Below are 94,236 nucleotides of genomic sequence, written 5' to 3'. Positions count from 1 at the left end.
TTTATATTGTTTTCATTTACTAAAATTAAAAAGGATTGCAGAATGTTGGGAACCCTAAAGGGTTTCCCAACACTCTGGTAAAAAGCATTGGGTATCCAATGCTTTTTTTGTTATATAGCGAATTTGTTAGAAGGTGAGAAGTGGATTACATGGGTTCAAATGTAAAATAATTCAGATATTGTTATAATCGATTGTTTAAAAATATTATGAGATGGACCTTAGTATGTATAAAGTTCGTTCTGTTTGCTACTGTTTTGTTTGATGTTCAGTATTTTATTACTAGATTAGCAAGTGATAAATTCAATAAGTTTTAAAAAGTTATAGGTGTTAGTTTGATTAAAGTATTGCTACAAATATTGACTTTATAAATAGAAGAAACCCAAACAATTTAATCAAAATGTTTGGGTTTTAATTTTAGATTCTTTACATTTTTATAAAAAAGATTGATCGTTTTATGTGGCCTACTTAAATATTTTGTCATTTTTAAAAAAAGTTCATTTATATATTCCTTCAAAATCTTATTTACATGTGTATAAAGGATTTAGTCAATAAAGAAGATTTAAAATGTTATGGTGAGAAAAGGGAATTGTTAAAAAGAGAATATCTATTCGAAGAGTTTGGCAAAATACTGCAAGGATAAAGTATTCTTGTGCAGATATGCAAACGATTTAAACGAATCAATGAAATTTATAATGAGGGAGCAAACAAATATATGAGTGAAACATTACATAAAAGAAAACCACCATATTTAATGCTTGTAATTCTTTTTATTGGGGCCTTTGTTTCATTTCTAAATAACTCGCTTTTAAATGTAGCTTTGCCATCAATAATGAAAGATTTAGACATTCAAGATTATTCAACAATCCAGTGGCTTTCTACAGGATATATGCTTGTTAGTGGTATATTAATTCCGGCATCAGCATTTTTAATAACCCGCTTCTCAAATAGGAGCTTATTTATTACATCCATGGTGATTTTTATTTTTGGTACTGCCTTAGCGGCTGTAGCACCGAACTTTGGCTTATTACTTACTGGTCGGATGGTTCAAGCGGCAGGCTCTTCAGTTATGGGACCTTTGTTAATGAATATTATGCTAGTAAGCTTTCCGAGAGAAAAAAGGGGAACAGCAATGGGGATTTTTGGACTAGTTATGATTACAGCTCCAGCAATTGGACCGACACTATCAGGTTATATTGTAGAGTATTATGACTGGCGTTTGCTTTTTGAAATGATTTTACCGTTAGCAATCATTAGCTTACTATTAGGGATTTGGAAATCTGAAAATGTCATGAAACAAAACAAAAATGCAAAACTTGATTATCTCTCATTATTATTATCTTCTATCGGTTTTGGCGGTTTGTTATATGGGTTCAGTTCTGCAAGCTCAGATGGTTGGACGGATACAGTTGTCGTAACAACTTTAACCATAGGCGCTATTGCCCTAACTGCTTTCATTATCCGTCAATTAAAAATGAATGAACCGTTATTGGATTTACGTGTTTACAAGTACCCAATGTTTGCACTTGCATCTGTAATTGCAATTGTCAACGCGGTGGCCATGTTTTCAGGTATGATTTTAACACCAGCTTATGTACAAAACGTCCGTGGCATTTCGCCGCTGAACTCCGGGCTGATGATGCTTCCGGGTGCGGTAATAATGGGGGTTATGTCACCAATTACAGGTAAACTATTTGATAAATATGGCCCTCGGATTCTTGGCATAGTAGGACTTTCCATTACAGCTGTTTCAACTTATATGCTGGCAAACCTGCAACTCGACTCTAGTCACACGCATATTATTCTTATTTACACACTGCGGATGTTTGGGATGGCGATGGTGATGATGCCGCTTATGACAAATGGTCTTAATCAATTGCCAACTCGCTTAAATCCGCACGGTACAGCTGTTAATAATACAGCTCAACAAGTGTCAGGTTCGATTGGTACTGCTATTCTTGTTACGATTATGAATTCTGTAACAACAACAAAAGCTGAAAGTTTAATGTCTGATGTAGATCCAACAACCTTCACAGAAGCTACGAAGGCAATGTTAACGCAGAAGGCTTTATTATCCGGAATTCAGCATTCATTCTATGTAGCGCTTGGCATGAATGTTGTAGCACTACTATTAGTTTTTTTCGTTAAACGTGTAGATACAAGTGCGGAAGCTGTCGAGAGGTTAAATCGTTAAAGCAAAAAAACTCTTGATAATGATTCCTATAAGTTTCTTGCTGATTAGTTAGGCTGTGAAGAAATACAATTTTTTGTTGCTAAGGCGTCGGTATTTAAAGTTGGAAAAGAACCAGTGAAATAATTATATATAGTAAAAAGGATCTGATATTCATATCAGATCCTTTCAGATTGAAGACAAACACATTGTTCAATTAAATAATGTGTTTGTTTTTTATCTATTTCTCTATCCTTCTCAACCTTTTTATTCGGTGTTTTTTTATTTTTACTCAATATTTTCTACATGTAAACACTTAGTTTCACAGTAATAGCCTTTGCCACCAACATAAACTTTTTCTATTTCATTCTTGCTATTGGTTGCTAATTTAACTAATATTTCGGAAGGCGAGTGTAAAGAATAACCTTGTTCAAATACATAGACTTCTTTTTGTAAGTAGTGCTGTTCATAAAGGTAGCAAGCTAATGCACCGTTTGAAGTTCCAGTCGCTGCTTCTTCATTGATATCGTATAGTGGAGCAAAGTTTCTGCATATAATTCGATTGTCATTAAAAGTATATAGATGCATCCCGACAACATTATAATACTTGCTGATTTTTTTAATTTTTTCAAAATTAGGTTGCATTGTATGTAATTGTGTTTCGCTTTTTATAGGAATTAAAATATCTTTTAAGCCCGTGGAGACAATTTGAATTGGGTATTTATTGTCTATATCTTTAATGTCAAAGCAGTCGATAAACTCATTTGGAGATATAACATCATAGAATATCGGTTCGTTTTGTTCCATGAATATGATGTCCTCTTTTATGGTAATAGTAAGAACACCGCTGTTCGTTTCAATCGTATAGCGATTCTTGAAAAGTTTATTTAAATGCATCAGTATCGTGAAAGAGCCAATTGTGGCATGCCCACATAAATCAACTTCTTCTTTTGGTGTAAAATACTCAATTTTATAATCAGCAATTTCAGATTCTGATATAAATGCGGTTTCCGCATAGCCCAGTTGTTTGGCTATTGCCATTTTTTGAGTAGTGGTCAATGTATTCTCCATAAATACCACTCCTGCTTTATTTCCGCCTTTATGATCCTTGCTAAATGCACTTGCAACATAAACAGATATTTTCATAAGACACCTTCCTCACTTATAGTAAATTGTAACATGGAAAGCACTACGTATAAATGTTGTTGGATAAATTTACTATAAAGCAAGAGACAAACTATTTTTTAGCATCGGAACTCTCTGGAAATAGTTTCACTAGTCAAACATTACTTACTTATCGTATTTGTTTGACTGGACATTAAAAACTATGGGCTTTCCAAATACTACAATCTTAAGCTCATCAACTTCTTTGTTTTGGGTGTTCGCTTTTCTTAGCTTGACGGATATGTAGTGCAACTGTAGCTGTAAAATAAAGTGTGATCAAAATATGTGGGGAGTTTTTAGATTATCTTTTAACACCAACATCATAATGCTCCAATTATAATAATTCGCTTCATTGTAAGTTAGTATTTTTTTCTGCAAATTATAAATCTAATGTCAACAAACAACTTAGATTACCAACCTTATAAGCAATATCATAATCATGAATAGTTAGGGAAAAGATAAAGTAAGGTAATCAATTACATATCTTTATCCCAGGCGATTGCTTGCTATCTTCTCTTTATTGAATGGGGTATTTTATCCCGCTATTTGCCGGGCAGTAAGACCCCCACCTCAAAATTCAGCGGAAGCAAAGAAGTTAGGTAGGGGTCCTGCTGCCCGTAAAAGCCCGATTGGTGAGGGCTGATTAAAGTTTCACTTTATTTTATGCTTTTTGAAAGGGTGTTTTTAATGGATAAAAAAGTATCTGCCATTCCTCAGCCGAAAACATATGGACCGCTGGGGAATCTCCCATTAATCGACAAAGATAAACCGACCTTATCTTTTATCAAGATAGCGGAAGAGTATGGTCCTATTTTTCAAATTCAAACTTTAAGTGATACCATCATTGTCGTTTCTGGACATGAACTGGTAGCAGAAGTCTGTGACGAAACACGGTTCGATAAAAGTATAGATGGTGCTTTAGCAAAAGTTCGCGCCTTTGCTGGGGACGGGTTATTTACAAGTGAGACTGACGAGCCTAACTGGAAAAAAGCTCATAATATTTTGATGCCTACATTCAGCCAACGGGCAATGAAAGATTACCATGCCATGATGGTCGATATTGCTGTACAACTCGTTCAAAAATGGGCAAGACTGAATCCGAATGAAAACGTAGATGTTCCGGAGGATATGACCCGTCTTACATTGGATACAATTGGTCTATGTGGTTTTAATTACCGATTTAATAGCTTTTATCGTGAGACCTCTCATCCTTTTATCACTAGCATGAGCCGTGCTCTAGATGAAGCGATGCACCAATTACAGCGACTGGATATAGAAGACAAACTCATGTGGAGAACGAAACGTCAATTTCAGCATGATATCCAATCCATGTTTTCTTTAGTAGATAATATTATTGCTGAACGTAAAAGTAATGGAAATCAAGAAGAAAATGATTTACTTGCCCGTATGTTAAATGTGCAGGATCCGGAAACTGGTGAAAAATTAGATGATGAAAATATTCGTTTTCAAATTATCACTTTTTTAATAGCTGGGCATGAGACAACAAGTGGATTGTTATCTTTTGCAATCTATTTTTTATTAAAGAATCCGGATAAGTTGAAAAAAGCCTATGAAGAAGTAGATCGGGTATTGACAGATCCTACTCCAACATATCAACAAATTATGAAACTTAAGTACATACGGATGATTTTAAATGAATCGCTACGTCTATGGCCTACTGCTCCAGCATTCAGTCTCTATGCAAAAGAAGATACAGTAATTGGTGGGAAATATCCAATTAAGAAAGGAGAAGATCGTATTTCTGTTCTTATTCCACAGCTACATAGGGATAAAGACGCATGGGGAGACAATGTGGAAGAATTCCAACCTGAACGATTTGAAGAGCCGGATAAGGTTCCTCATCATGCTTATAAGCCATTTGGAAATGGTCAACGAGCATGTATCGGTATGCAGTTTGCACTTCATGAAGCCACTCTCGTAATGGGAATGCTTCTTCAACATTTTGAATTAATCGATTATCAAAACTATCAGCTGGACGTAAAACAAACATTAACGCTAAAGCCCGGTGATTTTAAAATTAGGATTCTACCCCGAAATCAAACTATCAGTCATACTACTGTTCTTGCGCCTACAGAGGAGAAACTGAAAAACCATGAAATCGAACAGCAAGTTCAGAAGACTCCTTCTATTATTGGAGCTGATAATCTTTCGCTGCTTGTTCTGTATGGCTCGGATACAGGGGTAGCAGAAGGTATTGCAAGAGAACTAGCAGATACAGCTAGTTTAGAAGGTGTTCAAACGGAAGTGGTAGCTCTTAACGAGCGAATTGGAAGTCTGCCAAAAGAAGGAGCAGTTCTTATTGTAACTTCATCTTATAATGGAAAGCCACCAAGTAATGCAGGGCAGTTTGTGCAGTGGTTGGAGGAATTAAAACCGGATGAGCTAAAAGGTGTTCAATACGCAGTTTTTGGTTGTGGAGATCACAATTGGGCTAGTACTTATCAGCGGATTCCAAGATACATTGATGAGCAAATGGCTCAAAAAGGAGCAACGAGATTCTCTAAACGCGGAGAAGCGGATGCAAGTGGTGATTTCGAGGAACAGCTCGAGCAATGGAAACAAAGCATGTGGTCTGATGCGATGAAGGCATTTGGATTGGAACTTAACAAAAACATGGAGAAAGAACGCAGTACATTAAGTTTACAATTTGTCAGTCGTCTTGGAGGATCTCCTCTTGCGCGAACATATGAAGCAGTTTATGCTTCTGTATTAGAAAATCGTGAACTCCAATCATCCAGCAGTGATAGAAGCACGCGACATATCGAGATCTCCTTGCCAGAAGGCGCTACGTATCAAGAAGGAGACCACCTTGGAGTGCTGCCAATTAATAGCGAGAAAAATGTTAACCGAATTTTAAAACGCTTTGGATTAAATGGGAAGGATCAAGTCATACTGAGCGCAAGTGGGCGCAGTGTAAATCACATACCTTTAGACAGTCCTGTTAGTTTGTTTGACCTTATTAGTTATAGTGTCGAAGTGCAAGAAGCAGCCACTCGAGCACAAATACGAGAAATGGTGACATTCACAGCATGCCCTCCTCATAAAAAGGAATTGGAATCATTATTGGAAGAAGGAGTTTATCATGAAAGAATATTAAAGAAACGTATTTCAATGTTGGATCTGCTTGAAAAGTATGAGGCTTGTGAAATCCGATTTGAACGATTTTTAGAACTTCTTCCTGCGCTCAAACCGCGTTACTATTCTATTTCAAGCTCGCCACTCGTTGCACAGGATCGTCTGAGCATTACGGTTGGTGTTGTTAATGCACCTGCATGGAGTGGGGAAGGGACATATGAAGGCGTCGCTTCTAATTATTTAGCTCAGCGTCATAATAAAGATGAAATTATCTGTTTCATTCGAACGCCACAATCAAACTTTCAATTGCCTGAAAATCCAGAAACACCAATTATCATGGTGGGACCAGGTACTGGAATTGCACCATTCCGTGGATTCTTGCAAGCGCGTCGTGTTCAAAAGCAAAAAGGTATTAACTTAGGACAAGCGCATCTATATTTTGGTTGTCGTCATCCTGAAAAAGATTATCTTTATCGTACAGAACTAGAAAATGATGAAAGAGATGGATTAATCTCTTTACACACAGCTTTTTCTCGTCTAGAGGGAGAGCCAAAAACATATGTACAGCATTTAATAAAACAAGATAGAATCAATTTAATTTCGTTATTAGATAATGGAGCTCATCTTTATATATGTGGTGATGGAAGTAAAATGGCTCCGGATGTAGAAGATACCCTTTGTCAAGCATATGAAGAAATTCATGAAGTTAGTGAACAAGAAGCAAGGAATTGGTTGGATCATTTGCAACATGAAGGACGATACGGGAAAGATGTTTGGACTGGAATATAAATGATCCTTAATTAGATAAGTAATCTGTAACGAATGAACTTTTTTCGACTAAATGTTACTTTACAAAATAAACGTATGGATAAAAATCCCGTATTTTTTATGGAATACGGGATTTTTCTATTTTTTAATAAGCTGGACTGATATTGTAGAAAAAGAAAAAATCTCATATGAAACTAAATTAGAGTGTTACACATAGAGTAGGGCCGTTCTATTAAAAAACTAAGTTTGATTAAATAAATGCGATAAAATCTTGTCAAAAATAATGAAATTTCAGGAAAAATAAGGTACACTAGTCAATGGTTTTGGTTTAAAATCGATTGACGTTAATGTCTATGGGGGAAAAATTGATGAACAACAATACAGTAAATGAATCAGTTGAAGAAGTTCATAAAAAACGAGTAAGATCAAGAAAACGTTTTCCAAATTGGAAATTTATCGCAGCGGGTGTTGGTATAATTGCGCTTCTCGTTGGGGGAGTGAGTTATTATCAGGCAACTCACTTCAATTCGAATGTTACGATTAATGACACCAAAGTTGGTGGTATGAGTGCTGATCAGGCAATACAGAAATTAAAAACATCTGGACTAGCAAATAAAGTCTATGTCGATCAACAACAAATTTTAGATGAAAAAGAGACAAAAACAGAACTTACGGAAAAAGATTTGCCTCAAGTTAAGAAGCTATTAAAAAGCCAGTGGACATTTTTCCCTTCCTCAAAGGAAAAAAATTATTCAGTGCTACCGGAAAAGGCGGATCAGTATCGTAGTGAAACGATGAAAAAACTTGTAGAAGAAAAGCTCGTTTCTATGAATAAAGAATTAAAAGCACCTCAAGATGCTATGGCGAAGCTTGAACAAGGAAAAATTGTTATTTCGAAGAGCGTTGATGGAAAACAGTATGACGTTACTAGTCTATTGAAAGATTACGACAAGCAGAAATATAAAAGCGAAATTCATCTGAAGTCTACATACATACAGCCTATTAAAGAAGACGATCCAATTATCAAAAAAGAGGAGCAAGCACTACAGAATCTTCTTGGGCAGTCCGTTGAATATAAAGTACAGAATGAAGTGTATCCTTTAAAAGCGAAAGATTTAATTCAAAATGCCTCTATGTCAAAGGATATGAAAGTGACAATCGATGCGAGTGACATTAAGAAAAAGATTACTGAAATTAATAATGCTAAATCAACATTAAATAAAAATTTCAGCTTTAAAACCCATTCCGGTTCGGTTATATCAGTAAAAGGACAAGGCTACGGCTGGGCACTAGATGTTGAAAAAGAAACAAAACAAGTTCAACAAGCTTTTGAAAAGGGTGAAAAATCGCTATCTGCTTCTAATATTCACGGAAATGGTTGGGAGAAGGAAGGTATCGGTTATGAAACAACAGCGAATAACGGTATTGGAGACACGTATGCGGAAGTTTCAATTGCAGATCAACAAATTTGGATTTATAAAGATGGCAAATTAGCAGTCACAACAAATGTAGTAACTGGTAAACATAGCACGAGTGAAGATACATCACCAGGTGTGTGGTACGTTCTGTATAAACGAACACCATACACGTTGAAAGGCAGCGCAGTAGGTAAAGCTGATTATGCAGTTAAAGTAGATTACTGGGTACCATTCACAAATAGCGGTCAAGGATTCCATGATGCTGGCTGGCGAACAAACTGGGCGAATAATGCTTATTTAACAGGGGGATCAGGTGGGTGTGTTAACCTTCTTCCTAATGTTGCAAAAACTGTGTATGATAATTTGAACACGTATGATCCAGTTATCGTGTACTAGAAAATAGCAATCTTGCGTGAAGCGATGTATGAAGAACTTAAATTAAAAAAAGAAGCAGAAAATCGTGAGTGATTTTCTGCTTCTTTTTTATTATGTATACTATGTACTTCTCGTGTGCGGGGGAACTGTTATCTAGGTACATTTAAACATAACATGTGGTTATCAATTCAGAGAAAGGCATCTGATGGTATCTTTTCTTTATTTCCAAAAGGACTTGCTCAATATCATCATGAATTTTTATTGATGGCATTTATATATTTTTTTACTCATAAGAATAGAACTAGCTTAGTATTTACTGGGGGGATTAAGAATGAATAGGGATGAGACCTCATTACATCCTGATACGGGTGTTACGTCTGTCATGTTTGTTGAACGATCATTAAATGAAATTCGTTTTTGGTCTAGAATCATGAAGGAGCATTCTTTTTTTCTTCGATTGGGGTTTAGATGTGAGGATACCCAACTAATCGAAGAAGCTAATCAATTTTATCGATTGTTTGAACATATCGAACAAATAGCGTATTCCTATACAAATGAAACAGATCCTGAGCAAATAAAAAGATTTAATTCAGAAGTACAACAAGCTGCAACTAATATTTGGGGATTTAAAAGAAAAATTCTAGGATTAATTCTCACGTGTAAATTGCCAGGGCAAAATAATTTTCCACTGTTAGTTGACCATACAAGTAGGGAAGCTGATTATTTTAGAAAACGTTTAATTGAATTAAATGAAGGTAAATTAGATGCCCTTCCGGATGCTATTATTAAAGAAAATGTTTTCTTTTTAAGGATTATGGCAGACCATGCTAAATTTATTGGTCATCTTCTTGATCCATCGGAAAGAAAGCTTGTAGATACAGCACGGAATTTTAGCAATGATTTTGATGAATTAATGTATCAAGCAATTGACTTAGAATCTATGAAACCACAATCTCAAACAGTTCCTCTTTTAGATCAATTTTTAGATCAAAATCGTGTGTCAGTCACATCTCTTCGGGATTTTAAGAAAACGGCACGTGATTTAATTGAGCAATGTAAAATAAAGAGTATCATTCATCCATTATTAGCAGATCATGTATTTCGTGAAGCGGATAGATTTCTTGAAATCATTGATATGTTTGATGCTCATCTTACCAATATTAAATCACAACCTAGATATTAAAAAATAAGGAAAGATACTATTTTTCCTTAAGCTGAGAAGTTAACAATTTATTGTTAGCTTCTTTTCCTTGTGATTTTTAATATTTTCAAGCAATGTAATGAAGTATAATTAGCGTATAAGCTACAAGAACAAGGCAAACAGCTTGTGAAAATAGATAGGTGATTTCCTTCTGCAAAGATGTGTCGCGGTTGTAGAAACAAAAAAGAAATGTCACTATCTGAAAGAACAATGTAGACGATCGGAATTAAAAATGTTGAATAAAATTGACAATGAATATCATTTGCATTTATTATGGAATCGTCCCATGTAATTGGATATGATTTTTGTGAAAAAAAGTCTACTTTTTTATTAATGTAATAGATTTCAATTAAAATGTCACTTTCAAGAACTATCACTAATTTTTTTATGAATTTAAACGTAGGAAAGGGTAAGTAAAAATGAACTGGAAAAAAGGCGGATTATGGATTATTATTTTTTTCATTGTAAAAGGTACGATTTCTACACTTTTACTTGTTACAGGTGCTAAATATTTTAATTTATCATATATGCAACTTTTCGTACTAGTACTGATCTTATTACTGATTTCTCTCATAAGTCGAAAATTGCTTTATAGACATAAACAAAATAAAAAGCAAAAAGAGCTAAATATATAATGAAGCCCCAGAGACCTTTGGATTTCTGGGGTTTTACTTTTGGAAATTCATCCCGCTATTTGCGGGTAGTAAAACTCCCATCATTTATAATCTAGTAATAATTCATATAACCAAGAATACTTGGGCTAACAGATTTTATTAGAGTGCCATTATCTTTTTGTAACCGAATAGATTCATTACCGTTTCAGACTTATGTATGAATTCATAACCTAACAGTAAAAGGGGGATGATTGAAAATATGGCGAGTAATGAGGAATCAATTTGTCGACAGTTTGCCAGAATTATCGGTGGACAAGAAGGATTCGCCGGTGGAAAATGTGTAGCAACAATAAATCGGGAGGAAATACGAGCAACAATCTTAGGAAAACGTTTTAGAGTAACAACGTCCTTCTCATTTGAATCAAGAGATCATAAAACTGGACGGGCATTATGTCTAGGCCGAGTAGCACTCTTGCAAAAGGAAGTTACTGAATTTGTTGCTACAATTATTAAACAAGGTATAATTGTTTCGTCTATACACAATGAATGGTTATGTGATGATCCGAATTTGATTTACGTTAATATCGAAGACGTTGATGATCCACTAATTTTCGCAAAAAAAGTTAGAAGAGCGTTATGCAAGTAACAAATTTCTTTCGTTAAATGTTTGATTTTATTAATTAGAATTTTTTGGAATAGATTTAAGTGAATGATTTTATAAAAAAGAAGGCGTTCCATATTTGGAATGTCTTTTCTTAATAATTTTGCTGCTAATGTCGGCTGTTACATTATTTTAATTGATTATATGCTGCTTATCTTGCAACAATAAGAACTGGGTGAGGTATGTTAACTTGATGGCGATGAGCTTCGATTGTGGAAAACCTCCAGATTTTTATTAGCTGGTTAGTTGAGGAAGAATTTGTTCCACAACCATTAAGTTATTATCATACAAAAAATTCTTCTCCTGTAATCCCTTCAAATCGGTCAATCTCCGCGTCTTTTGAATTCCCTGAAAGTTGCTAAACTTAAGCTAAATAACTATACCCTCTCTAGAGAAATAATTAACATATCCTATGCAAGAAAGTTTAGGTAGCTAATAGCATATGTTTTATTGAAAGGGTGTGTTTGAATTATGGAAAGGCCGAATTGGGGAATTGGAGGATTAGTATTCGTTGGCTGCATGTTTCTTGGTGGAGGAGTGGGATCTATGTTAGGAAGTACTCAAACTGGATGGCTAATAGGAATGGGTACTGGATTTCTTGGGATGGCTTTAACGAGACTGATTAGAAAGTAATATAACGGGGATTCTTCTTCCGGTAAATAATGAAATATGTATGTAAGTAATTAATGCCAAAAGAACTTTATAAATTATAGTTAGAAGCTTCTCTTTTGTATTTGTCTTTTCTGATTTTTTCCATACATAGATATGATTCTCAAGTCAGAGGATGGCACCTTAGGGTGTTTTTTTATGCCCTCTAAAAATATCTTAACATATAATAGCCGAGTTTTACCTTCAGTCGCCCAGCAAGCATAAAAGGAAAAACACCTCATAAAGTGAAAGTTTAATCAGTGGGGTGTTTATCCCTCACTGATTATTAGCACTCACCAATCGGGCTGTTACGGCCCGTTACTGCGGGATAAAATAAAAATTCTGCACCATTTAAACTCTGGTAACAATACAAATGATCAAGAATAATTGAGCTAATAGATTTCGTTAGATTCCCATCATCTTTTTTATAATAGCATAGATTCATTATCGTTTCAGACCTATGTATTCATTCATAACCTAACAGTGAAAGGGGTGATGATGAAAGGTATGGCGATTAATGAGGAATCAATTTGTCAACAGTTTGCAAGAATTATCGGCGGACAAGAAGGATTCGTCGGTGGAAAATGTGTGGCTGCCTGTAGATATCAAATTTTATAAAATGTTATAAGAACATCATAAAAAGAAAGAGGATGAAGCGCTAAAAATTACTGTGGTCATATTAAGCGGGGAGATCTACGGAACTTCTGTAGAATGGAGAAGAAATAGTCAGCAGAAATCACACCGGAGGAATGTATGGAATAGATTTTGATTTTGAAAACAATAGGTAATTCATTTGACAATTAAAATGACCTAATTTAATATATATGTCATAGCATATAAATAGTGAAACAAATACATTCACTGTGAATAATTGACTGGTATGCTATATCCTTTTATATCTTAATTTATAGAGGTGATCCATGAACTTACATGATTTAATAGGCTATCTTGTTCATCGTACTGATGTGAAAATGACTAATTATTTTACAAAGAAATTAAAGCCGTATGGAGTTACACCAGAGCAGTGGGGAATTATTAGTGTTCTTTGTAGCCAAAGGGGCACTACTCAAAAAGAGTTAGCAGAAGCTATTGATAAAGATCAAACTACTGTCGTAAGAATGATACAGTCAATGGAGAGAAAAGGGATTGTAAAGAAGGCTTTGAATGACCAAGATAGGCGTTCACATAACCTTTTTTTAACTGAAAAAGGTGACGAGTTAAAGAAAACCATCTTGCCTGTAGTGAAAGACGCTCACCATTTCGTTACGAGTAATTTGAGCAAGGAAGAGATTAAAGTATTACAATCATTATTAAACAAATTGTATGATACACGCTATTAATACTTGTTCCTTATTAATACTATGCTATTCATAAGGAACAAACTTTGTTTTATGTATTATATATGCTATAGCATATAATTTCGTTTGTTTAGAGGAAGGAGAAGGTAGCTTTATTTTCTATGATATCTGATTCAGGATCACTTTTTTACCTAGTACCAGTCGAATTTCTGCATTGTATATGCTATAGCATATAATTTTTACCCCTTTAAATATTGAAGCAATTTCCCTATGATCAATCTCAGGAAATAGGGTATAGGTAGTGACTACTACCTGAACAATACTGAGTTTTTATCAAATAATAAGAAAGGTGTGATTACTATTTTAATTTTCATCAATATTGTAAAAGTTTTGTTGTTTGTGTTCTTTTTAATGACAGGTACGAAAATTATATCTGGGAAAATGGCAGAGGAGTTCAAACGATTTGGTTTACCTTCGTTTTTTAATTTCTTAACTGGAGCTTTTGAGATTGTAGGAGCAATTGGAATGTTGATAGGAATTTGGATTCCAATAGTAGCTTTATTAGCAGGATTGTTGTTAGGTGGTACGATGCTTGCAGCTGCATTAACTCTTATTGTATTAGCGAGAGATCCTTTTAAGAAAGCAATACCTGCGCTTGTTTTGTTTGTCCTTAGTTTAGGGGTAAGTTGTTATCATATTTTTTAAACATAACCTGAAGCCGTTAAACTGTATGCGTTCAAGTTGCTAACATTTTGTAGTTTTTTTACAAATAGGGGGATTCTCAAATTAATGCTTGAATAATAATAGCAATACGAATTTAGACATTACTATCATTCGAATCATAATCAGTAAAAGAATGGGAAGGATTTTTATACAAAGGAATTCCTGATGAATTTTATGTTAAAAATAGGAGTGAGTGAAAATGGCGTATTTATTACAAGTTGATTTTCCGTTTGAAGGTCCTTTTGGTGAAGAAATGGAAAAAGCATTTTGGGATTTAGCAAATAGTATTAACGAAGAAGGAGGATTCCACTGGAAAATATGGACTGAGAATGAAGAAACAAAAGAAGCTGGAGGCATTTATGTATTTGAGGAAAAACAAGATGCTGAAAAATACGCTGAAATGCACAAGAACAGACTTGAAGCAGTTGGTATTAAAGATATTAGAGTAAGAATTTTTAACATCAATGAAAAGTTAACGGAACTGAATCGTGGGTATATTAAATAATTTCGACAATCGGAGCAAGCGTAAAAGGAGGGGGATAATCCCCTCTTTTTTAAATTCTTAAATTGATGGTGAGGGGACTTGCACAAAAAAATCCCTATATAAATAGGGATTTGGGTATCGGTATATTGTTCCTTGGAAAAGGATGTATGAAGTGTAATATATGAGAGTTCTTATATTTGTGAAAGTGACGTAAAAGTACTTTAAAGAAATTTTATTGAAATAATTTCTTCTCCTTTAATTCTTTCAGTCTGCTTTTCCTTAACGTCTCATGCCCATCAAGCTAAGAAAACAGATGAACCCAAAAACAAAAAAATCCTTCGCAAAATTTGTGAGAGAAAAGGAGAGATAAAGGTATTTTAACCTTATCTCTCTTTTTCTATATTAATTTATTTTCAGGTAAGGAGTTGATTAGTTATTACTAGTTATAAGAACGTGAAGAAGTGTTGATTGCCGGTTGGAACTGTTGTAAAGGTTGAGGGGGGAATCCAAGGGAATATCAGAGATGTGCATGATCATTTGGCGCAGGGTTATTAATCCATCTTCTATGAAATCGTGGGATTATATAAGCATTTATTATCCTGGAGATTTTAAAATAAAACCTACCTAATTATAGAAGTGATTTGAACGTAAGGAAATTGTAAGAAATGCATAAGAAAAAAGAAATTTTTATTATGTAGGATACAAATATAGAGAAGCACAAAAGAGGGAGGATAAATAGGATTTATTTATACGAAAACCAAACTAGTAATAAGCACATTCTAAATAAAAAAATCATTTATGGTACTAACATACATGTGAAAAAGAGAGGTTTTACCGTTTATTACGACAGTATGGTGCTTGTAAAAATAAACAATATGAAGATGATTTCTGTGTAATTAGTAAGAAATAATATACAACCGCCGATACTATATGAATAGAGGGGAAGAGTGTCTTATGAAAATATATAATTAACTCCCATTTGCAGATTTAGCACTTTTCATTGCCGGAACTCTTTATTATACCTAACACCAACCGCAATGATAAAAACAGGCTCCACTCAAAATATACTTAGTTCATTACAAATAAGTACTCAACTAGATCGTACTTCCGTCGAACAAGTAATGCGAGATACATTGCAACTTGGACACCCCCGGGGTACTCGCTAAAACTTCCCAGGATAGAAAAACGTAGGGGTATGCAGCTGGTATATAGGATATAAGAACTAAGAACCGATGAAAACAGATTTTTACTTTCGCATTGGAAGTGTAACGACTTAAACAAATTTTTTTCTTATTTGCTTGGTGGCAATTACTGAAAGAACAGCAACTAAAACAAATATTCACTACAGTTTCTACAGGAAAGGGAGGAATCAATGGATATGGTCTAGGAATCTATGAAATTAAACTTCCTAACGTTGTCTCGATAGGGGGACATACAGGTGTTATTCCAGGATTTAATACTTTTGCTGGAGGGACACATGGAGGGAGGCATATGTTGACGGCAATTTGAACAGTATGGGTAGAGCCGAGAATCCTGGTCTTTTTAAAAGTATTTTACTTGTTGAATTTAGACAGTAGGGATAAAGGCGGAATAGTAGTTTATGTGATGTTTGTAATTGTACAAATAAAAGATGAAATCGATCATTTATCTAAGGAGGTATTTTTCTTATGGAAAATAAATTATCTGGGGTGTTAGCCGCTACCTTGGCTCTAACGATGAGCCTACCAACAGGAGCGCTAGCGTCTTCTAGCAGTAAGACTCCAGTTGTATCTAGTCAAGAAGTTGCTAGCCAAGATTTGGAGAAGATTGCTGCAGAGAACGCTGAACTACTCACGAAGTCCTATGAGACGACTAGCGTGCAGTATGCGCTGATTGATAATGGTAAACTTATTTTGTCGGGGCAGACAGGCAAGAATGACATAGAAGGGAAAGAGCCACTAACCAAAGATACTCTATACGGAATTGGTTCAACCAGTAAAGTATATACAGCTGCGGCTGTTATGAAACTAGTAGACGAAGGAAAAGTTGATTTGGATGCCCCTGTTGCCCGCTATATTCCTGAGTTCAAAATGAAAGATAAACGATATAAGCGCATCACACCGCGTATGCTGTTGAATCACTCCTCGGGTTTGCAAGGTTCCTCGTACAATAATGTATTTTTATTTAAAGATAATGATGCTTATGCCCATGATATCTTGTTGCAGCAATTGTCCAACCAAAACTTGAAGGCAGACCCTGGTGCGTACTCAGTATACTGTAATGATGGTTTTACGCTAGCTGAGATCTTGGTAGAGAGAGTCAGTGGTATGAGTTTTACTGAATTTCTACATCAAAAGTTTACAGAGCCATTAAAACTGAATCATACGATAACATCGCAAGACAAATGGGAAGACGAAAAGCGGGCTGGACAGTATTCTCCAAAATACCAGGGACAGCTTCCGAGTGAAATGGTAAATGCGATTGGTACGGGAGGAATCTCTTCTACTGCAGAAGATGTGGTGCGATTCTCACAAATATTTATGGGACAGGGAAAAGAAATTCTCTCTAATAGAGCAGTCAAGGCGATGGAACAAGAAGAATATAAAAGAGGCATGTGGCCGGAAGATAGCGAAAACATGTTCAACTATGGTCTTGGCTGGGATAGTGTGAAACTATACCCATTCAGTGAATATGGGATAAAAGCGTTGACTAAGGGTGGGGATACGGTACTGCAACATGCCACATTGGTCGTGCTTCCAGAACAGAAGATGGCAGCAGTTGTATTGTCCTCCGGCGGCTCCAGCACGACAAATCAACTGTTGGCAAACAAATTACTGTTAGCTAGGCTTAAAGAGAAAGGGACAATTAAGGATATAAAACCAGATAAATCCTTCGGCAAGCCAGTCAAGGCTAAAGTACCTCAAGACGTGGTAAAAAAAGCGGGTTTTTATGGAAATATCCAAAGCCATTTCAAAATAGAAATTACGAAGAAGGGAGAACTGTTTTTACCAACTAAACCGAAAGAAAAATATGTATATACGGCGGATGGAAGCTTTATAAATGAGAAGGGTACCTCCAAGCTTAACTTCGTTACTGAGAAGAATGGAAAAGTTTATTTGAGAGAGAGCACATATGAATTATCGCCGGGATTGGGGCAAAATGTGTTGACTCAATATTTAGCCCAAAAATTAGAAAGCAATGTGTTACCGAAGAAAACAGCAGCTGCATGGGCGAAGCGTGAGGGGAGCAAGTTCTACCTCGTTAACGAAAAATTTAATTCAATGAACTATCTAGGACTACTAATGCCTCTAAACACACAAATTACGCTCAAGGATGGGTATTGGGACGGCAAAAAAATTACAGGTCCAAATTCGGCGACGCATCAAATTCAGATTCCCGTGATAAATGGGCGGGATACGACGGAAGCTCATTTCTATACAGAGAATGGTAATGAATATATGGAGATGGCCAGCTTTTTATACGTCAGTGAATCTAACGTAAAATCCCTTGATGCAGGTCAATTATCGAAAGTTACACTGCAAGAAAATGGGCATGCCAAATGGTTTACGATTCCGCAAACGGCAGCAGGGAAAACGATGACTGTGAAGTTGCCATCAGGAAGTTCATTCGCGGTGTATGATGAGAATGGAGTATGCGTCAATTTTACCGTCGTTAGTGACAATAACAAAGTGAAACTACCAGAGAACGGAACGGTTGTATTTGCTGGCGCACCGAACTCCGAATTTACAGTTGCATTGAACTAGCTACAACTCGGGATAGACTTCAATAAAACAGTGCGACATGGAAAAGATATTTTATTTGTATCTTAAGTATTACCTTAAATAATATTACACTTAAATTCTTAGCTTAATAGCAATGGGATAGCACCACATGTCTATCAACCTAAGAAAATAAATCAACCCCATGTCCATCAAGCTAGTAAAAATAAATACCCCAAAAATAGTAAAATTGACATCTCCAGAGTAAAAATGTAAAAAATTATTGTTTAGTGGCAGCATAAAACCTTAGTTTGATAGCGATATGGCGCTACTCATAAAAAAAGAAATAGGAGAGAATATCCTATTTCTTTTTATTAATATAATAAAATGTGATGAATAGATCCAAAGTAATGATAATAATTAGAAGTAACAAGTGTATAAGTGCATCAGTTTTTCCGTTTAGTAAAGACTTTACAAAGAAATCCCATTCTGTTTCATAGGGAGGCTCTACCCAATTTCGTTGCAGTCCTAACACCATTCCATTTATGAAATAGACAATGCTTAATAGGATTCTTCCAAGAAATAAGGCAGTTGCTTTTATAGTCCACTTCTTTATCTTTATTATATAAAGGGTTGGAAATAGTATAAGCACCCAAAAAATAAGAATGTAAACAGCATTGATCATTCTCTATACTCCTAACAAAACGATTTTTTCTTAATCTTGGTGAATTTTCAGGGTGAAAGTTAATGGTGTTCAAACCGTTTCTGCACTTGGGAAAAAAGGAGACAGAATTCCGGCTCCTTTTCCTTTTCTATCTCTCCGTCTCAAAAAACTCAATCCACTCCCCATCAGGGCCAGCGAAGAATATGTAACGTGTTCCATCTGGTAATGTTTCGATTTCTTCTCCTAGTAAAAATGTTACGCCGTGTTTTTGAATTCTTTCAATTTCATCTTCTAATGAATCCACTTTAAAGCAAATATGATGTACTTTTCCTTCTGCTGGAAGAGAAGAGTTATAACCTTCGATGAGTTCCAGTATCGTTTCCTTCGATTCTTCCACACCTAAAAAGGCGAGTTTTAAATCTGGATTCGGGTGCCCCATACGTTTAATGAGCTGTAAGCCGACTACTTTTTCATAAAAAGTAATAGATGTTTCTAAGTTTGCAACCATAAGTCCAACGTGTTCTATTCTTCTAACTGGCATGTAGATTCCTTCTTTCTGAAAATTTTATATGTAAAATGATATTGAAAATTAAGAAAATAAGCAAGATAAAAACCTTACAAATTTTAGCGTGTTATATGGTATAGTGAGAAAGTATGTTTGGGGAGAAGGAAGGAGATTATACGATGAATACACCTACTCAAACTCCTTCATTATCGGCAACGATGAAAGAGTGGCATTATGCATTAGCATATGAAATTAAACATTGGAAAACGATAGGTGGTAGTAAAATTTCTATCATGAACGGTCGTTTTTTATATACAGATTATGAAAATACAGTGTATGTATTTCAGCTTATTTCGGAAGTAAGCTTACCTGAAGGTTCACCAATTCGAATTGAGTTCGATGGTGAGGAAGCGACAGGGGAAGTATTATCTGTACATGGATTAGAAATAGAACTGAAATTAAATGATTATATACAAGGTGAAATAAGAGAAGCGGTTTTATATAGTGAACCGTGGCAATTGTTAGAGCAACTGCAAGAGCGATTGAAAGAGGCACATAAAGATAAGCTAAAACGTAATCGTATAAAGCGTCTTGTTGATGGGACGAGCAGTCCGAAACATATTGAGAAGATGAAAAATCCGAAAAATGAATTGGCGTATCGTTCATTTTACAATCCGACAACGTACGTATGGGGACCGCCTGGAACAGGGAAGTCGTACAATTTATCACGTATTATTTCGGCTCATTACCAAAAAGGAAAATCGGTACTTGTGTTAGCTCATAGTAATGCGGCAGTGGACGTATTAATGAGTGAAGTAACGAAGCAAATTGAAAAGAAAAAGAAATGGACGCCTGGCGAAATTGTTCGTTACGGTTATAGTCAACATGAACATATACGAAATCATGAAACGTTACTTGCGTCGAAGTTAGTTGAAACGACGAACGGATCATGGGGTGAGGAAAGACTCTACTTAGAAGAAACACGCCAAGAACTTCGTGAAAAAATTTTATCGTATAAAGCAACATCTGCTGATAAGAAGCGTATACAAGAGATTGAAAGTGATCTTCGAAAGCAAAAAGCGAAAATTAAAGAAGTAGAAAAAGAATATATTGAAAATGCGAAAGTAATTGGTGCGACTTTATCAAAATGTGCAATTGATTCACTTATTTATGAGCGTACATTTGATTTAGTTGTCGTAGATGAAGTGAGTATGGCGTTCGTTCCGCAAATCGCATTAGCTGCTTCACTCGGAAAACGTATCGTCGTTTGTGGTGACTTTTTACAGTTACCTCCGATTGCGATGGCGAACCATGAACTCGTTCGCAAATGGCTCGGCGAAGATATGTTTTATCATGCCGGCATTGTTGATTCTGTAAATAAATCAGAAGCACATCCCAACCTTTTTATGTTGCAGGAACAAAGACGTATGCATGCGGATATATCGAAGTTTACAAACTCATTTATTTATAAAAATAGAGTATACGACCATCCGTCTGTTTCAGAGCGTAAGGAACTTGCGCAGCTACAACCGTTCGCAAATGAGGCAAGTGTTTTATTTGATACGAGCTTAATGGGAGCCTTTTCGTTAAAGGACGCTGCTTCTGGTTCTCGATTTAACATTATGTCTGGTTTAGTAGCGATGCAAATGATGTTAATCGGACTGTTAGATGGTGTGCAATCGATCGGTGTGGTTACGCCTTACAGGGCGCAGTCACGCTTTTTATCAACATGTATCAGGGAAATGTTGCAGAGAACGAAATATCAAAACATACCAGTTTTAGCGGCGACAGTTCATAAGTTTCAAGGTTCTGAAAGAGATATGATGATCTTTGATACAGTTGATAGTTATCCACAAGAACGACCTGGCGTGTTATTCTTTGACCATAAAAACCATCGCCTCGTCAATGTAGCAGTAACGAGAGCGAGAGGGAAGTTCATTCAATTATCGGATTGCCATTATATGCGTAAAAATCTTTCGAGAAAACAAGCGTTATCACAATTAACAGCTCATATAGAACGTCACGGGGATGTGTATGATCGCACGACATCCAGACAATTATGGGAGCGGAAAATATCGAAACGATTACGCTGGTTTATGGAAATGAATCCGGAGGAAACGAAAGGGCTATTAAAAGATATTTTAGCCGCAAAACGAAAAATCATTATTTCACTTCCAAGTACGAAGCAAGTAGATAAACGAGTATGGCAAGCGTTAATGCGTACAAATGCACAAATAACGGTTTATAGTGATGGACCAGTTCCATTAAAAAACATAAAGTTACAAAGACAAAATAAAGCATTCCCATTTGTATTAATCGATGATGAAATCTTTTGGGCAGGGGCACCACTCACATCTCAAATGATGTTTGAAGGTAGTACGGAATTTCCGTACATATGTGCAAGACTACAAGCACCTGAGACAATGGGTGTATTAAAAGGATTTTTAGATATTCGGTAAATTCGGATAGGAATTCCTTGACTTTTGTTTGGAATGAACTTAGAATGAAAATAATTTAATACAATTTTATGAAAATTCTTATCACGAGAGGTTGAGGGACTGGCCCTATGACACCTCGGCAGCGGATTCTTTACGAATACTGTGCCAATTCCAGCAAGGTAACTTGAAAGATAAGAAAGAAGCTCATTTTGACTGTATATACAGAAGCCTCTTTCTATCTTTTAGAAAGAGGCTTTTTTACGTGAAAATAAAAGGAGGAAGAAAAATGGGAGCGACAGGAGTAACGTCACAAAGAAAAACAATTGAAGAGAGCATAGAAAGAAATAAGGAAAAGTACATAAAAACAAGTCATGATATTCATGCGAATCCAGAGATTGGTAATCAAGAATTTTATGCATCAAGAACGTTAAGTTTATTACTAGGTAGTGCTGGTTTTCAGCTGCAGCATAATATAGCTGGGCATGAAACAGGTTTTATCGCACGAAAAAGTTCAGGAAAACAAGGACCAGTTATCGCATTTTTAGCGGAATATGATGCTTTACCAGGACTCGGTCATGCGTGTGGTCACAATTTAATTGGCACAATTAGCGTTGCAGCAGCAATCGCATTATCAGAAACGCTTGAAGAAATCGGCGGAGAAGTTGTCGTGTTTGGAACACCAGCAGAAGAGGGCGGGCCTAATGGTAGCGCAAAGTCGAGTTATGTAAAAGCTGGGTTATTTAAAAACATTGATGCGGCGCTTATGATTCATCCGAGCGGAAAGACAGCGACGACGAGCCCTTCACTAGCAGTCGATCCACTTGATTTTCATTTTTACGGAAAAACAGCTCATGCCGCAGCTTCACCTGAAGAAGGGATTAACGCATTAGATGCGGTGATTCAGCTATACAACAGTATTAATGCGCTTCGCCAACAACTTCCCTCAGACGTGAAAATTCATGGCGTCATTACAGAAGGCGGAAAAGCACCTAACATTATTCCTGACTACGCCGCAGCAAGGTTCTTCATCCGTGCAGCTACGCGAAAAAGATGTGCGGAAGTAACAGAAAAAGTAAGAAATATAGCACAAGGAGCAGCGTTAGCAACAGGTGCAAAAGTAAAAATTCATCAATTCCAAAATGAAATCGATGAACTACTCGTAACTAAAACATATAACGACATCGTAGCGGAAGAACTAGAACTACTAGGTGAAGAAGTAAATCGTAAAGAAAGAATCGGCATCGGCTCAACCGACGCCGGAAACGTCAGCCAAGTCGTACCGACCATTCACCCGTACATTAAAATAGGTCCAGATGACTTAATTGCGCATACGAATGAATTTAGAGAAGCAGCCCGTTCAGAATTAGGAGACAAAGCGTTAATTACATCGGCAAAAGCATTAGCAAATACGGCGTATCGATTAATTACGGAAGAAGGGTTGTTAGAGAAGGTGAAGGAAGAGTTTAGAGAGGCGCAGAGGAATCAGGGATAAGGGAATTAAGGTGCTCTTTTCGAATAGCAATCTAATTAATAAGTAGAGATAACAAAAAAGAACATTGAAATATCAATGTTCTTTTTTGTTTACTAATCATTGATTTTGTTGGTTTTTCTCATAAAGGAAAAACTTTTACTGTTAGCAGGAGATAATACGTATCCCTTTATCAGAACGACAATTTCTCCTCAAACTCACTCTTTAAAACAATTAAAGGAGATGATAATCCGAATTGCATTAACGAGTCTAAAAATGTAGCGAGAGAATCCATCGAATCGCTCATGACCTTCATCATATAATTAAATTCCCCGCTAATTCGGTATAAATCTGTTACTTCAGGAGCGGCATTACAATATTGGATAAAATCAGAGCATTGGCTCGTTTTAAACATGATGAATGCTTGAATGTTTTTATTAATTTTGGAAGGCTCAAATTTTGTTCGGTAAGCTGCGATAACTCCTTGATCTTCAAGTTTATTCATACGTTCCTTTACAGCAGGCTGCGTCATGGATATAATCCGTCCTATTTCTGAAACAGAAATTCTTGCATTTTCATACAACAAGTTCATAATTTTATGGTCAATTTCATCCAATTTTACTGCGTTTTGCATTGTGTAGCCTCCTTATTTTGTTTTTTAAGTGAATCACAAATTATAACTATAATATCATAAGTGAATGAACTAAATTACCTATAAATCTATATTTAAAATGATTGGTGTTTGCATGAAAATATAAGTATAGGTTTTTATCAAACGGAAATTTAGGAAGGATGGAAAAAATGAAGAATCTTGATGGAAAAGTAGCGTTAGTAACAGGAGCGAGTCGCGGCATTGGCCGTGCCATTGCAATGAGATTGGCGAAAGATGGTGCATTAGTTGCGATTCACTACGGCCGAAATAAAATAGCTGCAGATGAAACGATTAGTGAGATTGAATCTAATGGAGGAAAAGCGTTCTTAATTGAAGCTGAGCTCAATTCAATGGATGGTGTCAAAAAGCTAGTAGAACAATTAAAAAATGAATTACAAATAAGAGTTGGTACATCAGAGATTGATATTTTAGTAAACAATGCAGGGATAGGTACACAAGGAACGATTGAAAATACGACAGAAGAATTTTTTGATGAAATTATGGCCGTAAATATTAAGGCGCCATTCTTTTTAATTCAGCAAACATTACCGTTACTACGAGCAGAGGGGCGCGTTATTAACATTTCATCAGCTGAAGTAAGACTTGGTTTTACAGGATCCATTGCATACGGTTTAAGTAAAGGTGCACTCAATACGATGACACTTCCTCTAGCTAAACATCTTGGAGAAAGAGGTATAACAGTGAATACAATTATGCCTGGATATACGAAGACTGATATGAATGTGAAATTGCTAGATAATCCGGAAATACGAAATTTTGCTACGAATTCATCTGTGTTTGGACGAATAGGGCAAGTTGAAGATATTGCAGATGCAGTAGCATTCCTTGCTTCTTCTAATAGCCGCTGGGTAACGGGGCAGATTATAGATGTTTCTGGAGGGTTTTGTTTATAGGGGCACTACTCCATACCCATCAAGCTAATCAAGCAAATTACTAGATATGAAACGATTCTTGTTTCATATCTAGTAATTTATAGAAAGGTAGGCATGCTAAAGAAGCCTATTAAAACGTGATTTTTTCGCTAGGCAACTTGAATAAGGGAGCTATTTTTAATTATTCGTAATCTAAAATAATCAAATTTTATTTTACAGTAACAATAAAATAAAGTTATTGACCACGCGGTACAAAAAAGAGTATTCTATTCATGTTATCTTTAAAATGAGAGGAGGATACGATTGAATAAACGCGGCAGACCTCGAGAGTTTAATTATTCCTCAATTGTAGATGTTGCAATGAAAACATTTTGGTTAAGAGGATATGAAGGGTGTTCTACACAAGATTTATGCAGTGATACAGGACTTGGAAAAGGAAGTTTATACAATACTTTCGGTAGTAAACATGAACTGTATAAACAAGTATTAGAACGCTACCATGAAATTGGGATTAGGGAACAAAGGAAATTGTTAGATACTCCAATTCCAGTTAAAGAACGATTAAGTAATTTTTTTGAATGGGCATTGAAAGAAGATTTTGAGAATATTGATCAAAAAGGATGTTTATTGATTAATGCCAGTATAGAACGTGCTAAAAACGATTTAATGGTACAAGAAATTTTCTCGAAGCATGTTGAACTTCTTAAACAAGCTATTGAAACAGTGATGGAGGAAGGATTGCAAACAGGTGAAATTTTAAAGAAGCAATCAGCTGAGGAATTAGCTAGTCTGCTTTTAAGCAGTTATTACGGATTCCGTGTTCTTAATGTATCGATGCAAAATCGGTTGTTGTCTGAACAAGTTATCAAAGGAACAGTAGAGTCTATTTGTGGCGCTTAGTGCGCTCTTTTTTCGCACTATTTTTGTACCAATCATTACAATAATGAATAAGGAGTGTTTTTATGCCATCGATTATTTATTTATTAGCTTTAGCAATCTTTTGTATGACTACATCAGAATTTATGGTTGCAGGTATGATGAATGAACTTGCTCTTGCATTCCAGGTTTCTGTATCATCTATTGGGTATTTAATTTCAGCTTATGCAGGAGCAATGGTAATAGGAGGCCCCATTTTAACTGCAATCCTCTTACGAATACGCAGCAAACAAGCATTATTGTTTTTAATGTTCGTATTTTTAATTGGTCAATCGCTCGGAGCCATTGCTTGGAACTATAATATTATGATGATTTCACGTATTATAACTGGTATTGCTTCAGCTTCAGCTTTTGGAGTTGCGATTTCCTTTTCTGCAACATTGGTTCACTCTGATTCAAGGGGAAAAGCTGCATCAATTGTACTTGCAGGTTTAATGTTCGCAACTGTATTAGGTTTACCTATAACAACCGTTATTTCGCACTATTTTGGCTGGCGTATTAGTTTTGGGGCTGTTTCTGTTCTTGTGCTAGTATCAGGGATTATGATTCAACGGTTGTTACCATCATCTTCAAATAAAGAGCAATTAAGTTGGAAAGATGAACTTCTGCGATTTAAGAATATTCATCTTTGGGCAGCGTACGTAACAAGTATGTTCATTATTGGTGGTACGTTTGCAGCATTTAGTTATTTCACTCCGATCTTTACAAATATCACAGGCTTTTCAAGTGCAAGTATTCCATATTTACTTGCTCTCTATGGTAGTGCGACGGTAATTGGGAATATAATAATTGGCAAGTTCGCTGATAAATTTACAATGAAAATACTTATGGGTGGATTAATTATATTAATCATAGCGTTGTCTTTATTTGCTTTAAGTGCAGAGAATAAATACATTGCAGTTATTTCTACGATTTTTATTGGTTTAACTGGTGTAGCATTGAACCCAGCTATGGTTGCGAGGGTGATGAAAACAGCTAGTAATGGAATAATGATAAATACCGTTCATAGTTCTTTTATTACGCTAGGTATTGTTATTGGTTCGTCACTAGGTGGTCTTGGGATCAGTAAAGGATATGGTTTTGTATCTCCGCTATGGATTGGAGCTTGTTTAGCTATCCTTGGGATAATTTCATTATTCCCATATTTACATAAAGGAAAGGCAGATTAAGATGTTTAAAATTTCTTTATATGGGGGAGCACCACATTACTAGCTTGGTAGTACCACACATCCATCAACATAAAGGACTATTTTTGAACTTGATATTTATGAAATATGCACCCGAAAATTTATAGTAATAATTCTAATGTTACCTCTCTAGTTAGTAGGATATTTTTTCTTAATATATGCATACTAAACATACTATAAAAAGTACATAGAAAGTGAGAGAATCATGGCTAAATTTTTGAGGCGTTTAAAATATAGAGATAATCCTAAGTCATTTCCAATACGAGACAATACTCATTTTCAGGAAAAAAATATTGAAGACGCCCTCTTAGACGCTGATTTAACCAAAAACATAGCTAATATTCAGAATATATTTCGTCAAGCGCCTGATTTAGTAATTCGGCGGTTTCAAATAACAGTAGATGGATTAGAAGCAGCTTTAGTATATTTGTCTGGATTAACAGATAAAGAATTGATTCAAAATCATGTTCTAAGTCCTTTGATGAATAGTGATTTTAATACCAATACAGAACTTCCAATTCCATTAGGACAAATTAAGATTATTAATACATTGAGTCAGATTGAAAATGCTATTTTTGGGGGAGATAGTGTTTTATTAATCCACAGTCGAACAACAGCACATCAATTGGATACAAAAGGATGGCCACAAAGAAGTGTTGAAGATGCACATAACGAAATAGCTCTAAAGGGTGCACATCAAGCATTCATAGAAACTGGAAGTCAAAATATCGCAATGATTCGAAGATATATTCCTTATCGTGAATTAGCGATAAAAGAAATAGTAATTGGTGTACGAAGCAAAACCAAAATTTCTATTTTATATTTGAAAGATGTAGCTTCTGAAGATGTGCTGAAGGAATTAGAAACACGAATTCAAAATATTACAATCGACGCTGTGACTAGTAATGGCGAACTTATAGAATTCATTGAAGATCACCCTTACTCGCCGTTTCCGCAATTTATATTAACTGAAAGACCTGATTTGGCTGTATCTCACATTTTACAGGGCAGATTTGTAACTGTAATGGATCATTCACCTAATGTATTAATTACTCCAACAAATTTTATTTCCTTTTTTCAAGGAGTTGATGATTACGGTACAAGGTGGTTAGTTGCTTCGTCTATTCGGTTGCTTCGTTTTATCGCTTTTATGGTTGCTTTATTTCTGCCGGCGAGTTATGTTGCGTTTATTTCCTTTAATTTTGAAGTTATTCCTGTAGAGCTATATTTATCTATTGCTGAATCAAGAACGCGCGTACCCTTTTCTCCAGTTATGGAAGCATTACTTATGGAAATAACATTGGAAACGATGAGAGAAGGGGCTTTGCGGATACCTACTCCGATTGGTCAGACAGTTGGAATTGTAGGTGGTATTGTCATTGGTCAGGCGGCTGTTCAGGCAGGAATTGTAAGCAACATTATGATTATTGTTGTCGCTGTTACCGCGATCTCTTCTTTTGTTATTCCTAACTATGATATGGGAGCGTCAGTAAGACTTTTACGTTTTCCAATGATGCTAGCAGCTGCCTTATTTGGAATTGTAGGACTTGTTATCGGGTGGATGACTTTAATTGGGCATCTAAGTAGTCTTAAATCGCTAGGTACTTCTTACGGAACACCATTAGCACCCTTTCGTTTTGCAGATATGAAAGATGTTTTTGTACGCTTTCCTTTATGGACAATAAGAAGGCGTCCTAAGGGGAATGGAACCAATCAAACTATTCGACAAGGAAAGAATCGTAATAAAAGGTGAAATTATGAAAAAGTATGCCTATAATGAAATCACTCTTATGCAGTATATTATTTTAATTAATGGAGTGCAGGTGGGCACTGGCGTTTTATCGCTTCCACGTGTGCTTGCAGAAAAGGCTGGAACAGATGGATGGATAGCTATATTGATTGGTTGGATTTTCTCCACAATATCAGGTGTGTTTATAGTGAAAACAGCTGCAAGATATCCTGAGGATACGATTTATGATATTCTTATACGATTGTTTGGAAAAATAGTAGGGAAAGCATTGGTTGTTATTTACATGATGTACTTCGCTTTTTATTCTTGTATCGTTCTTATAAACGCTATGCTTTACCTTAAGGGATGGCTTCTCCCGAAAACGCCTGACTATATCGTTATCTTTTTGTTTTCGATTCCTACCTATTTTGTTGCACGTAACGGTCCTAGTATTTTAGGACGATACGCCGAACTTTTTTTTTATATGGCGCTTTGGATTCCGATATTTTTTTTAATCCCTCTTATAGGGAATGGAAGTTGGATGCCCTTCTTTCCGCTTTTAAAAGAAGGATGGAAACCTATATTAACCGCTGTACCAAGCACTGTTTATGCTTATTTAGGATTTGATATTGCTTTCTTTTTATATCCATTTTTACAAAAAAAACAGTATGCAGTCCATGGAATGGTTATAGCAAACACCTTAACGATGTTATTTTATTTATTTGCTACTATTGTTTGCTTTGCCTATTTTAGCCCTGATAGCATTACGCAATATAATCAACCGGTACTAAATTTACTGAAAGTAATTGAGTTTCGTTTTTTAGAACGTTTTGACATGATTTTATTGGCTGTTTACTTAACCATTGTTTCCACATCATGGATTCCTGCCCTATACTGTTCTGTATTTTGTTCAAGCCAATTACTTGGAAAACAAAATCACAGCTCTCATGTAGTTGTTCTCTTATTACTTATTATCGGATTCACATGTTGGAGTCATCCTAGTTGGAATGAATCTGAAATTTGGCAACAGGTATTATCGAATGTTGGATTAGGGGTAACATATATATCACCTATTATTTTATGGCTGTATTGCTGTCTATATGAGAAGTTTCGCCAGGGGAGGGTACATTGAAAAGAAAAGTACTATATTGTATTTTGTTATTGGTGTTCATGATGACTGGATGCTTCGATCAAAGAAATGTTGAAGATGTTTCTCTTACTCTTATTCTTGGTATCGATTTAGATCGTAATGATAATTTATTAGTATATATATCAAGCCCTGTTTTCAATAAAGAAGCAAAAATAAAAGAAGAAACAACTGGTGTGAAATCTGCTACGGTCCGAAAAGCTAGAGACCAATTTGATGCTACGGTTATGGCGCTTACTGCGGGAAGTAAAACACAGGTTATTTTAGTTGGAAAAAGGTTACTGAAACAAAAAAACTGGGAAAATTACCTCGATCCATTTTACCGTGATCCAAAAAATACAGTTACTGCAAGGGTTCTCGCTGTAGATGGACCTGTTTCGGACGTTATCTTCTATAGCCCAAAGGATAAGCCACGACTTCCTATATATTTAACAAAACTAGTTGATACGGCTTTTTTAAGAAATATCACAGTAAAAACAACTCTTCAAGAACTATATGAGCAAAGAGCAGACAAAGGGCTAACAGTAAATATTACTGAAGTGAAAAAAAAGAATAAAATATGGGTGACAGGTACAGCTTTGTTGGATGAAAAAGGAAAATATAAATTAACGCTAAAACATGATGAAAACAAGCTTTTACGCATTTTGCAACAAGGAACTGCAGGGGAGTTACCATTTACAGTTCCAATTAAGATAAATTCGGATGGTCAAGATAAAGATTTAATAAGTTTTACTGCCTATGGTATTGAAGTAAAGACAAAGGCAAGATATGATGAGCATTTTATATTTAATGTAAATGTAAAGATGAGAATCGGTATTACAGAACGACTTTTTACCTTTAATACAAGAAAGGACGCAGCAAAATTACAAAAGGCGATTGAAACTAAGTTGGAAGCTGATTTCAAGCAATTAATACAAAAAATACAAACCGCCAAAATTGATCCTATTGGGCTTGGAGGATATGCAAGAACATACACATATACTGAATGGAAAAAAATACAAAATAATTGGGGTAACGAATTAGCAAAAGGCGATGTAAACGTCAAGGTTAACATTAAAATTGCCGGAATGGGTACGATTAAGTAACATGAATTCAACTGTGATTCGTACTAAGATTGCAAGTACTGTCTACTTTAGAAGGAGAAATGTCTTTAGCAGGAGTACCGTCACATCGCTATGAACCTTAAATTTTATAGTACCCCCAGAACGAAAGTTTGTGTTAACTTGTAACAAAAACGCTCATTTTTTCGTCTTGGGGTAATTCTGAATTCTTAAGGTGATGGCGATGGGGTATTGACCCTACCTATCAACTTAAAAATTTTATAACACCTCAAGCTAAAAATTTCGTGTATTTTTGACAGAAGGCAGCTTATTTTTCGTTTTGGGGGTATTTGCATTTCTTAGCTTGATGGTGATGTGACGGTACCCCAATCGTAATTTATATGAAAAGAACTCCTCAACAGATGAAAGAGTTCTTTTTTATTTTCACATTCATTTTTCATCTTTCATTGATCAATAGACATTCCAACAAATAACTCTAAAAAGAACATAAATTCGTAAATGATCAGAACAAACTTCCAAAAGATCCTTACGCAATCTATTACCATGCGTACTACTCAATAGGAAAAAATGCCTGCCACTCCCTGAGAAATGTCGAATCTGCAAAATTCATTCAACATTTCCAGGATGATGACAATGGATTATTTTTATAATTCTATTTTCTGGTCACCACGTTTCTCTAGGTTTTTAGCAGTTTTACTTTGGGCAACATCTTTTTGGTCTTTAAAGGTTCCCATGAGAAAATCATAGGCTGGATTCGTAACACCATACCAGTAATTTTCATTTTTGAAGTGATGCCATAAATGAACTTTTTTCATCCATCGCCCCCATGGTGATATTGGTTGAAGGGGGCGATGCGCGATATAATGCTTCCACTCATAAAATAATAAAAAGAGCATAATACCTGCAATAAATGCGTTTGTCATGACAAAGCTGGATGAAAGAAAATAAAAAATCGCTCCTGAAATTGCAATGTTTGGCACACTATACCATAAGGGTAAAAATAATAAATGTAATTCATTCGGATTTGTATGATGGTCATAATGTAGGCGCTTAAGCGTTTTTAATAAAAATGCATTCTTTGGTGGCTTTAGATGAAAAATAAACCTGTGAGTAGCGTACTCAGCTAAGGAATACATAATCATTCCCAAAATAAAAGCACCCCAAATTCCGATAGAGGTTAAATGTAAAATCATAAATCCAAAGCTAGTGAGGAAAAGACAGCTCATAATCAAAATATCAGGATAGGAAAAATATTCTTTAAAATATTTTAGTTTCATTTATCACGCCTCCAGCTTTCTTTGTTTTTTTTCTATCTTTCCAAAGAGCCAAGCTTTTCTCCAATGTTGTCTTACACAATCTTTCTGCTTCAATCGCATCTCCCTTTAATGCAGCTTTTAATAAATCGTGATAATAGTTGAAGGATAACTCACGATGATCTTTTACAGAAAAATACCTTTTTGCCATATCTACATAAATGGAATCAAAGCTATTTAAAATGAGTAGAAAGATTGGATTGGCAGCAAGCCCAGCACACCTTTTTTGCAAATCCCAATCAAATGCTGCATAGCTTTCTGCACTATCTTCAAGTTGCTCAAGATTAGCAAGGAGAGCAACCACTTTAGGTTGATTAAACGTAACAGCATTACGAATATAAGTCGGAGTCAACGAACTTCTAAATTCTAATAAATACATAATAAATTCATCTGTAATGGTATGATGATTCTCAACAATATTAATAAGAGTCGTTAGATTACCATTGCTCCAATAATCATTAATAATCGATGGCATTCCTTTTCTTCCTGTTATCCACCCACTTCTTCCTAAACGTTGAAGCGCCTCACGAATAGTTGGGCGACCAACACCAAATTCTTTCGCAAGCTCTCTTTCCGGCGGTAAAGTGCTTCCTATAGAATAAACACCGGCCAATATGGATTTAATTAATTCGTTCACAATTCTATCTGAGGTGCGTTCCTTTTCTTTCAAGTCATCGTCTCCTTTATTTTATGGTAATACATGTTCAAGACATTGGTAATACCAAAATTATATAATGAATTTGAATTTTCTGTCAATGGTAAAGGAGTGAATTTTTATAATTAGGATTGTCGAACTTTCTATATATTTCTATGAAAAGAATAGTTTATTTTCATTGCTTTCGCACTCAACTTCTTTAATTTTAAGAAAATTTATTTATCAATCCGCTATTTTAGAAAAAGGAAAAAACCATCACTATAGAACGAGGAGAAGATCCATTTTATTTATGATTAATGACAATGGCAAGATAGAAAATTATGAACTGGAAGGAATATAAAGGGGATGAAAATGATTGTTCCTGTAGGACAATGCCTATCAAGTTGTAATTATTGAGGATGTTTTAAATAAAGCTGAATTAGAAAAGATTATACTTTCCATGCTAAATCAAAAAATAGGGTTCTTAAGATAAGTATCCTAAGAACCCTATTTTTGAAAAGAACTTCTAAATTGGACTGAGAAAATTTAGGATTCCTAAAATAACTAAGATCTAATTAACCATAGAAATATAAAATTTCCATTTTGGGCGTACTTCAGAATATTAGCTTGATAGCGATGGGGGAGCACCACATCACCATCAAGCTAATGCTTTCATATCCCCCTAAATTAAAATTTTCTTTCTCTACATATAGCTATTCTGAGAAGCCGCTCATTTTTTCGTTTTGGGGGCATTTCTTTTTCTTAAGTTGATGGGCATGTATGGTGACCTCTATTAGACGATAGTGAATTAATAATTTCGGGGTTCAGTTCAACTTTATTCAAAATAAGATTTTTTCGCAGTAAAATTAATGTTAGTGGAACTTTTTAATCAAACTTTTTTCTAAATTAACATAAATACTTGCAATAATTAAATTAGTACTATATAGTTCTAGTTATGACAAAGGTAAAATTAATGAATCAAAAACGTGTGATTGAAGTAGCTGCAACATTATTTTTAGAAAAAGGGTTTGCTTATACAAGTATGGATGAATTAGTACGTGTAAGCAAAGTTTCAAAGTCTAATGTGTATTATCACTTTTCTAATAAGGAAGTATTATTAGAAGGGGTCGTTGATTATTGGATTGAAATGTATCAATCTGCAATTGATGACGTACTTTCTCAGAACCAATTTTTAGTTGAAGATCGTATCCAACTGTTTTTAAAGCAATTATCACAAGGAGTTCAATCGAGAGAGTATAAGGGGAGCTGTCCATTTATTACTCTTTATATTCAAAGTCCTAAACAGGCCACGCAAATAAAAGAAAAAATAGGTCTTTTTTTTACAGGATTACAAAAGAAAGTTTCTCTATTACTTAAACAAGGGGTAGAGAATGGAGAATTCAGAAATACGATTCATATTGATGAGGTTGCATCACTTTTTATTACAAATCTTGAAGGAGCGTTATTTATTTCAGAAACATTGAAGGATGCAACTGTAATCACGAAAACAGCAGATCATTTTTTAAAATTGCTTCGATAAAAGAAGCATTTTTTTTACATCAAATTAGTACTGAGTAGTACTAAAAAGGGGGATTTTATATGAGAACAGTATTTTTAACTGGTGGAACAGGCTTTATTGGAAAGCAATTAGTAAAAGAATTAGCCAAAGAGGATGTTAAAATTCTTCTTTTAGTAAGGTCGAAAAGTAAAGCAATACGCATTTTTCAAGAAAGAGGCATCTTAAAAAAGGCAGTTATGCACTTTATTGAAGGTGATTTGACGAAAATAGATTTAGGTCTAAGTGCTGAAGATAAGGAGAGGGTATTGAAAACGGATGTGATTATTCACGCAGGAGGCCCCATGGATATTCAAGCGACAAGTAAAGAGGCAGCTTCCGTATTTTTAAATGGCGCCAAACATATTAGTGAATTAGCTAAAAGTATTCATCAATTGAAGGGCTTGCAACAATTTATTCATGTTGTAGGTTATATGAGTCCCTTTGATGATAAAAATAGTAAGATTGCAATTGATGTGTTTAAAGAAGGAAATAATTATTTGAAAATAAAAAATCCATATGAGAGAACAAAATTTTTAGCAGATCTTTATATCCGTCACCAGTCATCAGCAGTAGGTTATCCGCTTTCTGTAATTAATCCGCCAACTGTAGTCGGTAGTAGTAAAACAGGGAGTACAGAGCAGATAGCAGGATTAGGTTTGCTTGTGATGAGTATGCGAAGAGGGCTCATGCCAATGATTCCTGGAGGTAAGGGATATAGGTTACCACTTATTTCAAACGATGAGCTTGCGAAGTTTATTGTGCAGGTTTTCAGATTGGAGCAACCGACTATTCAAACATATACACTTGTTGAAGACAAACAGCACGATCAGAACATTGCTGAATTATTAAGTATTATGTCGGAAAGTATGAATATGAGGGCACCAAAAATCTCTGTCCCAATGCCACTTATGAAAGCAATTATGAATAGTGGAGTAAGTAAAATAACAAAAATTCCTTCTGATGGACTGAATTTTATTACAAAACTAAATTTTTCGAATGTTTCAGCGAAAAAAATTATGGGAGGAGATTGGTTTAAGAAGGCGAGTGTAATGAAATTTTTCCCTGCCGTAGTAGCTGATCTGGATTATCGAATGATGTATCAAAATGGCCAGCATAATCATTTATTTAAACGAACATTATGCGATAACACTACCCTTTACCAATTACAAGGAGAGGGTAAACCGTTTATTTTATTACATGGTTTATTGAGTGATGGAGAGGATTTATTTCCTTTAGCACAAGAGCTTCATGAAAAAACTGGTCAACCTGTATGGATCTTGGATCTGCCAGGTTTGGGACGGTCTCCTTTTAAACTAGAGAAAAATCTTCTAGATATCTATTTGAATGTAGTGAAAAAGTTATTGGAGAAAGCTACGAATGGTGCACATCTAATTGGCCATTCATTCGGTGCGTTTATTCTTCTGGAAGCGTTGGTACAAGAGTACATAGATAAGAAGTATTCAATCACTTTACTTCAGCCACCTGTTGCTAAAAAAAATGCTAAATCGCTAAATGTTCCTCAATTTATGAACAAATGGACATTAAAATTGGCAACTACTAATTTGATAGGGCGTTATTTATTAAGTAATGGTTTGTTTGAAAGTATGGAGAGCATCCCTGAACAGTATATTGAAAAAATAAGTAAAAGTTTTACTTCCCCTAGAATTTTAAATACTACGGTTCAGCTTAACAGTTTATTACTGAAAAACGATCAAGGTGATTTCAATGAAGTAACAAAGTATAATCTTCACATTATTTGGGGGGATTATGACAGAGGCTATTCTGCTCCATCGTATCTTGGTAAGGTTGATTTTGTTCCATATGGCCATCATTTTCCTCTTAGCCACCCGAGTGAAACGGCAACATTAGTAATAAAAAATAGTAATACTAGCAGATGAGAGTGTGGGATAAATAAAAAGTGTGTAGTAAGATTGTTGTGTCTTTGAAATAAAATCGTACTGTTTGGGGTCCCACCCCATCACCATCAAGTTAAAATTTTATAATGCTTCAAAACGAAAAATTTGAGTCTTTTATAGCAATAAAGTTCATTTTATCGTTTTGGGGCAACCTGATCTGGTCGTACGCCTTATAGATATTTTTACGTCTTTAATTTTTGTATTGACCTTAAAGTTACTTTAAGGTTTATGCTAAAGACAATTACATAAAAAAGCTTTTTTATGTCTATATATAATTAATCATAAGGTGAGGAAAGTCATATGGGTATATACAATAGGAAAAATTTAGCTTTAGTTTTAGCATTATTTAATGTATTTATTGTATTTTTAGGAATTGGTCTTGTAGTTCCTGTAATGCCATCTTATATGAGGGTATTACATTTAGGTACTGACACTATGGGATATTTAATTGCTATGTTTGCATTTTTTCAACTATTAACATCTCCTATTGCCGGAATATGGGTAGATATATTTGGTCGAAAAAAAATGATCATAGCAGGGTTAATTCTATTTTCCTTTTCTGAATTTTTATTTGGAGTTGGAAATCAAATATGGGTATTATTTCTTTCTAGAGCACTAGGAGGTGTTAGTGCTGCATGTATGATGCCGGCAGTCACTGCTTTTATAGCTGATACAACATCATTAGAAAACAGAGCAAAAGCATTAGGGTATTTATCAGCAGCTATTAGTACAGGATTCATTATTGGACCTGGTATTGGTGGCTTTATATCTGATTTTGGCATACGTGCACCGTTCTTTTTTGCAGCAGTAATTTCTGGTATCGCTGCGTGTTTTTCAGTATTCATTTTGAAAGAACCTGTATCTAAAGAACAACGAATTAAAATGCAAGATAACAAAATACAAGTTAGTTTTTTAAAAGAAATTAAACAATCTTTTCACCCTTTATATTTTATCCCACTATTACTTGTTTTTGTTTTAGGATGTGGTTTATCAGCTTATGAACATATGTTTAGCTTTGTTGTTGATAAAAAGTTTGGTTTTACACCTAAAGATATATCAATAATTATTTCAGTAAGCGCCATATTAGGAGTAATAGCACAAATCATGTTCTTTGAAAAATTAGTAAAAAAATTTGGTGAAAAAGGAATCATTAAATATAGCTTATTCATAGCTGCTATAATTATAGTTGTATCTACATTTGTCGGTAATTATTGGATGGTCGCGATTTTAACGTTTATCATCTTTTTGGCATTTGATTTACTTCGACCAGCAATTACAACATTACTTTCTAAAATAGCTGGAGAAAATCAAGGATTTATCGGAGGGATGAATTCTACTTATACAAGTCTCGGGAATATAATAGGGCCAGCAACGGGAGGCATTTTACTTAATGTAAATGTTAATCTACCATATATTTTTGCAGGATTAATTCTTACTATTGGATTTGGCATAACTGTATACTGGTCCAAATATATAACAAAAAACAACAGAGATACATTTCCAATGCAATCCTAATCTTATTGACAGGTTTCTATTTAAACCCAAACCAGAAAGCTTATGTTTTTATTTAATAAATCCCTTAAGTTGATGGGCATGGGGTACCGCCAACGAGACACGAATTTTGCACGCTAAGCAAAAAAATAAGCTGTCCACATGGCCAGCTTATTTACATAATTCTCGTTATTGGTAGTTACTCTTTTATATTAACATTGGTTAATTGTTGCTTTAAATCCCAATGTTTTGGTTTCTCTTTAGTATCTAGCCAAGGAGATCCTTCTTGAAGCCAATTCTCACGATATGTTTCAATAGTGCATACAATTTCTTCATCGTCATACCCTGGTTGAAAAGCACAACAAGCACATATTAAACTTACATCGGGGATTCCTTTTTCATTATAGAGTGGTCCCGGCAACTGATCGTAGCCACAAACTAAACAAACATATTTTTTCTTGATAAACTTTTTAAATAACATTCTAAACAGAATAGTCTCCTCCTTATATATTATTTTATTTCGTTATAGCTTTCATAAGACCCTATTTAAAAAACAGTGAATATCGTATACATACAAGGTTAACATAACGTCCTATTATCGGTAGCAAGTTTTTCATAGCATCCTTGTTTTTACAAAATTTTTTGTCTCTATGTCTATCTATCTCTTATACAAGATTTTATACATCATTGATATAGCGGGGATTCTAGGGATCTTTGCATAAAATCTTGTATAGAAAAGTAGTTAGACTAGTGTGTTTTACTTTGGTTCATTTCAAAATATAATTGAAAATTCATCTTTAAATTAAAAAAAGAAGGTGTTACCTTTATATATTAATAACTTCGAAATATTGTATAACAGATAATTTTTATGCATTATGATTAGCATTGCTTATTGTGTTAACGAATCAGGATAGTGTGGCGACCAACTAAATAGTTGCTTATCCTCAAGTATTAGAAGGGAAGTTCTATTATTTCGCGAATTGATTAGACATAGACGAGTGCTATAATTTTCTATATCTACATAAAGAGGTGACTACGCATGAATCAAAGACCGTCAGAAGAAGAATACGCCGGGAGCTCCGGCGAATATATCCGTTTGGTGCCGGACGGTAACATCATCGACATTCTGCTCGCCCAGGAAAAGCAAATGACCGAGCTCCTGGCATTGTTGACCGAAAGCCAGGCCGCATATCGGTATGCGGAAGGAAAATGGACGCTGAAAGAAGTCGTGGGCCACATCGCAGACGCGGAACGCGTCATGACCTACCGCCTGCTCCGGTTCGCAAGAGGGGACCAGACGTCTCTGACCGGTTTCGATCAGGAATTGTTCATGCCTCCTTTCGGAAGCTGGACAACCGCGCAATTGACCGAAGACTACCGGGCCGTACGGCAATCAACGATCACATTGCTGCGCGGGCTACCGGCGGAGGCGTGGACCCGCAAGGGCACAGCCAACAACCTAAGCATTACGGCGCGCGCCCTCGCGTACGGCATCGCAGGACACGAACTTCATCACATGGGGGTCATCCGAAATCGGTACTTGAGTTAATCATCAGCTGAGGCCTTTGGAATGGAACTAACGGGTAACTTTAACAAAATAAGGAATACAATTAAATAGCCTAAAATATGCAAGTTTTTATGCATAACTGCTTGCGTATTATGGAGTAAATCCAAACGCAATTAAAGCAATGAATGAAGTAAATATAGACATAACAAATCAAACATCAGATATAATTGATGCAAACATTTTAAATAGTGCTGATTTAGTCGTTACGCTTTGTAGTCATGCAGATGCTGTATGTCCATCTACTCCGCCGCATGTGAATCGTGTTCACTGGGGATTTGATGATCCAGCAGGAAAAGAATGGTCTGAATTTCAACGTGTTCGCGATGAAATTGGAGAACGTATAAAACGATTTTCTGAAACAGGGGAGTAAATAAAGAAAAGAGTCAATCTTCTATTGTGTTGGAGATTGGCTCTTTTCTTTATTATATATTTCATTGGTTTAAAACAACTATTAAAAAGAATATAGAATATTCTGTCATGTTGGTAAAGTTAGAATAAAGTGGTTTCATAAAGGTGGTTTAACTTATGATTTCTGAATTAAGCAAGAATGATTTTTATAAATGTAGTAGTTTAATAAATGAACAAGGCCAAGTAGAAGTCAAAGCTGTAATTGCAGGGATGAATCCTGGTCGTATATTTGTAGATAACATATCTTCTCCTAATTCGGGTCTTATTTGGTTAGGCAATAATGATGGCTTCTTTTTTATAGGAAGTGTAGAAAATGAAAAGTTTAATAATGAAATTAATAGTTTTATTGATAATGTGATAGAGCCTGAGGCGAGAAAGGTTGGACTAAATTGTTTTGAAGCAATTGGTAATCATTCAAAGTGGAACAAAACAATTGAAAGAATATTTCAGCACAGTAACTTAAAGAGTTGGAATCAAAGAGTGTATACGCAAAAAAAAGAAGATTATGAAGATCATTATGGACCTAAAATTGAAGAAGGATATACAGTGCTAAAAATGAGTAAAGCTCTCTATGAAAATAAAGGAAACATATTGAAGAATATTGAATTTTTACAATCAAAAATTTTAGAGTTTTGGTCTTCACCGGATCGTTTTTTCAATGAAGGAATCGGTTATTGCATTGTCTATGATGATCTAATTGTGAGTGTTTGTTTTTCAGGGTTTGTATTTGAAAATATACACTGCATAGATATTGAAACAATAGAAGGGCACCAAGGGAAAAAATTAGCTCAAAAGATAGCTCATAGTTTTGTGAAAGATTGTTTAGAGAATAACATTACTCCATATTGGGACTGTATGGAATTGAACAAGCCTTCTGTCGCAGTTGTGGAAAATGTAGGGTTTACAAATGTATGTAACTATGTAGGATAATTATTTTCTATTTGATGAATAATTTGTTGATGCGATGAAACGATAGGCATGAGTTAGTTCTATAAGTTTATGAGCCGCAAATGCGGCTTTTTTATTTGTGTCGTAATTAGTTTTAGGATTCTTTTTTGAAAAACTGAATGATTTTTTTAGAATTATCCTCACGTAGATCATAACCTTCGCCGTGCGTTTCATCGCTCGCTTTTGCTATTACGATGTCACCATCAGACTCTATCCAAACAAAGAATTCTTGTATAGAATTATCTTGATAAGTAACCTTCATTTTTGAATGTATATAGTTTTTGGCCTCTTGATCTAGAAGGAGTGTTTTTTTCTCTGCGCTTTCCATACTTGTAAAAATTTTTTTCATATTTTCTTTATTTACTACTGGATTACTACTTTTTGAATTCACAGGACTAATCTCAAGTTTTCTCACTTCTTTTTGTTCAAACATAACGTTTTCATATACAATTTCTTTTTCTTTCACTGCTGTGGATGCTTCTTTATTGGAAGCTTTCGTTTCATTTGAATTACTTGTACATCCAATTAATAAGGTGATACTTAATGCTCCAATTATACCGAATGTTAAGGTCTTCAATAATATGCCTCCCATCTACTATTTTCTATAATTCTATTTCCTATTTGAAATATCCTAGCTATGCTTAATTAAGTGAAATAAATTTTGCTATGGGGAATAGGATGAATTGCTTGTACCCTAATTTTTGTATGGAAGGAGAGAACGGGGTGAAACACATAATTAGGAATGTTTTAATAAATTATTTTAAAGAAATCGACTCATTAGTACTCGAAGAAGAATTACATAATAATAGTTGGAATACAGATCTACACTATAAAATTAAGGTGAATGGAAAGCGATATTCCGCAAGGTTTATAAATAGCAAACGAACAATCAATCCAGCTTTTGGAACGTTATCAAATGAACAATTGAAAGAGCAAGTACGCTTTACATATTATTTACGTGAGCATGGAATTCCTTTTATGAAAATTAACAAGAATAGGTCAGGGGATTCATTTACAGTAGTCACTTGGAATGATGAACAGTACCGATTTGTATTGGCAAATTGGATTGAAGGAGAGCATCTTACACACGGCACAGAATCTATTGCAGAATCGTTTGGAAAGACGGCAAGAAAGATTCATGATAGTTCTAGTACATTTCAAAGCTCGATTTTTCAAAAGAAATCTCATTTGGATGGGTATGCCCAGTTTAAAAGTATGTTAGAAAGTAAGGCAAGCGCATGTAAAGACGTACGGGAGTATATAAATCTAGCTAAATATCATATAGAGTGCGCATATACGAGTGAATTAGAGTTTATCGTACAAACAGACTTAAATCCTTTGAATGTTTTATGGGACTCAAATCAACAGGTAAAAGGAATTGTAGATTTTGAATCAATTGGATATGTAGATCGCATTGAAGGACTAGCCTTTTTAATAAAATGGTATTCTCGAACAGAAGGAATACAGTCACATGAAGTGTGTTCAAGTGTTACTAGTTCATTTTTAGAAGGATATAAGGCTCATAATATTTTAACACCAAATGATTATGAGAGACTTTCTTCATTGTTATGGTTATCCGGTAGTTTGAATTGGAATTTTGTAAAGAAAACGCTAAGTGTATTAGATGATGCGAGGCGGTTAGAGGAGCATTTGAAAGTTTATAGAGTAAGGGGAGAGAGGTTGTCTTCATTATTAATTTGTAGATAACCTTTCTTCTCCTTTGGGATTTATAAAACAAAACATATGAGGTGTTCTAAAAATGAAAATACAAATTGTATTGTTTGATGGTTTTGGAGAGCTTGTCTCCTTTGCACCTTTTGAAGTATTAAACAGAGCCATAGAAGAAGGAGCTCCGTTTACGGTTGAACTCGTATCAAGTGAACGAAAGCAAGAAGTTACTACTTCGTTTGGAGTTACAGTTAAAGTACATGATTTTTTACGGATGGATAATCGTCCAGATTTGTTAATTGTACCTGGTGGTGGCTGGAATCATAAAGCTGAACATGGGGCACGAAAACAAGCAGAGCTTGGTACTTTAACCAAAATGATTAGGGCGATGCACAATGAAGGAACGATTGTTGCTGGCGTTTGTACAGGAGGGATGCTACTAGCTGAATCCGGTATGTTGAATGATAAAAAGGCAACAATGCATCATTTGGCGCAGAGTGAAATTAATAAATATGGAGCAGAACTTCTTCCTTACAGAATTGTGGATCAGGGCGATACGATTACTGCAAGAGGGGTCACTTCAGGAGTTGATTTGGGACTTTGGATCACGGAAAGATTCGCAAATCCTAAAATTGCAGCTGCCGTTGAATATAGAATGGAATATGAGAGGCGAGGCGTTGTTTGGAAGTAATTTGACTTCTTTTTTATCCTATTTTAAATGGTAGTAAGACTCCCACCTCAAAATTCAGCGAATGGGAGGGAGGGCTGCCCGTAAAAGCCCAATGGATATGTACTAATAATCAGTGGGGATGACAAAACTCATACTGATTAAAGTTTCATTTTATAACTTTTTACTTTATTAATAGTAGATTTGTTAGAAAGGATAATCATTAATTGATATAATGAATGGATGTGAAGCAGGAAATAGATAGAAAGATACTGCTAGTAATTTATACTTAAAATGTTGGGAGATTGAACAGAGTTATGGGGACAGAAAAAGAAATTAGTTCCGCTAAATTAATATGGAAGATGACGCGCCCGCATACATTAACGGCGACGTTTTCTCCTGTAATTTTAGGGACGGTGGCATCACTTTATGTTGCCGAAATTGATTGGCTTTTATTTATTGCGATGATGGTTGCATGTTTAGCATTGCAAATCGCAACGAACTTATTTAATGAGTACTATGATTTCAAACGTGGATTAGATACAGCTGATTCTGTTGGAATTGGTGGCGGGATTGTCCGTCATGGATTGAAGCCGAAAAATGTTTTAACAGTTGCGCTTTTATTGTACGTAGTAGCAGCTTTTATTGGTATTTATATTTGTATGAATAGTAGCTGGTGGTTAGTGGTCATTGGTTTAATTGGGATGGCGGTTGGCTATTTATATACAGGTGGTCCATTACCTATTGCGTACACCCCGTTTGGAGAATTAGTTTCTGGGTTATTAATGGGGACATGCTTTGTACTCATTGCTTTCTTTATTCAAACGAATACTGTAACAGTTGAAAGTATATTGATTTCCATTCCAATTGGAATTTTAGTCGGTGCAATCAACATGTCGAATAACATCCGAGATATCGAAGAAGATATTAAAGGTGGAAGAAAGACATTAGTAATCCTCCTTGGGAGAGAAAAAGCAATAGTAACACTAGCGGTAGCCTTTTTCATTGCTTATTTATGGATCGCTATAATTGTATTGATGGGTTATATAAGCCCTTGGGCATTAGTGATGTTCTTAGGTTTGAGAAAGCCAATCTCTGCAATTCAAAGTTTCCAAAAAGGGGCAAAGGATCCCGGGTATATGCGCATCGCAATGAAATCAACAGCGATGACAAATACGATTTTCGGCTTCTTATTATCAGCAGGATTATTAATTAGTTATCTGTTTTAGATAAAAAATCTTGTTAAGTAACTTAACCCCAATTTCTCAATTTTTATATAGAGAGATTGGGGTTTTTATTTTGAATTTGTTTCATGTTAAAAACAGTTTCATTCGAAATGCAAATACCAATAAATTGCAACTTCATCACTTGTCTTATCCAAACCTGTATAAACAAGAAAATCAAATCCACCAATTACAAATCCGCATTTTTCATAGAACTTACATGCTGCGACATTATTATTTTGCGTTTCAAGCATGATACCTGGCATATTGCCTTCTTTTGTCCACTTCTTTGCTTGAGCAACTAATCTTTTACCAACCCCGAGTATACGATATTTTTTATCCACCGTTATATCTTCTATGTAAGCATAGTTATTCCAATTCTTTTTCAATACTATGAATCCAATGATTTGGTTATGTAACAGTGCTATGTAAATTATTTGATGGGGCTTATTTATATATTCATTGTACGCCAGTTCTTCATTATCATTTTGTAAATAACTTTTTTCATAAATCGGAACGTCTTCTACTGTATATTCTATGCGTCTATTTACTTTTGAAAGAGAAAGCATTAACCGAGCATTCACTATAAAACTGTCATCAATCTCCGGAAAATTATCTAAATCATTTGTTTCTAACTCTCTAATTAAAAGGTTCATCGTGATACCTCCAAATTATATTATTTCTTCTGGTTCTTTATGTAATTCAAATTCATTCCAATTACAAAATTATAATAGAATTTCAATAGTAAGGCTATCATTACAAGTTCTTCCTGAAATCATTAAATTTTATAAAGAGAAAGGGTATGAATTTAGGGTATACAATGATGAGGGGCATTTTCGTTTAAACTTTCAGAAAAATAAACATCTATAGTATAAGCTTATTTCTTTTAAAAGTGTTTTTATTACTAAATCAATACCTAAGACAAAAGTCGATTTACTATTTTATAAAGAAATCGGCCCTTTCGTTTATGTATTACGTTACAAGAGATTTCTTATTTTCTCCGGAATGTTTTTTAGAAATCTGTGCAACAGAGCCTTTTTAGTAGGAGTAACTTGATGAGAATAATTGAAAAATACTATATTAAAATTACACTATAATATTAAAGAATTCCTGACTACAATTCCTATAAATTCTTCTCAATAATTGAAAATAAAATCAATCCAGATTATTATATTGTTATTGTAATTATAAATGTAATTACATTTTATTGAAGGAGGATACATAGATGAAAAACTCAAGAGGCTCTATTGAATCAGAGATAAGCAAAGCAATTACTCACTGGGAAAAGGACTACCTAGGACGCGGGTCTATATCCGTTAAGACAGATATATTACGGGATATGATTATCGTAAATTTACAAGGTATTTTAACGCCGGCTGAATATACTGTTTGCGAAACAAAAGAAGGTATGCTAACTATAAAGAAAAATCGTTCGGAGCTAGTTGAATCTGGAATTGAAGATCTTAAAGAGATTATACTGGAATTAACTGGAGAACAAGTGAGGAGTTTTCATACAGATATAAGCTCCCGTACAGGTGAACGAGTAATGATTTTTAAATTGTTTCATAATCTTGAGGGAAAATTTTAAAAATTAAAACCACCATAAGGTTAGTGGAAGATAAACTGAAAATGCAGTGAGATAATTAAGAAAAATACAAGTTATGCACTTTATTTAACTTTATTGATATGGTAATAATTAGAGAAAAGAAAATTTGAAATTATTTAGATATAATGAATTTTGATTCGAATAACATTCAAAAAAACTGATAAATAAATTGACAAACTGCTTAATATAGTTTATCTTATAATTGTTTTAAAAAATTAATAGATGCTTATTTTAACTGTTTGCTATAATTAAGGCTTTAGCATTTTTTTAATATGTAATATTGACTAAATGAAAAAGTTTCTTAATTGAAAGATAGCGCATAACATAAATTGATATATTGATTGCATAATCTAGGAGATCAGAGATATACTGTTATTTTTAATAGGAGTAATACATACATTACTATCCTCTATAAAATGGGAGCTCTTCAAAAAACTTTATTGAAGTTAGTTGAAGTGAAACCGACAATCTCCATAATTCAATGATGATATAAAATCATTGAATTATGGAAGTTGTCGGTTTTTTTTATGGAAAAAACGATGTACTAAAAAGAGTGAATAAAAATTGAAATTAAAAAAACTATCGTAATTAAAAGGAATTTTTATAGGTTATTTTCGTTTGGAAGGGAGTATTTAATATGTTAATTTCGCTGAGTTCATCAACACTGTTAACTTTATTTTTTATGGCACTTAGTGCTTCTTGGCTAAGTGGATTATTGTTTTTAAATGCAAGGATACCTTTACGTTTTGTTCATATCCATATGGGTATCGCTGCTTTGCCTTCATTGGTTTCTTTACTCGCACTTGTTAATAACAATGGAGATAGAGCTGTGGGGCCTTGGCATCTAGATATTTTAGCTTGGTTAATGGCTTTCTTTGTTCTTACAATTGGTTTAATCATTCAGCGCTTTTCTGTACGTTACTTAATGGGGGATCGCTCATATCGAAAATACTTTGCACTTTTTACATTTACTACAGGTGTATCTTCTGTTGCATGGTTAAGTGATGATCTTCGCTTCATGATTATTTGTTGGGGCGCAACGCTTATAGGATTGGTTCTACTCATAGGGCTAAATAAAGGGTGGAAAATAGTTAGTGAAGCAACAAAAATCTCTGGCTATTTATTTACAATAAGTTGGATTGCCTTACTATCAGCTATCATCTGGCTGTTTCAAATAACTGGACAGTGGCAGTTAACATCAGTTTTAGCGAATGAAAATGTAGTGCAACATGGAACATTGGAAAGAACAGCAATCAATTTATTAATTATATTGGCTGTGATGATTCCAGCAGCACAATGGCCTTTTCAAAGGTGGTTAATTGAGTCTGCTGTTGCTCCAACTCCTGTTTCTGCTATTATGCATGCGGGTTTAGTAAATGCTGGCGGTATCATGTTAACTAGATTTTCACCTCTTTTTCATGATGATATTGCACAAATCATTTTACTAATTTTCTCTAGTATTTCTGTCTTAATAGGTACAGGAATTAGTTTAGTCCAAGTTGATTATAAACGTCAGCTAGTAGGTTCAACTATTGCGCAAATGGGATTTATGCTTATTCAATGTGCATTAGGCGCCTATTTAGCGGCTGTTATTCATTTAATTTTACATGGTTTGTTTAAAGCTACACTGTTTTTACAAGCTGGTTCTTCAGTAGAACGTTTTGGGGTAGTGAAGCAGTCTAATGAAAAGATGTCCAATTTATGGATGATAGTCGGGCGTGTTTTAGGATTATTTATAGCAATTACTTTCTGGTTTATGACTTCTGGAGAGGGGTATCAACTAGTTAGTGCGTTAATATTAGGGTGGTCACTATACTTTTCATGGAAACAGCTTGTTGTTTTTGGAGAGGGAAGAATGGGACGAATTGCTGGCTTAATTGTTTTGATTGGATTCTCTCTCATTTACATTACTGTTCATAATTCTCTTTATAAATGGTTGCATACTGATATTTATCAAAGTGTTCAACCTTCAGCTCCAGCCGTTATCTTTGTTATATGTATTTTACTATTTAGTAGTGCTATTAGTACTTTCGTTACTCGTCATCAATCTTCTACTTTATTCGCTGTACTTTATCTTTGGTTAGTTCGAGTAGGTGAGGCGAGAAGAAAGTCAGTAGAAAGTCACCCAAGCTATCTTAAACATTATGTATCAAAGGGAGGTAATTCGTGATGAGCATACCGTCAATATTAAAGAAAGATACAAATATTGATATGCAAGAAAATACTATAAATGATTTAGTTGCATCTGCTAGCCGTGTTATTGCGCCACTTTGGCCTATCTCTACATTTGCAGCTCATCACCCTTGGATGGGACTTGAAAAGCAATCATTTGAACAAGTCGCAAATTGGTTAAAAGAAGCTCGTAATGTGGATATTTATCCTAGTGCCTTCATGATTCATTCGGCAAAGGCGAAAGGTGAGATTGAGGAATCATTTTTACAAATTGGCTTGTCTCGTTGGCTTGATTCACAATCTTTTCATATGCCACGAGAGACAGCAGAGCGATTTTGCCAAGCAGCTTTAAAGTTAGAAAAATTACCTTCTAGTCTATTATCATCGCCAGAATTAAATAAACTGGCAGAAGAAATGAGTTATATAAATACAGGAAGTATGAAAGCCTCTGTTATGCAGCCAATAAGTTTGCTTATAGAGAATCAAAATAGTGAAAACCTATCTGATATTCTTAATTATCATATCATTAAATGGTGTAAATTATATCTTGATGAATCCGGGTTAAGTTGGACGATGCCAAATCGAGAGAAAGGTTTTTATCGGGCATGGCAACACCTTATTAAATTTGATCCAGCGCTCAGTAAAAATGAGCGTAAAGTTTTAAAAGATTGGCCACAGGATGCCCAAGTAGCTTTAGCGAGAGCATTATTTGAACTAGGAATTTCTGAATCTAACATGCAAGCTTACCTTGAAGGGCACTTACTTTCTTTACCTGGATGGGCAGGAATGATACGCTGGCGCTCACAACAATCAATTCAGGAACAGGGGCTCTTAATAGAATATTTAGCAGTTCGAATTTCTATGGAGCTGGCTATTGCAAAACCTTATTTACCTTTAAAAAATCAAAAGATTGAGAAAAAAGTTTCGATCGTCCCACTTATAGCTTCTTGGATCTATTGGGGGAATATTTCAATAGAGGAATGGTTACAAATGTCTGCTGCTGAACAAAGTGAATTATTAGTATTCGCTTATCGTTTTGATGAAAATATTCGCAGGAAACTTTGGCTCGAAGCTTGGGAACAGACGCATGCAGAGCAATTAAGAGAGAAGATTGCTTCTAAACAACGTGCAACTAATGATAAAAAGCGTGTATTAGCTCAATTAGCATTCTGTATTGATGTACGTTCAGAACCGTTTCGTCGCCACCTTGAAAAATTAGGTCCGTTTGAAACATTTGGAATAGCTGGTTTCTTTGGATTACCAATTGCAACTAGTGAACTAGGTAGTAATAACAACCATCCTTCTTTGCCAGTTATACTCAAACCGAAACATCAAATAAAAGAGCTTACAGATGAAAATGAACTGAAATCTTATGAGCAACGTAAGAGGGTAGGCAGTTCGGTGCGTTATACATTTAAAACGATGAAACAGAACGTACTAACAAGTATGGCGCTACCTGAGTTAAGTGGTCCTTTACTTGGTCTACAGATGGTGACAAGAAGCTTTGTCCCAAGAGGAGTTGGTGGTTTCATTCGTAACCTTCGTAAAACTATGTTACAAAAACCTGATACAACATTCTCGCTTAATCATGTTCATGACACAAAAGGTGAGATACCTATCGGTTTTACGAAAGAAGAAAAAGTGAACTATGTGCGTCAAGCTTTAAAAATGGTGGGACTGACAGAAAAATTTGCTCCTTTAGTTGTAATGTGCGGACACAGTAGTCAAAGTACGAACAACCCTTATGCTGCAGCACTTGAGTGTGGTGCTTGTGGCGGAGCAGCAGGAGGATTCAATGCAAGAGTTTTTGCTACTTTATGCAATCTGCCAGAAGTGCGAGAGGCGTTGTTTGCTGAAGGTATTGAAATTCCTGAGGATACCATTTTTGCAGCAGCTGAACATAAAACAACAGTGGACGAATTGGAATGGATTTACGTCCCAGAACTTTCGGAAACTGCACAAGAAGCATTTGATTGTATCGAGTCGATTATGCCAAATGTGAGCCAACATGCAAATAGAGAGCGTTTAACGCAATTACCAAATTTTAAAACGAAAATAAAAAATGCGAGTAAAGAGGCACATCGATTTGCAGAAGATTGGAGTGAAATACGTCCAGAATGGGGATTAGCCCGTAATGCATCTTTTATTATCGGGCAACGAGAATTAACTCAGGATTGTGACTTAGAAGGTAGGGCTTTCCTCCATAATTATGATTGGAAACAGGATGAAAGTGGCGATATATTAGCTAACATTATTGCAGGACCAGGAACAGTAGCTCAGTGGATAAATCTACAATATTACGCTTCAACTGTAGTTCCACATTATTATGGTAGTGGAAACAAAACAACACAAACCGTAACGGCAGGTCTCGGTGTTATGCAGGGAAATGCAAGTGATTTGTTACCAGGCTTACCTTGGCAATCCGTTATGCAGTCAGATAGTGAGACGTATCATTCACCACTTCGTTTACTAATTGTAATTCAAGCGCCTATTAAATATATAGAACGTTTGCTAAATAATGATTTCACATTTCGAGAAAAAGTTCAAAATGGATGGGTTAGACTTGCAAGTGTTGATCCAGAAGGACAATGGACAAACTGGTAACAATCATGTAATGCAGAATCAACTATTGTTACTAGCTTAAAAGTTTCATAAGTACAATAATGAAGAAGGAGTGCTCCATATGAATTCAAAGAATAAAAAAGTTTTATTGTTAACAGACATTGAACACGGAATAGAGCCTATTATCCAACAAGTAACTAACAGTCAACAAGAAAACATGTTGACTATACACAGCTACGATTCTGTAATTGTACATCCTTATGGAGATATAATGAGATCTGTTATTATTGCTATTTATCAAGAAAACGTTGAAGAAATTTTTGTTGTCGGAATAGAGGATAAAGAAACTTCTTCAGTTAATCTACAAACTCAACATGATTTCATAAAAGATAATATAAAATTAGACTATCTCTTTAAAAATTGCATGCCTGAATTCTCAAGTGGTAGCCTGAATGCATGGCTAAGTGGACAAGAAAATGTTAGTGAAAATATTAAGAAGAGTATAGATATGATTCGTCAGCATCCGTTAGTACCTTCTGATATTAAAGTTCATGGTTTCATGATTGATAGAACAGGTGGAAAAGAAACGGTTGCAAAAGTTTCTGCTAATAAAGTAGTTGAATACATTTAATCTATTAGGGACAAATAAATTCTTAGGTAGAAATTACTGTTATATAATAAAATTTAATATGTTTTAAGAATTAGAAGGGATAGTTATGCAAAACAAAATTATTGTTATGTTTCAAAAAGATTTTCGCTTATATGATAACCCAGCTTTATTTGAAGCTGCTCAGTCTGGTGAGGTTGTTCCGGTATATGTACATGACGAAACTTTTTCAATGGGAAGTGCGTCAAAGTGGTGGTTACACCATGCAATAATAGATGTAAAAAAGCAACTTGAGACATTAGGCTCTACTTTAATAATTCGCAAAGGAAATACACAGGAAGAAATATTTTCTCTCATAGAACAGTTAGGTATAACGGCTGTATATTGGAATATTTGCTATGATCCGGACAGATTACAATCTAATCAAAAAATGAAAATGATGTTAGAAGGTAAAGGTATTATTTGTAAGGAATTTAATTCGCATTTATTATTAGAACCGTGGATTATTAAAAAGAAAGATAACACTGAATATAAGGTGTTTACGCCTTTTTACAATGCATTTCAAAAGCAGATAATACCTAAACCTATTAGTAAAGTGCAGAGTATAAAGGGAGGAAACTCTTTACCAGCAAGCTTATCTGTTTCAGAATTAAACTTGTTGCCGACTATACCGTGGACATCTCATATGGAAGCAATATGGGATCCGACAGAAGAAGGGGCATATAAAACATGTAAGAAATTTTTCTCTAGCAAATTAGCCTCTTATAGTGAAGGAAGAGATTTTCCAAATCAAAATGTCCATTCGATGTTGGCACCGTATCTTTCATTTGGTCAAATATCAGTGAGGTTGATGTATCATTACTTAATAAATAAAAGTACCGAAAGACAATGTAGTCTTTTTGAAAAACAAGTGAATAGCTTTATACGTCAATTAATTTGGCGAGAGTTTTCTTATTATTTACTATATCATTATCCATTTACAGTATATAAACCTCTTAATAAGAGCTTTGAACATTTTCCGTGGAATAATGAAGAGGAGTTATTAACAGTATGGCAGAAAGGTGAAACTGGTTATCCGTTTATTGATGCGGGAATGCGGGAACTGTGGCAAACAGGTTTTATGCATAATCGAGCAAGAATGGCTGTAGCTTCTTTTCTTGTAAAGCATTTATTAATCCCATGGCAAGAAGGAGCAAAATGGTTTATGGATACACTATTAGATGCTGATATTGCAAATAATACAATGGGGTGGCAATGGGTTGCTGGAAGTGGAGCGGATGCATCACCATACTTTCGTATTTTTAACCCGATTACACAAGGAGAAAAGTTTGATAAAAATGGGGAGTATATAAGAAGATGGGTGCCAGAATTAAGAGATATACCGAATAAATATATACATAAGCCGTGGGAAGCACCTGAGCATATTTTACAAAAGGCCAATATACAGCTTGGTCATACATATCCTTTGCCAGTTGTTGATCATAAGGCAGCGCGGGAGAGAGCACTTTGTGCATATAAAAGTATGAAAGAGTTCGTATAAAATAGATTAAACAATATGTATTCAAAATTTAAATATTAGAATTTTATCCATTACAAGGACATACTAATCATATAAAGTTTCTATAATCTTCTAGTAAAAAGGAGAATGTTTATGAAAAAATCTAGTATTATAGTATTTTTACTAACATATGGTTTGTTTTATGTTTCTAGTATTTTATTTCCCATTGATCGTATGTGGTACGATCAATAGGAAAGCCGTCTTGGACGCCTTCTGGCATGACAATCGGAATGATTTGGGCTGTATTATATGGACTTATTGCATTATCCGTTGCAATTATTTACAACAAATATGGATGTAAGCCAAAAACATTTTGGTTTGTATTCCTTTTAAATTATATGTGCAATCAAGCGTTCAGCTACTTTCAATTCAGTCAAAAAAATTTGTTTTTAGCAACAATAGATTGTTTACTAGTCACTATTACTACGTTACTTCTCATAGCGGTTTCTTCCAATTTATCTAAAGTATCGACATGGTTGCTAATTCCATATTTTTTATGGGCTGCATTTGCTACATATTTATCTTGGACAATTTATAGTATAAATTAAAGACGTAAATAAAAACTTGAGCATAATAAAAATGCTCGAGTTTTTATGTTTATCTCGCATTAACGGGCAGTAAGACCTCCACCTCAAAATTCAGCGAAAGCAAAGAAGTTAGGTGGGGGTCGGGCTGCCCGTAAAAGCCCGATTGGTGAGGGCTGATTAAAATTTCACTTTATTAATGATAATCTAAAGTATAGAATATACACATCTTAGGGAGGTCATATATGTGAAGAAATGGATAAAAATTGTTCTGTACTCTGTATTAAGTATTTTAATTATCGGAAGTATTACTTTTTTGACTTGGTCTCAGTTTACTTATAAACCAACGAAAGAGGCTTTGTCTCTAGTAGATAATAGAAAAGATGAAGAGAATATAGTTTTTGGAGAGAAAGATGCTAAAATAGGAGTTATTTTTTATCAAGGAGCTAAAGTAGAAGCTGAAGCTTATAGTTATTTAGGAGAAGCTCTTGCAAAAGATGGGCATTTTGTAGTAATGCCTAAGTTACCATTAAATTTAGCGATACTTGGAATCAATGCAGTAGACAGTGTAATGGAACAGTATCCTGAAGTTCAGAAATGGTATGTTGCAGGGCATTCAATGGGCGGAGCTATGATTTCTAAATATGCTTTTCAGCATGAAGAAAAGGTAGACGGAATCATTTTCTTAGGTTCTTATCCCGCAGATGATTTCTCTACCAAATCGATTCCAATGTTATCTATTTATGGAGAAGTAGATGCTTTAGCAACTGTAGAAAAAATAGAGAACAATAAAAAGTTAATGTCAAAGAATACAACTATGCACATGATAAAAGGGGGGAATCATGCTAATTTCGGCATGTATGGCGAGCAAAAAGGTGATAATGCTAGCTTAATTACGTCAAAAGCACAACAAGATGAAACAGTGAAAGTAATGGAAGAATGGTTGTTAAAACAATGATAGACGGGAGAGGTAATAAAGAGCCAACTCATACGAGTGGGCTCTTTTATTTAACTTCTATCTCCAATTTCCCTCTTATTTTCTCCGGAATATCCTTGTCAGAAATAGCCTCGTACGAGTAAACATACCTACCTTTCACATGAATTTTCAAGTAAGTTTTTCTTATAAAATCATTAGGAGTATTCGTTCCTACTGTATACTCTTCTTCATTGCCAGATTCATCAATGCCTTTTAACGAGTACATAGCTCTACCGTTCGTATGATAATCGGGAACACCATACCCTTTCGCAACGGCATATACATGTTTTTCTTCAGCAAGTGGATTAAATCGGTCCAAATCCCCGCGTAATATGAACGGTAGTAAGTATATAAGGAGGCCTATTCCTAATATGCAAAGTAAAAATTTCTTCATGATTGTTTCTCCTTTTGTTAATTTACTTATTTTTAAGTATAGGAAAAAATTCTTATGAATATAGAGGGAAATTCCTTAATATTTTCTTAATAAAGTTTGACCGTGTGAAAAAAGACTAACTTGAGCATTAAGCTTACGGAATGAATAACCAAATAACCTGTTTTCTTTATTTTTTGATGGTAGGTTATTTGGTTTTTTATTTTTCTTTTGATTTAATTACCGAAAAAAGTATCTTGTACTCCTTTTGTAACTTTTTCTATATAGAAATTTTCTATAAAATAAAGGGCTTGCCTTCCAAATAAATCGTTATTTGTAACACTTTTATCAAAGCAAAGTTCTCGTGACATCACTTTGATATTCAAAAACATTAATAACCTATTGTATGAAATTTTTCGAAAATTTAGGTTTAACATCTTTAAAATAGGTGTATTACATATTACATAACAACTAAATAAAAAAATAAAAATCTAAAGGAGGAAAAATACCATGCATAAGAATGAACGAAAACCGGTGGTTCATGAATATGAAAATGAACAGGAAGTAGTTATGAAAGTAAAAGAGCTAGAATTGTAAGGGATTCGCCAAGATGATATTTACGTCTTAACACATGAAAAACATCTAACAAAAAAGATTGCGGATGATACAAACACAAATACGATTGGAGTAAAAGAACAAGGATTGGGCACAAGTATTATTAACTTTTTCTCCCAAAAAGGGGACGAACTCCGAAATCAAATGGAGGAAATAGGGTTGTCGAAGGAGGAAGTTAACTTATATGAAGAAAAACTAGATCAAGGGAGAATTTTACTCCTAGTAACAGCTGAAACACCAACGGCGAGTGATAGGCAGCCGCAAAACTATCATTCTCTCTAATAGATTGCAACATCTGATAAATAGGTAAGGTAATTATTTTAGGTTGTAGCATTGAAAAAAATAAAAGTAGAGAAGGATGAGGAAAATGAAACATACGATATTTAAATATGCTGTGATTGGGATTACGACCGGAGTCATGGTCTCCCTATTAAAAAAAGAAAACCGGAAAGCTATACAAACAACAGGAAAAAGCGTAAAAGACAAACTACAAGAAGGAAACATAAAGGAAACATTAGAGAAGGTAACTGAGACAAGTAAACAATTCTCTGTAACTGCAGCTAATGTTGCAAAACAAACATTACCACAACTGCTTACAGCCACACCGGTTGTCATTTCTACCATTAAAGATTTAACAGAAAACGAAAATAACAAAAAGAAAAAAGATGAAAAGGATTACGAAATAAATGAAAATAGTAAGGACATAGATGGAGAAAAAACGAAAAATGAAAAGAAATATATGAAAGAAGGGAAAGAAGAGAGTGCTTAGATTTAATTCTAAAAAGAGAAAGTGAGGAAAAAAGTATGAAATCTCTGTATGCGATTGATGTAGGAATTGGTTTTACAAAGCGGGCATATCGACAGGATGTAGATTCTGAGGTGACGATTAAGAGTGAAGCTTCCACACTAGCCCCTGTACCTAATCATGCTGAAAGTGAAGATTTAACAAAGGTAAGTTTTATAGACTTAGACTTTGCATACTACATGGGAAATGAAGCACATCAATCTGACGCATCATTTCTTCCTCCATTTGACGAAGAAATAGAAAATTATTATGAAAGCGAACGGTTTAAACAACAAATATTTGGTTGCATTGCAAAGGATTATAAAGAAAATGTCGTGTTACCTTTAGTTGTTACCGGGCTTCCCGTTACTTGTTTTGGTAGTCAGCATGAGCAATTACAACGTGCACTAAAAAAAGAAACTTCCGTGCAAATTGATGGGAAATTTATTAATATTACGGTGGAAAATGCTTTGATTCTTCAGCAACCAGTCGCTTTACATGCCTATTTCTTAAAAGCGGGAATCATTCAGGAACGAGATCGTATCTTAATTATTGATGGTGGATTTCGTACATTAGAAATGACAGATATGAAACAGAATGTCATTTTAAATCATTATGAGACAGAACTAGGATGTAACAAGCCTTTGAAAAATATTAAGAATATCATGCAGAATCATGGGGGTGAAAGTAATCACTTGCATATTAACGACATGCCAAAAATATTAGAAAAAAGATATGAATTTCGAGAAGAAAATCCTCAGACAAAACAGGTTCATACTTTGATTCAAAAAGAGTTGGATGCACACTTCCAAGACGTCATGCGTGTATTACAAGAACAATTTAAGTTAGAACAGTACGATACTATTATTTGGACAGGAGGAATAGTAGATCTCCACAAAAAACGAATTGAAAAAATGCAAGGTGAAATTTCTTCTTTCCGTATGGTAGACGCTTCGAAAGAGGCTGCACTTCATGGATACTATATTATTGGAAGTCAAGTATTTGAGGACATCACCAATCAATCTGCATATGAATCTAAATTATAATAACGACCGAAATGGAGTTCGTTGAATGGACGTGCCAAATTATGTTGCTTCTTTTTCACATATAATAAATTCTTTATAAGAAAAGATAAAGTGAAACTTTAATCAGTGGGGGGGTTCTTCATCCCCCACTGATTATCAGCCCTCACCAATCGGACTTTTATGGGCAGTTGATCCTCCACCTAACTTCTTTGCTTTCGCTGAATTTTGAGGCGGGGGTCTTACTGCCCATTAAAGCGGGATAAAAAGTGCTTGTATAGAGGAAATGTTTAAAATTGAGAATAAAAATAGCTAATATATAGGGGGTCTTCCTTTTAAAAGAATAAGACCTCCTATGCCATTTATTTTGTAATTTAGATGATCTAAAAACTTTTCCTCCAAGACATGAATACCTACATACAAATTTCATATTACGGATATGATTCGATCAAACATAAAACTATTCAGGAAGGAAGAATAATATGGAATGCATAAAAATGCCGAAATGGAGTTGGTATCATGTGAAAACTAGTGAGCTTGAAAAACTTTCTTCTATAATCCCTCGTGATGTAACATCTTATTTCTCTCAATTTGTAAAGAAAATAAGTTCTCCTTGTGAAAATGGATTATATGTTTATACGTTATCACCAAGTCAAACTTGTGTATATGGTTCGTTTTTATATGATCAAGATAAAAAGGACGCCAAAATTCAAAACTTTCTTCATTATTTCGTAGCTCATGGAATACTGATAACGGTCCAAGAAAAAGAGGAAGAGGATTTTCAAAAATTAATACATAATTCCTCTTTTAGTGTAAAAAATTGTAATAGCTCCGCTGAAGGATTATGTGCTATCTTATCAATGTTTATATCTCACTACTTGAGAAAGGTTGACTATTTCGAAAACAATTTCAGAAATGTATTATGGGATTTTTATCATCATAATAACATAGCAGTTTTAGAAAGAATTTATCATATTCGTCATGAATTATTTATGAACACACATGTGTTTCGCTTAATACAAGAAGTGTTACAAGGCCTGAAAGAAGCTTGGTTAGAAAACCTAACAAACACCCTTTGTTATAAACAAACACACGTAAAATTAGAGCGTGGATTACAACTTGTTAAAGAGTACCAAGAAGAATTAGACACGATGATTCATTTACAAGAAGTTGTTTCTTCTCATCGTGGGAATGAAATTATGAAAGCTCTTACTGTATTAACTGCTGTAAGTACGCCTTTGACGGCCTTAGGAGCATTGTGGGGGATGAATTTTAAATATATGCCTGAACTAGAATGGAAATATAGCTATTTAATCGCTCTCTTATTTATTATTTTCACAACAGTGGGTATGTATTTGTATATGCGGGTGAAAAGGATGGACAGGTGATTTATTACGAGTAAAGAAAAAGAAATCTTTTTTTAAATCCAATTAATCCTTTTTATAAAAAATATGATAGATATTAACCTAGATATATGGTTAGGAATATTTATTAATTGAGGTAGTATCATATCCCCATCAAGTTAAAGTTTTGATGTTCACGCAATGAAAAAAATGGTGAATATTTATATGAAAGATTAGAGCTCTTCTTCTTGTAGGAGGGCTCTAATCTTTGTTTAAAAACTATATCATACACATGGGCAGAATCATTATCTGAAATTTGTCCCGATTCAATTTAGAATACGACAAAAGAGAACTTGCGTTAGAAAACAAGCTCTCTTTAAAAGAAATAACGTAATTGAGATACTTATATAGTAACAATTGTTTTCTTCTAATTCCATATGTCTTATGTTGAGAAATAAATTATAAGTGGCTTGATAAAGCTAAAATGAATGATTGACATAATATTTTGACGATAATATAATGAATCTCGAATTCAAGATAACTTGTAAAGGATTGGTAATTGTGAGGGTGATTAACGATGAGAGCCTATCTTTAAAGTTATTTGTTATATTATCAAGGGAATTACAGTCAATCACTAAACGTATTGAAAAGGATATAAAAATTTATGGACTTAATCCAACAGAATTTGCAGTGCTTAAGCTATTATACAGTAAAGGCGATCAGCCTATACAAAAACTTGAAGACAAAACATTACTTGCAAGTAGTAGTATCATGTATGTAGTGAATAGGTTGGAAAAGAAGAGGTGAAAACCATGTCCTAAAGACTGCCGTGTCATGTATGCGTCAATTACTTCAGAAGGTATTGAATCGATGATATTATTTTTCCTCAGCATAAAGAGGAGATTCGGCAAATATTTGGTAGTTTGGACTATATTGAGAAAAAAATAATAATGAAACGGTTGAAAAAGTTAGGATATTACGCACAGAAATTGTAAGTTTGTAGAGGCTATTTCTGTTTAGTAATATCCTAATTACATATAAATTAAATAAATAGGAGGAAAAATTAATAAGTGGTAGTAAATGTATTATAATACAAAATGAATAAATCATATTATTTAAATCAGTACAGTAGGGAATAAAGTTGTTATATTAACGTATACATATCGTCCTTTTCATTATAAATCTTTCATAAAGCGGAGAGTGGGTATCAAGAATGGAATTACGTCATTTAGAGTATTTTATTCAAGTTTGTAATAATAATAGTTTTACTAAAGCTGCGGAAGTTCTAGGTATTTCACAGCCGACTTTAAGCCAACAAATCCGTGTGTTAGAAGGTGAACTTGATACACCCTTGTTTCATCGAGTTGGAAGAGGTATCAAAATGACAGAAGCGGGTAAGTTGCTATTTGATAAAGGAAAATTTATCATGCAACAATTTGATGACGTTTATAATGAAATTTTTGAATTAAAGGGGGTAAAAAGAGGGGTAATTACTATAGGAGGTTTATTAGAGGATCTCACTTATTTAACACCTTATATTATGAAGTTTCAACAACATTATCCTAACATCGTAGTAAAAATTATAGAATCTGAAGTTGCTGTAAATCAAATCGTTGATAAAAATATTGATATAGGCATCACGCGTAGTGCTCAAATTCCAGACACATTAACAAGCACCCTTTTGTATAGCGAAGAGCTTGTCCTTGCCATTCCAAAAAATCATCCTTTGAATGAAACATCATTTGTTTCTTTTCGAGAATTAGTAGGACTGAGTAGAATAATGGTTTCATGTAGTTGTCGTGAATCTATTAAAATATATTGTGAGAGTTTAGGGTTATCTTTATCCGAAGCAAATATAGAAACAAAATCTTCTATTTCTCTATTGAGTCTTGTATACAATGGACATGGGGTTGCCATAATACCTCTTTCACTGGTTAACTTCGTTAATAATGATACTTTGAGCATAGTTCGTATTATTGAACCAACACCAAGTCAAGATATTAATCTTATTCACTTTGATGATAAATTTTTAAGTTTTGCAGCACGTATCTTTATGCAGAAGTTAAATGAACCTAAAAAAGTATTAGTATAATAGAAATAATAATGATTATAGTGTGGGAATTAAAAATGATACATAATTCTTAGGATAAGACCTAAATTACAGTTAAAGGGCAAGTAGATTTATATGTGTGGTGTAGTCGCTTCAAAAGGGAATACCATGGAATTTTACTTAAGGGGAGAAGGCTGTTAAAAACAAGTCAAGTTAATCAATTAACTCTTCGGTCTTATCGCATAGTAATAGATTCCATTAGGGATATACTGCTATTTCTGTTTACATATTCTTATTGCATAAAGAAAACCACCGGGCATTATACCGGTGGTTTTGACTTAGAAAGCAAAGCAAGTACAACCAATACCCCATTTAGTTCCATCTTTTCCTATTATGGTATGAGTGTGTTGATGGAGAGGGTTACTGCAACTATGTAACTTGTGATCATGGGCATCGTGAGAAAGTATAGTGTGGGCTAGGTTAGCACCACCATAACCATAAACTCCCGTCGGTGACCAATTAGGTGATGCTGGCGGCAATTCAGGTGATAGCCTTTTAAATTCATCATTTCCATAAACAACCTGCCCACCCATAATAGTGAGTAATGATTCAAGGTTCTTGATTTCTTCTTCTGGCACAGTAAAGTAGTCAGCAGACAATACAGCAATATCAGCAAATTGACCCACTGCAAGGATTCCCTTTTTACCTTCATCATCAGAGAACCACGCACTTCCTTTTGAATATAATTCCAGGGCTACTTTTCTATCAAGTTTATTTTTTTCGTCGTATATCGAAAGACCACCAATGGTTTTTCCGGCAACCATCCAGTAAAGAGCGACCCAAGGGTTATAGCTGGAAACCCTAGTTGCATCACTACCTGCGCCAACAGGTATACCTAGGTCTAACATACGATAAATCGGAGGAGTACGCTTTGCAGCTTCCTTTCCGTATAAATCAACAAAGTATTCACCTTGAAAAGCCATGCGGTCTTGGATAGCGATACCGCCATTTAAAGCCTTAACACGTTCCATACTACGATCTGAGATTGTTTCTGCATGGTCAAACCACCATCGTAGACCATTAAAAGGAATTTCTTTGTTGACTTCCTCAAATACATTTAAGAATCGTGTGATTGACTCGTCATAAGTTGCATGTAAACGGAATGGCCAACGGTTTTCTACCAATAGAGAAATTACTTTCTTTAAGTCAGCTTCCATCATCGTAGCTAGTTCGGGCTGTGGCATTTGAAATTTTTCAAAATCGGCTGCCGAGAATACTAACATTTCTCCGGCACCATTCATTTTATACTTATCATTTCCTTGACCTGGAGAAACAATTTTTGCCCATGAAGCAAAGTCTTCATATTCATGATTTGGATTTTGTGTAAATAGATTATAAGCAATACGCAAAGTTAATTGTTCCTTCTCAGCTAAATGTTCAACAACTTTGTAGTCATCAGGATAATTTTGGAAACCGCCACCTGCGTCAATGGCACTTGTAATACCTAATCTATTTAATTCGCGCATAAAATGGCGAGTTGAATTAATCTGGTCGTCAAAATTAAGTATTGGAGCTTTACCCAAACTTGAATAAAGAATAGAAGCGTTAGGATTTGCAATTAAAAGGCCCGTTGGATTACCTCGTTTATCCCGTTCAATTAAACAACCTGGAGGGTCTGGGGTATCTTTTGTGTATCCCAGTGCACGCAGCCCTGCACGATTTACAAGTGCTCTATCGTAAAGATGTAGCACAAAGACAGGTGTGTCTTCAGAAACAGCATTAATCTCTTCCAAAGTTGGCATCCGTCTCTCTTTAAATTGAAATTCAGACCAACCTCCAACTACTCTTACCCACTGAGGAGCAGGTGTACGCCTTGCCTGTTCTTTGAGCATTTCGAGAGCAATGGCAATTGAAGGCACACCTTCCCATCGTAATTCCATATTATAATGAAGACCGCCACGAATAACGTGTATATGAGAGTCATTCAGACCTGGAATAGCTCTTTTTCTTTTAAGGTCTATTTTTTTTGTTTTTTCTGTGGCGCTATCAAGAAGCTCATCTCCACCTATTGCAGTTATTAAACCATCAGTTATGGCGATAGCAGATACCTCAGGTTGAGAGGGATCAAGGGTAGTAATTTTTCCGTTATATAAGATCATATCCGGTAAATTCATATTCACACCTCGTCTACTTCCTATTATTTTGTAACCATGGATGAAATAATTTACCGAAAATCGGCATAACTACCCATGATAGCAAGGACACTATACATACAGAAACAAAAAAAGCGGACATAATAGGATTCATATGTTTTATGATAGGTCCTATCAATTTAGGAACTAACATGCTAAGAGGCCATACACCCAGAAGGGTAACGATAGACATTTTCCATTTTTGAGGTGGGACTGGCGTTTTCGGAGTAACAAACCAATAAGCCAAACTGCTTTCAGTTTTATAACTTGGATTAGTAACTTGAAATTGTTCGGCCGTTTTTAACAAATCTCGGCGAACATCTGATTCTTGCCAAGCACGTAGATGCTCATACGTATCAAAGCGAAAAATAACAGTATACTCTCTGAATTCGTTATTTGGGACTATTAGATTTACACCTAAATGTCCTGGGAATTTAGTAGCGGCAGCTTCAATTTCGTGTCTCCATGTTTCAAACTGTTTTTCTTTACCCTGTTGAATTTCCCATGTAACAATCGTTGTTACTGGATCGGCAGCATCCATCGCGTTCCCTGTATAAGTCTCTTCGACAGCTACTCCTTCTTGTTTCATATTTTCCTGCTTGGAAGCGCACCATGCACCATAGTATATGCGTATTCTACACCTTGACCATAAGCACCAGTGTGTTCCTTTACAATCTCCATTACAGCATCATAAGTATCTTTGTGTGCCCAGTCACGTTGGTATTCAAGTAAAACTTGAATTGCTGTCACTGGAATTGCACCAGCTTGTTCTACACGGCGCATAGCAGCGTTATGTGCTGTCAAACTAGTACCACCTGAAGCATCATCAACTGCATACACCTCATAGCCAGCTTTCATTGCTTCAAGCACAGGGAATGCAAGGCAAACTTCAGTCCAAAGTGCTGCAAATATTAATTTCTTTCTACCTGTTGCTTTAACTGCTTCAACAAATTTTGGATCTTCCCAAGAGTTCATTGAACTGCGTTCTATAATTTCATGGTTTGGGAATATGTCAAGAATTTGTGGCCAAAAATAACCAGAAAAGCTACGTGTCTCAACTGTAGTAAGAATAGTAGGTACGTTAAAAGTTTTTGCTGATTTAGCAAGCAACATAACGTTATTAATCAATGTTTGTCTATCAATACTTGCAACTCCAAAAGTCATTTGAGGCTGAAAATCAATTAAAATTAAGGCACTGTTCTCTGGATTTAACAATTCTAAATTACTCATAATAAAACGCTCCTTTTTTTAATTGTTGAAAATAATATATTTTCAACAATTAAAACTGTAATCGTAAAAAAAAAATTTTGCTATACCTTTTAATTTAAAAGAGAGTGCTGATTTAATCAGCACTAAATGTATACTATCCATTTTTTTGAAAGTGATTTAAAGTCATTTCTTTGAAATACATTTATGCATTTTGTTTACTAAGATCTCGCTGCGCGCCCATATAGCTTCCAATTATATTTTGATAGCCTGGAAGATTACTAGCAAGCAAATTACCAAAACCTTCGACATCGTTGCGCCAATCGCGTTGTAATTCGCAAGCTACGCTAAACCAGTTCATAAGTTGCACGCCACTATGTGCCATGCGAGTATTTGCAGCATCTGCAACTTGTTTACTGAAAGTTCCCGAAGCATCAGTAACAGCAAATACTTCATATCCAGCTTTTATAGCGGAAAGTGCTGGGAAAGTAACACAAACGTCCGTAACTACGCCCGCGATGATAAGTTGCTTCTTTCCAGTTTCTTCGATTGCTTTTACAAAATCATCATTATCCCATGCGTTAATTTGTCCAGGGCGAGCTATTTTTTGTGCGTGAGGAAAGAGATCAACCAATTCTTGCATTAAAGGTCCGTTAGGTCCGTTTTCAAAACTTGTTGTTAAAATAACTGGTAAATCAAAAAACTTAGCAGTGTGAGCAAGAGCTAAAACATTGTTCTTAAATTCATCAACACCATAGTCACGTACTAGTCCGGACATAAGACCAGTTTGATGATCTACTAAAAGCACGACAGCATCATCTTTGTTAATACGAGAATAGAGATCAGTCATTATGTATTCCTCCTAAAAATTAAGTAATCGAAGAAAAGTTAAATAGTCGAATACTATCATAAGTTTCTTCGTTTGTTACGATTCGTTTATAACTAAGCTGACCAATAATATTAGTTATAGCAGCATTCATAGAACATGAAGTGCTATACAAATTTATAGTATTTGAAAACTGATTCGTTAATCAATTCTAAATTATCTATAATTCGTATAGGTCGTAACTATAGTTGTTTTCACTATAAAATAGATTGATTTTACCTATACATTCTATAGATAGAACGATATTGATAGTCACCTATTTTTGTTATTACAATTGAATATGAGTAATGTTCAGTAAGTATTTTATGATGAAAAAGATATTAGAGGGGGGATTGTTCCAAAAGGAGAAAATGAATGCATTGGAACAATAGAGTTTCATACTTAGAGTTCACAACATAAACGTGCATGAATAAGTTATGAGATTCATCCGGATTATTGAAGAAAAGGATACATATTAGAATATTTTTTGGAGGTAGAAGCATGGCTAAAATTACTGTAGGAACCGAAAACCAAGCACCAATTGAGATATATTATGAGGATCATGGCACAGGAAAACCAGTTGTACTAATTCATGGTTGGCCGTTAAGCGGTCGATCTTGGGAATATCAAGTTCCCGCTCTTGTTGAGGATGGATACAGAGTTATAACATATGATCGTCGAGGTTTTGGAAAATCATCTCAGCCGTGGGAAGGGTATGAATATGATACCTTTACTTCTGATTTACATCAACTATTAGAACAGTTAGAGCTTCAAAATGTCACACTTGTTGGTTTTTCTATGGGTGGAGGCGAGGTAGCCCGGTACATTAGTACGTATGGAACAGATCGTATTGAAAAGGCTGTTTTTGCTGGAGCAGTTCCTCCATATTTATACAAATCAGAGGATCATCCTGAAGGGGCATTAGATGATGAAACAATTGAAGCATTCAAAAGTGGTGTGATAAATGACCGCCTTGCATTTCTTGATGAATTTACTAAGGGATTTTTCGCGGCTGGTAATCGAACAGATTTAGTTAGTGAACCATTCCGTTTATATAATTGGGATATTGCAGCCGGTGCATCACCTAAAGGAACGCTTGATTGTATTACCGCCTTTAGTAAGACAGATTTTAGAAAAGACCTGGAGAAGTTTAATATACCTACTCTTATTATTCACGGTGACTCTGATGCAACTGTACCTTTTGAATTAAGTGGAAAACGTACATATGATGCCATTCCTGGTAGTAAACTCGCTTTAATACAGGGCGGTCCACATGGGCTAAATGCAACTCATGCTAAAGAATTTAATGAAGCACTCCTATTATTTTTAAATGACTGATTACAACTATATAATTGTTAATTGATAAATTATAAACAAGTAAAAATAAATCTAAAAAAAGATGCTCTTGGATAAATCCAGGAGCATCTTTTTTAAATGCGGAGTAGTGCACCACCGTAATCAATTCAAAGAATAGAAATCTTCTATAACGAAATTCCTATTCATTTTTTAATGGTGATATTGAGATGTTAGGTTGATAAATCTCCATTAATTTTGGATTGAATATTCTTCTTAACAGCTAAAATGTATTGATTAGAGTTTTTTAGATTTCTTTAGATTTCTTAGAAGTATTGTTATATTACTATCAAGATAATATTTTGAATAATCCTCAAAACAAAGAAATGTACATTTTTTTGAGGAAGAAATATCTTGTCAGAAAACAATAAAATCTTATTAATTTTTATAATTGGTAGAATTTTTGTGGAAATAATTCTCTTAATATATTAAAATAACATCGTATTATGTCAGATTTTAATTAGGGGAGAGAAATTTTATGTTGAAAAAAATCATTCCAGTTGCTTTAGCATTAAGTACAGTTACTTTTACTAGTGTATTTGCTGCGCCTTCAATCCAAGCAAGTACAGAACAAAACCGCTACATAGATGTACAAATGCTCGGTATTAACGATTTTCATGGGCAACTAGATACTGTAAAAAAAATTAACAATAAAGATGCAGGGGGAATTGAGTACTTAGGGGCTTATTTACGTGATCGTGAAAAACAAAATCCAAATACATTAAAGGTACATGCCGGCGATGTTGTTGGAGCAAGTACTCCTGTTTCAGCATTATTACAAGACGAACCTACAATTGAATTTCTAAATGATTTGAAATTCGATGTTGGAACGATAGGAAATCATGAATTTGATGAAGGTGTTGAAGAAATGAACCGCCTTATTTATGGTGGATACCATGAGAAAACAGGAAATTTTAAAGGAGCAAAATTCCCATATGTTGCTGCAAATTTCTATAATAAATCCACCGGTCGTTTATTTTTACCACCATTCACTATAAAAAAGGTACAAGGAGTTCCTGTTGGATTTATCGGAGTCGTAACAACGGATGTTCCTAATCTTGTTATGCCTACTATGCTAAAGAATGTAGAAATTACAGATGAAGTTGAAGCTATTAACAAATCCGTAAAGCAATTAAAAAAACTAGGCGTTAAATCTATCGTTGTTCTTGCACATAACGGAGGTACAACAGATGGGAACGGCGTAACAAATGGTGATATCGTCCGATTAGCAAATGAGACTGATCCAGAAGTCGATGTTATTTTTGGTGGCCATAGCCACACTTATGTAAATGGAACTGTTAATAATAAACTTGTCGTACAAGCAAATTCTTATGGTATGGCTTTTGCTGATGTTGATGTAAAGATTGATCGTAAGACACAAGATATTGTTGAGAAAAAAGCAGAAATTGTTACAACTTATCATGAAGGCATAGAGCCTGATAAAAAAATCAAGAAGAAGATGGAGAAATATCAAGCAAAAATCGCACCTCTTGTTAATGAAGTTGTAGGTAAGTCTATTGCTCCACTAGATCGCAAACTCAATACGGCTGGTGAATCTACTCTTGGAAATTTAGTTGCTGATGCCCAGCGTACAACAATGCAATCCCAAATTGCACTTATGAATCCTGGTGGTATTCGTAATGACTTAGATGCTGGTGATATTACATGGGGAGAGATATATGGTATTCAACCATTCGGAAATCAATTAATAAAGGTAAATTTAACAGGTCAAGACATTCGTGATATTTTAAATCAACAATGGCAAAAAGACATAACAAGAATGCTTCAAATTTCAGGGATCCAATACACTTGGGATGCGAATAAGCCTAATGGAGAAAAAGTAACAAGTATTCGCTTAACAAATGGAGAAGAAATCATTCCTTCTAAAACTTACAGCGTCGTTGCGAACGCATTTCTAGCTTCAGGTGGAGATGGATTTGTATCCTTTAAAAACGGTAAAGATGCTGAAACAGGACCAACCGATTTTGAAGCACTAGTAGATTATATAAAAAAATCAAAAGAACCAATTCAGTCTATTATTGATGGAAGAATTCAAAAAATAAATTAGTTTTTTATTAATCTCAAAAACAACTAGATTACCTGTGCGCTATACTTTTTAGTGTGCAGGTAATCTAGTTTTTTGATTTGAAATAGTCTAACTGTGGCCAATGGGTATACCGTCTAGATGCAGAGTGCCGAAAAAAAATGAAATAAACAAAAGTCGATATCCTGGACGTACAGGGAGTCTTTTTTTGAAAAAACGGGACATAGCGAACATCAAACAGGCTTAACGATAGATGTTAAAAGTATAAATAATGAACTAGAGTTATCATTTGTTAAGACGAAGTAAGAGAAATGGCTGAAAGAAAATGCGCATCGTGCAGGATTTATTATTCGCTATCCAAAGGAAAAAGAGAATGTAACTGGTTATGCGTATGAACCTTGGCACATTCGCTATGTAGGGGATGATGCTGAAAAAATATACAAGGAAAAACTAACTTTAGGGGAATATATGAGATAAGAAGGCTAAAGTGAATTGGAAATCTGTATTTTTTGTTTGGGGGATAGTATTTTATAAAATAGTAGGGTACTTTATTTTAATAGATTGAACAACTGCCTATCTAAAAATTTGATAGGCAGTTTTTTTCTTTTGAGTACAAAGTGAAATGATTTTATTATGTTCGCACATATGAAAAGTGTAATGTATAAATATATTCTAAACACCAATTATTGTCCCTCATTATTAGCGATAGGATAGCTACTTAAGGACAAAAAAGAATTGGCTAACTTTTGTGCAAAATGTAATGGAGGCTCTACGGATTGGATATGAATATACATAATTAAGGGATTCATGTACAGCCAGTGATTATGTAAAGCACTTACAATAATTCCTTGTTGTACAATTGATTTCATAAATGCAGGAGTCTCTTCTTGTAGAATAGCGATTTCGCCTAAATTTAATGCATTACCATTTTGATCCAACGATTCAAAACTTACTCCGACGGGTAACTACATAGGTACGCGGTTTTCCTTGAACAAGCACCCTAAAATCACGGTGAAAAGACACCGAACAACCACCTTGACTTATTTTACTTTTCCCTTTAAGTATTGTAGCAAATTGTTCACAAATGAAATTAAAATTTTGCATAAATTCAATCCCTTTCTCGTACAAAATTATGTAATTAGAGATTTGATTGATGAAATACAGATAAACAATCTTTCTTCAACATTCAAAAAACAGGATGTAATTTTAATTTATTTAATGTTTATTTTAAAAGAAATGCACGTTATATTAATTAAATATTTAGAATTCAATCGAAAATGATTAGTATATTCGAGTTATTAAATTTATGATTCATGATAGTCCGTTCGAGATATTGTTATAAAAAATCTATAAAGTATGTAATTATACGCTTTTAGTCTATGTAGGTTAGATAAATATGTGTCTAAATTTGAATGATAAAACTAGAAAAACAACGGTGAGAAAATAACCAATAATATTTTATTTTCTATAAAAAGTACTGCTAAATAGTATTTTTTTCGAAATAAGTCTTTCTTATATAAGTATATTGCTACTATGAACATATCTATTTAAAAACAAGACTTTTTTGAATACAAAAGAATGGGTTCTAAAATACCTTGCTTATTCACGAAGAATTCAGTTGTTTCTCCTTGTATCTATTTATATTTTTAAGTATAGAAAAAACCTCTTATGAATATAGAAGGGAATTCCTTATGTTTTTCTTAAACAAATTATTAAATTACGGTTATTTTAACCAAAATTTTCATAGAATTACCTTTTAAAAGAACGTTAGTTCGTATATAATAAGAACAAGTGTTCCTTGTTGGGGGGTGATAACCTTGTATGATTATTCTCTTTTACCGAATCGTATTATTCTTTGTGTAGACCTTCGTAGCTTCTATGCAAGTGTGTCATGTATTAAAAAAGGACTGGATCCACGTTATACAAAATTGGCTGTCGTAGGAGATGTAAATCGGAGTGGATCAATCGTATTAGCAGCAACACCGCCATTAAAAGCGTTAGGGATTAAGAAAATGGCAAGGTTGTACGAAATACCGAAGCGGCCAGATATTATTATTGTAAATCCGATTATGCATACGTATATGAAATGTTCAACTTTCATAACTAGTTTGGCTTTGCAGTATGTTGCGCCGGAAGATTTTCATCAATATAGTATCGATGAGTTTTTCATGGATATGACTGCAAGTATTCATTTGTTTGCGAGTAATCCGCGCGAATTCGCATTAAAGCTCAAGCGAGAAATATATGAACGTACACGGATTGAAAGTACGATTGGTATAGGGCCTAATTTATTATTGAGTAAAGTAGCGATGGATATTGAAGCGAAAAAGAGTAAAGATGGAATAGCGCACTGGACGTATGACGATATACCCGAGAAGTTATGGAGTATTAGACCACTCAGTAAATTTTGGGGTATATCGTACAAAACTGAAATGAAATTGAATCGAAAAGGTATACATACAATTGGAGAATTAGCTCAGTATCCTTTGAAATATTTAAAGCAATCTTTCGGTGTAATAGGGGAAGAATTACATTTACATAGTAACGGGATTGATTTTAGCAGAATAGCAGAGAAATACGTTCCAGCGACAACATCTATAGCGAAAAGCCAAATATTATTACGGGATTATTCGATAGGAGAGTTCGTAGTTATTTTATTAGAGCATATAGAAGAAGTTTGTTATAGGTTGAGAAGAGAAAAGAAATATGCACAAACAATTCATTTTTCAATTGGGTATAGCAAGGAATATGGAGGGGGAATAAAAAAGGCACATACGTTAAATCGGGCAACAAATGTAACGATGGATATGTACAATGTTTGTACATATTTTTTATATGAGCGCTATACAGGAGAACCGATTAGATCGTTAAGTGTCTCATTAACAAACCTTATTAATGAAGGTGAAGAGCAAATTTCGCTTTTCGATAACATTGTACAAAGGGAAAAAGAAATCCGATTAACGAAAGTTATGGATGAAATTCGAACACGGTTTGGTAAGAACAGTATTTTACGTGGGATTTCCTACACAAGCGTCGCAACAGCAAGATATAGAAACACATTATTAGGAGGACATAAATCGTGAAGAATGCTAATATGCCAAAAGGAAGAGGGATGGTAAAGTGGCAACCGTTCTCTAGTATGCCAGAGCAATTCGCAGTTATTAAAGAAATGATACATGCGAAAACGAAAGTCACGCGTCCGATCTTAACAGAGGATGCAAAAGAAGTGCTTGAAAATAAGTTGTTATGTTCCTATTTAGGTGAGGAAGAGATTTTACTTACATATTATAAAGGTGGCTACTTATATAAAAATTACATAACAGTAGTTGATATTAATCCATTAAGAGAGGTGATTGTGTGTACTGATGCTTTTAGTACTAAGCGTACTTTTAAGTTTGTTGATGTAATTGAGATTAATTAAAGTATGTTTCTATGCAGTAGGATTATTTTTTAGCCTACTGCATAGAAAGGTCAGTTACAGTACTACACTTATACTAAAATATCTTATCCTTAACTTCCTACTGCTTTTATCCCGTAAACGCCCGATTGGTGAAGGCTAATAATCAGTGGGGGATGAACAAAACCCCACTGATTAAAGTTTCACTTTATTACCGTTAAGGATGATACGATAATGTGGAAAAATGATGAACTCTCTAAACGATAGAATTAGTACTACCAGAAGTTAAAGGGTTTCTTGAAATTACGAATACGAGCTGTTAGGTAGTACTATATTCATTTAGAAAAAGCCGTTTTAAATAATAGTAGACATAATCAAGGCAATACTTAATAACTAAAGAAAATAAGTAATTTAAACTTCAATTATGATAGGAAGGATCATTGGCTTTCTTTTTGTATGTGAGTATATAAAATGGCCAAGTGTTTCTCTTATTTCTCTTTTTAGAACATTCCATTGGTAAATATGTGCTTTTTGTAATGTGTTGATAGTTTCCACAACTAATTGATTAATTTTCTTTAAGAAATCTTCTGAATCGCGAACATATACAAACCCACGAGAAATTGTGTCTGGGCCAGAAATTATTTTTTCTTCCGTTTTACTTAAGGTGATAACTATTACAAGCATGCCATCTTCAGAAAGTTGTTTACGATCGCGCAATAAGGCGTTCCCAACATCTCCAATACCTAATCCATCTACATATATATTACCGGCAGGTATACGCCTAGTTTGCATGGCGGTTTGATTTTTAATATCAACAACATCTCCATTGCCGATAACATAAATATTATCTTTCTTGACACCAACGGATTCGGCCAATTGACGGTGATGATGTAGCATTCTAAATTCACCGTGTATTGGAATGAAATATTTAGGTTTCATTAAAGTAAGCATCAATTTTAATTCCTCTTGATATGCATGTCCAGAAACATGCATTCCCGTTGAACTTCCAGATCCATAAATAACATTTGCTCCTAATAGGAATAGGTTATCTATAATACGTGAAACATTACGTTCATTTCCTGGTATAGGGGATGCAGACAAAATGACTGTGTCACCCGGTAAAATATCAACTTGTCGATAATTTCCACTAGCCAACCGGGCCAGAGCGGCCATAGGTTCACCTTGACTACCAGTGCAAAGTATAGCGACTTTCTCGGGCTCTAGCTGGTTAATTTCATTTGCTTCAATTAACATTCCTTCAGGTATATTCAAATAGCCTTGTTCTAAGGCAACAGAGACTACATTTACCATGCTTCTTCCAAGGAGGGCAAGCTTTCTATTTGTTTTCAAAGCGGCATCTACTATTTGCTGTACACGATTCACATTAGAAGCAAAGGTAGATATAATAACTTTTCTATGAGCCTTGATAAATGCTTCTTCAATTTTTCCACCTACTAATCGCTCTGATGGAGTAAATCCAGAACGTTCGGCATTTGTACTTTCTGAGAGGAGAGCTAAAACACCGTTACTTCCGATATTAGCCATTTTGTGGATGTCTGGATATTGATTGTTTACAGGAGTTAAATCAAATTTAAAATCACCTGTATGGACTACTGTACCCTCGGGTGTATGAAAAGCAATCCCAAGGCAATCGGGAATACTATGATTTGTTTTGAAAAAGGATAAATTTATTTGTCCAAACTCAATTAAAGACTCAGAGTCAATAATAGTTAATTGTGTCGAATCTTGAAGTTTATGTTCTTTTAATTTAATACCGATTAAGCCTAAAGTTAATTTTGTTGCGTAAATTGGCACATTCAATTGCTTTAAAAAATACGGAATACCTCCAATGTGATCTTCGTGTCCGTGTGTAACAATTAAGCCTCGAATTTTATCTTTATTTTCTTGCAAATATGTAATGTCAGGAATTATTAAATCTATTCCTAATAAACTCTCATCAGGAAATTTAGAACCACAATCAATGATTACAATGTCATTTGAATATTGTATGACATACATATTCTTACCAATTTCATTAACACCACCTAAAGCAAAAATAGATAGTTTTTCATTTATTGTACTCAAATGAATATCCTCCTTTTTAAAACAAGTTTACTTGAAGCTATGTAAAGGGTTATGACCAACCATTGATAAATAATTGGTCATAATTATCTTAAAGATCCATATCTTTTAATCCGGGACTATGCTCATTTGGCATTTCAGGAAGTTCTGGTACAGGAAAACCTTTTGGTGGGTCAGTTACTGTTAATGTTCCTTTGTTTCTACTTGGTGATTCACCTTGGAAAATTTCTCCCATTCTTGTTGGATCTAATCTAAAATTAAATTGTGCATTATGAAATCCCATATCTACATACTTTCTGCACTCTGGGTACTTATTAATATCATAGTTCGGCACAGGGAAAAGTTTCCCCCACTCAACACCCAATGTCTCTAATGCTTTTGCAAAGGCGTTTTGATGTGCATTATCACGTACAATTAAAAATGCAAGTGTCTCTCTAAAAGTTTGATTTGAACTCATTTCATAAATTCTAGTCTTTTGAAGTACACCTGTAGATTCAAGTACGACATTATCTAGTAAATCGCTAATTAAGTTTCCATGACTATATACCCAAGATCCATTCCATGGGTTGCCAGCTGCATCAACAGGCAATGAACTTTGAGCACCTACAATAAAGTGGTGAGGATTTGCATGTTTAACCGCTTCGTCAAGTGGTGCGTTGTCAACACCAGCATTTCCTGGCGTAGGTTCACCAGATCCAGTTAATAGTTGATTAATTGTATGTTGTACAAGTTCTACATGGCTTATTTCCTCTAAAAAAACACCTCGAAGTAAATCACGATATTGCTTCTCTTTACCTCTAAAATTTGAGCTTTGGAAGAAGTATTGCATCATTGTACGCATTTCGCCATAATGCCCACCTAATATTTCTTGTAAAACTTTTGCGGCAGCTGGATCTGGCTTGTCCGGCTTGATAATATTAATCAGTTCTTCCTTATAATAAAACATGAAGTACACCTCTTTTAGGTTAGTTAACATTGTTATCGTGTCCGTTAGTTGGTTACTTAATACTGTAATTCATTTTTTTACCAATAAAGTATTACCTCAAAATACAAAGTTTTTTGGAAATAACTATTTTTGATGTAAGATGAAAATGGGGGATAGATACTTAGCATTTAATAAAAAAAGATAAGATTACGAAATGTAATCTTATCTTTTCATTAAGAATCATGAATTGTAGCTTCAAGGCTTCAGAATGACTTTAATACAATCATCTTCACGATTATTAAAAATCTGATAACCATAGCTCGCTTCTTCAAGGGGAATTTTGTGTGTAATAATCTCTTTTGGATCAAATTCTTTATTTGTTATTTTTTCATATAGTTCTGGCATAAAATGAATGACAGGTGCTTGTCCCATTTTAAGATTAATATTTCTAACCCAAAATGCACCGAGTGGAAATGCATTATAGTTGCCACCATAAACGCCTGTCATTTGAACCGTTCCATATTTTCTTACTGCTTTCGTAGCGATTTGAATAGGGCCGAGGGTTCCACCTTGTAATTTTAATTTTTGTTCCAAAAACTCTAAAGGTGATTTTTTTCCATCCATTCCTACGCAATCAATGACTACATCGGCACCACCATGTGTAATTTCCTTTAAATGTTCTCCCATATCAGGAAATTTTGTAAACTCAAACACCTCAACATTGTTAATCTTTTTTGCATAATTTATTCGGTAATCTAAGTAATCGACTGCGATTACGCGCTTAGCGCCTTGCATCCAAGCAAATTTTTGTGTCATTAATCCAACAGGTCCACAACCGAGGACGATAACAGTATCACCTCGCTTGACACCTGCATTTATTACACTCCAATAGGCTGTTGGTAAAACATCTGATAAAAACAGTAGGGATTCATCTTCAAGTTCGCAGGATTCTGGTATAACAAATGGAGTGAAATTTCCAAAAGGAACTTTTAAATATTCAGCTTGTCCACCAGGATGGTTACCAAATTTTTCTGTATAACCAAAGTATCCACCAGAATCATAATGAGGATTGGAGTTGTCACATTGGCTTTCCATTTCATGTTGGCAATAGAAACAATGTCCACAAGCAACGTTAAAGGGAATCACAACACGATCGCCTTTTTTCACTTTAGTGACATCTGGCCCGACCTCTTCAACGATTCCCATTGGTTCATGGCCGATAATGTATCCTGGAGGTAAAGGCATGTTACCTTGATATAAATGTAAATCAGAACCACAAATAGCGGTTGAAGTAATTTTTACAATAATATCATCTTTTTTTTCTAATTTTGCATCATCAACTTGTTTAACCTGTACTTGGTTTGGCCCTTGATAGGTCACAGCTTTCATAATTTCATATCTCCTTTTGAATCATTTCTCAAAACATACTGTATATTTATCCTTTGGCAAAACAGAAATCTTTATTAAACGGAGGTCTATACCTAGTGTTGTTATGAAAGTACGTTATATAGCAGCTTTTCTTTCTTAAGTCTTTTGTCCTATTTTAAGAAGAAAATCAACATTTATACATAATCTACTTTCCATAAAAAGGATAACTATTATTTCATAGTTCGTAGCATATTAAAAACATCGGAGGTGAAACAATATGGCAAACAATAATAGTGGAAGTCGTAATGAATTATTAGTACGAGGAGCTGAACAAGCTCTTGATCAAATGAAATATGAAATTGCACAAGAGTTTGGTGTACAACTTGGTGCAGATGCAACAGCTCGTTCAAATGGATCTGTTGGTGGTGAAATTACAAAACGTTTAGTAGCAATGGCTGAACAACAACTTGGTGGTAGAGCTAACCGCTAAGTGAATTAGTGAAAAATATAGCAAATCTTTAAATCAATTTCTTTTGTATATTTATAAAAAATAAACCCTTATAGTAAGTGGATTCTCACTCAAAGATTATCGATAATTTTCTTTCATAATCTTTGGGTATTTTATTTGTAAACTACTTTCCTAAACAATAAACACGCAGTGTTGGAAAGGTGTTTTCCATGCATAGTAGAAAATCTTTTGCAGGAAAAAGCATACTTAAAAATTTGATTTCAATATTGAAATCAATATTCATTATGATATTTTCGAAAGGGAGGAATTTAAAAATGGGTATATTAAGTGGAAATCCTCAAAATGAGCCTTTACATTACGGAGAGGTATTTGACATTTGGAGCTATCTTCTTGCTGCACAAGGTGCCATTGCAAGTCATCAAGTATTTATGAATCATACAGGTGATGAAGACTTGAAGAAGTTTTTAGAAAGCCTAATTGAAAATGATATGAATTCGGAAATAGAAGAATTAAAGGCGCTTTTAAAAGTTAATGGGGTCGCTTTACCGCCTGCTCCTCCAGAACGACCAGTTGCATCTATTGAAGACATTCCTCCGGGAGCACGTATTAATGATGTTGAAATTGCAGCTGCTGTTTCTACAGGGTTAGCAGCTGGCCTTGTGACATGTAGTCAAGTAATGGGAAAATGTCTTCGAGAAGATGTAGGCATGCTATTCGGACAATTCCATATGAAAAAAGCGCAGGCAGGTGTAACGTTGCTACGTTTAAGTAAGAAAAAAGGCTGGGTAGTTCCACCGCCATTACATGTAAGAAATTCTGATCAAGCTTAATAAACAAAAATAAAAAGTGGCCAACGCCACTTTTTATTTTTGTTTACCAGATTTATCCTCAAGTTTGGATTTATTTATTGTGGAAGAATTTATATATTCATCTGACATCTCCATAGCATATTTATCATGGTGAATAGGATTATGTTCTCTTAATTCATTGTCTTTATGCAGTACTAACTTCTGCATATAAATGTGGAAAAAAACTTCTATTCCGCCAATAATTAAAGCGACTATAAATGAAGAAAATCCAATGTTACGAGTGGAATCTAAATCAGTAAACAACGATGTTAGCAACCAAATTCCAAAGAAGGTTAAGCCAAAATCTGCAATGGTGGCAATCATATTTCCGTATTTAGGTAAAATAAAGAGATCTCCAATTAAATAGGCAGCTCCTGTAAGAAGAAGAGAAATCAGTAATATTCTAGGAATTGAAATATCTTGAAAAATACCGAGTATGATTAATAATACTGCAGTTATAGCTGTATATTTAATTAATAAAGCAACAATATGTTTCATCATTTTCCTCCATTGTTTAAAGGTATATAGAATAAAATATTTCATTGAAAACGGGTTATGCTTTTATATAGCGTAACCCGTTTCATTTTGTGATGGAGGCATATTTATGATATCCCATGGCACGTATGTTGCATTTCGGTCTCCTACACACTACTATTTTTGGATAAAAGTGCATGAATTATACCTTCGAATACGTGGTCATAATTACCAGTTAATTAGATATATATTTTGGCATGTAATTTAACATATTAAAGAAAGAAGGAGGTGAATTAACATGTCAAACAATAATAGTGGAAGCAACAATCAATTATTAGTACGTGGTGCTGAACAAGCTCTTGATCAAATGAAATATGAGATTGCTCAAGAATTTGGTGTACAACTTGGTGCAGATGCAACAGCTCGTGCAAACGGATCTGTCGGTGGTGAAATTACAAAACGTCTAGTATCATTAGCTGAGCAACAACTTGGCGGTGGGGTTACTCGTTAATTTTATATGTTGAATGGATATAGAGGAGAGGCATATGGCCTCTCCTTTTTCATACATTTCTTTTTCAATTTATATTTAATATTTACAACTATAAAATATTAAAATTTGAAAATCTGAAATCTTATTTATATAGGTACTACTTTTAGCTATGATGCCTTAAATATTTAACTGAAGAGGATTAAATTTTTTATGAAACTAGAAGCTCATTTAAAAAAATGAATTTTAGTACATGGTTAAAGATATATAGTGTTGTATAAGTTTTAAGAATTATAAATAAAAAGCAGTTAGCAAAAGCTAACTGCAATGAGAAAGTTACATCCATGAATTTAAGGAGTATAACCATTTCATGGGTTAAATATAGTATGAATAAAGAAACTAATTTTATGTAAAAAAATTAAAAAAGAGCAGTTATTTATAATGACCGCTCTTTACTGGTAAGAAGTACAACCTGGGTAAGAAGCAGATTATACTACGGATATTATTTGTAGATTATCGAGTTTTATTCACAAAGGTAGGATGAGTCAACATCTATATACAGGTTGCAATTTTTCAAAGAACAAGATTTTGATTTTTTATTACATTTTAGTTCTTGAATGTGAAAAGTATACAAAATATTTCTTTGTTTAATACATCTTTCGGTCCACATATTTTCCGTAATCAGGTACAGCAATTTTATCAAATTCTTGAACGAGTGTTTTGAGGTTTGTTGATAGCACTTCACCTGACATCGGTAGCCCATGTCCAGTAACAGCGACCAGAGGCTTTAATTCTTCTAATTTAATGACGGATTCTTTAGCAGCTTTCCAGTCTGTTGTTAAATAACGAGGCGGACCGCTTATTTCCTGTTCCTGAGTAATTACCTTATATAGATATTCCTGTTTCACTGTAACAAAAGCATCGCCAGCAATTAAAATTCGGTCTTTTTCGCGGAATAACGAAATATGCCCGGGGGTATGACCTGGTGTATGAATCCATTTAAACCCTGGCATATATGGAACAGTTCCATCAGCAGGTAGCGTTTTTACGTTATTCCCTAAATCGATTGGTTCGTTAGGGAACAGAGGGGATATTTTCGCTATCATACCACCTTCAACTGTAGGATCTGGTTCAGGGTAGCTTTGTTGCCCAGTCAGGAACGGTATCTCCATTTGATGAGCATAGACTGGAACATCCCAATGTTTGACGAGTTCAATTATTCCTCCAACATGATCAAAATGTCCATGAGTTAAAATAATTGCTTTTGGGCGGCTATTTGCACCAAAGCGATCTTCAGCGACAGAGATAATTTCATCTGCAGATTTAGGCATTCCAGCATCTACTAAAACAAAATCATTTGCTTGCGGACTTCCGAATAAGCAGATGTTGACGATTTGAGTAGTGTAACAAAATAAATCAGGTAATACCTCGATGCCATGACCACTTCCAATTGAAGTTGCCGGAATAAACTTGTAATCACTTCCATAATTCATTTCATTATCCACTTGTTATCCCCCTAAAGTTATTTTAATACCACATTATAGTTCCCTAATTTTGAAAATCCATTTGTGGGGATTTGGTAAAAGGGATTTAGTGTTACAAAAGTCAATTATTTTGGTTTTAGAATAAGAGGAGAGACTTTAACAAATATATATCACCTTATATAAAGTAAAACTAAAAGTGTATTGATTTTAAAGTCGCAGTTGCTACTATTTTTTGAGGAAAGCCATAATCAATTCCACTAAAATAAAAGATAACGGCATTTTTATAACGGAAGGAAAAATTTTGGCATGCGCCGAGGCTAATTATGAAAAAATTAAGGCTGGAATGAAATAACTCATCGAATGCTTTAGAACAAAGTAATGTATGTTATACGATTAAGAGTGTGGACTTCAAGAAATAAAAAGAAAAGATCTCATTGACAATGATAATGAAAATCACTATCATTTATTTGAGAGATAATTTATTTGTATAAAGGGAGATATTGCTTTGAAAAAACATAATATGAGAGCGTTAGTAGTAGCTACAACATTAGCTATTCCTTTTGCTGTTTATTCTAGCCCAGTGCAAGCAGCAGAAAAAATAGCAGAAAATAAAGCAGGAGTTATGGTAACAGATCGTGTATATAATGTTGAAATCAAAATATATAAAGATCAAAAAGATGAGCCATCCATGGTGTCTCAATACATAAAAGATCCCAAAGTTAAGATTGAAAATGGGAAAAAAGTTGTTACTGCAACAGTACAAGATAGCGATTATTTCCAATATCTTAGAATAGAAGATAGAAATCAACCAGGTGTATTTCACGATGTGAAAGTATTGTCAGAAGATAAGAGGAAAAATGGGACGAAAGTAGTTCAGTTTGAAATAGGAGAATTTTCGAAGAGATATAATATGCAAATGCATATTCTCATTCCTGCTATTGGATATGATCATAAATATCAAGTTCAATTTGAAATTTCAGATTCGACAGCAAATAACAAAGAAACTGAGAAACCAGATGATAATTCTAATGCAGGTGATAAGGAAACAGATCATCAAATTGATAGTCAAAATATGATAACGGACAAAAAATTAAGGGAACTTGTTAATAAAAAAGTATTTAATAGAAAAGATTTACATACACCAATTACGAAAGAAGAGTTATTACAAGTAAAAAACTTATTTTTAAATACGAATGAGATTCTCGACTATAGTGGATTGAAATATATGCCTAATTTAAAGTCCTTAACAGTTGCTAATGCAAAGATAACAGATCCGTCGTTCTTTGCGAACTTAAAACAATTGAACCATTTAGCTTTGCGCGGTAATGAAATTGTAGATGTAACACCGCTTATTAAAATGGATAATTTAGAATCTCTTGATTTAAGTAATAATAAAATTACGAACGTTGCACCACTAACTGAAATGAAGAATGTGAAAAGTTTATATGTAGCAGGCAATCAAATTGAAGATGTAACAGCATTAGCAAAAATGGGACAACTAGATTACTTGAATTTAGCAAATAATAAAATTACGAACGTTGCTCCATTAAGCTCGTTAAAAAATGTAACATACTTAACTTTAGCGGGTAATCAAGTTGAAGATATTACACCGTTATATGCATTACCTTTAAAAGATTTAGTATTAACGCGTAATAAGGTTAAAGATGTATCGGGCATTGACCAATTGAATCAATTAGATGAATTATGGATTGGGAAAAATCAAATTGAAGACGTGACACCACTTACTAAAATGACTCATCTTAAAGTATTAGATGTACCTAATAATGAGTTAAAGGATATTACTCCATTATCAAATTTAGTAAACTTGCAAAAACTTGATTTAGAGGCAAATTATATTTCTGATTTATCACCAATTAGTCAGTTGAAAAAACTAACGTTTTTAAGCCTTGTAGCGAATGAAATTCGTGACGTTAGACCTGTTATCGAATTAAGTAAGCAAGCATACATTAATATTCAAAATCAAAAAGTCTTTTTAGAGGACGTAGAAGTACATAAAGAAGTGAAAGTACCTATTTATGAAAAAGACGGTGAAATCTCTACAAAAATCCGTTTAAAAAGTGATGGCGGCACTTACAATAATGGTGTAATTACATGGAATACGTTAGGTGAGAAAGCATATGAGTTTGGAGTAAAAGATCCATTTGCTGATACAGGCATCTTTTACACTGGTACAGTAATACAAAAGGTTGTGGATAAAGTATCAGGAGAAGTGACAGAACCAAAAGGAGAAGTGACAGAACCAAAAGGAGAAGTGACAGAACCAAAAGGAGAAGTGACAGAACCAAAAGGAGAAGTGACAGAACCAAAAGGAGAAGTGACAGAACCAAAAGGAGAAGTGACAGAACCAAAAGGAGAAGTGACAGATCGAAAAAGTGAAGTGACAGATCCAAAAGGAGAAGGAATAGATCGAGTGAATTCGCAAATTACTAAAAATAACGCATTGAATAAACAAATTGTTAAGAAGGAACAGATATTACCTGCTACAGGACATGATACGAATTGGTTATCCGTTTTTGGTGGGGGATTAATGTTGATAGGAGCTTATTTATATAGAAGGTTAAAGAGAGTTAACTAAAATAAAAACCTTTTTGCTAACTAATGAATTGAAAAATCGAAGTAAACTGTGCGACACAGTTATTTGAAGGGATTAGCCTAAATATAGGATTCTTTCTTTGAGCAAAATTAGATGTGTTATCCTGAATTTTTAATAATGGTAACAAAAATAAGAACAGCCATTCAACGAAGAAGGCTGTTCTTATTTTTATTTCAATAGATATTTTTACATTATCAATCTGTCTGGATTGTCTTTTTTCTTTTAGTAACTTTATATTTTAATAAGAAGCTTCTTAAATCAATAATAGTAAGTCAGCTTAGGTGAATCCATTTTTATTTTCTATATCTCTTCCTAACTTAATTATATCATGTAATTAACGTTCGAAATAGACTGTTTATTCTTATTTACTACTGCTAAAATCAAGAACACATGACTAGTAAGGAGAGATGTTAAATGAGTTCTTTCGTTCTCGATTTTCAGGAAATAGAAAAAACGCAGCTTTTTCTCGTTGGTGGAAAAGGATTGAATTTAGGGGAGTTATCAAACATTCAAGGTATACAAGTGCCAGAAGGATTTTGTGTTACAACAGTAGGGTATGAAAAGGCCATCGAACAAACTGAAGTGTTTCATAATTTGTTGGATCAACTAGCCGTACTAAAAATTGAGGACCGAGATCAAATTAGTGAAATTAGTAAGAAAATTAGAGAAGCCATTATGGCAGTGGAAATTCCAGTTGATGTAGTGGAATCAGTAGCTCATTATCTCTCGCGTTTTGGAAATGAACATGCATATGCAGTGCGTTCTAGTGCTACTGCTGAAGATTTACCGTATGCCTCGTTTGCTGGTCAGCAAGATACGTATTTAAATATCATCGGAAAAGAAGCGGTTTTGCAGCATGTAAGAAAGTGTTGGGCTTCTTTATTTACAGATCGAGCGGTTATATACCGAATGCAAAACGGCTTTGATCATAATCAAGTTTCTATATGTGTTGTCGTTCAAAAAATGGTTTTCCCTGTGGCTTCAGGGATTTTATTTACTGCGGATCCGATTACTTCTAATAGGAAGGTGTTATCAATCGATGCCAGCTTTGGACTTGGCGAGGCGCTAGTATCTGGATTGGTTTCTGCCGATAATTATAAGGTAAAAGAAGACGAAATCGTCGAAAAGGTCATCGCAACGAAAAAATTAGCCATCTATGGACGAAAAGAAGGCGGAACAGAGACAAAGAAAATTGCTCCTAATCAGCAAAAAGTTCAAACACTTATTGAACAACAAATTTTACAACTAGCACGCATCGGAAGACAGATTGAGGCTTATTTTGGTTGTCCGCAAGATATTGAATGGTGTTTAGTTGATGATACATTTTATATTGTTCAAAGTAGGCCGATAACGACTTTGTATCCAATTCCAGAAGCGAATGATCAGGAAAATCATGTGTATGTATCGGTCGGTCACCAGCAAATGATGACGGATCCTTTGAAGCCATTAGGAATGTCTTTATTCCAGTTAACATCCTTTGGACCGAGGTTTCAAGCTGGGGGAAGGCTGTTTGTTGATGTTGCACAAAGATTGGCCTCACCTGCTAGTAGAGAATTTTTATTAAATACAATAGGAGAATCAGAGCCGCTTATTAAAGATGCATTAATGACTGTAATAGAGCGAGATAATTTTATTAAATTGTTACCGGATGAAGAAGAAAAAAGTCTTGGTAAAAGTATGCCACCTGCAAGCTCGCAACCACAAATCGAAAACGACCCAGCAATCGTTACGGATTTAATCAAGAACAGTCAAGCATCGATAGAAGAGTTAAAACAAAGTATTCAAACGAAATCAGGATCAGATGTACTTGATTTTATTTTAGAAGATATTCAGCAATTAAAGAAAATATTATTTCACCCGCAAAGTATGGCTGTCATTATGGCAGGTATGAATGCTTTATCATGGATCAATGAAAAGATGGAGCAATGGCTAGGAGAAAAAAATGCAGCAGACACACTTTCTCAATCTGTACAAAATAATATTACTTCAGAAATGGGTTTAGCATTATTGGATGTCGCAGATGTGATTCGTCCGTATCCAGAAGTCATTGCGTATTTACAGCATATAGAAGATGACAGCTTTTTAGATGAACTAGTTCAGTTTAAAGACGGGGAAAAAGTTCGAGATGCAATCGGGGCGTTTCTAAATAAATACGGAATGAGATGCAGCGGCGAAATCGATATTACGAAAACGCGCTGGAGTGAAAAACCAACTACAATTATCCCGATGATTTTAAATAATATAAGAGATTTTGAAGCTGGTGCTAGTAAGCGGAAGTTTGAAGAAGGGCTGCAGGAGGCTTTAAAAAGAGAAGAAGAGTTATTAGACAAATTGCAGTATTTAGCAGATGGCAAACAAAAAGTAGAAGAGACGAAGCGAATGATCAGTATAATTCGGAATTTCGCTGGCTATCGTGAATACCCAAAATACGGAATGATTAATCGCTATTTCATATATAAGCAGGCATTACTAAAAGAAGCCGAGCAACTCGTGCGAAATAACGTTATTACTGAAATAGAAGATATATACTATCTTACTTTTGAAGAACTTCACGAAGTCGTCCGCACGAATAAACTGGATTATAAGGTTATTCATAAACGAAAAAATGAGTACAAATTATATGAAAAACTAACGCCTCCGCGTGTTATTACTTCTGATGGTGAAATTATTATAGGTAAATATAAACGAGAAAATCTCCCTATCGAAGCAATAGTAGGTTTGCCTGTTTCTTCTGGAGTGGTAGAAGGGAGAGCTCGTGTTATTTTAAACATGGAAGATGCAAGTTTAGAAGATGGAGATATATTAGTTACGGCATTTACTGATCCTGGCTGGACGCCATTGTTTGTGTCTATAAAAGGGTTAGTTACGGAAGTTGGCGGACTCATGACACACGGGGCAGTGATTGCGCGTGAATATGGATTACCAGCAGTCGTCGGGGTAGAGAATGCTACGAAACGAATAAAAGACGGGCAACGAATTCGGGTACATGGAACAGAAGGGTATATTGAGATAGTGTAGTTATATTTTAAATAAAAAAATCGTCCACTAAATATAGCGGACGATTTTTTTATGATTTTAAGCTTGCTGCTATCACCCATCTGAAACTGAAAATTAAAATAAAAATGAGCATATGAATTGGATTTCTTTGAATGCCCCTGTCGTAGAAGGAGACATACATGCTACGATACTCATTCACATGCAAGAAGCAACCATGAACATTGATGAATTAGAATGTACATCAATCTAAAACAAAGAATATTTTCAAAAATATTACAAATTCAGACAACATATTGTAAATTGTCTGAATTTTCATTATTATATAAGCGTTATAACGTATTTAATATTGGGGAGGAATAGGGATGAAGAAAAAGCCTTTTAAAGTGCTGTCTACGCTTGCGGCGGCAGCAGTGCTTAGTTGCACATTTGGGGTAGGTAGTCAATCTGTTTATGCGGCAACGCCGTCTAATGTAGGATCTTTAAGTCCAATTGATGAAAATTTAATTCAAGAGGACCGTCTAGCAGATGCGCTCAAGAAACGCGGTGTAATTAATAATTCTGCGTCGAAAGAAGACACATTAAAAGCTGTTGAAAAATACGTAGAGAAGAAAAAAGGCGAAAATGCTGGGAAAGAACCAGCAACAGGGGATAGTGTCTCGAGAGAAGCGTTTGACTTTTTGAAAAAAGTGAAAGATGCAAAAGCAGATGCGAAAGAAAAAGCTGATCAACCTGCTAGTGGCCCGGTAGTTGGACAAGAGCCGGTTAAAGGGGGATTAAACGGCAAAGTACCAACTACTTCAGCGAAGCAAAAACAATATAATGGTGATGTCCGTAAAGATAAAGTGCTTGTATTGTTGGTGGAGTTTGCTGACTTTAAGCATAACAATATTGATCAAGTACCAGGTTATATGTATTCAAATGATTTTAATCCAGAACATTATCAAAAAATGTTATTTGGTAATGAGCCATTTACACTCTTTGATGGTTCAAAAGTACCAACATTTAAACAATATTATGAAGAGCAATCTGGTGGTAGTTATACAGTAGATGGCACAGTAACAAAGTGGTTGACAGTTCCTGGTAATGCGGCAGATTATGGCGCAGATGCAGGAGATGGCGGCCATGATAATAAAGGACCAAAAGGACCTCGTGATTTTGTAAAAGAAGCATTAAATGCGGCTGTAGAAAGTGGTATTGATTTATCTGAATTTGACGAATACGATCAATATGACAATAATGGTGATGGCAATAAAAATGAACCAGATGGTCTGATTGATCACTTAATGGTCATTCACGCTGGAGTTGGGCAAGATGGAGGCGGTGGTAGACTAGGTGATGATGCAATTTGGTCGCATCGTTGGCACCTTGGAACACCATATCCAATTGAAGGAACAAAAGCAAAAGTTGATAACTGGGGCGGTAAAATGGCAGCGTACGATTACACAATTGAGCCAGAAGACGGAGCAGTTGGTGTATTCGCACATGAATTTGGTCATGATTTAGGCCTTCCGGATGAGTATGATACGAAGTATTCAGGAGCAGGGGAGCCAATTAACTCTTGGTCTGTTATGAGCGGCGGCAGCTGGGCTGGTAAAATTGCAGGTACAACGCCACCGAGTTTCTCTCCGCAAAACAAAGAGTTCTTTCAAAAGAACATGGGTGGAAACTGGGCAAATATTGTAGAGGTAGACTATGATAAATTAAATCGTGGTATCGGTTTTGCAACGTACTTAGACCAAAGTGTAACGAAATCAGCTCGTCCGGGTCTAATTCGCGTTAACTTACCAGATAAAGAAGTGAAAGGCATTCAGCCTGCATTCGGTAAGAAATATTACTATAGTACAAAAGGCGATAATCTTCATACAACATTAGAAACACCAGTGTTTGATTTAACAAATGCAACACTGGCGAAGTTTGATTACAAGTCATTGTATGAAATTGAAACAGATTATGACTTCCTTGAAGTATATGCAGTAACAGAGGATAATAAGAAAACGTTAGTCGATCGAATTGGCGAAAAGAATGTGAAAAATGGTCTAGATACAACGGATGGTAAATGGGTAGATAAGTCATATGACTTAAGCAAATTTAAAGGTCAAAAAGTAAAACTAGTATTTGAATACATTACAGATGGTGGCTTAGCACCGAACGGTTTTACTTTTGATAACGCTACATTAACTGTAGATGGAAATGTTGTCTTCTCTGATGATGCAGAAGGCGAATCGAAATTAAAATTAAATGGTTTCGTTGTAGCAAACGGTTTTGATAAGAAGAAACATAACTACTATTTAGAGTGGAGAAACTACGCTGGTGCTGACCAAGCATTAAAATATAGCAGCGGTGTACCGTATAATACAGGTCTTGTTGTATGGTATGCAGACTCTAGCTTTACAGATAATTGGGTTGGTATTCATCCAGGCGAAGGTTTCTTAGGGGTTGTTGACTCTCACCCAGAGGCAATTGTTGGAACGCTAAACGGCAAACCAACTGTTCAAGGTAGTACACGATACCAAATCGCAGATGCTGCATTCTCCTTTAACCAGACGCCAGCATGGAAAGTTGTATCTCCAACACGCGGAACATATGATTACAAAGGATTACCAGGTGTAACGAAGTTTGATGATTCTAAATTGTATATAAATGATTTAATCCCAGATGCAGGACGTAAATTACCGAAGTTTGGATTGAAATTTGAAGTAGTTGGACAAGCAGATGATAATTCTGCAGGTGCAGTTCGTTTATATCGTTAATAATGGAGAAGCTGTTGAAGGGGATTCCTTTCAACAGCTTTTTTCATAGAAACATAAATTTCATTAAGCAATTAGTTGATGTCCAGATTGATTAAAATATATTTCTATGCAGGTTGGCTTACTTCTTTAAACCAGCCGCATAAAACGGGCCGTGAACTGCGATAGTTGATAAAATACGAGCAATTTCCTTAGGTGTTTCTTTTTGGCCATTATTTAGCCATTGCTGAATGACACCTATATGAGCAGATGCCATATAAGAAGTTAGGTATTCGCTTGGAACAAGCAAACTCTCTTTATCAATAAGAGCCCCATTCGTATCTTCAAATAGTGTTTTCCACATAAAGTCTTTCAGTTTTGTTTGGAAAGATAAATCTCCTTTTGGACTTAACACAGCTTTCATAAAATCACTATTTTCATTTAGAAATTCAAGAATAGAAGCGATAAGTACAAATGGCGTCGTTGGGGAAGGGTTTGAGCCAAGATCGGCAATCACTTCAGGGAATTTTTGTTTGGCAATGCTAGAAAACTCATGCATAATTTCTTCTTGGCATTTCGTCATTAAATCAAATTTATCTTGATAGTGCGCATAAAATGTACCGCGATTTATGTTTGCTTTCGTTGTAATATCTTTTACTGTAATGGCGTCAAAACCTTTTTCTTCAATAAGCTCCACTAGTGCATTTCGTATGGCCGTTTTCGTACGAATAACACGTAAATCTAAATTACTATCACGCAAAGCATGTCCCTCCTTAATTTTACTCAACACATTTAGAAAAAGTGTCTTATAACCGACACATTCACGATTTTTGATTATTGAATAAGATTTAGCTCAAACATATAATTCAAAATATAAATAAACAACACGTTGTTCATTTATTGTAACGAAAATTAAAGGAGGAGAAAAGAAAATGTTTAAAAACAAACTTTTATTGTTAGCACCAGTTATTGTACTACTTGTTGTTTTTATTTTTTCATTAACATTATTCCCAACTGTTCAACCAAAGCCAAAAAACTTGCCAATTGCAATTGTAAATGAGGATCAAGGTGTAGAAGTTCCAAATCAACCGAAAATGAATATGGGGCAAACAATTGTTGATACGGTGAAAAAAACAGCGAAATCAGATGAAGAACCTGCGGTGAAGTGGGTAGAAGTGAAAAATAAGGAAGCAGTTCAAAAAGGTTTAAATAATCAAGAGTATTATGCAGCATTCGTCATTCCGAAAGAATTTAGTATGAAACAGGCTTCATTACGAACACCGCAGCCATCTTCACCAGAAGTAGAAATATTAATTAATCAAGGAATGAATACAGGTGCATCAACTATGGCAGGGCAAATATTAAATGGTGTAGTGGATAATATAAACAACAATGTCCGTACACAAATATTAGATGGATTGAAAGCAAGGGGAGCTACTTTAACAACAGATCAAGCTTCGAAATTAGTAACACCTATTGTAAAGAACGTGAAAAATGTGAATGAGGTCGGAAAAAATAGTGCGAACGGTAACTCACCAATGGCATTATTCCAGCCGTTATGGATTGCAAGTTTAGCTAGTGCAGCGATTATCTTTATTGCGATTAGTAAAATGCCGGTACGTACAAGAAAAGAAAACTTTGGATTAAAACTAAAACAAATAGTAGCTGGAGCAGTTGCGACACTTGTAATTGGATTTGGCCTTACGTGGATTGCAGATGGGATGGTAGGGTTAAATATTTCGAATTTCACGGATACAGCGTTGTTCTTATCCATCACATCTTTTAGCTTCTTCTTAATGATATCGGCGGTACTTTCATTAGTTGGGCTAAAAGGTATCGGTTTATTCGCACTCTTACTATTCTTCGGGGCACCGTTATTATCATTAGCGCCTGAAATGTTGTCGCCATTTTATCAAGATTGGGTTTATTCTTGGTTACCAATGAAATTTATGATCGAAGGACTAAGGGAGATCTTCTTTTTCGGAAAAGGGGTAAGCTGGAATACACCTGTTACTGTGCTCGTTTGGATTGGTGTGGTAAGTATGGTTGTTATACTAGCAACTGCATTGAAGCGTAGTGCAGTAAAGGGACATAAAATGGAATTGAATGCTTAAAAGATAAAAAACGTTTCACTCGTAGTGAAGCGTTTTTTGATGAAATCATTAGGAATCGTTAAGGAAATTAAGCAGCGATAGATAGGGTTTTACAATATGTTATACGTGATTGAAGTATTCGTGTTTGCAGTAATTTTTTTGTATACATGCTCCTACTATTTCAAAGTGCATAAAATGTTATGCGAAATTATGGAGGGGATACGATGTATAATTCGAATTATCATGATTGGTATAGGCAAAATGATAAGTTGATAAGTGATATTGAAAAAGCTATAAACGGAGAATATAGCGCTATAAGCTGCTACGCAAAGTTAGCTAACATGGCTCCAAATCAAGTAGAACGAAATCAGATTCTTGAAATTCGTAATGATGAAATAAAGCATTTCCAAAACTTTGTCCAAATTTATACGAACTTAACTGGCAGGCAGCCTAAACCACAGATTACCGAAGAATGTCCAAATAGGTACTTACAAGGATTAGAATTCGCTATACAAGATGAACAGAAGACAGTAGATTTTTACTTAGAAATTTCAGATGAAACATCGGATGCACATTTGAAAGAGTTATTGCGCAGAATAGCTGCTGATGAACAAAACCATGCGGTGTGGTTTTTATATTATTTTGTGAAGACGAAGTAAATATAAAGAATGATGGCTGATGTGATGAATATATTAGAAATTATTTTAAAGCGCAGTGCAACAATTAAATGAAAAACCTAAATATAAGCAGAAAGAAACCGTTTCATAAGTAGTGGGACGGTTTTTCGCGGTGAAATACAAGTTACATAGGTATCGACAAAATATAGTAGTTGAATTTGGTATATAATGTATGAAATGAAAACGAAAATAAATAAGCTAGGAGCAAATAAATGAAAAGAGGAATTATTGTAGATATTCCAAATGAATATGATAATCTACTTTGGAAAGTGTTAAAGCCGATCGATATTACGTTATTTGATTGGCGAGTGGAAAATGAGGAATCTTATTTCAGATTACCTGATGGATTAGGATCAGAATTATTTTCAGAAGATAACAAGGTAATGAGTGGATTAGAATTGAAAAAATTAATAAAAGACAACATATATTATCTCATTTTTGCAGATTTAAAAGCGTATCTAAAAGGAGAAGTATTAGAAGAGATTGAAACATATGAAGAGTTCACAGAGAGCAAGTATGAAGTAGTCGTATTAGTAGCGGACGGTGATTATATACACATTTACGCTAAAGATCAAAAAGTGATTGAATTGATGTATGAAAACGCACTGAATCAAGGTTTTTATGTTGAATACGTTACAGACGAAAATGACGGTAGAACGCGTTTGTCAGTATAGTAGTAATTTGAAAGGGGAACGGCAATATGGAGAGAAATACAGTTAAAGGATATACAATACGAACTGCTACTGAAGAGGAGAGCGATAGCATTATTACTCTATTAAGAGAAGTAGCAGAGTGGTTACAACATAAAGAAGTAGATCAATGGCAGTATCTGTTAGGAGGAGAGGCTACAGCTGAAATATTAGAATGTATAAGAAATAAATATACGTATATTGTTATGAAAGAAGATGAAATTGTTGGTACGATTACAGCATCTCCTAAACAAAATGAATGGGATGAACATATTTTTGGTAAAGAGGAAGTTTCGGATTCAGTATATATTCATAGATTTGCGGTGAGACGGAAGTATAAGGGGAATGGAATAGGAGAATCGATTTTGCAGTGGGTAGAAGAAAATGTACAGTGTGATAAAGAGTACTTGAAGTTAGATTGTGTGGGACATAATCGTACGTTGAATGATTTTTATAAGAAAAATGATTTTGAGTATGTGGGCAGTACGGATGGGCTTAGTAAGTTTCAAAAGAAAAGGAGAAAATAAATGAATCCAATTAACGTAAGTTTAGTTGAGAAGTTAATACAGAAACAGTTTCCTGAATGGGCACATTTAGAAGTGAAACCTGTAAAGTTTAGTGGACATGATAATAGAACGTTTCACTTAGGAGATCAGATGAGTGTTAGATTACCAAGTGATGCAGCATATGCACCGCAAGTAGAGAAAGAAAACAAGTGGCTTCCTATATTAAATAAGGAACTTTCTTTACCAATTTCTGCACCAATTGCAAAAGGGCATCCGTCGGAAGAGTATCCGTGGCCATGGTCTATTAATAAGTGGATAGAGGGAGAGGCAGTTACGAAAGAAAATGTTCGTGACTTACATGAATTCGCAGCGGACTTAGGATCATTTCTACTAGAATTGCAATCCATTGATTCTAGTAACGGACCAATAGCTGGAGCGCATAACTTTTACCGAGGCGGGTTTATATCTGTATACGATGAAGAAGCGAGAGTAGCTATTGAAAACAATAAAGACGCTTTTGATGAGGCATTGTTAAAGCACCTTTGGGATTTAGCGCTCCAATCAAAATGGGAACGCACACCAGTTTGGATTCATGGAGATGTTGCGCCAGGGAATTTACTCGTTAAAGATGGAAAGCTTTGTGCCGTAATTGATTTTGGTATACTAGGAGTAGGTGATCCTTCGTGTGACGCGGCGATGGCATGGACATTTTTTGATGAAAATAGTAGAAACGTATTTAAAGAAGTGTTGAGGATGGATGAGGAAACGTGGGATAGAGCGAGAGGATGGACGCTTTGGAAGGCGTTAATTACATATGATGCGAATAGAGATAGTAATGAAAAAGTAGCTGAGGAAGCATATCGTGTAATCCAAGTGATTGTGGATGATTATAAAATGAGATGAAAATAGTAATGTGTAGCACAAGTTTTGATTGAAGTTATTTGACGTTTACTATGCAATAAAAAGGAGGGAACATAATTGAAAGTCAGGCAAGGGAAATATGAAGAGATAAAATTGCGTGATAGAATTCCAGGTATGGTTGAATATATAGATAGCACAAGACTTCCGGCTGATTTTCACTACTATATCCCTCCACACTGGCATAGAAGTATTGAAATTAGTTTGGTAATATATGGAGACGTTTCTTTGTATGTAAATGGGCAAAAAAAGAAAGTATCAGCTGGCGAGTTTATTTTTGTAAACAGTGGAGATGTGCACGAATTTGAAAAAGTTGAGAATGCAAGTTGTGCAGTAATGATGTTAATAGTTTCGTATGAATTTCTTAAAGAGCTAAATGCTGATTTTGATAAATATAGATTTACTCTACAAGCATCATTTGTGCAGAAAGAAAAGCTCCAACAAATATTTTATGAATTAAAGGAGTTAGTCACAAATTTTGATGAGTTAAGTTATATAAAAATGAATAGTTTAATTTATGAGATTGTTTATATTCTATTGCGCCACTGTAAAGATAGAAAAAAAGAAGATAATGATTTTCAATTTGGAAATAAACAAAAAGAGATAATTACATATATGTATGAACATTATGATGAAAAGCTTAAAATGAAAGATGTAGCGAAACACTTTTTTGTAAGTGAGGAACATTTTTCTCGGATGTTCAAAAAATCTTTCGGATCAAATTTCACCTCTTTTTTAACGAGATACAGGCTTCATAAAGCGTATGAAGATATTATTAGCAGTACGAATTCTATACAAGATATAGCAGTGAAACATGGATTTCCCAATGTGAAGTCATTCATTTCGCAGTTTAAAGGGAAATATGGGGATACACCATTACAGTATAGAAAAAATATCATATCAAAAAATGACAATAATTGAATCAAATATGAACAACAATAAAAATACGTTCCATGTTACATTTTGTACATGGAACGTATTTTTATTTAGTAAATGGAAAGGTATACGGTTATATAATTTTTCGGAAAACGAAAGCGTTAAAAAAGAGATGGGGGAATAGTGAATGTCTAGGAAATATAGCTTAGATTTATTAGAAAAGATTCAAGAAAAACAAGAAACCATCAATGTACAAGGCGCAGAAGTAATAGTGAAAAACATACCAGATTGCGATGAAAAGGGAGCAATGGATCCACGTCTTTATAAAGATATGAAGGTTCAAATGAATATAATGAGGTTTATGCCTAA

The 94,236-nt window shown here is 34.7% G+C and carries 73 protein-coding genes, 12 pseudogenes and 1 riboswitch (1 of these 86 running past the window's edge); of the genes and pseudogenes, 63 read left to right on the top strand and 22 right to left on the bottom strand.

Going from position 1 to position 94,236, the window contains the following annotated elements; translation table 11 throughout:
• Positions 1–712 precede the first annotated feature (712 nt).
• A complete protein-coding gene (locus DPQ31_RS15560) occupies positions 713–2,191 on the top strand; it encodes an MDR family MFS transporter (RefSeq protein WP_208730622.1) in 1,479 nt (492 codons plus the stop codon).
• 264 nt (positions 2,192–2,455) lie between these two features.
• On the opposite strand, the gene DPQ31_RS15555 is transcribed toward DPQ31_RS15560, so the two are convergent.
• Entirely contained in the window at positions 2,456–3,313 is an 858-nt protein-coding gene (locus DPQ31_RS15555) for a PhzF family phenazine biosynthesis protein (protein ID WP_000704338.1), read from the bottom strand.
• Positions 3,314–4,018: 705 nt separating this feature from the next.
• Between DPQ31_RS15555 and cypD the strand changes: the two genes are divergently transcribed.
• From cypD to DPQ31_RS15495, 13 genes and pseudogenes are all read left to right on the top strand, one after another.
• Positions 4,019–7,216: a bifunctional P-450/NADPH--P450 reductase gene (gene cypD / locus DPQ31_RS15550; RefSeq protein WP_208730621.1), complete on the top strand. Its 3,198-nt coding sequence runs from the start codon at positions 4,019–4,021 to the stop codon at positions 7,214–7,216.
• A gap of 347 nt (positions 7,217–7,563) precedes the next feature.
• The gene (locus DPQ31_RS15545; protein WP_097952197.1) at positions 7,564–9,009 is read left to right on the top strand and encodes a L,D-transpeptidase family protein; all 1,446 of its coding nucleotides are present in this window, start codon (positions 7,564–7,566) and stop codon (positions 9,007–9,009) included.
• Between the two features lie 310 nt (positions 9,010–9,319).
• Entirely contained in the window at positions 9,320–10,171 is an 852-nt protein-coding gene (locus DPQ31_RS15540) for a DUF2935 domain-containing protein (RefSeq protein ID WP_001078035.1), read from the top strand.
• A 108-nt stretch (positions 10,172–10,279) separates the two neighbouring features.
• A pseudogene (locus tag DPQ31_RS29375) lies at positions 10,280–10,399 on the top strand (RNA-guided endonuclease TnpB family protein); the annotation flags it as partial.
• Between the two features lie 209 nt (positions 10,400–10,608).
• Complete coding sequence (locus DPQ31_RS15535; RefSeq protein WP_001104095.1) at positions 10,609–10,824, top strand: hypothetical protein; 216 nt, start codon at positions 10,609–10,611, stop codon at positions 10,822–10,824.
• Between the two features lie 238 nt (positions 10,825–11,062).
• Positions 11,063–11,449: a DUF1259 domain-containing protein gene (locus DPQ31_RS15530; protein ID WP_000157863.1), complete on the top strand. Its 387-nt coding sequence runs from the start codon at positions 11,063–11,065 to the stop codon at positions 11,447–11,449.
• A gap of 486 nt (positions 11,450–11,935) precedes the next feature.
• Positions 11,936–12,097 carry a hypothetical protein gene (locus DPQ31_RS15525; RefSeq protein ID WP_000441014.1) on the top strand — a complete coding sequence of 54 codons (162 nt, stop codon included), beginning with the start codon at positions 11,936–11,938 and terminating at the stop codon, positions 12,095–12,097.
• A 483-nt stretch (positions 12,098–12,580) separates the two neighbouring features.
• Positions 12,581–12,706 (top strand): annotated as a pseudogene (locus tag DPQ31_RS15520) (cytoplasmic protein); the annotation flags it as partial.
• 326 nt (positions 12,707–13,032) lie between these two features.
• Positions 13,033–13,452 (top strand): MarR family winged helix-turn-helix transcriptional regulator, encoded by a 420-nt coding sequence (locus DPQ31_RS15515; protein WP_097952191.1) that lies wholly within the window; start codon positions 13,033–13,035, stop codon positions 13,450–13,452.
• A gap of 312 nt (positions 13,453–13,764) precedes the next feature.
• On the top strand, positions 13,765–14,115 hold the full coding sequence (locus DPQ31_RS15510; RefSeq protein WP_097959585.1) for a DoxX family protein: 351 nt from the start codon (positions 13,765–13,767) through the stop codon (positions 14,113–14,115).
• 217 nt (positions 14,116–14,332) lie between these two features.
• Complete coding sequence (locus tag DPQ31_RS15505) at positions 14,333–14,638, top strand: monooxygenase (protein ID WP_208730620.1); 306 nt, start codon at positions 14,333–14,335, stop codon at positions 14,636–14,638.
• A 978-nt stretch (positions 14,639–15,616) separates the two neighbouring features.
• Positions 15,617–16,194: pseudogene (locus DPQ31_RS15500) on the top strand (alkaline D-peptidase).
• 90 nt (positions 16,195–16,284) lie between these two features.
• Entirely contained in the window at positions 16,285–18,360 is a 2,076-nt protein-coding gene (locus tag DPQ31_RS15495; protein ID WP_208730619.1) for a serine hydrolase domain-containing protein, read from the top strand.
• Between the two features lie 316 nt (positions 18,361–18,676).
• Here DPQ31_RS15495 and DPQ31_RS15490 read toward each other — a convergent pair whose 3' ends face one another.
• Complete coding sequence (locus DPQ31_RS15490; protein ID WP_000606340.1) at positions 18,677–19,000, bottom strand: hypothetical protein; 324 nt, start codon at positions 18,998–19,000, stop codon at positions 18,677–18,679.
• Between the two features lie 127 nt (positions 19,001–19,127).
• Positions 19,128–19,520, bottom strand: coding sequence for a VOC family protein (locus DPQ31_RS15485; protein ID WP_001145291.1), 393 nt, complete (start codon positions 19,518–19,520; stop codon positions 19,128–19,130).
• Between the two features lie 113 nt (positions 19,521–19,633).
• On the opposite strand from DPQ31_RS15485, the gene DPQ31_RS15480 reads away from it, so the two are divergent.
• Together DPQ31_RS15480 and DPQ31_RS15475 are read left to right on the top strand one after the other, a co-directional pair.
• Positions 19,634–21,943 carry an AAA domain-containing protein gene (locus DPQ31_RS15480; protein ID WP_141555948.1) on the top strand — a complete coding sequence of 770 codons (2,310 nt, stop codon included), beginning with the start codon at positions 19,634–19,636 and terminating at the stop codon, positions 21,941–21,943.
• 75 nt (positions 21,944–22,018) lie between these two features.
• Positions 22,019–22,120, top strand: a riboswitch (SAM riboswitch).
• Positions 22,121–22,208: 88 nt separating this feature from the next.
• Positions 22,209–23,414 (top strand): M20 family metallopeptidase, encoded by a 1,206-nt coding sequence (locus tag DPQ31_RS15475; protein WP_000501381.1) that lies wholly within the window; start codon positions 22,209–22,211, stop codon positions 23,412–23,414.
• Between the two features lie 169 nt (positions 23,415–23,583).
• Here DPQ31_RS15475 and DPQ31_RS15470 read toward each other — a convergent pair whose 3' ends face one another.
• The gene (locus DPQ31_RS15470) at positions 23,584–24,024 is read right to left on the bottom strand and encodes an Lrp/AsnC family transcriptional regulator (RefSeq protein ID WP_001178574.1); all 441 of its coding nucleotides are present in this window, start codon (positions 24,022–24,024) and stop codon (positions 23,584–23,586) included.
• A gap of 167 nt (positions 24,025–24,191) precedes the next feature.
• Between DPQ31_RS15470 and DPQ31_RS15465 the strand changes: the two genes are divergently transcribed.
• The 6 genes from DPQ31_RS15465 to DPQ31_RS15440 all read left to right on the top strand — a co-directional run bounded on the left by DPQ31_RS15465 (position 24,192) and on the right by DPQ31_RS15440 (position 31,019).
• Positions 24,192–24,956 (top strand): SDR family oxidoreductase, encoded by a 765-nt coding sequence (locus DPQ31_RS15465; protein ID WP_208730618.1) that lies wholly within the window; start codon positions 24,192–24,194, stop codon positions 24,954–24,956.
• Positions 24,957–25,238: 282 nt separating this feature from the next.
• Positions 25,239–25,835, top strand: a complete 597-nt coding sequence (locus DPQ31_RS15460; protein WP_087969170.1) for a TetR/AcrR family transcriptional regulator — start codon at positions 25,239–25,241, stop codon at positions 25,833–25,835.
• Between the two features lie 62 nt (positions 25,836–25,897).
• Positions 25,898–27,040: an MFS transporter gene (locus tag DPQ31_RS15455; RefSeq protein WP_087969171.1), complete on the top strand. Its 1,143-nt coding sequence runs from the start codon at positions 25,898–25,900 to the stop codon at positions 27,038–27,040.
• Between the two features lie 223 nt (positions 27,041–27,263).
• The gene (locus tag DPQ31_RS15450; protein WP_208730617.1) at positions 27,264–28,811 is read left to right on the top strand and encodes a spore germination protein; all 1,548 of its coding nucleotides are present in this window, start codon (positions 27,264–27,266) and stop codon (positions 28,809–28,811) included.
• A gap of 4 nt (positions 28,812–28,815) precedes the next feature.
• Complete coding sequence (locus DPQ31_RS15445) at positions 28,816–29,919, top strand: GerAB/ArcD/ProY family transporter (protein WP_098001556.1); 1,104 nt, start codon at positions 28,816–28,818, stop codon at positions 29,917–29,919.
• Positions 29,916–31,019: a Ger(x)C family spore germination protein gene (locus tag DPQ31_RS15440; protein WP_199633559.1), complete on the top strand. Its 1,104-nt coding sequence runs from the start codon at positions 29,916–29,918 to the stop codon at positions 31,017–31,019. The genes DPQ31_RS15445 and DPQ31_RS15440 overlap by 4 nt, the downstream gene beginning before the upstream one ends.
• Positions 31,020–31,639: 620 nt before the next feature.
• Here the strand turns inward: DPQ31_RS15440 and DPQ31_RS15435 are convergent.
• Entirely contained in the window at positions 31,640–32,272 is a 633-nt protein-coding gene (locus tag DPQ31_RS15435) for a sterol desaturase family protein (RefSeq protein WP_061530651.1), read from the bottom strand.
• Entirely contained in the window at positions 32,253–32,978 is a 726-nt protein-coding gene (locus DPQ31_RS15430; protein ID WP_199631357.1) for a GntR family transcriptional regulator, read from the bottom strand. Before DPQ31_RS15430 ends, DPQ31_RS15435 begins: the two co-directional genes overlap by 20 nt.
• Positions 32,979–33,915: 937 nt before the next feature.
• Between DPQ31_RS15430 and DPQ31_RS15425 the strand changes: the two genes are divergently transcribed.
• The 3 genes from DPQ31_RS15425 to DPQ31_RS15415 all read left to right on the top strand — a co-directional run bounded on the left by DPQ31_RS15425 (position 33,916) and on the right by DPQ31_RS15415 (position 37,931).
• A complete protein-coding gene (locus DPQ31_RS15425) occupies positions 33,916–34,482 on the top strand; it encodes a TetR/AcrR family transcriptional regulator (RefSeq protein ID WP_001072318.1) in 567 nt (188 codons plus the stop codon).
• 59 nt (positions 34,483–34,541) lie between these two features.
• Positions 34,542–36,398 (top strand): alpha/beta fold hydrolase, encoded by a 1,857-nt coding sequence (locus DPQ31_RS15420; protein ID WP_208730616.1) that lies wholly within the window; start codon positions 34,542–34,544, stop codon positions 36,396–36,398.
• A 318-nt stretch (positions 36,399–36,716) separates the two neighbouring features.
• Positions 36,717–37,931 carry an MFS transporter gene (locus tag DPQ31_RS15415; protein ID WP_199633556.1) on the top strand — a complete coding sequence of 405 codons (1,215 nt, stop codon included), beginning with the start codon at positions 36,717–36,719 and terminating at the stop codon, positions 37,929–37,931.
• A 175-nt stretch (positions 37,932–38,106) separates the two neighbouring features.
• Here DPQ31_RS15415 and DPQ31_RS15410 read toward each other — a convergent pair whose 3' ends face one another.
• Positions 38,107–38,388, bottom strand: coding sequence for a hypothetical protein (locus DPQ31_RS15410; RefSeq protein ID WP_087988155.1), 282 nt, complete (start codon positions 38,386–38,388; stop codon positions 38,107–38,109).
• A gap of 558 nt (positions 38,389–38,946) precedes the next feature.
• Between DPQ31_RS15410 and DPQ31_RS15405 the strand changes: the two genes are divergently transcribed.
• The 3 genes and pseudogenes from DPQ31_RS15405 (at position 38,947) to DPQ31_RS15395 (ending at position 40,834) form a co-directional block, all read left to right on the top strand.
• Complete coding sequence (locus tag DPQ31_RS15405) at positions 38,947–39,456, top strand: DinB family protein (RefSeq protein WP_208730615.1); 510 nt, start codon at positions 38,947–38,949, stop codon at positions 39,454–39,456.
• Positions 39,457–39,565: 109 nt separating this feature from the next.
• Positions 39,566–39,844, top strand: a pseudogene (locus DPQ31_RS15400) (arsenate reductase); the annotation flags it as partial.
• 155 nt (positions 39,845–39,999) lie between these two features.
• Positions 40,000–40,834: pseudogene (locus tag DPQ31_RS15395) on the top strand (GNAT family N-acetyltransferase).
• A 90-nt stretch (positions 40,835–40,924) separates the two neighbouring features.
• On the opposite strand, the gene DPQ31_RS15390 reads toward DPQ31_RS15395, so the two are convergent.
• Positions 40,925–41,407: a YhfM domain-containing protein gene (locus DPQ31_RS15390; protein WP_016108737.1), complete on the bottom strand. Its 483-nt coding sequence runs from the start codon at positions 41,405–41,407 to the stop codon at positions 40,925–40,927.
• Positions 41,408–41,535: 128 nt separating this feature from the next.
• On the opposite strand from DPQ31_RS15390, the gene DPQ31_RS15385 reads away from it, so the two are divergent.
• The 3 genes from DPQ31_RS15385 to menA all read left to right on the top strand — a co-directional run bounded on the left by DPQ31_RS15385 (position 41,536) and on the right by menA (position 44,394).
• Positions 41,536–42,537, top strand: a complete 1,002-nt coding sequence (locus tag DPQ31_RS15385; protein WP_199631353.1) for a phosphotransferase enzyme family protein — start codon at positions 41,536–41,538, stop codon at positions 42,535–42,537.
• 52 nt (positions 42,538–42,589) lie between these two features.
• Positions 42,590–43,189 carry a DJ-1/PfpI family protein gene (locus DPQ31_RS15380; protein ID WP_016108735.1) on the top strand — a complete coding sequence of 200 codons (600 nt, stop codon included), beginning with the start codon at positions 42,590–42,592 and terminating at the stop codon, positions 43,187–43,189.
• A 293-nt stretch (positions 43,190–43,482) separates the two neighbouring features.
• Positions 43,483–44,394, top strand: coding sequence for a 1,4-dihydroxy-2-naphthoate polyprenyltransferase (gene menA, locus DPQ31_RS15375; RefSeq protein WP_097859506.1), 912 nt, complete (start codon positions 43,483–43,485; stop codon positions 44,392–44,394).
• Between the two features lie 98 nt (positions 44,395–44,492).
• Here menA and satA read toward each other — a convergent pair whose 3' ends face one another.
• Positions 44,493–45,044 (bottom strand): streptothricin N-acetyltransferase SatA, encoded by a 552-nt coding sequence (satA, locus tag DPQ31_RS15370; protein WP_199633552.1) that lies wholly within the window; start codon positions 45,042–45,044, stop codon positions 44,493–44,495.
• Between the two features lie 569 nt (positions 45,045–45,613).
• Between satA and DPQ31_RS15360 the strand changes: the two genes are divergently transcribed.
• From DPQ31_RS15360 to DPQ31_RS15330, 7 genes and pseudogenes are all read left to right on the top strand, one after another.
• Positions 45,614–45,976 (top strand): Na-translocating system protein MpsC family protein, encoded by a 363-nt coding sequence (locus DPQ31_RS15360; protein ID WP_199633551.1) that lies wholly within the window; start codon positions 45,614–45,616, stop codon positions 45,974–45,976.
• Between the two features lie 655 nt (positions 45,977–46,631).
• Entirely contained in the window at positions 46,632–48,164 is a 1,533-nt protein-coding gene (locus DPQ31_RS15355) for an NADH dehydrogenase subunit 5 (RefSeq protein ID WP_208730613.1), read from the top strand.
• The gene (locus DPQ31_RS15350; protein WP_208730612.1) at positions 48,164–50,770 is read left to right on the top strand and encodes a DUF2309 domain-containing protein; all 2,607 of its coding nucleotides are present in this window, start codon (positions 48,164–48,166) and stop codon (positions 50,768–50,770) included. The genes DPQ31_RS15355 and DPQ31_RS15350 overlap by 1 nt, the downstream gene beginning before the upstream one ends.
• 79 nt (positions 50,771–50,849) lie before the next feature.
• Positions 50,850–51,359 (top strand): carbonic anhydrase, encoded by a 510-nt coding sequence (locus DPQ31_RS15345; protein WP_097959823.1) that lies wholly within the window; start codon positions 50,850–50,852, stop codon positions 51,357–51,359.
• Positions 51,360–51,444: 85 nt separating this feature from the next.
• A complete protein-coding gene (locus tag DPQ31_RS15340; protein ID WP_199633548.1) occupies positions 51,445–52,875 on the top strand; it encodes a cryptochrome/photolyase family protein in 1,431 nt (476 codons plus the stop codon).
• A 111-nt stretch (positions 52,876–52,986) separates the two neighbouring features.
• Positions 52,987–53,441: pseudogene (locus DPQ31_RS15335) on the top strand (TspO/MBR family protein).
• Positions 53,442–53,664: 223 nt separating this feature from the next.
• Entirely contained in the window at positions 53,665–54,375 is a 711-nt protein-coding gene (locus DPQ31_RS15330; protein WP_098710900.1) for an alpha/beta hydrolase, read from the top strand.
• A gap of 46 nt (positions 54,376–54,421) precedes the next feature.
• On the opposite strand, the gene DPQ31_RS15325 is transcribed toward DPQ31_RS15330, so the two are convergent.
• Positions 54,422–54,787 (bottom strand): YxeA family protein, encoded by a 366-nt coding sequence (locus DPQ31_RS15325; RefSeq protein ID WP_098710901.1) that lies wholly within the window; start codon positions 54,785–54,787, stop codon positions 54,422–54,424.
• Between the two features lie 212 nt (positions 54,788–54,999).
• Positions 55,000–55,155, bottom strand: a complete 156-nt coding sequence (locus tag DPQ31_RS29370) for a hypothetical protein (protein WP_002093610.1) — start codon at positions 55,153–55,155, stop codon at positions 55,000–55,002.
• Between the two features lie 118 nt (positions 55,156–55,273).
• Between DPQ31_RS29370 and DPQ31_RS15320 the strand changes: the two are divergent.
• The 6 genes and pseudogenes from DPQ31_RS15320 to DPQ31_RS15295 all read left to right on the top strand — a co-directional run bounded on the left by DPQ31_RS15320 (position 55,274) and on the right by DPQ31_RS15295 (position 60,619).
• Positions 55,274–55,660 (top strand): annotated as a pseudogene (locus DPQ31_RS15320) (general stress protein).
• An 85-nt stretch (positions 55,661–55,745) separates the two neighbouring features.
• Positions 55,746–56,147 carry a hypothetical protein gene (locus DPQ31_RS15315; protein WP_000683233.1) on the top strand — a complete coding sequence of 134 codons (402 nt, stop codon included), beginning with the start codon at positions 55,746–55,748 and terminating at the stop codon, positions 56,145–56,147.
• Between the two features lie 35 nt (positions 56,148–56,182).
• Positions 56,183–57,208, top strand: a complete 1,026-nt coding sequence (locus DPQ31_RS15310; RefSeq protein ID WP_208730611.1) for a ParM/StbA family protein — start codon at positions 56,183–56,185, stop codon at positions 57,206–57,208.
• Between the two features lie 458 nt (positions 57,209–57,666).
• Positions 57,667–58,618, top strand: a pseudogene (locus DPQ31_RS15305) (magnesium transporter CorA family protein).
• 470 nt (positions 58,619–59,088) lie between these two features.
• Positions 59,089–59,522 (top strand): annotated as a pseudogene (locus tag DPQ31_RS29365) (MarR family winged helix-turn-helix transcriptional regulator).
• Between the two features lie 218 nt (positions 59,523–59,740).
• Positions 59,741–60,619 (top strand): LysR family transcriptional regulator, encoded by an 879-nt coding sequence (locus DPQ31_RS15295; protein WP_016108724.1) that lies wholly within the window; start codon positions 59,741–59,743, stop codon positions 60,617–60,619.
• A 296-nt stretch (positions 60,620–60,915) separates the two neighbouring features.
• Here DPQ31_RS15295 and DPQ31_RS15290 read toward each other — a convergent pair whose 3' ends face one another.
• The 4 genes from DPQ31_RS15290 to ycaC form a co-directional block, all read right to left on the bottom strand.
• Positions 60,916–62,751: an amidohydrolase gene (locus tag DPQ31_RS15290; protein WP_141556018.1), complete on the bottom strand. Its 1,836-nt coding sequence runs from the start codon at positions 62,749–62,751 to the stop codon at positions 60,916–60,918.
• A gap of 13 nt (positions 62,752–62,764) precedes the next feature.
• Positions 62,765–63,358, bottom strand: coding sequence for an antibiotic biosynthesis monooxygenase (locus DPQ31_RS15285; RefSeq protein ID WP_000806845.1), 594 nt, complete (start codon positions 63,356–63,358; stop codon positions 62,765–62,767).
• Positions 63,355–63,999: a hydrolase gene (locus DPQ31_RS15280; RefSeq protein WP_000067163.1), complete on the bottom strand. Its 645-nt coding sequence runs from the start codon at positions 63,997–63,999 to the stop codon at positions 63,355–63,357. Before DPQ31_RS15280 ends, DPQ31_RS15285 begins: the two co-directional genes overlap by 4 nt.
• Before the next feature lie 181 nt (positions 64,000–64,180).
• Positions 64,181–64,825 carry an isochorismate family cysteine hydrolase YcaC gene (gene ycaC / locus DPQ31_RS15275; protein WP_000131223.1) on the bottom strand — a complete coding sequence of 215 codons (645 nt, stop codon included), beginning with the start codon at positions 64,823–64,825 and terminating at the stop codon, positions 64,181–64,183.
• Positions 64,826–65,341: 516 nt separating this feature from the next.
• Here ycaC and DPQ31_RS15270 point away from each other — a divergent pair.
• The 3 genes and pseudogenes from DPQ31_RS15270 to DPQ31_RS15260 all read left to right on the top strand — a co-directional run.
• On the top strand, positions 65,342–66,178 hold the full coding sequence (locus DPQ31_RS15270; protein ID WP_098711655.1) for a bromoperoxidase: 837 nt from the start codon (positions 65,342–65,344) through the stop codon (positions 66,176–66,178).
• A 493-nt stretch (positions 66,179–66,671) separates the two neighbouring features.
• Positions 66,672–68,261, top strand: a complete 1,590-nt coding sequence (locus DPQ31_RS15265; protein ID WP_098911761.1) for a bifunctional metallophosphatase/5'-nucleotidase — start codon at positions 66,672–66,674, stop codon at positions 68,259–68,261.
• Positions 68,262–68,447: 186 nt separating this feature from the next.
• Positions 68,448–68,714: pseudogene (locus tag DPQ31_RS15260) on the top strand (D-alanyl-D-alanine carboxypeptidase family protein); the annotation flags it as partial.
• Positions 68,715–68,920: 206 nt separating this feature from the next.
• Here DPQ31_RS15260 and DPQ31_RS15255 read toward each other — a convergent pair.
• A pseudogene (locus tag DPQ31_RS15255) lies at positions 68,921–69,341 on the bottom strand (DUF1259 domain-containing protein).
• 713 nt (positions 69,342–70,054) lie between these two features.
• Between DPQ31_RS15255 and DPQ31_RS15250 the strand changes: the two are divergent.
• Positions 70,055–71,320 carry a Y-family DNA polymerase gene (locus DPQ31_RS15250; RefSeq protein WP_016108720.1) on the top strand — a complete coding sequence of 422 codons (1,266 nt, stop codon included), beginning with the start codon at positions 70,055–70,057 and terminating at the stop codon, positions 71,318–71,320.
• Positions 71,317–71,658, top strand: a complete 342-nt coding sequence (locus DPQ31_RS15245; protein WP_098911759.1) for a YolD-like family protein — start codon at positions 71,317–71,319, stop codon at positions 71,656–71,658. The genes DPQ31_RS15250 and DPQ31_RS15245 overlap by 4 nt, the downstream gene beginning before the upstream one ends.
• Before the next feature lie 387 nt (positions 71,659–72,045).
• Here the strand turns inward: DPQ31_RS15245 and DPQ31_RS15240 are convergent, their stop codons facing one another.
• The 3 genes from DPQ31_RS15240 to DPQ31_RS15230 form a co-directional block, all read right to left on the bottom strand.
• The gene (locus DPQ31_RS15240) at positions 72,046–73,719 is read right to left on the bottom strand and encodes a ribonuclease J (protein ID WP_208730609.1); all 1,674 of its coding nucleotides are present in this window, start codon (positions 73,717–73,719) and stop codon (positions 72,046–72,048) included.
• Positions 73,720–73,807: 88 nt separating this feature from the next.
• Positions 73,808–74,662, bottom strand: a complete 855-nt coding sequence (locus DPQ31_RS15235; protein WP_208730608.1) for a manganese catalase family protein — start codon at positions 74,660–74,662, stop codon at positions 73,808–73,810.
• Positions 74,663–74,896: 234 nt separating this feature from the next.
• The gene (locus tag DPQ31_RS15230) at positions 74,897–76,030 is read right to left on the bottom strand and encodes a zinc-dependent alcohol dehydrogenase (protein ID WP_208730607.1); all 1,134 of its coding nucleotides are present in this window, start codon (positions 76,028–76,030) and stop codon (positions 74,897–74,899) included.
• Between the two features lie 256 nt (positions 76,031–76,286).
• Here DPQ31_RS15230 and sasP point away from each other — a divergent pair, with 256 nt between their 5' ends.
• Together sasP and DPQ31_RS15220 are read left to right on the top strand one after the other, a co-directional pair.
• Positions 76,287–76,499 carry a small acid-soluble spore protein, SasP family gene (gene sasP / locus DPQ31_RS15225; RefSeq protein WP_000002839.1) on the top strand — a complete coding sequence of 71 codons (213 nt, stop codon included), beginning with the start codon at positions 76,287–76,289 and terminating at the stop codon, positions 76,497–76,499.
• A 293-nt stretch (positions 76,500–76,792) separates the two neighbouring features.
• The gene (locus DPQ31_RS15220; protein ID WP_000512128.1) at positions 76,793–77,308 is read left to right on the top strand and encodes a DUF3231 family protein; all 516 of its coding nucleotides are present in this window, start codon (positions 76,793–76,795) and stop codon (positions 77,306–77,308) included.
• A gap of 33 nt (positions 77,309–77,341) precedes the next feature.
• On the opposite strand, the gene DPQ31_RS15215 is transcribed toward DPQ31_RS15220, so the two are convergent.
• Entirely contained in the window at positions 77,342–77,824 is a 483-nt protein-coding gene (locus tag DPQ31_RS15215; RefSeq protein ID WP_208730606.1) for a YndM family protein, read from the bottom strand.
• Positions 77,825–78,098: 274 nt separating this feature from the next.
• Here DPQ31_RS15215 and DPQ31_RS15210 point away from each other — a divergent pair, with 274 nt between their 5' ends.
• Positions 78,099–78,311, top strand: coding sequence for an alpha/beta-type small acid-soluble spore protein (locus tag DPQ31_RS15210; RefSeq protein WP_000069658.1), 213 nt, complete (start codon positions 78,099–78,101; stop codon positions 78,309–78,311).
• Between the two features lie 623 nt (positions 78,312–78,934).
• Here DPQ31_RS15210 and DPQ31_RS15205 read toward each other — a convergent pair.
• Positions 78,935–79,792 carry an MBL fold metallo-hydrolase gene (locus tag DPQ31_RS15205; RefSeq protein ID WP_208730605.1) on the bottom strand — a complete coding sequence of 286 codons (858 nt, stop codon included), beginning with the start codon at positions 79,790–79,792 and terminating at the stop codon, positions 78,935–78,937.
• A gap of 499 nt (positions 79,793–80,291) precedes the next feature.
• Here DPQ31_RS15205 and DPQ31_RS15200 point away from each other — a divergent pair.
• The 4 genes and pseudogenes from DPQ31_RS15200 to DPQ31_RS15190 all read left to right on the top strand — a co-directional run.
• Positions 80,292–81,984 (top strand): annotated as a pseudogene (locus tag DPQ31_RS15200) (leucine-rich repeat domain-containing protein); the annotation flags it as partial.
• On the top strand, positions 81,981–82,367 hold the full coding sequence (locus DPQ31_RS29855; protein ID WP_395935035.1) for an LPXTG cell wall anchor domain-containing protein: 387 nt from the start codon (positions 81,981–81,983) through the stop codon (positions 82,365–82,367). The pseudogene DPQ31_RS15200 and the gene DPQ31_RS29855, both read left to right, overlap by 4 nt.
• 432 nt (positions 82,368–82,799) lie before the next feature.
• Positions 82,800–85,403: a phosphoenolpyruvate synthase gene (ppsA, locus tag DPQ31_RS15195; RefSeq protein WP_208730603.1), complete on the top strand. Its 2,604-nt coding sequence runs from the start codon at positions 82,800–82,802 to the stop codon at positions 85,401–85,403.
• A 341-nt stretch (positions 85,404–85,744) separates the two neighbouring features.
• A complete protein-coding gene (locus DPQ31_RS15190) occupies positions 85,745–88,132 on the top strand; it encodes an immune inhibitor A domain-containing protein (RefSeq protein WP_000728984.1) in 2,388 nt (795 codons plus the stop codon).
• A gap of 118 nt (positions 88,133–88,250) precedes the next feature.
• On the opposite strand, the gene DPQ31_RS15185 is transcribed toward DPQ31_RS15190, so the two are convergent.
• Positions 88,251–88,868 (bottom strand): TetR/AcrR family transcriptional regulator, encoded by a 618-nt coding sequence (locus tag DPQ31_RS15185; protein ID WP_001205673.1) that lies wholly within the window; start codon positions 88,866–88,868, stop codon positions 88,251–88,253.
• A gap of 172 nt (positions 88,869–89,040) precedes the next feature.
• Here DPQ31_RS15185 and DPQ31_RS15180 point away from each other — a divergent pair, with 172 nt between their 5' ends.
• The 7 genes from DPQ31_RS15180 to DPQ31_RS15150 all read left to right on the top strand — a co-directional run.
• Positions 89,041–90,222, top strand: a complete 1,182-nt coding sequence (locus tag DPQ31_RS15180; RefSeq protein ID WP_097959339.1) for a YhgE/Pip domain-containing protein — start codon at positions 89,041–89,043, stop codon at positions 90,220–90,222.
• Positions 90,223–90,425: 203 nt separating this feature from the next.
• Positions 90,426–90,860, top strand: coding sequence for a ferritin-like domain-containing protein (locus DPQ31_RS15175; protein ID WP_016108709.1), 435 nt, complete (start codon positions 90,426–90,428; stop codon positions 90,858–90,860).
• 230 nt (positions 90,861–91,090) lie between these two features.
• The gene (locus tag DPQ31_RS15170; RefSeq protein WP_208730602.1) at positions 91,091–91,552 is read left to right on the top strand and encodes a DUF2691 family protein; all 462 of its coding nucleotides are present in this window, start codon (positions 91,091–91,093) and stop codon (positions 91,550–91,552) included.
• Between the two features lie 26 nt (positions 91,553–91,578).
• Positions 91,579–92,094, top strand: coding sequence for a GNAT family N-acetyltransferase (locus tag DPQ31_RS15165; RefSeq protein WP_097959340.1), 516 nt, complete (start codon positions 91,579–91,581; stop codon positions 92,092–92,094).
• Complete coding sequence (locus DPQ31_RS15160; protein WP_097959341.1) at positions 92,095–92,976, top strand: aminoglycoside phosphotransferase family protein; 882 nt, start codon at positions 92,095–92,097, stop codon at positions 92,974–92,976.
• Positions 92,977–93,051: 75 nt separating this feature from the next.
• Positions 93,052–93,912 carry an AraC family transcriptional regulator gene (locus DPQ31_RS15155; RefSeq protein ID WP_208730601.1) on the top strand — a complete coding sequence of 287 codons (861 nt, stop codon included), beginning with the start codon at positions 93,052–93,054 and terminating at the stop codon, positions 93,910–93,912.
• Positions 93,913–94,054: 142 nt separating this feature from the next.
• Positions 94,055–94,236, top strand: partial view of an alpha/beta hydrolase gene (locus DPQ31_RS15150; protein ID WP_208730600.1) — the 5' portion only. 946 nt of this gene lie beyond the right edge of the window; 182 of the gene's 1,128 nt are visible here — the first part of the coding sequence; its start codon is at positions 94,055–94,057; the stop codon falls past the right edge of the window.

Source organism: Bacillus sp. COPE52 (assembly GCF_003355115.1).
GTDB classification, from domain to species: Bacteria; Bacillota; Bacilli; order Bacillales; family Bacillaceae_G; genus Bacillus_A; species Bacillus_A toyonensis.
Note: the sequence above shows the minus strand (reverse complement) of the source record. Positions and strands in the feature narration are given on the sequence as shown.

Coding starts and splice junctions, on each gene's coding strand:
- DPQ31_RS15340 (WP_199633548.1), top strand. CDS start 51,445: ATGCAAAACAAAATTATTGTTATGTTTCAAAAAGATTTTCGCTTATAT.
- DPQ31_RS15465 (WP_208730618.1), top strand. CDS start 24,192: ATGAAGAATCTTGATGGAAAAGTAGCGTTAGTAACAGGAGCGAGTCGC.
- DPQ31_RS15425 (WP_001072318.1), top strand. CDS start 33,916: ATGAATCAAAAACGTGTGATTGAAGTAGCTGCAACATTATTTTTAGAA.
- DPQ31_RS15180 (WP_097959339.1), top strand. CDS start 89,041: ATGTTTAAAAACAAACTTTTATTGTTAGCACCAGTTATTGTACTACTT.
- menA (WP_097859506.1), top strand. CDS start 43,483: ATGGGGACAGAAAAAGAAATTAGTTCCGCTAAATTAATATGGAAGATG.
- DPQ31_RS15420 (WP_208730616.1), top strand. CDS start 34,542: ATGAGAACAGTATTTTTAACTGGTGGAACAGGCTTTATTGGAAAGCAA.
- DPQ31_RS15290 (WP_141556018.1), bottom strand. CDS start 62,751: ATGAATTTACCGGATATGATCTTATATAACGGAAAAATTACTACCCTT.
- DPQ31_RS15485 (WP_001145291.1), bottom strand. CDS start 19,520: ATGCCAGTTAGAAGAATAGAACACGTTGGACTTATGGTTGCAAACTTA.
- DPQ31_RS15295 (WP_016108724.1), top strand. CDS start 59,741: ATGGAATTACGTCATTTAGAGTATTTTATTCAAGTTTGTAATAATAAT.
- DPQ31_RS15530 (WP_000157863.1), top strand. CDS start 11,063: ATGGCGAGTAATGAGGAATCAATTTGTCGACAGTTTGCCAGAATTATC.
- DPQ31_RS15170 (WP_208730602.1), top strand. CDS start 91,091: ATGAAAAGAGGAATTATTGTAGATATTCCAAATGAATATGATAATCTA.
- DPQ31_RS15470 (WP_001178574.1), bottom strand. CDS start 24,024: ATGCAAAACGCAGTAAAATTGGATGAAATTGACCATAAAATTATGAAC.
- DPQ31_RS15210 (WP_000069658.1), top strand. CDS start 78,099: ATGTCAAACAATAATAGTGGAAGCAACAATCAATTATTAGTACGTGGT.
- satA (WP_199633552.1), bottom strand. CDS start 45,044: ATGAACCTTTTAATTAGAGAGTTAGAAACAAATGATTTAGATAATTTT.
- DPQ31_RS15435 (WP_061530651.1), bottom strand. CDS start 32,272: ATGAAACTAAAATATTTTAAAGAATATTTTTCCTATCCTGATATTTTG.
- DPQ31_RS15285 (WP_000806845.1), bottom strand. CDS start 63,358: ATGAAACAAGAAGGAGTAGCTGTCGAAGAGACTTATACAGGGAACGCG.
- sasP (WP_000002839.1), top strand. CDS start 76,287: ATGGCAAACAATAATAGTGGAAGTCGTAATGAATTATTAGTACGAGGA.
- ppsA (WP_208730603.1), top strand. CDS start 82,800: ATGAGTTCTTTCGTTCTCGATTTTCAGGAAATAGAAAAAACGCAGCTT.
- DPQ31_RS15560 (WP_208730622.1), top strand. CDS start 713: ATGAGTGAAACATTACATAAAAGAAAACCACCATATTTAATGCTTGTA.
- DPQ31_RS15345 (WP_097959823.1), top strand. CDS start 50,850: ATGAATTCAAAGAATAAAAAAGTTTTATTGTTAACAGACATTGAACAC.
- DPQ31_RS15480 (WP_141555948.1), top strand. CDS start 19,634: ATGTTTGGGGAGAAGGAAGGAGATTATACGATGAATACACCTACTCAA.
- cypD (WP_208730621.1), top strand. CDS start 4,019: ATGGATAAAAAAGTATCTGCCATTCCTCAGCCGAAAACATATGGACCG.
- DPQ31_RS15385 (WP_199631353.1), top strand. CDS start 41,536: ATGGAAGGAGAGAACGGGGTGAAACACATAATTAGGAATGTTTTAATA.
- DPQ31_RS15455 (WP_087969171.1), top strand. CDS start 25,898: ATGCCATCGATTATTTATTTATTAGCTTTAGCAATCTTTTGTATGACT.
- DPQ31_RS15495 (WP_208730619.1), top strand. CDS start 16,285: ATGGAAAATAAATTATCTGGGGTGTTAGCCGCTACCTTGGCTCTAACG.
- DPQ31_RS15545 (WP_097952197.1), top strand. CDS start 7,564: ATGAACAACAATACAGTAAATGAATCAGTTGAAGAAGTTCATAAAAAA.
- ycaC (WP_000131223.1), bottom strand. CDS start 64,825: ATGACTGATCTCTATTCTCGTATTAACAAAGATGATGCTGTCGTGCTT.
- DPQ31_RS15220 (WP_000512128.1), top strand. CDS start 76,793: ATGGGTATATTAAGTGGAAATCCTCAAAATGAGCCTTTACATTACGGA.
- DPQ31_RS15490 (WP_000606340.1), bottom strand. CDS start 19,000: ATGATCAATGCTGTTTACATTCTTATTTTTTGGGTGCTTATACTATTT.
- DPQ31_RS15445 (WP_098001556.1), top strand. CDS start 28,816: ATGAAAAAGTATGCCTATAATGAAATCACTCTTATGCAGTATATTATT.
- DPQ31_RS15450 (WP_208730617.1), top strand. CDS start 27,264: ATGGCTAAATTTTTGAGGCGTTTAAAATATAGAGATAATCCTAAGTCA.
- DPQ31_RS15555 (WP_000704338.1), bottom strand. CDS start 3,313: ATGAAAATATCTGTTTATGTTGCAAGTGCATTTAGCAAGGATCATAAA.
- DPQ31_RS15475 (WP_000501381.1), top strand. CDS start 22,209: ATGGGAGCGACAGGAGTAACGTCACAAAGAAAAACAATTGAAGAGAGC.
- DPQ31_RS15310 (WP_208730611.1), top strand. CDS start 56,183: ATGAAATCTCTGTATGCGATTGATGTAGGAATTGGTTTTACAAAGCGG.
- DPQ31_RS15190 (WP_000728984.1), top strand. CDS start 85,745: ATGAAGAAAAAGCCTTTTAAAGTGCTGTCTACGCTTGCGGCGGCAGCA.
- DPQ31_RS15380 (WP_016108735.1), top strand. CDS start 42,590: ATGAAAATACAAATTGTATTGTTTGATGGTTTTGGAGAGCTTGTCTCC.
- DPQ31_RS15505 (WP_208730620.1), top strand. CDS start 14,333: ATGGCGTATTTATTACAAGTTGATTTTCCGTTTGAAGGTCCTTTTGGT.
- DPQ31_RS15315 (WP_000683233.1), top strand. CDS start 55,746: ATGAAACATACGATATTTAAATATGCTGTGATTGGGATTACGACCGGA.
- DPQ31_RS15165 (WP_097959340.1), top strand. CDS start 91,579: ATGGAGAGAAATACAGTTAAAGGATATACAATACGAACTGCTACTGAA.
- DPQ31_RS15280 (WP_000067163.1), bottom strand. CDS start 63,999: ATGAGTAATTTAGAATTGTTAAATCCAGAGAACAGTGCCTTAATTTTA.
- DPQ31_RS15265 (WP_098911761.1), top strand. CDS start 66,672: ATGTTGAAAAAAATCATTCCAGTTGCTTTAGCATTAAGTACAGTTACT.
- DPQ31_RS15325 (WP_098710901.1), bottom strand. CDS start 54,787: ATGAAGAAATTTTTACTTTGCATATTAGGAATAGGCCTCCTTATATAC.
- DPQ31_RS15360 (WP_199633551.1), top strand. CDS start 45,614: ATGAAAAACTCAAGAGGCTCTATTGAATCAGAGATAAGCAAAGCAATT.
- DPQ31_RS15525 (WP_000441014.1), top strand. CDS start 11,936: ATGGAAAGGCCGAATTGGGGAATTGGAGGATTAGTATTCGTTGGCTGC.
- DPQ31_RS15535 (WP_001104095.1), top strand. CDS start 10,609: ATGAACTGGAAAAAAGGCGGATTATGGATTATTATTTTTTTCATTGTA.
- DPQ31_RS15405 (WP_208730615.1), top strand. CDS start 38,947: ATGAATCAAAGACCGTCAGAAGAAGAATACGCCGGGAGCTCCGGCGAA.
- DPQ31_RS15235 (WP_208730608.1), bottom strand. CDS start 74,662: ATGTTTTATTATAAGGAAGAACTGATTAATATTATCAAGCCGGACAAG.
- DPQ31_RS15355 (WP_208730613.1), top strand. CDS start 46,632: ATGTTAATTTCGCTGAGTTCATCAACACTGTTAACTTTATTTTTTATG.
- DPQ31_RS15230 (WP_208730607.1), bottom strand. CDS start 76,030: ATGAAAGCTGTGACCTATCAAGGGCCAAACCAAGTACAGGTTAAACAA.
- DPQ31_RS15415 (WP_199633556.1), top strand. CDS start 36,717: ATGGGTATATACAATAGGAAAAATTTAGCTTTAGTTTTAGCATTATTT.
- DPQ31_RS15515 (WP_097952191.1), top strand. CDS start 13,033: ATGAACTTACATGATTTAATAGGCTATCTTGTTCATCGTACTGATGTG.
- DPQ31_RS15175 (WP_016108709.1), top strand. CDS start 90,426: ATGTATAATTCGAATTATCATGATTGGTATAGGCAAAATGATAAGTTG.
- DPQ31_RS29370 (WP_002093610.1), bottom strand. CDS start 55,155: ATGTTTTTGAATATCAAAGTGATGTCACGAGAACTTTGCTTTGATAAA.
- DPQ31_RS15215 (WP_208730606.1), bottom strand. CDS start 77,824: ATGAAACATATTGTTGCTTTATTAATTAAATATACAGCTATAACTGCA.
- DPQ31_RS15350 (WP_208730612.1), top strand. CDS start 48,164: ATGAGCATACCGTCAATATTAAAGAAAGATACAAATATTGATATGCAA.
- DPQ31_RS15540 (WP_001078035.1), top strand. CDS start 9,320: ATGAATAGGGATGAGACCTCATTACATCCTGATACGGGTGTTACGTCT.
- DPQ31_RS15160 (WP_097959341.1), top strand. CDS start 92,095: ATGAATCCAATTAACGTAAGTTTAGTTGAGAAGTTAATACAGAAACAG.
- DPQ31_RS15270 (WP_098711655.1), top strand. CDS start 65,342: ATGGCTAAAATTACTGTAGGAACCGAAAACCAAGCACCAATTGAGATA.
- DPQ31_RS15410 (WP_087988155.1), bottom strand. CDS start 38,388: ATGTTATTTAAAAAGTTTATCAAGAAAAAATATGTTTGTTTAGTTTGT.